At 43.9% G+C, this 115,343-nt stretch carries 104 protein-coding genes and 1 riboswitch (2 of these 105 cut by a window edge); of the genes, 63 read left to right on the plus strand and 41 right to left on the minus strand.

What is annotated here, in order from left to right:
* The 23 genes from FCL46_RS19770 to FCL46_RS19880 form a co-directional block, all read left to right on the plus strand.
* Positions 1-17 carry the 3' end of an IS91 family transposase gene (locus tag FCL46_RS19770; protein ID WP_136805846.1) on the plus strand. Its footprint begins 1,156 nt before the window's first position, so 17 of the gene's 1,173 nt are visible here — the last part of the coding sequence; the start codon falls outside the window, past its left edge; the stop codon is at positions 15-17.
* Between the two features lie 439 nt (positions 18-456).
* Positions 457-1,014 carry a hypothetical protein gene (locus tag FCL46_RS19775; RefSeq protein WP_136805847.1) on the plus strand — a complete coding sequence of 186 codons (558 nt, stop codon included), beginning with the start codon at positions 457-459 and terminating at the stop codon, positions 1,012-1,014.
* A 193-nt stretch (positions 1,015-1,207) separates the two neighbouring features.
* Positions 1,208-1,570, plus strand: coding sequence for a hypothetical protein (locus tag FCL46_RS19780; protein ID WP_136805848.1), 363 nt, complete (start codon positions 1,208-1,210; stop codon positions 1,568-1,570).
* A 693-nt stretch (positions 1,571-2,263) separates the two neighbouring features.
* Positions 2,264-3,805 (plus strand): transposase, encoded by a 1,542-nt coding sequence (locus FCL46_RS19785; protein ID WP_136805849.1) that lies wholly within the window; start codon positions 2,264-2,266, stop codon positions 3,803-3,805.
* Positions 3,806-4,013: 208 nt separating this feature from the next.
* On the plus strand, positions 4,014-4,499 hold the full coding sequence (locus tag FCL46_RS19790) for a hypothetical protein (RefSeq protein ID WP_136805850.1): 486 nt from the start codon (positions 4,014-4,016) through the stop codon (positions 4,497-4,499).
* Positions 4,500-4,724: 225 nt separating this feature from the next.
* On the plus strand, positions 4,725-5,066 hold the full coding sequence (locus FCL46_RS19795; RefSeq protein WP_136805851.1) for a hypothetical protein: 342 nt from the start codon (positions 4,725-4,727) through the stop codon (positions 5,064-5,066).
* Between the two features lie 95 nt (positions 5,067-5,161).
* The gene (locus FCL46_RS19800; RefSeq protein ID WP_136805852.1) at positions 5,162-5,887 is read left to right on the plus strand and encodes a hypothetical protein; all 726 of its coding nucleotides are present in this window, start codon (positions 5,162-5,164) and stop codon (positions 5,885-5,887) included.
* 140 nt (positions 5,888-6,027) lie between these two features.
* The gene (locus FCL46_RS19805) at positions 6,028-6,714 is read left to right on the plus strand and encodes a hypothetical protein (protein ID WP_136805853.1); all 687 of its coding nucleotides are present in this window, start codon (positions 6,028-6,030) and stop codon (positions 6,712-6,714) included.
* A 569-nt stretch (positions 6,715-7,283) separates the two neighbouring features.
* Positions 7,284-8,825 (plus strand): transposase, encoded by a 1,542-nt coding sequence (locus FCL46_RS19810; protein ID WP_136805849.1) that lies wholly within the window; start codon positions 7,284-7,286, stop codon positions 8,823-8,825.
* 451 nt (positions 8,826-9,276) lie between these two features.
* On the plus strand, positions 9,277-10,164 hold the full coding sequence (locus FCL46_RS19815; protein ID WP_136805854.1) for a hypothetical protein: 888 nt from the start codon (positions 9,277-9,279) through the stop codon (positions 10,162-10,164).
* 710 nt (positions 10,165-10,874) lie between these two features.
* The gene (locus FCL46_RS19820) at positions 10,875-11,144 is read left to right on the plus strand and encodes a hypothetical protein (RefSeq protein ID WP_136805855.1); all 270 of its coding nucleotides are present in this window, start codon (positions 10,875-10,877) and stop codon (positions 11,142-11,144) included.
* Between the two features lie 282 nt (positions 11,145-11,426).
* On the plus strand, positions 11,427-12,545 hold the full coding sequence (locus tag FCL46_RS19825) for a hypothetical protein (RefSeq protein ID WP_136805856.1): 1,119 nt from the start codon (positions 11,427-11,429) through the stop codon (positions 12,543-12,545).
* Positions 12,546-12,658: 113 nt separating this feature from the next.
* Entirely contained in the window at positions 12,659-12,985 is a 327-nt protein-coding gene (locus FCL46_RS19830; protein ID WP_136805857.1) for a DUF6572 domain-containing protein, read from the plus strand.
* A 153-nt stretch (positions 12,986-13,138) separates the two neighbouring features.
* Positions 13,139-13,768: a hypothetical protein gene (locus tag FCL46_RS19835; RefSeq protein ID WP_136805858.1), complete on the plus strand. Its 630-nt coding sequence runs from the start codon at positions 13,139-13,141 to the stop codon at positions 13,766-13,768.
* 190 nt (positions 13,769-13,958) lie between these two features.
* A complete protein-coding gene (locus FCL46_RS19840; protein WP_136805859.1) occupies positions 13,959-14,183 on the plus strand; it encodes a hypothetical protein in 225 nt (74 codons plus the stop codon).
* On the plus strand, positions 14,167-14,499 hold the full coding sequence (locus FCL46_RS19845) for a low molecular weight protein tyrosine phosphatase family protein (RefSeq protein WP_176371615.1): 333 nt from the start codon (positions 14,167-14,169) through the stop codon (positions 14,497-14,499). Before FCL46_RS19840 ends, FCL46_RS19845 begins: the two co-directional genes overlap by 17 nt.
* A 94-nt stretch (positions 14,500-14,593) precedes the next feature.
* Complete coding sequence (locus FCL46_RS19850) at positions 14,594-15,067, plus strand: hypothetical protein (protein WP_136805860.1); 474 nt, start codon at positions 14,594-14,596, stop codon at positions 15,065-15,067.
* 761 nt (positions 15,068-15,828) lie between these two features.
* On the plus strand, positions 15,829-16,710 hold the full coding sequence (locus FCL46_RS19855) for an alpha/beta fold hydrolase (protein ID WP_136805861.1): 882 nt from the start codon (positions 15,829-15,831) through the stop codon (positions 16,708-16,710).
* A 563-nt stretch (positions 16,711-17,273) separates the two neighbouring features.
* Positions 17,274-17,858 carry a DUF2179 domain-containing protein gene (locus tag FCL46_RS19860; RefSeq protein WP_136805862.1) on the plus strand — a complete coding sequence of 195 codons (585 nt, stop codon included), beginning with the start codon at positions 17,274-17,276 and terminating at the stop codon, positions 17,856-17,858.
* Between the two features lie 202 nt (positions 17,859-18,060).
* A complete protein-coding gene (locus FCL46_RS19865) occupies positions 18,061-18,525 on the plus strand; it encodes a YbaK/EbsC family protein (RefSeq protein ID WP_136805863.1) in 465 nt (154 codons plus the stop codon).
* Positions 18,526-18,788: 263 nt separating this feature from the next.
* Entirely contained in the window at positions 18,789-19,877 is a 1,089-nt protein-coding gene (locus FCL46_RS19870) for an endonuclease/exonuclease/phosphatase family protein (protein ID WP_136805864.1), read from the plus strand.
* Positions 19,878-19,906: 29 nt separating this feature from the next.
* Entirely contained in the window at positions 19,907-20,053 is a 147-nt protein-coding gene (locus tag FCL46_RS19875; RefSeq protein ID WP_153307107.1) for a hypothetical protein, read from the plus strand.
* A 727-nt stretch (positions 20,054-20,780) separates the two neighbouring features.
* The gene (locus FCL46_RS19880) at positions 20,781-21,863 is read left to right on the plus strand and encodes an OmpA family protein (RefSeq protein ID WP_167505764.1); all 1,083 of its coding nucleotides are present in this window, start codon (positions 20,781-20,783) and stop codon (positions 21,861-21,863) included.
* A gap of 246 nt (positions 21,864-22,109) precedes the next feature.
* Here the strand turns inward: FCL46_RS19880 and hcp are convergent, their stop codons facing one another.
* Positions 22,110-23,816 (minus strand): hydroxylamine reductase, encoded by a 1,707-nt coding sequence (gene hcp, locus FCL46_RS19885; RefSeq protein ID WP_136805866.1) that lies wholly within the window; start codon positions 23,814-23,816, stop codon positions 22,110-22,112.
* Positions 23,817-24,603: 787 nt separating this feature from the next.
* Between hcp and FCL46_RS19890 the strand changes: the two genes are divergently transcribed.
* The gene (locus FCL46_RS19890) at positions 24,604-27,774 is read left to right on the plus strand and encodes a PAS domain-containing protein (RefSeq protein WP_136805867.1); all 3,171 of its coding nucleotides are present in this window, start codon (positions 24,604-24,606) and stop codon (positions 27,772-27,774) included.
* A gap of 134 nt (positions 27,775-27,908) precedes the next feature.
* Here the strand turns inward: FCL46_RS19890 and FCL46_RS19895 are convergent, their stop codons facing one another.
* From FCL46_RS19895 to FCL46_RS19915, 5 genes are all read right to left on the minus strand, one after another.
* Positions 27,909-30,362, minus strand: a complete 2,454-nt coding sequence (locus FCL46_RS19895; protein WP_136805868.1) for a bifunctional aconitate hydratase 2/2-methylisocitrate dehydratase — start codon at positions 30,360-30,362, stop codon at positions 27,909-27,911.
* Positions 30,363-30,631: 269 nt separating this feature from the next.
* Positions 30,632-31,138, minus strand: coding sequence for an AbrB family transcriptional regulator (locus FCL46_RS19900; protein WP_228723257.1), 507 nt, complete (start codon positions 31,136-31,138; stop codon positions 30,632-30,634).
* A gap of 124 nt (positions 31,139-31,262) precedes the next feature.
* Entirely contained in the window at positions 31,263-32,810 is a 1,548-nt protein-coding gene (locus tag FCL46_RS19905; RefSeq protein WP_136806084.1) for a tripartite tricarboxylate transporter permease, read from the minus strand.
* Between the two features lie 11 nt (positions 32,811-32,821).
* Positions 32,822-33,301: a tripartite tricarboxylate transporter TctB family protein gene (locus tag FCL46_RS19910; protein WP_136805869.1), complete on the minus strand. Its 480-nt coding sequence runs from the start codon at positions 33,299-33,301 to the stop codon at positions 32,822-32,824.
* Between the two features lie 76 nt (positions 33,302-33,377).
* On the minus strand, positions 33,378-34,370 hold the full coding sequence (locus tag FCL46_RS19915) for a tripartite tricarboxylate transporter substrate binding protein (RefSeq protein WP_136805870.1): 993 nt from the start codon (positions 34,368-34,370) through the stop codon (positions 33,378-33,380).
* 319 nt (positions 34,371-34,689) lie between these two features.
* Between FCL46_RS19915 and FCL46_RS19920 the strand changes: the two genes are divergently transcribed.
* Both FCL46_RS19920 and FCL46_RS19925 read left to right on the plus strand, forming a co-directional pair.
* Positions 34,690-36,315 carry an ATP-binding protein gene (locus FCL46_RS19920; RefSeq protein WP_217909476.1) on the plus strand — a complete coding sequence of 542 codons (1,626 nt, stop codon included), beginning with the start codon at positions 34,690-34,692 and terminating at the stop codon, positions 36,313-36,315.
* 15 nt (positions 36,316-36,330) lie between these two features.
* The gene (locus FCL46_RS19925) at positions 36,331-37,029 is read left to right on the plus strand and encodes a response regulator (RefSeq protein ID WP_217909477.1); all 699 of its coding nucleotides are present in this window, start codon (positions 36,331-36,333) and stop codon (positions 37,027-37,029) included.
* A 13-nt stretch (positions 37,030-37,042) separates the two neighbouring features.
* Here the strand turns inward: FCL46_RS19925 and FCL46_RS19930 are convergent, their stop codons facing one another.
* Together FCL46_RS19930 and FCL46_RS19935 are read right to left on the minus strand one after the other, a co-directional pair.
* On the minus strand, positions 37,043-37,705 hold the full coding sequence (locus FCL46_RS19930) for a metal-dependent transcriptional regulator (protein ID WP_136805871.1): 663 nt from the start codon (positions 37,703-37,705) through the stop codon (positions 37,043-37,045).
* A 17-nt stretch (positions 37,706-37,722) separates the two neighbouring features.
* Entirely contained in the window at positions 37,723-39,696 is a 1,974-nt protein-coding gene (locus FCL46_RS19935; RefSeq protein ID WP_136805872.1) for a ferrous iron transporter B, read from the minus strand.
* 337 nt (positions 39,697-40,033) lie between these two features.
* Between FCL46_RS19935 and galU the strand changes: the two genes are divergently transcribed.
* Positions 40,034-40,906, plus strand: a complete 873-nt coding sequence (gene galU / locus FCL46_RS19940; protein ID WP_136805873.1) for a UTP--glucose-1-phosphate uridylyltransferase GalU — start codon at positions 40,034-40,036, stop codon at positions 40,904-40,906.
* 187 nt (positions 40,907-41,093) lie between these two features.
* On the opposite strand, the gene FCL46_RS19945 is transcribed toward galU, so the two are convergent.
* Positions 41,094-41,882, minus strand: a complete 789-nt coding sequence (locus tag FCL46_RS19945; protein ID WP_136805874.1) for a DnaJ domain-containing protein — start codon at positions 41,880-41,882, stop codon at positions 41,094-41,096.
* Between the two features lie 259 nt (positions 41,883-42,141).
* Here FCL46_RS19945 and FCL46_RS19950 point away from each other — a divergent pair, with 259 nt between their 5' ends.
* A complete protein-coding gene (locus tag FCL46_RS19950; RefSeq protein WP_136805875.1) occupies positions 42,142-42,543 on the plus strand; it encodes a hypothetical protein in 402 nt (133 codons plus the stop codon).
* Positions 42,544-42,612: 69 nt separating this feature from the next.
* Here FCL46_RS19950 and FCL46_RS19955 read toward each other — a convergent pair whose 3' ends face one another.
* Positions 42,613-43,527 carry a DMT family transporter gene (locus tag FCL46_RS19955; RefSeq protein WP_136805876.1) on the minus strand — a complete coding sequence of 305 codons (915 nt, stop codon included), beginning with the start codon at positions 43,525-43,527 and terminating at the stop codon, positions 42,613-42,615.
* A gap of 543 nt (positions 43,528-44,070) precedes the next feature.
* Here FCL46_RS19955 and FCL46_RS19960 point away from each other — a divergent pair.
* From FCL46_RS19960 to FCL46_RS19965, 3 genes are all read left to right on the plus strand, one after another.
* The gene (locus FCL46_RS19960; RefSeq protein ID WP_136805877.1) at positions 44,071-44,412 is read left to right on the plus strand and encodes a M48 family metalloprotease; all 342 of its coding nucleotides are present in this window, start codon (positions 44,071-44,073) and stop codon (positions 44,410-44,412) included.
* Complete coding sequence (locus FCL46_RS28045) at positions 44,397-44,618, plus strand: M48 family metalloprotease (protein WP_136805878.1); 222 nt, start codon at positions 44,397-44,399, stop codon at positions 44,616-44,618. The genes FCL46_RS19960 and FCL46_RS28045 overlap by 16 nt, the downstream gene beginning before the upstream one ends.
* Before the next feature lie 446 nt (positions 44,619-45,064).
* Positions 45,065-45,505, plus strand: coding sequence for a hypothetical protein (locus FCL46_RS19965; protein WP_176371616.1), 441 nt, complete (start codon positions 45,065-45,067; stop codon positions 45,503-45,505).
* An 81-nt stretch (positions 45,506-45,586) separates the two neighbouring features.
* Here the strand turns inward: FCL46_RS19965 and FCL46_RS19970 are convergent, their stop codons facing one another.
* Positions 45,587-46,144 (minus strand): hypothetical protein, encoded by a 558-nt coding sequence (locus tag FCL46_RS19970; protein ID WP_136805879.1) that lies wholly within the window; start codon positions 46,142-46,144, stop codon positions 45,587-45,589.
* 227 nt (positions 46,145-46,371) lie between these two features.
* Between FCL46_RS19970 and FCL46_RS19975 the strand changes: the two genes are divergently transcribed.
* From FCL46_RS19975 to FCL46_RS20005, 7 genes are all read left to right on the plus strand, one after another.
* On the plus strand, positions 46,372-46,734 hold the full coding sequence (locus FCL46_RS19975; RefSeq protein ID WP_136805880.1) for a hypothetical protein: 363 nt from the start codon (positions 46,372-46,374) through the stop codon (positions 46,732-46,734).
* 320 nt (positions 46,735-47,054) lie between these two features.
* Positions 47,055-47,846, plus strand: coding sequence for an alpha/beta hydrolase (locus FCL46_RS19980; RefSeq protein WP_136805881.1), 792 nt, complete (start codon positions 47,055-47,057; stop codon positions 47,844-47,846).
* A 146-nt stretch (positions 47,847-47,992) separates the two neighbouring features.
* Complete coding sequence (locus FCL46_RS19985) at positions 47,993-48,610, plus strand: DNA-3-methyladenine glycosylase family protein (RefSeq protein ID WP_136805882.1); 618 nt, start codon at positions 47,993-47,995, stop codon at positions 48,608-48,610.
* Between the two features lie 119 nt (positions 48,611-48,729).
* Positions 48,730-49,044 carry a YbjQ family protein gene (locus FCL46_RS19990; RefSeq protein ID WP_136805883.1) on the plus strand — a complete coding sequence of 105 codons (315 nt, stop codon included), beginning with the start codon at positions 48,730-48,732 and terminating at the stop codon, positions 49,042-49,044.
* 8 nt (positions 49,045-49,052) lie between these two features.
* Positions 49,053-49,529, plus strand: coding sequence for a YbjQ family protein (locus FCL46_RS19995; RefSeq protein WP_136805884.1), 477 nt, complete (start codon positions 49,053-49,055; stop codon positions 49,527-49,529).
* Positions 49,526-50,344, plus strand: coding sequence for a M48 family metallopeptidase (locus FCL46_RS20000; protein ID WP_136805885.1), 819 nt, complete (start codon positions 49,526-49,528; stop codon positions 50,342-50,344). The genes FCL46_RS19995 and FCL46_RS20000 overlap by 4 nt, the downstream gene beginning before the upstream one ends.
* 42 nt (positions 50,345-50,386) lie before the next feature.
* Positions 50,387-50,662, plus strand: a complete 276-nt coding sequence (locus FCL46_RS20005) for a hypothetical protein (RefSeq protein WP_136805886.1) — start codon at positions 50,387-50,389, stop codon at positions 50,660-50,662.
* A gap of 20 nt (positions 50,663-50,682) precedes the next feature.
* Here FCL46_RS20005 and FCL46_RS20010 read toward each other — a convergent pair whose 3' ends face one another.
* From FCL46_RS20010 to tgt, 5 genes are all read right to left on the minus strand, one after another.
* Positions 50,683-50,964 (minus strand): transcriptional regulator, encoded by a 282-nt coding sequence (locus FCL46_RS20010; protein ID WP_136805887.1) that lies wholly within the window; start codon positions 50,962-50,964, stop codon positions 50,683-50,685.
* 62 nt (positions 50,965-51,026) lie between these two features.
* A complete protein-coding gene (gene rnhA, locus FCL46_RS20015; protein WP_136805888.1) occupies positions 51,027-51,725 on the minus strand; it encodes a ribonuclease HI in 699 nt (232 codons plus the stop codon).
* A 34-nt stretch (positions 51,726-51,759) separates the two neighbouring features.
* The gene (gene sixA, locus FCL46_RS20020) at positions 51,760-52,221 is read right to left on the minus strand and encodes a phosphohistidine phosphatase SixA (RefSeq protein WP_136805889.1); all 462 of its coding nucleotides are present in this window, start codon (positions 52,219-52,221) and stop codon (positions 51,760-51,762) included.
* 128 nt (positions 52,222-52,349) lie between these two features.
* Positions 52,350-52,709, minus strand: coding sequence for a preprotein translocase subunit YajC (gene yajC / locus FCL46_RS20025; protein ID WP_136805890.1), 360 nt, complete (start codon positions 52,707-52,709; stop codon positions 52,350-52,352).
* Between the two features lie 96 nt (positions 52,710-52,805).
* Positions 52,806-53,924, minus strand: coding sequence for a tRNA guanosine(34) transglycosylase Tgt (gene tgt / locus FCL46_RS20030; RefSeq protein ID WP_136805891.1), 1,119 nt, complete (start codon positions 53,922-53,924; stop codon positions 52,806-52,808).
* A gap of 476 nt (positions 53,925-54,400) precedes the next feature.
* Here tgt and FCL46_RS20035 point away from each other — a divergent pair, with 476 nt between their 5' ends.
* A complete protein-coding gene (locus FCL46_RS20035) occupies positions 54,401-55,768 on the plus strand; it encodes a DUF4388 domain-containing protein (RefSeq protein WP_167505765.1) in 1,368 nt (455 codons plus the stop codon).
* An 85-nt stretch (positions 55,769-55,853) separates the two neighbouring features.
* On the opposite strand, the gene FCL46_RS20040 is transcribed toward FCL46_RS20035, so the two are convergent.
* From FCL46_RS20040 to guaB, 5 genes are all read right to left on the minus strand, one after another.
* Complete coding sequence (locus FCL46_RS20040; RefSeq protein WP_136805893.1) at positions 55,854-56,954, minus strand: phosphotransferase enzyme family protein; 1,101 nt, start codon at positions 56,952-56,954, stop codon at positions 55,854-55,856.
* A 3-nt stretch (positions 56,955-56,957) separates the two neighbouring features.
* A complete protein-coding gene (gene glk, locus FCL46_RS20045; protein ID WP_136805894.1) occupies positions 56,958-57,956 on the minus strand; it encodes a glucokinase in 999 nt (332 codons plus the stop codon).
* 90 nt (positions 57,957-58,046) lie between these two features.
* Positions 58,047-58,811 carry a LabA-like NYN domain-containing protein gene (locus FCL46_RS20050; protein WP_136805895.1) on the minus strand — a complete coding sequence of 255 codons (765 nt, stop codon included), beginning with the start codon at positions 58,809-58,811 and terminating at the stop codon, positions 58,047-58,049.
* A gap of 30 nt (positions 58,812-58,841) precedes the next feature.
* Positions 58,842-60,392, minus strand: a complete 1,551-nt coding sequence (gene guaA / locus FCL46_RS20055) for a glutamine-hydrolyzing GMP synthase (RefSeq protein WP_136805896.1) — start codon at positions 60,390-60,392, stop codon at positions 58,842-58,844.
* A gap of 70 nt (positions 60,393-60,462) precedes the next feature.
* Complete coding sequence (guaB, locus tag FCL46_RS20060) at positions 60,463-61,926, minus strand: IMP dehydrogenase (protein ID WP_136805897.1); 1,464 nt, start codon at positions 61,924-61,926, stop codon at positions 60,463-60,465.
* 275 nt (positions 61,927-62,201) lie between these two features.
* Between guaB and FCL46_RS20065 the strand changes: the two genes are divergently transcribed.
* Positions 62,202-62,810: an L-threonylcarbamoyladenylate synthase gene (locus tag FCL46_RS20065; RefSeq protein WP_136805898.1), complete on the plus strand. Its 609-nt coding sequence runs from the start codon at positions 62,202-62,204 to the stop codon at positions 62,808-62,810.
* On the opposite strand, the gene FCL46_RS20070 is transcribed toward FCL46_RS20065, so the two are convergent.
* The 6 genes from FCL46_RS20070 to FCL46_RS20095 all read right to left on the minus strand — a co-directional run bounded on the left by FCL46_RS20070 (position 62,794) and on the right by FCL46_RS20095 (position 69,707).
* The gene (locus FCL46_RS20070; RefSeq protein WP_136805899.1) at positions 62,794-63,078 is read right to left on the minus strand and encodes an HU family DNA-binding protein; all 285 of its coding nucleotides are present in this window, start codon (positions 63,076-63,078) and stop codon (positions 62,794-62,796) included. The two genes, FCL46_RS20065 and FCL46_RS20070, sit on opposite strands and share 17 nt — an antisense overlap.
* A gap of 135 nt (positions 63,079-63,213) precedes the next feature.
* Positions 63,214-64,947, minus strand: coding sequence for a 30S ribosomal protein S1 (locus FCL46_RS20075; protein ID WP_136805900.1), 1,734 nt, complete (start codon positions 64,945-64,947; stop codon positions 63,214-63,216).
* A gap of 545 nt (positions 64,948-65,492) precedes the next feature.
* Positions 65,493-65,945, minus strand: coding sequence for a rhodanese-like domain-containing protein (locus tag FCL46_RS20080; protein WP_136805901.1), 453 nt, complete (start codon positions 65,943-65,945; stop codon positions 65,493-65,495).
* A gap of 10 nt (positions 65,946-65,955) precedes the next feature.
* Positions 65,956-67,539, minus strand: coding sequence for a DEAD/DEAH box helicase (locus FCL46_RS20085; protein WP_228723258.1), 1,584 nt, complete (start codon positions 67,537-67,539; stop codon positions 65,956-65,958).
* Between the two features lie 221 nt (positions 67,540-67,760).
* Complete coding sequence (locus tag FCL46_RS20090) at positions 67,761-68,465, minus strand: zinc ribbon domain-containing protein (RefSeq protein WP_136805902.1); 705 nt, start codon at positions 68,463-68,465, stop codon at positions 67,761-67,763.
* A gap of 66 nt (positions 68,466-68,531) precedes the next feature.
* A complete protein-coding gene (locus FCL46_RS20095) occupies positions 68,532-69,707 on the minus strand; it encodes a type IV pilus twitching motility protein PilT (protein WP_136805903.1) in 1,176 nt (391 codons plus the stop codon).
* A gap of 146 nt (positions 69,708-69,853) precedes the next feature.
* Here FCL46_RS20095 and ilvD point away from each other — a divergent pair, with 146 nt between their 5' ends.
* From ilvD to FCL46_RS20165, 14 genes are all read left to right on the plus strand, one after another.
* A complete protein-coding gene (gene ilvD, locus FCL46_RS20100; protein ID WP_136805904.1) occupies positions 69,854-71,692 on the plus strand; it encodes a dihydroxy-acid dehydratase in 1,839 nt (612 codons plus the stop codon).
* Between the two features lie 275 nt (positions 71,693-71,967).
* Positions 71,968-73,746: an FAD-dependent oxidoreductase gene (locus FCL46_RS20105; protein ID WP_136805905.1), complete on the plus strand. Its 1,779-nt coding sequence runs from the start codon at positions 71,968-71,970 to the stop codon at positions 73,744-73,746.
* Positions 73,743-75,599: a 2-oxoacid:acceptor oxidoreductase subunit alpha gene (locus tag FCL46_RS20110; RefSeq protein ID WP_136805906.1), complete on the plus strand. Its 1,857-nt coding sequence runs from the start codon at positions 73,743-73,745 to the stop codon at positions 75,597-75,599. The genes FCL46_RS20105 and FCL46_RS20110 overlap by 4 nt, the downstream gene beginning before the upstream one ends.
* Positions 75,596-76,648, plus strand: a complete 1,053-nt coding sequence (locus FCL46_RS20115; RefSeq protein WP_136805907.1) for a 2-oxoacid:ferredoxin oxidoreductase subunit beta — start codon at positions 75,596-75,598, stop codon at positions 76,646-76,648. Before FCL46_RS20110 ends, FCL46_RS20115 begins: the two co-directional genes overlap by 4 nt.
* Positions 76,649-76,698: 50 nt before the next feature.
* Positions 76,699-77,277: a manganese efflux pump MntP gene (locus tag FCL46_RS20120; RefSeq protein ID WP_136805908.1), complete on the plus strand. Its 579-nt coding sequence runs from the start codon at positions 76,699-76,701 to the stop codon at positions 77,275-77,277.
* Between the two features lie 36 nt (positions 77,278-77,313).
* Positions 77,314-77,985, plus strand: a complete 672-nt coding sequence (locus tag FCL46_RS20125) for a hypothetical protein (protein ID WP_136805909.1) — start codon at positions 77,314-77,316, stop codon at positions 77,983-77,985.
* 251 nt (positions 77,986-78,236) lie between these two features.
* Complete coding sequence (locus FCL46_RS20130) at positions 78,237-78,812, plus strand: rhodanese-like domain-containing protein (RefSeq protein WP_167505766.1); 576 nt, start codon at positions 78,237-78,239, stop codon at positions 78,810-78,812.
* 3 nt (positions 78,813-78,815) lie between these two features.
* Positions 78,816-79,565: a rhodanese-like domain-containing protein gene (locus tag FCL46_RS20135; RefSeq protein ID WP_136805911.1), complete on the plus strand. Its 750-nt coding sequence runs from the start codon at positions 78,816-78,818 to the stop codon at positions 79,563-79,565.
* A 341-nt stretch (positions 79,566-79,906) separates the two neighbouring features.
* Positions 79,907-81,637, plus strand: coding sequence for a methyl-accepting chemotaxis protein (locus FCL46_RS20140; protein WP_136805912.1), 1,731 nt, complete (start codon positions 79,907-79,909; stop codon positions 81,635-81,637).
* A 173-nt stretch (positions 81,638-81,810) separates the two neighbouring features.
* Positions 81,811-83,169, plus strand: coding sequence for a DNA polymerase III subunit delta (holA, locus tag FCL46_RS20145; protein ID WP_136805913.1), 1,359 nt, complete (start codon positions 81,811-81,813; stop codon positions 83,167-83,169).
* A 181-nt stretch (positions 83,170-83,350) separates the two neighbouring features.
* Positions 83,351-83,665: an ATP-dependent Clp protease adapter ClpS gene (gene clpS, locus FCL46_RS20150; RefSeq protein ID WP_136805914.1), complete on the plus strand. Its 315-nt coding sequence runs from the start codon at positions 83,351-83,353 to the stop codon at positions 83,663-83,665.
* Positions 83,666-83,701: 36 nt separating this feature from the next.
* Complete coding sequence (gene clpA, locus FCL46_RS20155; protein ID WP_136805915.1) at positions 83,702-85,963, plus strand: ATP-dependent Clp protease ATP-binding subunit ClpA; 2,262 nt, start codon at positions 83,702-83,704, stop codon at positions 85,961-85,963.
* 207 nt (positions 85,964-86,170) lie between these two features.
* On the plus strand, positions 86,171-88,276 hold the full coding sequence (locus FCL46_RS20160) for a cation:proton antiporter domain-containing protein (RefSeq protein ID WP_136805916.1): 2,106 nt from the start codon (positions 86,171-86,173) through the stop codon (positions 88,274-88,276).
* 262 nt (positions 88,277-88,538) lie between these two features.
* Positions 88,539-88,880 carry a histidine triad nucleotide-binding protein gene (locus FCL46_RS20165; protein WP_136805917.1) on the plus strand — a complete coding sequence of 114 codons (342 nt, stop codon included), beginning with the start codon at positions 88,539-88,541 and terminating at the stop codon, positions 88,878-88,880.
* A 97-nt stretch (positions 88,881-88,977) separates the two neighbouring features.
* Here FCL46_RS20165 and ribB read toward each other — a convergent pair whose 3' ends face one another.
* Complete coding sequence (gene ribB / locus FCL46_RS20170; protein WP_136805918.1) at positions 88,978-89,628, minus strand: 3,4-dihydroxy-2-butanone-4-phosphate synthase; 651 nt, start codon at positions 89,626-89,628, stop codon at positions 88,978-88,980.
* A 109-nt stretch (positions 89,629-89,737) separates the two neighbouring features.
* Positions 89,738-89,885: riboswitch (FMN riboswitch) on the minus strand.
* Between the two features lie 417 nt (positions 89,886-90,302).
* Here ribB and FCL46_RS20175 point away from each other — a divergent pair.
* Complete coding sequence (locus FCL46_RS20175; RefSeq protein WP_136805919.1) at positions 90,303-91,652, plus strand: DNA recombination protein RmuC; 1,350 nt, start codon at positions 90,303-90,305, stop codon at positions 91,650-91,652.
* Positions 91,653-91,985: 333 nt separating this feature from the next.
* Here FCL46_RS20175 and FCL46_RS20180 read toward each other — a convergent pair whose 3' ends face one another.
* Positions 91,986-92,195 carry a hypothetical protein gene (locus FCL46_RS20180; RefSeq protein ID WP_136805920.1) on the minus strand — a complete coding sequence of 70 codons (210 nt, stop codon included), beginning with the start codon at positions 92,193-92,195 and terminating at the stop codon, positions 91,986-91,988.
* A gap of 413 nt (positions 92,196-92,608) precedes the next feature.
* Here FCL46_RS20180 and FCL46_RS20185 point away from each other — a divergent pair, with 413 nt between their 5' ends.
* Complete coding sequence (locus tag FCL46_RS20185) at positions 92,609-94,153, plus strand: sigma-54-dependent Fis family transcriptional regulator (protein WP_136805921.1); 1,545 nt, start codon at positions 92,609-92,611, stop codon at positions 94,151-94,153.
* Positions 94,154-94,245: 92 nt separating this feature from the next.
* On the opposite strand, the gene FCL46_RS20190 is transcribed toward FCL46_RS20185, so the two are convergent.
* Genes FCL46_RS20190 through FCL46_RS20205 form a run of 4 tightly spaced genes read right to left on the minus strand, consistent with a single transcriptional unit; the run spans position 94,246 to position 98,483 of the window.
* Positions 94,246-95,580, minus strand: a complete 1,335-nt coding sequence (locus FCL46_RS20190) for a sigma-54-dependent transcriptional regulator (RefSeq protein WP_136805922.1) — start codon at positions 95,578-95,580, stop codon at positions 94,246-94,248.
* 27 nt (positions 95,581-95,607) lie between these two features.
* Positions 95,608-97,149 carry an ATP-binding protein gene (locus tag FCL46_RS20195; RefSeq protein ID WP_167505767.1) on the minus strand — a complete coding sequence of 514 codons (1,542 nt, stop codon included), beginning with the start codon at positions 97,147-97,149 and terminating at the stop codon, positions 95,608-95,610.
* Positions 97,150-97,209: 60 nt separating this feature from the next.
* A complete protein-coding gene (locus FCL46_RS20200; RefSeq protein ID WP_136805924.1) occupies positions 97,210-97,611 on the minus strand; it encodes a hypothetical protein in 402 nt (133 codons plus the stop codon).
* Positions 97,612-97,616: 5 nt separating this feature from the next.
* Positions 97,617-98,483 carry a DUF4405 domain-containing protein gene (locus FCL46_RS20205; protein ID WP_136805925.1) on the minus strand — a complete coding sequence of 289 codons (867 nt, stop codon included), beginning with the start codon at positions 98,481-98,483 and terminating at the stop codon, positions 97,617-97,619.
* A 379-nt stretch (positions 98,484-98,862) separates the two neighbouring features.
* Between FCL46_RS20205 and FCL46_RS20210 the strand changes: the two genes are divergently transcribed.
* Entirely contained in the window at positions 98,863-100,383 is a 1,521-nt protein-coding gene (locus FCL46_RS20210; RefSeq protein WP_136805926.1) for an AMP-binding protein, read from the plus strand.
* A 511-nt stretch (positions 100,384-100,894) separates the two neighbouring features.
* On the opposite strand, the gene nrfA is transcribed toward FCL46_RS20210, so the two are convergent.
* Positions 100,895-102,382 carry an ammonia-forming cytochrome c nitrite reductase gene (gene nrfA / locus FCL46_RS20215; protein WP_136805927.1) on the minus strand — a complete coding sequence of 496 codons (1,488 nt, stop codon included), beginning with the start codon at positions 102,380-102,382 and terminating at the stop codon, positions 100,895-100,897.
* 291 nt (positions 102,383-102,673) lie between these two features.
* Here nrfA and FCL46_RS20220 point away from each other — a divergent pair, with 291 nt between their 5' ends.
* Positions 102,674-102,937 (plus strand): hypothetical protein, encoded by a 264-nt coding sequence (locus FCL46_RS20220; RefSeq protein ID WP_136805928.1) that lies wholly within the window; start codon positions 102,674-102,676, stop codon positions 102,935-102,937.
* A 108-nt stretch (positions 102,938-103,045) separates the two neighbouring features.
* On the opposite strand, the gene FCL46_RS20225 is transcribed toward FCL46_RS20220, so the two are convergent.
* From FCL46_RS20225 to FCL46_RS20240, 4 genes are all read right to left on the minus strand, one after another.
* Positions 103,046-104,227 carry an iron-containing alcohol dehydrogenase gene (locus tag FCL46_RS20225; RefSeq protein ID WP_136805929.1) on the minus strand — a complete coding sequence of 394 codons (1,182 nt, stop codon included), beginning with the start codon at positions 104,225-104,227 and terminating at the stop codon, positions 103,046-103,048.
* 365 nt (positions 104,228-104,592) lie between these two features.
* A complete protein-coding gene (locus tag FCL46_RS20230) occupies positions 104,593-105,927 on the minus strand; it encodes a sigma-54-dependent transcriptional regulator (protein WP_136805930.1) in 1,335 nt (444 codons plus the stop codon).
* The gene (locus FCL46_RS20235) at positions 105,924-107,117 is read right to left on the minus strand and encodes a two-component system sensor histidine kinase NtrB (protein ID WP_136805931.1); all 1,194 of its coding nucleotides are present in this window, start codon (positions 107,115-107,117) and stop codon (positions 105,924-105,926) included. The genes FCL46_RS20230 and FCL46_RS20235 overlap by 4 nt, the downstream gene beginning before the upstream one ends.
* Complete coding sequence (locus tag FCL46_RS20240) at positions 107,117-108,265, minus strand: iron-containing alcohol dehydrogenase (RefSeq protein WP_136805932.1); 1,149 nt, start codon at positions 108,263-108,265, stop codon at positions 107,117-107,119. Before FCL46_RS20240 ends, FCL46_RS20235 begins: the two co-directional genes overlap by 1 nt.
* Before the next feature lie 330 nt (positions 108,266-108,595).
* On the opposite strand from FCL46_RS20240, the gene FCL46_RS20245 reads away from it, so the two are divergent.
* On the plus strand, positions 108,596-109,426 hold the full coding sequence (locus FCL46_RS20245) for a 50S ribosomal protein L11 methyltransferase (protein ID WP_136805933.1): 831 nt from the start codon (positions 108,596-108,598) through the stop codon (positions 109,424-109,426).
* A 14-nt stretch (positions 109,427-109,440) separates the two neighbouring features.
* On the opposite strand, the gene FCL46_RS20250 is transcribed toward FCL46_RS20245, so the two are convergent.
* From FCL46_RS20250 to FCL46_RS20260, 3 genes are all read right to left on the minus strand, one after another.
* A complete protein-coding gene (locus tag FCL46_RS20250) occupies positions 109,441-110,424 on the minus strand; it encodes a protein kinase family protein (protein WP_136805934.1) in 984 nt (327 codons plus the stop codon).
* 3 nt (positions 110,425-110,427) lie between these two features.
* A complete protein-coding gene (locus FCL46_RS20255) occupies positions 110,428-110,883 on the minus strand; it encodes a universal stress protein (protein ID WP_136805935.1) in 456 nt (151 codons plus the stop codon).
* Between the two features lie 67 nt (positions 110,884-110,950).
* Positions 110,951-111,898 (minus strand): ketopantoate reductase family protein, encoded by a 948-nt coding sequence (locus FCL46_RS20260; protein ID WP_136805936.1) that lies wholly within the window; start codon positions 111,896-111,898, stop codon positions 110,951-110,953.
* A 293-nt stretch (positions 111,899-112,191) separates the two neighbouring features.
* Here FCL46_RS20260 and FCL46_RS20265 point away from each other — a divergent pair, with 293 nt between their 5' ends.
* The 4 genes from FCL46_RS20265 to FCL46_RS20280 all read left to right on the plus strand — a co-directional run.
* On the plus strand, positions 112,192-113,016 hold the full coding sequence (locus tag FCL46_RS20265) for an amino acid ABC transporter permease (protein ID WP_136805937.1): 825 nt from the start codon (positions 112,192-112,194) through the stop codon (positions 113,014-113,016).
* A gap of 63 nt (positions 113,017-113,079) precedes the next feature.
* Positions 113,080-113,913, plus strand: a complete 834-nt coding sequence (locus FCL46_RS20270) for a transporter substrate-binding domain-containing protein (protein WP_136805938.1) — start codon at positions 113,080-113,082, stop codon at positions 113,911-113,913.
* Positions 113,914-114,042: 129 nt separating this feature from the next.
* Positions 114,043-114,927 (plus strand): amino acid ABC transporter permease, encoded by an 885-nt coding sequence (locus tag FCL46_RS20275; RefSeq protein ID WP_136805939.1) that lies wholly within the window; start codon positions 114,043-114,045, stop codon positions 114,925-114,927.
* 265 nt (positions 114,928-115,192) lie between these two features.
* On the plus strand, positions 115,193-115,343 hold the 5' portion of the coding sequence (locus tag FCL46_RS20280; protein ID WP_136805940.1) for an MFS transporter. 1,223 nt of this gene lie beyond the right edge of the window; only the first 151 of its 1,374 coding nucleotides appear in the window; it begins with the start codon at positions 115,193-115,195; its stop codon lies beyond the right edge, outside the window.

Consider the following 115,343-nt stretch of genomic DNA (forward strand, 5'->3'; position numbering starts at 1 on the left):
TATTCAATAGTTCTTAATCGACTATATGGAGTAAGCAGGTGTGATTTGACGGGATCCATAGGGAAAGTGCGTTTTTCTACCATAAATATACATAATAAAAGCAACAATGTACGTGCAACAGACCACTCTTTCCATTACAGTAAATGGACGAGCGCACAAAATGACAAAACACAGACAACAGAAAAGTCATTTGATAGAGAGAAAGCCTGTGCTTTTACCCATAGCAGTGGAAGGATTAATAAAACTTCGAACAAGGCGTTCAACGCAGACACCAAAAGATCGCGGCTTTAATTTAGCGTGATAATAGATGTAAGAAATTTGCAGCAATTAAGAGAATCTTAGATTCTTTTTGGTGCTGGTTAACTCAACGTTAAATTTTAAAATAACAGAATCCACCCTACAAGAGCCACAAATAACAATCACCACCACTATTAGACATGATAAGTAGTAAACATTATGGATGAAACAAAATTCAAAATACTCAGCTTGATTGGTACATGGTTAGCATCGCTTGGTACAATCAGTGCAGTTATTACTTCATTATATTTAGCTCGCCGTGAATCTAAGATAAATTTATCTGTAAGTGCTGGTCATAGAGTAATGATAGGTGGTGGCATTCAAGGTCAAAAAGATTACTGCTCAATTTATGTGGTTAACCAAGGGTTTCGCAAAGCAACTATTACAAATATAGGTTGGCGTGTTGGTCTATTAAAAAAACGATATGCCATCCAGCAACTAGATCCCAGTCAGTATTCAAGTCCAATGCCTATTGAGCTTAAAGATGGTCAAGAAGCAAAATATTTAATCCCACTCCACAATTCTTCAAATGAAAATGATTGGATAGATAGTTTTGTAACCGACTTTTTAAGCAAATGCCCAAAACTAGTAGTAAAAACAATACGAGTTCAAGCATTCACCTCTGTAGGTAAAACATTCGAAAGTAAATTAGAAAAAGGCTTAGCTAAAAAGTTAATTGAACATGCAAAAATATCATTAAACAATGGGGAATCGTGATATCTTCAACGTTGGTGCTAATTACGCTGTAATGTAACGCACCCCTTAATGAAAACAAGGCAGCCACAAGGTATAATAAATAAACATTAATTTAACCAGTCAATAAACACGGACCCGCAAACAGCGCGGGCCGGTTATCAAAACGTTATTCATGTAAAAAATAAAATCCTCAAAATACCAATTTATCTAAGCAATGATAATTGAAAATAAATATGAATTAATAGCACTTCATCGATGCTTACTAGAAGCAAAGTTCTCTGCCAACCCAGATGACCTTGATATAGTCGCTAGTCCAATCGCTGCAAAAATTGCAAATCAAGTGATTGAGGAGTTATCAGTTATCGAAGGTGAAAAATGGCTCGAATGGCGACAAGCTGAAAACCACCCAAAGAAATTAACAAATTTAAAAAAATCTCTTCTAGGTCGGGATTTCAAGTTAATTAAAAGTTATGAACAAAAAAAAGATTTCATGATTGATGCATTAGCCCCACTCCTTGCAGGAGAAGAACTTTTAAATAGTTTAATTACTGAAGTGTTTGATAATATTAAATTTTGAATAACCAGGCGTTCAACCGGACTGCTGTAAGGCCAGCGAATCGTTCTTAAAACCTTATTACTTAATTGAGCTATTTGCTATTTTGAAATATCACGGGTTACAGCAGCCCGTTAACTTCATGTTAACTTTTAAAGGGCTAATCCCTTGATAAAAAACACATTTACTTTAGAAGTAATAATATTTTGAACTCAACATTAAAAGCTTTGTTCCACATTCCAACTTGGTGTTATTATTTATTCGCTATCATTTCAATATTAGCAATTGGATTCAACATATATTTCTATTTAAATGTCGAAAGTTTTGATTCAATATCCGTTGAAGGGATTCGTTACATAAAAGGTTCTTCTGAGTTTAATGAAGGAATAATAACAATAAAAAACTCATTGCTTACATCCGGTATGATTGCGTTATCTGCTTCCGCTTACTCATTATGGAAACTATATAAAAGAAATATAAAATAGAGTTAACCAAACGTTCAAGAGGGACACCAAAAGGTTACGGTATTTTCAATACTCAACCCTTAATAGTATTTCTCTATATCAAGTAGCGATATACTAGAAACTTTTGGCGCCCCTTAACTCCACGTTGAAGCTGTAGAAAAAGATATTTGCACTAGTAAAAACAGGCATTTAGGTGTAAAATGGAGTCATCTTTTAGCTGATGACCCCTTAACCTAAGCAAATATCTGTTATCATGCCTAAATTCAAGCCAACTTCTTATCCTCAGGGAATATTCTCTCCAATCTTTCTTTGCCAACAAATACAGAAAGGGACCTTTGAATACACACTCAAAATTCTTATTGATGAGGCCCTTGATCTTTCCGCATTTTATTCAAGATACAGAAATGAAGAAACAGGAGCTTCTGCCTACGATCCCCGTGTCCTGTTAAAGATCATATTTCTTGCATATTCCAGGGGTGTTACTTCCAGTCGAGTGATTGCAGAATTCTGTCAATACAACACCCTCTTCATGGCGATGTCTGCCAACTCCAGACCTCATTACACAACAATAGCCAGATTCGTTTCCGGTTCCCATGAAGAGATCAAAGACCTATTCCTGCAGGTTTTGCTTGTATGCCTCAACAGAGACCTAATCGGTAGAGAAATGTTTGCCATAGATGGCTGTAAATTACCAAGCAATGCATCTAAGGAATGGAGTGGGACTATCAAGGAATTACGCAAAAAGAAGGAAAAGCTTCAGATAGCCATTGAACGAATCGTTGATAAGCATACACAGCAGGACGGATCAAAAAGCAATACGTTCTGTCAGGAATCTGATGAAAAATATCTCAAATCTCTAAGAAGGGATGTAGCCAAAATATCGATCTTTCTGGAAAGCAACGAGGAAAAGATTGGTCTATCAGGAAAGCCTGTTAAAAGTAACATTACCGATAACGAATCTGCGAAAATGCATACCTCAAAAGGTGTAACTCAAGGTTATGTTGGTGTTGCAGCAGTGGATAGCAAGTACCAGGTAATTATTAATGCAGAAGCGTTTGGTCAAGGTTACGAACAGGACCTTCTTCGGCCGACAGTTGAGGACATCCGAGCAAACTTTACAGCCATAGGTTACCAGGGAGACATTTTTTCAGGAGTCAGATTAACAGCTGACAACGGCTACCACTCTGAAGATAATTTGTCATTTATCTACGCAGAGAATATTGACGCCTATATTCCAGATAATAAGTTTCGCAGTCGCGATCCACGCTTTGCTAACAGGGATCACCATAAAGATAAAGTAAGCAACAAGAAGACGTCTCAAAAAAAGAAATTTACCCCTGATGACTTTCATTTTGCAAAAGACCTAAGTCACTGCATCTGCCCTGCAGGTCAACGCTTGTATAGAAATGGTAACAATGCCAAAATAAAGCACTACCGTGCATATAAATTCAAAGGTACCAAGGCTTCATGTGGACCATGTACCATGCGGGGACAGTGTTTGAGAAAACCGGCTGTTACAGAAGCTAGACAGGTATCCTATCTATTAGGCAAAATCAGCAATAATTCATCAAGTTACACAGAAAAAATGAAAGCCAAAATCGATACTGAACTTGGAAGAGCTATCTACGGTATGCGACTAGCAGTAGGTGAACCGCCTTTCGGTAATATTCGCTCAAATCTGAGATTGGATCGTTTCTCCTTACGAGGGAAGGAGAAAGTCAACTCTCAATGGAACCTTTTCTGCATTGTACATAACATTAAAAAACTTCATAACTATGGCGGATCTTTCGCATAAGTTGTAAGAAACGTAATGTAGGATATGGTAAAAGGTTCAATTCTTCAAAGAGTTACCTGGAATGTTTGTTTGAGGCAGAGAATCTAATTACAAGATAGCTCCGAGATAACGCTTAAAGAATATATTCTAAGCTCTCTTGTGTGATATTTTCTGCTTTTAAATATGAAAATTGGCTTTTTCTACAGCCTCGTTACACATTAAAACCTATATGGAACCATTTTCGTTTGAACATAAGTTTCAATTTGATGAAAAAACATATACTGATTTAAATTCATTGTTCAAAAAAGACTCAAAGAATTTGAGGTATGCTCTATTTATTCTAATAGCAGTTTGCATGTTGTATTCAAAGTACACAATAGTTTTAGGCGTATCACTGCTGCTTTTTTCTTGCATAAGGTTTTTTGCACCTAGATTATTAAAACTTGGTATCCACTCAATATTTAGTGAAGTGAAGTACATTAAAGAAGAACTAACCTATGGAATTAATGAAAAACAGTTATGGGTTTATGCCAGTCATCTAAAAGTAAATTTAGACTGGGAGTATGCAAAGGTTTGGGACGAGCAAGCTGGTTGGTTGAGAATCAGTAGTGACCATTGTCCTACCTTTTGGTTTAGAGTATCAGATCTAAAAAACAAAGGCATATACGAAAAAGTTATTTCGCTTTGTGAAAAATATGCTGTTAAATATAAATAAATAAAATCGTGTAACAAAACGCTCAACAAGGATTGCTGTCAGGCTAGCGAATCGTTCTTAAAACCTATTGTTTTATGCTAAAGTTTATTCTTTGTCGCGTAATTCACGGGTGCCAGCAACCTGTTAGCTCCACGTTGTGCAAAAAAAGAACAGGACATACAAGATCTAAGTAATAATAATTATATGTATTGTTTACCCAAAACTTCCAATCTTCGTTGAATATGAATGTTTAGTATTGATAAAACCTCCATCCTCGTTCAGAAAATTATGTTTTTCTTGGGCGGCACAGCTAGCTGCTGGGCAGGTTACAAGATTACTCAAGGAGGGTTTGAGTGGAAAAAAAGCGGCATGTTCATATCCTATGGTGAATTTAAATATCCTGTTGCACTAGTTTTTATCGTCAACGGTTTATTATTCATATGGTATTCGTTCAAATTGAAAGAGAAAGAATTTGCGATTTGCCCCAAATGTGAAGAAATGGTTGAACTACACATTAATAAAATGCCTAAATGTCAGAAATGCAAAATCGACATGGAGCCATTAAATGGCTTTTATAAAGAACAATAAAATACAGAATGATATAATCGCACAACAAACCTATAAACACGGACGCGCAAACAGCGCGCGCCGGTTATATCCACGTTAGATTCCTTATGAAAACTATGGATGAAAATGAAACCTTATTAAGAAAAGAAATATCAATTAATTTAGGTTGTTTGATTGAAGGTATTTTAACCAGAAATGCTAAATATAGTAATACCCCTATACATGAAGAGGCTTCAAGGAACTTTTATCTCTACTGTAAATATGAGTCTCAGATACCGAGTGATCTAAAATCACGTTACCTAAAGTCGTTAATAGCTTATGGGAAATTCTTTTGTGAAAGGAAATTACTTGGTCACAGCGGTCTACCATTTGATAAGAGATACCCAGAAAATGCAGAAACTAGAAACGAGTATTATCAATGGCTTGATTCCAATTTGAAACACTTGTTCTATAAAGGCGGTACTGTTGAAAGTTCTTTAAAAAAGAACGAAATTAATAAGTGTGTAAAAACAGTTATAAAAAACAGAAATCAAGACTGCAAATTAGACAATAAGGCTTTTGGTTCAATTGGTTACTCAAAAGTAGTTGGAGAAAATAAAATCTATATAATAGCTGATACTGGTTCTTGGCGTAGTTCTATCAGCATTATGATTGGTTTTGAGCAACCAAAATTCTGCATTGATGTTTCAACATTTTTTGCTTCACACCAATCACATTACTGTAATGGCTATAATTCAGTTGATGACATTGAATTATCAATGAACAAAGCACTTGATTTAGTTCAATCATTAGTTCCTCATTTTATAAATGCCGTAGAAAGTGCTAAAAAGTCAAAAATATAATCTAACCAGCCAATAAACACGGACCGCAAAACATAGCGGCTTTGAAAGTTATTTCGTACGCATATAAATCAATAAAAATTCAGTGTTAACCTATCGCATTTTGCGGCCGGTTATCGCAACGTTAAGCTTACAACACCAAAATGAACATAAATTATATAATACAATGGTGTAACCATAATGCTGGCTTTGTAAGTATTTTAATTTTTATAGCTACTCTAGTAGTTGGCTTTGTAGTCTGGGTGATTAAATCTACCAAGAAAAAGCCAGATTTCAAAATTTCAGTTATAGATGGACCTACACTTGCCACGACATTTAATTTAGGCTTCAAGTTTAATAATCATGAGGTCCAGCGCACAGCTATCTCACTTTATCTAAATGTTATCAACAAAGGTCATCAGCCTGCAAATATTGAGAAAATATCTGTTGCTTACCATATGAACCATATTAAGTATCGGTTCTTTTGGTTCTGGCTTAATGATCAATATATCACCTTTGAACCATTTCAATATTCATTCTCAGGTAAAGTTAAAGTCTACCCATCATTAATACAGGGTAATTCAATTACTTTCCAAACTGCTGAAACATATTTAGAGGTCGGTAAAAGTACTAACGGTGTAGCTTACTTCGAACAAGGTGATTCATGGGGTTCTTTTAAGCCTATGTCTTCGAAAAATAGGACAAAGGTGAAAATAAAAATTGAAGATAGCCTTGGAAAAAAACACTATGAGGTTGTAAACATTCCAACAGTTCCTCTGAGCGAGGCGAAAAAGTACAATCCTTCTTTTGGTGAAACAATTTCTACAATCCAAAACGAAAATAAAAATTAGCTTAACAAGAAAATAAACGCGGACCCGCAAACAGCGCGGGCCGGTTATTAAAACGTTAACTTTAATGCCGCTGATGCGGCATGATGAATAAATAATTTATAAAAAAGCTAAACAACTACCTCTCTGAAATTGTTATTGAAGAAATGAATTATATATTAAAGATATTAAAGTTCATCTTACTAACAATAGGAACTCTATTCTGCTTGTGGGGAGTGCTATGCTTCTTGGGAGGCCCTGACGGAAGAATATTTAGCCTAGATTCTATTTTTTGGGGTACTAGCTATACTGCAATAGGTTTGTTTATTATTGGTATTACTAGAATTAAAATAAAAAAAATAGTTAACAAAGCGTTCAAGAGGGACGCCAAAAGGTCGCGGCATTTATAATATTTAACAGTTAATGGTAATTCTCTATTTCAAGTAGTGATTTACTAGAAACCTTTGGCGCCCCTTAACTTCACGTTGAAGCTGTAGAAAAAGATATTTGCACTAGTAAAAACAGGCATTTAGGTGTAAAATGGAGTCATCTTTTAGCTGATGACCCCTTAACCTAAGCAAATATCTGTTATCATGCCTAAATTCAAGCCAACTTCTTATCCTCAGGGAATATTCTCTCCAATCTTTCTTTGCCAACAAATACAGAAAGGGACCTTTGAATACACACTCAAAATTCTTATTGATGAGGCCCTTGATCTTTCCGCATTTTATTCAAGATACAGAAATGAAGAAACAGGAGCTTCTGCCTACGATCCCCGTGTCCTGTTAAAGATCATATTTCTTGCATATTCCAGGGGTGTTACTTCCAGTCGAGTGATTGCAGAATTCTGTCAATACAACACCCTCTTCATGGCGATGTCTGCCAACTCCAGACCTCATTACACAACAATAGCCAGATTCGTTTCCGGTTCCCATGAAGAGATCAAAGACCTATTCCTGCAGGTTTTGCTTGTATGCCTCAACAGAGACCTAATCGGTAGAGAAATGTTTGCCATAGATGGCTGTAAATTACCAAGCAATGCATCTAAGGAATGGAGTGGGACTATCAAGGAATTACGCAAAAAGAAGGAAAAGCTTCAGATAGCCATTGAACGAATCGTTGATAAGCATACACAGCAGGACGGATCAAAAAGCAATACGTTCTGTCAGGAATCTGATGAAAAATATCTCAAATCTCTAAGAAGGGATGTAGCCAAAATATCGATCTTTCTGGAAAGCAACGAGGAAAAGATTGGTCTATCAGGAAAGCCTGTTAAAAGTAACATTACCGATAACGAATCTGCGAAAATGCATACCTCAAAAGGTGTAACTCAAGGTTATGTTGGTGTTGCAGCAGTGGATAGCAAGTACCAGGTAATTATTAATGCAGAAGCGTTTGGTCAAGGTTACGAACAGGACCTTCTTCGGCCGACAGTTGAGGACATCCGAGCAAACTTTACAGCCATAGGTTACCAGGGAGACATTTTTTCAGGAGTCAGATTAACAGCTGACAACGGCTACCACTCTGAAGATAATTTGTCATTTATCTACGCAGAGAATATTGACGCCTATATTCCAGATAATAAGTTTCGCAGTCGCGATCCACGCTTTGCTAACAGGGATCACCATAAAGATAAAGTAAGCAACAAGAAGACGTCTCAAAAAAAGAAATTTACCCCTGATGACTTTCATTTTGCAAAAGACCTAAGTCACTGCATCTGCCCTGCAGGTCAACGCTTGTATAGAAATGGTAACAATGCCAAAATAAAGCACTACCGTGCATATAAATTCAAAGGTACCAAGGCTTCATGTGGACCATGTACCATGCGGGGACAGTGTTTGAGAAAACCGGCTGTTACAGAAGCTAGACAGGTATCCTATCTATTAGGCAAAATCAGCAATAATTCATCAAGTTACACAGAAAAAATGAAAGCCAAAATCGATACTGAACTTGGAAGAGCTATCTACGGTATGCGACTAGCAGTAGGTGAACCGCCTTTCGGTAATATTCGCTCAAATCTGAGATTGGATCGTTTCTCCTTACGAGGGAAGGAGAAAGTCAACTCTCAATGGAACCTTTTCTGCATTGTACATAACATTAAAAAACTTCATAACTATGGCGGATCTTTCGCATAAGTTGTAAGAAACGTAATGTAGGATATGGTAAAAGGTTCAATTCTTCAAAGAGTTACCTGGAATGTTTGTTTGAGGCAGAGAATCTAATTACAAGATAGCTCCGAGATAACGCTTAAAGAATATATTCTAAGCTCTCTTGTGTGATATTTTCTGCTTTTAAATATGAAAATTGGCTTTTTCTACAGCCTCGTTATACATTTCTATGTAATTTAATGATTTAAGGAAGCTGAAAAACCAGGTAAGGAATTATTGGAATTGTATCTGCAAAATATCTGATAAACATTCAATTATACAATTAATCCTAATGCTCACATTTAAAATATTAATTCAAATATGTTTTTCCTTACTGCCATTAATACCTATTCTTTGCAAAGATGATAGGTTTTTGATAAAAAACAAGGCAGTATCAACTTACATGTTCTTGTTTATATGGTTCCTTTGTGTAATATCAATGGGGTTTCTAACATACAAGGATCATAAAATTAGCACCAGCCTTAAATCCGAATCAAAAAAATCACATAGCGATTTAGTAAAATCATCCAATGCCAACCATGTCCTTGTAGAGAAAAACAACGCTTTAGGCCTTGCTAACAAATCACTTTCGGAAGAAATTAGAAAAATCAGTCTAGAAAATTCAGCAATATTGACAGATTTTGGTCAAAAATTAATGTTGGAGATTTCTAATGATTGTCTTGCTGACCAAAAAAGTCTAATAGACTCTATCAAAAAGCAACATCAAGCTAAGTTTACCTCTGATGAAGAAAGTGCAGAAGAATGGGCAGTAAATTTTTTAAACCGTATTAGCATAACAAATAACCAAATTCAAGTTGAGCATTCTAATATGATGGAGGTGTCTGATAGGTCTTTGCCAAACTTGGCTATAATGCTGGAATTTATTCAAAAGCTATTTATCGAAAATGCAAATCATCTTTCAAAACAACATATAATTAAGGATACAGAAATATATGTTGATGATTTTTTTAATACATTACGATTTTCAGGAAATAGAAAAATCAAAATTATTGAGTCAACATTCGCAAATGATATAAATATCTCTATATTCGTTAATAGTCGTATAATAAGTAAAGGAATATTAAGTGAACATCCGTATATCTATTTCATTGCTTCAAAAAATAGTCAAAGCAAACAGTTGTTTACAATAAAAGGTCCAAGAGTTAAATATTCATACACAGGGGGTATTACTTACATTGTCGACACCCCTCCCTTGAAAACGCTAGAATATCAGTTAGATAAAGATTATTTGGCTGATGCGAAATTTGTGGAGATATTACGTGATAGAGTTAAGAGTGTTTTCGAGATCGCATATAGTAGTCTATAAAATATAAACCCTAATAGAAGATTTCAAAGGTTTTGTATATTAGTATAACAAATTGCTCAACAAGGATTGCTGTCAGGCTACGAATCCGTTCTTAAAACCTTTTGTGGTTTACCAAAAGATCTAAGATTTTGGATAATTCACGGGTGCCAGCAACCTGTTAGCTCCACGTTAAATTAATAGGTACAAATAATGAATTGTGATTGGTGTAAAGGAAAAATGCATGAAGAAGCAGTCATATGTCCATCTTGTAGTAGAGAGCGAAAGGATTTTTTCAATCTGAAAATGTCTATGTATTTTTTCGCATCTGTCTCAATGGCAGTTAGTATATTTGCATTATTTTCAGGCCAATGGAGTTCACAGATATTTGGCATATTTGAACCACATCGAATTTTTACGACTATATCAGGGTGGGTAACAATTATTACATTTATAATATCAAATATTCTATATTTTAAAGCATCAAAGATCATCAAAACTTGGTGGTGGTACTAAAGCTTATAATAATATTTAGTTGAATTAAAACTCATCATAAAATCATAAAAAACATTGTTAAGAAATATATTATAAAAATTTAACAAAGCGTTCAAGAGGGACCCCAAAAGGTTACGGCATTTTCAACACTCAACCTTTAATGGAATTTCTCTATATCAAGTAGCGATATTCTAGAAACTTTTGGCGCCCCTTAACTCCACGTTATCTTTGCTCAATAAATGAAAAGTAACAAGTTTAAAATCATTACGATTATACTTATTTCATTATGTGTAATTGTAACAATACAGATCGTATTCGATAAAAATATTGAATTAACATTATTGATTGGCGGTATTTTATTATTTCTATTTGTTGGTTTGTGGGATCCACCACCAAAGCATGGCCTTAATCCTGAGGCCAAACGTGTTCTAAGCAGTGATGATTCATATGAGATATCAGAAAAGATTAAAAAATATGGAAAAGAACTAAAGAAACGAAAAAGAAAATAAATCAAAATTCAGATAACAAATCATTCAAGAGGGACGGCAAAAGGCCAAGGCATTTATAAAATTCTGGGTAAATGTTAAATTTCTATATCAAGCTGTGAATTACTAGAAATTTTGCCGCCCCTTAATTCCACGTTATCTTTTTCATATTGATAAATGTTTCTTTTAGTATGCCTTTGATATGTAAATAAATGTTTGATCCATAGATTATCAAAGACCTATCCAAACTAGCGGCGAGTTAAATAGCCTAATATTAAACCTCAGCAAGAGAGAGAATTGGTTGCAATGTCTGTTGTAAAGAAAGTTGTATTTTTATCATTCCTTACTGTATGTATTGCCAGTTGTGAATTACTGGAAAGAAAAGAAATTGATGCGAGCTCCAAGGAAAGATATCAGAAATCTATAGCTGCTCTTATTTCTACTACTCCCGTTGAATTACGAGAAGAAGTGGTAGGGGTACTTGAAGAACGACACCAAAATTTCATCTACAATAATAGAACACTTGCAATGAATTATATGGATTCAAGTGAACGTTCTCCAGAATACATGGCTTCTTTGCATGGCATGAAGTTTGACGAGCTAATAAAAATTGCGGTCGAACGAGTTGAAGAACGAAAAATACATCAAGAAGAAGAAAGGAAGAAAAAAGAGGCAAAGCAGAAAGAAATAGATTTGGCAAATAAAAGAAAGCAAGAATTATTGTCCAAGCACCAAGGGAACATAGATCGTGTGGCTGAAATCAATAAAATTAATGCAGATGCAAAATTGAAGTTAGAGCAGATGCAGGAGATTTCCACGTTGTATAACTCCAACGAAGGCAGAGCGGTGTTCGAATCAAGATTTGTATTTCTGTCACCTGGCAAACCCGTATTTAAGAAGAGCAAATCATACGAGTTAGGTAAATCAAGAGATTATGATGAAATAACATTCCCTGTCACGATTAACAACAAAAGTTCAGTTGCATTCTCTAGTGTTAAAATAAGAATAGATGGCATGAAAGGAACAAGAAAAATACCCGTTATTTCCGGGGATGATACAGATTATATTCCATCAATGATAGCTCCTGGTGAGAAAAAATTAATTGAACTAAGACCGTACTTGAATGGTAACCTGAAATACAGACAAGATAAAGAACTAACATCTCTTCTCGAGTCAGTAAAACTTATTTTCACTATAGAGGAAATAGGGCTACTGAAAAACTCTGGAGATACGCCTCTTACCTATAGAAGTTTATCTAAAAAAGAAAAGAAATTCATCCAGAGTGTAGGTGATGATTATTTTGACAACCTTCTAAAAGAGAAACAAATGATATTAGCAGAAAAGACAACCTTAGCCGCTGAAAAAACAAGACTTTGCTCCATAATGAGAGAAGATGGGATTACTGGTGATCTATGTACGAATTAAGAATTTAACTATAATTGTATGATTAATTTTTAGATAACAAATCGCTAAACACGGACCCCGCAAACAGCGCGGGTCCGGTTAGCTTCACGTTAGCAATCAAAAAAATATAATAAATGAGTATCGAACAGACCGAAGTAATAGATTTTATTAGTGCTGCTAAAGATGAGCAGTATATAGATCTAACGATCTCTGATCATCTTGCTTGGGACGATAAAAATGAGAAACTATTAATACTTCAGGATAAGTTGAATTCATATCTAGAATTCATAGAATCAGGTCAATTAATAGAAGAGTATCCTGCATCAAAAGGCAAAAAGATACGTATTGACCTCAGATGTAAATTTGAACCCAACGATGAAGGGAAGAATTTTTTATCTATCGTACAACCTGTTGTTAATGATTTAGGCCATGAATTGAAGTGGTGCTTGTTTAAAAAATAAAATAATTCTGCTAACAAAACGCTCAACTAGGATTGCTGTCAGGCTAGCGATTCGTTCTTAAAACCCATGATGTTATGCAAAATGTTATATTTTTTTGCGTAACTCACGGGTGCCAGCAACCTGTTAGCTCCACGTTAAGTTTACAAAAACACTATGATGAAATCTGATCTTTCAGAAAACATTTCTAAAAAACTAGATCTCTATCTAGTAGAGACAGTTGATGCTCTTGAGCAAGATTTTAAGAAAATGCTTGCTGAACATTCGAGAGATGGAATGTTAGGGTCAGGTGCTACAATCAAAAAGACAATGAATTTCATATCAACAAGAAATGAAATATTATATTCATCTGTCATTGCGCATGTTGAGATATTAAATTTAAAATATTATTCCAATTTAGAAGAAGATATTAAAAAGATCGTAGTTGAAGTTCAAAACAAATACAAAGTTACCTGCCTAGAATTGCTTCAAAAAAGTACTGAAATAGCACGCAACCCGAAACTCTATGAGAGAATGTTGCCTGAGGTCGAAGCCTCAATGGTTCATGATTGGAAAAATTTTGAAAATTCTTTAAATGTATACTCTTTGAATCTAAAGCATAATCGTACGATGTCTACTCTTGAAAAAAGTTTATGGTGTCTTGAAGGGTTGCTTTTAGCTATCTCGGTTTTCATATCAGGTATGTGGTTTAAATATCCAAATGGTAATTATGAACCCATCATAGTTGCGCTTGGTCTCTTAATATCAGCAATTGCTATTGCAATGAAAATATATATTAAAAAATAACTTAACAAAATGCTCAACAAGGATTGCTGGCAGGCGAGCGATTCGTTCTTAAAACCATTAATGTTATGCAAAATGAAATATTTTATTGCGTAACTCACGGGTGCCAGCAACCTGTTAGCTCCACGTTAAAAGTACAAAAAACCTCACCGTATTATCGCGGCTGCTTAACCCGATATACATAGAGGAAAAAATGGAAGAAAATAGAAATAGAGCCTGGAGAAGGTTCAAGACTCACGTCAAAAAAGGAAAAGGCCAAGGCACTGAAGAAAAGTGGAAGCCAGAAAAAAAATGGAAATTTCTATATCTACGTTCTGAAAAGCTCGCTAGAGCAAAGCAGCTAGGCATTGATTATCCAAGAAAAAACTCACGTCAACTCATAGAGCAAGCAAGTACATTGAATGACAAAGAAGATTAATCTGCTATTCATATGCAGTAGAAATCAGTGGCGAAGCCCAACAGCCGAAAACATCTGGAAAAAACACCCAGAATATAACACAAGGTCAAGTGGCACTAGCCCTAATGCAAAAAAGACTGTCAGCCCATCGGACATCCGTTGGGCTGACAAGATATTTGTAATGGAAAAAAAGCACAAAAATCGTCTGGTAGCAAAATTCACTCGCATGTTGGAATATAAGCCAATCTATGTACTAAACATACCAGATGAATATGCTTATATGGACCCAGAGCTAATTGAAGAACTAAAAGAAATTGTCGGTAATCTATTAAAATAAATTAAATCTTTTAACAAAACACTCAACAAGGATTGCTGTCAGGCTAGCGAATCGTTCTTAAAACCTTTAGTGGTTATTCACATGTAGAGGTTGTTTGAAATATCACGGCAGCCAGCAACCTGTTAGTTCCACGTTAACTTTTACAAAAAATATCATGTCGGTTTGTAATAAGAAAATATTAATACCAACAATAGTTATCATGCTCGCAGCATCATTTGGAGCTGGCGCCTTATTTTCAGAAAGATATGGTTGGAAAGAACATGTTCCATCCTTAGGAATGCAAAACCATGGTCAAGCGTTAAGTTTTCAAATAATTATAGAAGAAATTGATAGGCAAAACATAGAAATTGCGAGAAATAATATAGAAATGCTTCAAAACGGAAACATTGTTGTCTTAGATCAATTAGTAAATAATAGAGAAGAAAATTCAAATATGTACGAAGAACTTTTACAAAAAATTGAAAGATATAGAAGCAATGCCAATAAAAGAATAAATACGGGTTCCAATGATGTAGAGAGTGAAATAACAGATGGAATAAATATATTACTCAAAAAATATAAAATTTAAGTTAACAAATCGCCACCTTTAGGCAAAATAAGTCATGTAATTTACAAAATTCAATGCCCCCCCTATAAGCTCATCAAATTACTATATTTCTTCAGGCAACACTTAACTCCACATTTTTCATTGACACCCAGGCTATAGAATTTCTTTCTGACTACAAATACAATATAAATAACTTGATTTTTTTACTATATTTACGACATTTGTCTTAGAAGGTGACATATTGTATCGCATCAACCAAGTCCCCCCACATTGTAACAAAAGATTCACTTCATTCGGACTCAGATCAAAAATATTTGACTTGATATGTAAAACTCAATACGGAACTATTCAAGACGAAATTTCACTTAAACTAACTCGAAAGATGTGTCGATATTTATTTATTACATGTATTGCTTGGCTTTTAATATAATTAAATGCGTAATAAACGTATAACGTTCTAGAAAAAAATATATCTTATTACCACTAATCTTCAGCAACGGAAGGTGAGGTGAGAGGCGTAAGGTGTGAGGTATGAGGCGGAAACGACACAAGCAATCAAAACCTCCCAAGCACCTGATATTCCATCCAATATAAAGACCTCACATCTCAAGAGGGTCCGTGTTATCAATAATTTTTCCATGATAAAATGGCCCTGTTAAAACCAAGCTGAGTTTCGGTGGTAATCACACATATATATATATACATAACCAGTCCATCAATCTGGACTCGCTCAAACTCGCCAGTTACCCTTGGCGGGTTGAAACAGGAATAGAGTATACATCATGCTTTTCGGAAACTATTTTGATCAAAAGGTTTTGGATATCAACGGGGTCCAAATCAAATTACGACAAGGTGGATCTGGTAGCCCCCTACTGCTTTTGCATGGCTATCCACAAACTCACATTATGTGGCATAAAGTAGCGCCACGTCTTACTGCCAATTATAGAGTGGTTTGCCCCGACCTTCGAGGCTATGGCGATAGCTCTAAGCCACCAAGCGACCAGGATCATTCTACATATTCTAAGCGTGTAATGGCCCAGGATATGATCGAATTAATGGCGTTTCTTGGATATAGTGAATTCTTTGTGGCTGGTCACGATCGAGGAGCCAGAGTTGCGCATCGGATGGCCCTGGATTATCCAGCGAGAATTAGCAAAGCCTGCGTGATGGATATTGCACCAACCCATCACATGTTTAAGACAACTGACCAAAACTTTGCTACCGCGTATTATCACTGGTTTTTTCTCATTCAGCCTGATGGACTGCCCGAACATTTAATTGGCGCTGATCCCGCCTACTATCTTACAGAAAAACTACGACGATGGAGTGCACCGGGTACAGAATTCGACAACGAAGCAGTGTCGGAGTACATACGGTGCTTCAGCAACCCAGAAACAATTCATGCCTCCTGTGAAGATTATCGTGCTGCCGCAAGTATTGACCTCCGGCATGACGAGGAAGATATGCACAAGAAGGTTTCATGCCCTCTGCTTGTGCTGTGGGGTACGAAAGGATTCGTACATCGCACCTATGATGTACTCGCTGTCTGGCGAGAACGTGCAGAAAAGGTAGAAGGCAACGGATTGAATTGTGGACATTTTCTACCTGAAGAAGTCCCGGTTCAGGTAACTGAGGAGTTGCAACGGTTCTTTGCTAACAACTAATGCTTTATACGCGGCACTTCAGCCGGCATCCTGTCAAACCAAGCCGCCGTTCTTGAAGGATTGCAGATCAAAAAGCTCGTTTCTAATGACTAACCGGGAAGTATAATTGTCGTTGAACACTTGCAGAGTCTACCAATACCCTAACTTATAGAATTGCCACAATTACTGACTATCTGGCACGTCATTAAGCTTGAGTAGTGTTTTACTATCTCATCGTGGCTGCGTTGCCCAATATTGCATCCTGCGTTTCCTTACCTTGTATCCTTTACATGTCTACACAACGCCCCGACTACTCAGGTCAAAACTTTATGGTGTATCAATCTTTATCATACATAACGAGAGGCAAACCATAAGGCAATCGCCCTAAACAGGCAGAGCTATTACTTTGAATATACACCAGTAAAAACTCACGATAACCTGTTTGCTAAAAATAAAGATTTGTGATTATAGTCTTTCTACGTTTTCTGTGATTACTCGAGAGCAGTGTATATTACGCTGAATAAAATACTGGATAAACCATGGCCTATACCGGCACGATGTAACGAATTTCAAGGGAAATACACATGACTTTTCTGGGTGACAGTACGACGTTTGCATACATTATTCTTCCTGTTCTGGTATTTTTGGCCCGTATTCTAGACGTATCTATAGGCACCCTGCGAATTATTTTTGTGTCAAAAGGCCTGAAAAATTTTGCTGCAATGCTTGGTTTTTTTGAATCTCTCATCTGGTTGATAGCTGTAACTCAGGTCATGCAGAACCTTAATTCATGGCAGACCTACATAGCCTTTGCTGCAGGATTCGCTGCCGGGAATTATGTCGGAGTGGTTCTTGAGGAAAGGATTGCTCTTGGCAATCTGCTGATCAGAGTGATAACCCAGAAAAAAGCACACGAACTCGTGCAGGTGCTCAGGGAGGCGGGATATGGGGTAACAAGTGTTGATGCAATGGGGGCAGCAGGCCCTGTGAACCTCATCTTCACGATAAGCAAAAGGCGAAACCTCAATAAAATTATTTCCATTATAAAACATTACAATCCCAATGCCTTTTACACCATTGAGGACATGCGATATGTTAATCAGATATATCCGCTACCACTGACGAAACGTTCATTTTTTCAACATGTGGGGCTGGGAAAACGTAAATAGACTTGAATGAGAACATGTCACCCATAGATACTGTTCTTCCAGGAGCCTTTCGGATTACACTCGTATTCCCCATCTCGGCGTTATTTTCAAAAATGCCTTGATCTGTGAAAAAAATGATATGATCCGCCAGACTCCTGGCAAAAACGAATTGAATATTTAGATATTACAGATCATCAATCAACCATATTTACTACGAAAACTCATGAGCAATATTCCAAAGAAGGTGCAGGAATTCCTGGAAAAACATAATCTACAGCCACTTGAGTTTGAACCTGGTTCCACCCCGACAGCAGAATCCGCAGGCAAGCGTATCGGTGTACCGGTTGGTCAGATAGCAAAATCAATCCTTTTCAAGGGTAAGGATAACGCATTCAGACTTGTTGTGGCAGCAGGTGACAGGAGAATTAACAGCGGGCAACTCAAACGTGCCACAGGAGTAAAACACAAGATGGCCAGTGCCGAAGAAACCGAAGCGGTAACAGGATTTTTGCCTGGTGGAGTCTGTCCATTCGGCCTTGAGGCTACAGAAGTAGAGATTCTGCTGGATTCATCTCTGGATCAATACACAACCGTTTACCCGGCCGCAGGTACAGATGCTACAGGCGTGCCATTACAACCTGAATATTTACTGGAAATAACCGGTGGTAAAAAGGTTAATGTCACCTGATTTCTTCTGTCACCATCGAAATTCAGCCCACACACCTAACCCACCAACACCGTTTTGCCTGTTATGTAGAAACAGGCAAAACAATGATTGCAAGAAACCACACTATTCTATAAAGATGAGTTACTATTCAAGTTGAGTCTCTTCTGCAGCAATACGGCAAAGTCATAAACCCAGACAGCCTCATGCAGAGTCCGACTACTGTTGTCGTCTCAATGACAGCGTAATTGTTGCAATGTAGATCACAGAAAAAACACGGCAAAAAAATGAGAACAGATAAACACTGTATTTCATGGAATCTGCAACGTTTTTTCGACCATGCAGGTTTACCGGTTGCACGTTCGCTTCAGCCGATAGGCTCCGTCTGGTCAAAAGCAGAATACGATAGAAAACTCTATAACATCTCCACTTGCTTAAACGAAATGACTGGCGGAGAGCCGCCTGCAATACTCGCATTTTCTGAGGTCGAATCGGTACAGATCCTTGCAGGCTTGCGTGAAGCAACAGGCTGGAACCAACTGGCAATAGTTGACGAACGTGTCCCCAACACCACCCTTGACGGGCTTGATGTCGCATTGTTACTGAACGAAGAATTGTTCGATGTGTCATCCCTGCATGTTCGTTCTCTATCCCTTGATAATCGTTTTTCTACCCGTGACCTGTTAATCGCACGTGTGCCGCACAAAGCAACCCAGCAGGATGTTGTAATAGCTGTCGCTCATTGGCCTTCGCGCCTCATTTCTGAGGGTGAACCTTTACGGTTTTCATATTCTGTTTTTTTGTATCGCATTATCAGCTCAATATTAAAATACTCTAAAGCCGACATAGTCGATTCAAGGGGCACCATTTCTATGCCTGACGAAGCTCGTCTTTATCAGCGTTGGAATACACCATGTTTCATCATGGGCGATTTCAATGACGAGCCGTTTGACCCCTCAATCAGGGTTGCACTCAATTCAACACGATTCGATACACTCGTAAAGAAACGCGGCCGATTGCAGGGAGCAGCTCTCGCCAAAGCAGACAATTATCTCGACAAAAGCTTTTCGCTGTTTAATCCATGCTGGAATCTCAGTTTTTCGGACAATCAGGAACCAGGCGGCACTTACTATCGTTCAGAGTGGCGGACCTATGATCAACTGTTATTGAGCCATGGTGCAGTTACATCTGATGCACATGTCAGATATTGCCATGATTCGACAACAATATTTCGCACACAAGAGATACTCGGCAGCGAGCAGAAGCCGGTTCAGATGACAAGTCGTTCAGGTTTTCCGCTATCGTTTTCAAAAGATAAGCCTGCAGGTGTATCAGATCATTTCCCACTGCTTTTCAAACTCAGCTTTATGCTATAATACTGATTATTTGGTCGCAGTTGCTTAAAATGACTTACAAAGAAAGAAAACAGGATCGAATCAGGGAACGCTTTAAAAGCCATACCCAGCTCAACCAAAAAGATAGCGAACTTTACCGCGACACCAATTGTGCTCTAAAACACGCTCGTGAGTTGGCGGCTGAAGAATGCATGTAATTTAACCCCAAGCTGGAGCAATAAACGTCGCCAGTTGTAAGTTGTACCTTTGAGAATCTCATAAACTACATCTTTGCCAACTGTACACTCTTCGTTAATTACTATTCCACGGTAGAGGTTCATACCGATGAACGGTAATTTGAAAATCGCTTCTATTAGAAATCGAGGTCCATAACCACGGCGTTTACGAACTCCACATCGATGCAATAGTTTACCAATGCAAAAGGTGTCGAAGAAGGCGCTAACTTTTCCCTGGATTTGGATGTTGTCTTGAATATCTGAAGAAAGTTGAGTTGTTTAGCTGAATGACATCCATTGATTGCACTTCATCACCTGATATCTTTTCGAAAGTCTCGCGCCACCTCCCCTGTGAAATCTCAAGACCCAATCTCTCTATAAAATCAATTAATACAACAACTTAAAATCATTCAACTCCATCCACGTTCGACTATTACCCTTTTTGGCCATACCGACGACTCGTCTTATCTGACAATTCAACACGTTGGAAAAAAATTCCATTCTGGTATACTTGGTGATATATATTTATTTTTTTGAAATAATTTAGCATATTACATGCGGCAGCTTGGCTGACAGGTTTTATAATCCTGCAACCATTAGCCGCCAGCTTCTGTGAGTAACCATCTGTAAATAGAGTTTAATGGAGGAAGGTGCTATCTCTCCTGGTACCCTTAGCCTCGCAAAACGTCACGCTGTGGAGGAGAATCTCATGCGTATTGGAAGAGTTGCATTAGCTTTGCTGTGGATTGCTGCACTATGTCTTGTAAGCGTAGTATCAGTCCAGGCAAATATGGTCAAAGGGATTAAGGGCGGGAAGCAGGTATACCTCGTCAGGAAGGCGGACAACTTCCTCATCCTTTATGACAGGTCAGGTTCCATGGCTGAGAAGTATAATGGAACAATCATGACTAAACTGCAGGCTGAACGTAAAATCCTGCTCGAGAAAAATGCAACCCTTCCAGATATGAACTGGCAGGCTGGAATTTTTTCATTCACTCCCGGCAACAGCCTGGAAAATATTATTGTTCACCACCCAGTTCAGCAATACGAAAAGAAATGGTTCAGCTACAGACTTATCAAGATGCCGCTCACAGCTGAAGGTCCGACCATGCTTCAGCAAGGTTTGCAGGAACTCGATTCAATACTTGCTCAAATGACCGGCAAAACCGTTGTATTTCTTTTCACCGACGGTCAGTACAGCCCGGTTGATTATATTCCCAGCCCTGGTAATCTTGCCAGAAAAATCGGCAAGAACCACAATGCCTGTTTTGTCGTAATGGATACCGGCGCTGAAGATGATGAGATCATCACTATCAATGATATTGCCTCGGCAACTGCCTGTTCATACAAAATCCCTTTCAGCGGCCTACTTGGAAATCCTGAATGGATGACCAATGCTCTATTTGAAGTGGTAGAGAAAAAGCCGGAATTGAATAAAGATGTCATGGTTGGGTATGTGTGGCAGAACATTCATTTTGATTTCGACAAATCAAATGTTAAACCGGAATATAGGGATACGCTTGCCAATGCAGGAGACTTCTTACGCAAAAACCCGAAAGCGCGCGTAGTGCTTGAAGGTTATACAGATTCGATTGGCAGCAAGGAATATAATATCAAGCTCTCCCATCGCAGGGCTGCAAGTGTTCGCGATTATCTGGTGACTCAAGAAGGCATTGATGCCACCCGCATAACATTAAGCGGTTTTGGATTTAGCTCGCCGGTAGCCAACAACAGCACTGAAGAGGGACGAGCTCTTAACAGACGGGTACAGGGAATTATTACCGGTATCTGATAGTGCTACGATAAAGGTCGGTTCAATACAAAAAGGGTTACAGCTCATATGAGTTGTAACCCTTTTTTGTTTGTACAAGCAGGAACACAAAAGGATACTGCTTTATCGGGGTAGAGCTAGAGGTTTCTTAGTTAAACTCAAGGGAAATTGAAGAGAACCCTTGCATACGAACTGTTTAACCAAGAGAGGGAAAAATTGCAGGACCTTGGGGAAAGCCCTGCAAATTGGTAGTATTACGTTATGCCATTACCCGAGGATCGCTTTCAGATCTTCATCTGGTGTGGAGATTGGCATGATGTTGAAGTTCTCAACAAGTACATTAAGTACATTTGGGGTTATAAACGCCGGCAGGCTGGGTCCGAGGCGGATATCTTTGATGCCCAGGTGAAACAGGCTCAAAAGAATCGCGACAGCTTTCTGCTCGTACCATGAGAGAACAAAAGAGAGTGGCAGATCATTTACACCGCACTCAAAGGCGTTAGCAAGCGCTACAGCAATCTGAACCGCTGAATATGCATCGTTGCACTGTCCGATGTCGAGCAGGCGTGGAATGCCACCGATATCGCCGAGGTCTTTATCGAAGAAACGGAATTTACCGCAAGCAAGGGTAAGTACTACACAATCTTCAGGAATTTTCTCTACGAGCTCGGTGTAGTAGTTACGGCCGGGCTTTGCACCATCACAACCTGCTACCAGGAAGAACCTGCGGATAGCACCGGCTTTAACACCCTCGATTACTTTATCTGCTACACCAAGAACTGCATTGCGGCCAAATCCGGTCAGAACAGTTTTGTCTGTTCCGTCTTCGGTGAAACCAGGGAGAGCAAGTGCTCGCTCAATAACAGGAGTGAAATCCTTATCAGCAATGTGAGCAACTCCAGGCCAGCCAACAAGACCGGTAGTGAACAGGTTATCTTTATAGGAAGGTTTTGGCTTCTGGATGCAGTTGGTCGTCATCAGAATTGCGCCCGGAAAAGCGTCAAACTCTTTATCCTGATTCTGCCATGCAGTACCGTAGTGACCATGGAAATGTGCAAATTTTTTCAGTTCAGGATAACCATGGCACGGAAGCATCTCACCATGAGTGTAAATGTTGATGCCTTTTCCTTCAGACTGAACAAGAATATCGTGAAGATCTTTCAGATCATGACCTGAAACAAGAATCGCCTTACCTGCTTTTGCTCCGAGGGGAACTGGAGTAGGTACAGGGTGGCCATAGGTTCCGGTATTACCTGCATCAAGGAGTTCCATCGCACGAAGGTTAACCTCACCACATTTCAACACAAGACCGACCATGTCGTCAAGAACGAGAGTGTCGTCGAGGGTAGCTGCAAGTGCTTCCTGAATGAATGCATCAATCGCATCGTCAGTTTGCCCAAGGATACGGGCATGATCAGCATATGCTGCAACACCTTTAATACCGTAGGTGAGAATCTGGCGTAATGAGTTGATATCAGGATCAACATCAGGATCTGCATCGAGGGCAACTTTCTCACCATCAGCAACTAAGCTGGTTACACTGGTTACCGGTATGGCAAGCTCAGGGAATTGAGTGAAGTCACCTCCAGCTTCTGCGCCGCCAAAGATTTTTTTGAGCAGTCCACCCAAAAAGGAGTCGTTGCTGCTTTCCTGGAAATTGGTTTTTCCGCCTACAGCTGCAACCTTTTGTTTCATGGAAACTTTCAGCTCTTCACAGGTACGAATGCGCTGTACAAAACGTGCAGGATCAAAATCAACATTAGTAAGAGTTGAGAATACGCCCTCAGCAACAAATCTATTTACTGCCTGATCAACGATATTTACTTTTCTACCCTCTACGGCGAGACGAGAAAGGCCTTTCAGGGAATGAACCAGCAGATCCTGCAGCGCAGCAACCTCTGAATCTTTTCCACATACACCTACCTTTACACAACCGGTTCCTTTTGCTGTCTGTTCACACTGATTACAAAGCATATAGCCTCCCTTTAAAGAGTGATTTTTATCAACTCATACATTCAATTTATCGGGAGATGCAGACAGGTTTGCCCAGCTCCCGTTTCATTCTGTAAAGGAAACTATCACGACTAACCAGCAAAGGGTTTGACCTAGGTCAATAACGTGTAACATTGTCCACTGCCGTTGCCGGCACCGGCAAGATAAGGAGTTTTTTTATTATATATTTACAAATACTTACACGAACAAAACACCACAACCATATATATGATATTTCGAGCATCATTTTTTGATAATAACGAAGAATTTGGAACAAAGGCCATTATCGGAGAGCCTCATAGACCGACTGCCTATGGATTATCTCAGCCGGATTGTCTTTAAGCATTGCATATTGGGCTCAAGTCAGCTTTATATTTTGCGATAGAAGCCAGCATATTTTCTATTTGAGTGAGATTGCTCTCTGAGTAATATTCATGTATAACCTAATGAGCAAAAACTTTATAAGTTTACAATGTTACAAGACTTACAAGCACAACATCAACAACATGAATGGTATGAATGACTTGGCTTAATCAAACACCAGTTTTCACCTTTTAGGGACAAGGCTGGCTTACTCTGCACATCCAGCCCAAATCTATAGATGCGGAGTGATCTTCAAGTCATAGTGAACGTGCTATGATTTTTATAAATATACAATGTCTCAGAGTCCTGAAGAATCTACACACTATTACTTCGACATTCTCCCAATACGGCCTCTTGCTGATCAATTGGTGAATGATACATTTTCTGTGCTTTATGGAGTAGCTGTATGAGTTACGAGGGAAAATCACGAGAGCAGCTCATTGCAGAGTTGGAAACGCTTAAGATACGCCTTGATGAACAACAATCAAATACCGATGCGCATGCAGTAATTGAGGAACGTTTCAGGCTCGCCATGGAAGCCTGCAAAGATGGGGTCTGGGATACTAACTTTGAGACAGGCCACATGTACTATAGCCCCGGATATACTGCCATGCTCGGATATATGGACGGCACATTTCCCGCCCACGTATCGATTTGGAGTGACCTCGTGCATCCTGATGACAAAGAGGCAGTACTGACAGCAAATCGGGACTGTATCGAAAACCGCATCGACAGCTTCAGTGTCGAGTTCAGGATGAAGACACAATCAGGGAAATGGCTGTGGATTCTGGGACGCGGCCAAGCGGTTCTAAGAGACAGCAACGGCCAAGCCCTGCGTTTAGTCGGTACCCATACGGATATCACTCAACTTAAAATATCGGATGATCTCTTCCACAGCCTTTTTGAAACTGCGTCATCGGCAATCGTCACCATAAATCTACAGGGAACGTATACATCATGGAATTCGGTATGGTGCGATATGCTCGGATATACCCATGAGGAAATGCCTGCACTTAATGCCTTTGACGTTACTCACACCGACGATCTTGATGAAGGTGGACGAAATGTTGCCTCCCTTATCAAGGGTGAAATATCCGGTTATCGTCAGGAAAAACGATTTATACGTAAAGACGGCTCGATTCTCTGGGGCGACCTTTCGGCCTCTGCCCTAAAAAATAGCAATGGGGAAGTGGAGTCTCTGCTTGGTGTCATCACAGATATTTCCAAATACAAAAAAGCTGAGAAAGCTGCACGATCAAGTGAACAACGTTATCGAGCCATCGTCAATAGCATGAGCAGCGGCATGGCTGTGTATGAGGCTATTGATGACGGAGCCGACTTTATCTTCAAAGAATTCAACCCCGCTGCTGAAGAGACAACCCTGATAGATCGTAAGCAGGCTCTGGGAAGCAGCCTTTTACGTATGTTCCCAAATCTTGCACAGACTGAATTTGTTCGTGCATTAGGAAGGGTTTGGAGAACCGGTCTACCTGAAAATATCCCTCCTTTCCTGTACAAGGATCATATGAGTGAAGGCTGGAAGGAGAACCGCATTTATAAGCTTCCTACCGGTGAAGTTGTTGCTCTTTTTGATGATGTAACAGAGCGTATCCAAGCCAATCAAGCACTCGAAGCCAGTGAGCAGCGGTTGAAACTTGCGTTGAATGCCGTAAACGACGCTGTCTGGGACTGGAAAATAGATACCGACGAAGTCTACTTCAGCCCGCGCTGGTACACCATGCTCGGATACGAGCCCTATGAATTCCCTCAAAATTTCGAAGTCTGGAAAAATCTGCTACACCCTGAAGACAGGTCCTGGGCTACAGGAGAAGTTCAGCGTCATTTGGAAAGTGGTGAATCCTTCAGGATTGAGATGCGCATGCGGACTAAAGACGACCAGTGGTGCTGGATACTCGCCAGGGGAATGGTCGTTGAAGTTGACAAATCCGGAAAAGCAACCCGAATGATCGGTACGCACATTGATATCAGCAATCGAATTCAAGCGATGCATGCCCTTAAGGAAAGCGAACAACGCTTTCGAAATCTCCTGGAAAATGTCGAAATGGTTGCTGTACGCGGATATAACGACAAGCAACAGGTTATATTCTGGAACAAAGCCTGTGAAGACCTCTACGGTTATACACAAGATGAAATTCTGGAACAGGGAACAGAACACCTTATCATTCAGGAAGACCACCGGGAAACAATTGTCCACATGATAAACTCCTGGATCACTGATAACATTCCGTTTCCAACCGGGGAGTTTACGTTCCTCCACAAAGATGGATCTCTCCGCTCTGTCTATTCCTCTAATGCCATGCAGATAAACTCTCAGGGGAACAGAGAAATATATTTTATCGATGTCGACCTGACAGAAATTAACATGGCATATTCTCAGCTCATTGAAGCCAAAGAGCAGGCAGAGGCGGCAAGCAACGCCAAATCGATGTTTTTGGCCAATATGAGCCATGAACTTCGTACACCGCTTAATGGTATTATGGGGATGCATCATGTCTTGGAACGCACTACACTTGACAAACAACAACAGCAATACCTGGATCTTGCCCAGACATCAGCACAGCGCCTGACCAATCTCCTCAATGACATCCTTGACCTGACACGAGTTGAAGCAGGGCGAATGGAGCTTAAAACACGACAGTTCAATATTATCGATACGCTTAAAGACATTGAGCAGCTATTTAAAGCGTCGAGCAGTCAGGAAGGTGTCACGTGCAGATTCCACGCTGATCAGGCAATCCCGTCAAACCTTGTCGGAGACCCTGCACGACTGCAACAGATTCTCAATAACCTTGTGGGAAATGCTCTCAAATTCACCCAAACCGGTACAATCGACGTTAACGTTTATCCCTTACCCATAAGCAAAGACCGTGATTGCACTTTACTCTTTTCGGTTTCAGATACAGGTACCGGAATATCCGATGAGACGCAGAAATCAATCTTTCAGTCATTCACTCAGGGAGATGAAGGGTTTACACGCAGCCATCAGGGAGCAGGGCTTGGGCTCTCCATAGTAAAGCAGTTGGTTTCACTTATGGGCGGCAACATGTCGGTTGACAGCAATCTCGGCGAAGGAACGACTTTTTACTTCTCCCTGCCCTTCTCTCTGGAAAACCTCAATGAAGCCAAAGCAACAACAGTTCCTCATCACTCACTGTATAATTCTTCCCACTTGAAGGCACTTCTCGTTGAAGACGATTTAATAAGCCAGATGGTGTTTCAAAAATTACTCGAATACGACGGATGCAAAGTCCATATAGCCGATGATGGTAAACAGGCAATTCAGGCCCTGCAGGAACAGTCCTTCGATGTAATTTTCATGGATGTGCAGATGCCGGTCATGAATGGTGTAACAGCCACCCGTGCCATTCGTAGCGGTGAGTCCGGAGATAATGCCCGGAACACCCCGATTATTGCCATGACCGCTTTTGCCATGACCGGTGATAAAGAAATGCTCCTTGCAGCAGGTATGGACGATTACATAGAAAAACCTGTGGAAATTGAATTATTACAAACAGTTTTAGAAAATATTCGTAATTCTGTATATACGGCAGAATAGTGTAATGAGGAATACGGGCTATTCAACAATGTCCACTCATACCAAAAGCCATAGATAGTTCCCATCCGAAAACTCAGCAGGTAGACAATCAACCGTGACCGGGAGCTATTGCCTGGTCACGGTTGATAAAGAATTTATTCAGAAACAAACTGGAAATATTCTTCAACTGTCGGTAATGCACCATACAATGCCGCATATACTGCAAGTTCTGTTGAGCCGAGGTACACCTGCGCACCATCGCCAAGACGGTTATCGAAATTACGAGTTGATGTAGACATTACAGTAGAACCTGGTCGGACCCGTGCCTGGTTACCCATGCAAAGGCTGCATCCCGGGATTTCGACCCTACCACCAACCTGTGAGAAATTGCTGAGGCTTCCTTCCTGCTGCAGAATATCCCGCGCCATTCTGGTTGGAGGTGCCACCCAAAGCTGGCTCTTTGCATACTCTTTTCCTGCAACAAGCTGTGCTGCCCTTTGCAGATGTCCGATATGCACCATGCAGGAACCGACAAATGCATCATCAATCTTTGTACCCGCAACTTCACTTAGCGGACGAACATCATCAGGGTCATTTGGACAGGCAAGCAGTGGCTCGTTCAGTTCGCTCAGGTCTATCTCGATCACTTCAAGATACTCGGCATTTTTATCAGCTGTAAGCAGGGCCGGTTTTTTAAGCCATTCTTCAAGTGCTGCGATTCTGCGATTGAGACAGTCCTGATCAGAATAGCCGTCAGCAACCAGAGACTTCAGCAGTTCGACGTTTTCTTTGACGTTTTCAATGACTGCTTCGAGCGGCAGCTTCAGCGTTGATGCTGCCGCGCTTCTCTCTGCTGAGGCATCGCTTAATTCAAAAGCCTCTTCAACGGTTAAATCATCAATACCTTCAATCTCCAGCACAGTGCCTGCAAAGATATTTTTCTTACCCTTCTTATCAACCGTGACCAATCCTTTCTTGATAGCTTCATAGGTGATAGCGTTGACCATATCCCTGACCGTAATGCCATCTTTACGCTTACCTGTAAATCGCACCAACACAGACTGCGGCATCTCAAGAGGCATAAAACCAAGCGCACCTGCAAAGGCAACAAGACCAGAACCAGCCGGAAAAGATATACCAAGCGGGAAACGGGTATGGGAATCGCCGCCGGTTCCTACAGTATCCGGAACAAGCATCTTGTTAATCCAGGAGTGGATAACACCATCACCCGGCTTTAAGGCTACACCACCACAACTCTGGGTGGTTTCTGTCATGATCTGCCAACGTACCGGATCGGATTCCTTCGGGTAGGCAGCAGTATGACAAAAAGACTGCATGAAGAGATCGGTCTTAAATCTGAGACAGGCCAGTTCAGCAATTTCCTGCATGGTCATCGGCCCGGTTGTATCCTGAGAGCCGACTGTGGTTATTTTCGGTTCACAAACTGTACCCGGCAATACCCCGTCAACACCGCAGGCCTTGCCGACCATCTTCTGAGCAAGCGTGTATCCCTGGCCTTCTTTGGGTTGCGGATTCTCTACTTCCTGAAATTCAGGATACGGCATGGAAAGTTCGTCACATGCGGCTGTCGTCAGGTTGCGGCCGATAATCAGGTTTAACCTGCCTCCTGCACGGTATTCATCAAGCAATGTTGTCGGTGCAGGTGCCATAGGAACCTGTTCGCCATCCTGTTTGGTCAGTGTCCACTCTTTGAGGTTAATGGTGATTTCATCACCGGTCTCAAGTTTGGTCACGTCACATTGGATTGGTAATACACCTGCATCGCGTGCGGTTGCATAAAAGATCGGGGCAATAATGCCGCCAATAACAACACCACCTGTGCGCTTATTGGGTACAGCAGGAATATCATCACCAATATGCCAGACAAGAGAGTTAATTGCGGATTTACGTGAAGATCCGGTACCAACCACGTCACCTGCAAAACCTACTGTTTTGCCCGCTGCACGAAAATCCTGAATTGCTTGTACGCCATCAGGGAATCGGGTTGTACCAAAAAAAGTTGCATGCAATGGGATATCAGCCCGTGATTGAGCCTGATTGCCGGGTGAGAAATCATCGGTATTTATCTCGCCTTCAACTTTATAGACACTCAGCGTAATAGTCTCGGGAACAGCCGGAGCGTTATTAAACCAATCAGCGCGGGCCCAGGACTCCAACACATCTTTGGCTTGCGCATTATCTTTGGCCAGAGAAGCAACATCATCAAAAGACTCATAGATTTTCGTCAGCCCTTTCAATCCGGCAGCCGCAAATTTTGCTGTGGCTTCGTTCTGCAATAAACGGATAAGTGCGGCAACGTTATAGCCGCCACCCATCTGTGCCAGCATCGCAATCGCCTTTTCAGCAGAAAGAGCGGATACTGTAATCTCTGCTGCGCCAACCTTTTCCAACCAGGCTGCTTTTACTTTGGCAGCTTTGCTCACACCGGGATCAACCCTGTTCTCTAAGAGCTGAAGAAGTCTATCAGCGTCCCCTTCCCCTTTAATAAGTAGCTCTGTAAGATCTGCGGTCTGCTCTGCAGTAAGCGCCAGTGCAGGCAAACCGATAGCCTGCCGCTCTAGTTCAGCAGAAGTATACTTTTCCAACATTGAATATCCCTCTCTCATAAAATCAATGATAACAAATCAGGTGATCACACAATCCACAATGATGAAGAAAAAGCAGTAATACCTGACAACAATTTCCATTATATCTAGACACATACATCTAAAAACAGGCTAAACATTCCAGCCAATGTTAATTCTGCCACGACTCGTTACGGTGTCTGAAGTCAGATTGCCACCACTAGCATTGCATATGTAACAATGCTGCGCCTGCAACAATCAGAAACTCGTTGATGTGCTTGGGGTAAACGCTGTCAGGTAGGCTGTCTGAACAGAACGAATAGCTTGACAAGCAACGGAACAACCAGAAAGAGTGTAAATATTCTCACGAGGTGAAAAAAGGCCACGACAGGTGTTTTATGCCCCTCGCTCTGGGCAAGGACAGCCATGCCGGACATTCCTCCAGGTGAGAAACCAAACAGCGCGGTCCCAAAATCAACGAAACCAAAACGGCTTGCCAGCAGAGCCATGCCTACAGCAACCATTAATAAGACTATGGTGCTGAGGATAGCAAGCGGCAATGCCTTCGCGCCCAGGGAAAGAAAGGAACGGTCAAAAGTAAGCCCCAGAGAAATTCCAAGCATAATCTGGATAGCAGTTCCCAACTGCGGTGGTAGGGTGATCCCATTTGGCAAAATCAGCGACATTATACCAGAAAAAATCATTGCGCCAACTACCGCACCCCCAGGAACGTTAAAATGTTGTGCAGAAAGTCCGCCACATACACCCGCAGCTACTACCAGAACATATCTTTCCACCATGATTTTTATCCTCAATATGAATGGATATGGGTTTCTTTCTCATGCCTCACGCATCTGAAAGCACTACAGAAAACCACCAATCTGCAATGCCCCTAATACAACCTGATAACAACTCCAAAGCTCTCTACAAAACAGATGCCGCCCGCTTCGGTTTCAGTGGTGTATTACGTCGCGCCTTCATCCTGGCAATGAGTGACCTGATTAAAGGAAGACTGATAATAAAAATGGTAAATACATTAATTGTTGCTGTTATCGGCCTTTCCCACATAAAGGACATTGAATCATCATAAATCATCAGCGAACGACGGAGATTATCTTCCATCAGCCCACCAAGGATAAATCCGAGCAGGAGCGGCGCCATCGGGAAATTCATTAACCTCAAAGCCATTGCCGCAAGACAGAAAAAGACCATCATCATGATGTCGAAATCATTGAAGGTAACCAGATAGACTCCCATGAGAGAGAAAAAGAGGATAATCGGCACCATCAGATTTCGTGGTATTGCAAGCAATCTTGCAAAATATGGGATTAACGGCAGGTTCAGAATAAGCAAAAATACATTGCCGAGATACATCGACATAATCACGCCCCAGAAAACATCCGGACGCTCGATGAACATACGTGGGCCGGGCTCAATTCCGTAGGCGATAAGGGCGCCAAGCATAACTGCTGTTGTTCCGGAGCCAGGGATTCCCAGAGTAAGCAGCGGCACAAACGAGCCAGAACTGGCTGCATTATTACCGGTCTCCGGAGCGGCAAGACCGCGAAGACTGCCTTTACCGAATTTTTTCTGTTCTTCAGGCGGGGCCAGATTTCGCTCCATACCATACGACATAAAAGAGCCCAATGTTGCACCAGCACCGGGTAATACACCAACGAAAAAACCAAGAATCGATGAACGGAGTATAGACGGGGTAATCAGTTTAAATTCTTTCTTTGTCACCTTCAGGCTTTTAAAGCCGATCATTTTAGGATTCAGACTGTCTGAAGAGGCATCTCGCTTCAAAACAATCATTAACGCTTCAGTAAGTGCGAAGGTCGCCATAGCGAGCAATAGAAATTCAATACCGTCAAGTAGTTCAAGAGATCCAAAGGTGTAACGCTGCACTCCGGAAGTCTGATCAGTACCGACTGTTGCCAGCATTAACCCGAGTACCACCATTAAAAGTGCCTTTAAAACCCCGCCCCTACCTGAAAAAGCCGATACGGCTGTTAAGCCAAGAATCATCAGAGCAAAATAATCAGCAGACTGAAAACTGGTCGCCACACTCGCCAGCATCGGCGCAAAAAACATGAGCAGAATTACCGCAATCGTTCCACCTGCAAATGATGAATAGGCTGCAATGGCGAGTGCTTTTCCAGGATGTCCCTGTCGTGCCAGCGGGTAACCGTCAAGTGCTGTGGCTACAGTTGCCGCCTCACCTGGTGCATTGATCAAAATTGAAGAGGTTGACCCACCAAAAATTGCTCCGTAATAGACTCCTGACAGTAACACCATGCCTGTGGCTGGATCCAGGCCATACGTTACGGGGATCATCAGCGCCACTGCTGTAATCGGGCCAAGACCTGGAAGCATACCAATCAGGCTACCGGCAAAACAACCAAACAGGACCATTGCAATATTTATAGGTATCATTGTTGTAGAAATACCCATCATCATGCCGCCTATCATTCCATCCCACATTAGAGTATCCCCAACTGATAGAAGATTTCACCAGGTGCAATATAGACACCGAGCAGCAACGACATAATTGCCCAAAGTACAATTACCAGAGGAATTGCAGTCAGTAGCATCATTCGTTTTCGTCGTTCACCAAGAATCCAGAACCCAACAAGAAGAAAGAAGATAGAGGCAATAATGAAGCCAAGCCATTTCATGGTCAAGCCAAACACCAGCATCAGCACAACGAGCAGGATGGCCTTAGGCCACTCCATTCCCCGTGTTTCCTCACCAAGACTTCGCTTACCGGCAGGATCAACTGTGGGCAGGATGAGGATCGCCAATGAAAGAATCACGCCCATAACAGCCAAAGCGTACGGCATTGTACGGGCGGTGAATATTTCCTGCTGGGCAAGAAATGTGAGCTGAATCCTTGTGGCCAGCAAACCATAGGAAATAGAAAAAAGTAGTATTGCAAGAGCCCCTATTTTTTCACGTGCCATAAGGTTCCTCCCTCAGGAAAATCTATTTTAAAAGGGCCAATCCATTTCAGAATTGGCCCGTATAATCACTCAAAAGTTACTGCAGAAACCCCAACTGCTTCATCATTGAGCCAATAGCTTTTTCCTGCTCTTCGAGGAATGCGTAGAACTCATCACCAGGCTGATAGAGATTCTGCCAACCGCGCTGCTGACGAATCTTTTCCCAGTCCTCTGTTGTGTACATCTCTTTCAACAGGGCGCGATATGCCTCTGCCTTTTCATCAGAGAGGCCGGGAATTCCGAAAAATCCGCGCCAGTTTGCAAAGGTGACATCCATACCAAGTTCTTTAACAGTTGGAACCTCCGGGGCCTGAGAGAGGCGCTCGGCAGAGGTCACCGCCAGAATCCGCACTTCACCCTGCTTTGCTAGCCCAAGTGCTTCGCCAAATCCGGTGGAGAGGACTTGAGTATCACCGGAAAGCAAACCGGCCATAGCCTTTCCACCAGCATCATAGGGTATGTACTTGAGTTTCAATGGATCGCCACCTGCAGCCTGAATAACCATCGCAGGAACGAGATGATCCATGCTGCCTTTTACAGAACCACCAGCCACTTTTACGGATTTGGGATCCTTTTTAAAATCAGCGATCACCTGATCAAAAGAGGTATATTTAGAGTTCTTTGGCACAACAAAAGCAGCATAATCTGCAATAACTGATGCGATAGGCGTCAGATCACGAAAAGATTGAGGAAAAACACCGGTCAATGAGCGGATAATGATTGGTGTAGAATTCACCAGCAGCGTATGTTCCTGGCGTTCTTTTGTGGAAATAAGGTGATTTAAGGCCTTACCGCCACCACCACCGGACATGTTTTCAAAAGAAGCCTGCTCAACTAATTTAGAATCAAGCAATGCTTTGCCGACTCCTCGTGCTGTACCATCCCAACCACCTCCGGCACCGCCCGGTATCAGAAAATGCAATTCTTTTACATCTGAACTTGATGCCGGTGTAGCAAACATCATCAGGGCGAGTGAACAAGCCGCAATAGTGGCTCCGAGCCGGGAAATTCCAAAAGAGTTCTTTTTCATGAATGTTCTCCTTGCATGGTTGTGATGAATGGAACTGCAGACCGATATCCACAGGAGTAGAATCAATCATCGAAAACTCTACAGATGACATGCCTAACCTGTTGGAAACAGACTGATAGTGAGCGGACGCGACAGAACTGTCGAAACCGGTCGTTTGGGCTTTTTTAATGAATCATGGAGCGCAAAACGTTGTTGACATACTTAACGGATCATAACTAAAAGTAAACAATAGGAAATTTATGAGTAATTAATTCTTTAAGAACGTTTTGTTCATAAAGTTCACGAGCCATCAAAAGGTCAGGAACCCTTCAAAACATCCATGCAAAAGAAAAATACTCTTCAAATTATGCTCCAATCAATGAAACTGCAGACCAAGATGATTTTGCTTATCGTTGCTCTGCTCACCTTTGTCGTCGTGGCGGGTGGGGCTTTTTCTATTAGGCTGATCTCATCAATCCTCGAAGAACAAATCGGTCAGCGCGCGCTGCGTGTTTCGCAGACCGTTGCGACAATCCCACAAATCAGAGAGGATCTTCAGCGAGGCGAGATAGAAGCGTCACGGATACAGGAGATTGCAGAACGGATCAGGCAGGAAACAGAAGCACAATTTATCGTTGTAGGAGACAGGGAAGGAAAACGTTATTCGCATCCTGTTATCGAGCGGTTGGGAAAATATATGGTCGGTGGCGACAACGCCCTGGCTCTTGAGGGCGGCAAATCATATATCTCTAAAGCCACAGGAACCCTTGGACCATCAATCAGAGGCAAAGTACCGGTATTTAATGATCAGAATGAGATAATCGGGATTGTTTCGGTAGGCTACCTGATGGAAAACATCAACAACACTATTCGTGGCTATCACCTGAAAATTCTTTCGGCCTTAACCGCTGTAATGCTTTTGGGCATTGCCATCACCATCAGAATCACCAATGATTTCAAAAAGGCGATCTTCGGACTTGAACCCCATGAAATCGCCTCTCTGCTCCAGGAAAGAACAGCTACTCTCGAAGCTATTCGCGAAGGAATTATGGCTGTTGACGGAAAAGGAAATATTACCACAATCAACCAGGCCGCCTTTGTTACACTCGGCATAGAACCAGTCCCGGATGTGGTCGGAAAACCTGTTAAAGAAATATTCCCGGAAACCCGGATTCTTGAAGTATTGCAATCAGGTGAAAGCCAGTTGGATAAACTGCTCACACTTGAAGAACGAGAGATCATTGTCAACCGGATACCAATTATTACCAATGGTACAGTTACAGGGGTTGTTTCTAGTTTTCGGGATAAAAACGAGTTGGATATTGTGGCAAAAAAACTTTCCCAGGTGCAAAAATATTCAGAGATGCTTCGCGCTCAGACCCATGAATATTCAAACAAACTTCACACGATCTCAGGGCTTATCCAAATTGGTGCCCATCAGGAGGCCATTGAACTTATCGGCAGCGAAGCATCCGGCTACCAGAAACTGATCAATGCACTTATGGCGATTGTCTCGGACCCGGTGATTGCAGGAACTATCCTTGGCAAGTACAACAAGGGAAGAGAATTGAAAATTGAGCTTTCCATTGATCCGGATAGCAGCATGCGTGATATCCCCGAATCCATCAAGAGAGTTAATCTTGTTACAATTATCGGCAATATTCTTGATAATGGATTTGAGGCTGTTCTCAACAAGCCAGCAGGACAACGAGAGGTCAAGCTCTCCATGACTGATCTCGGTAATGATCTGATCTTCGACTTTGATGATTCCGGCCCTGGATTGCCCGAAGAACTCTGGGACACAATATTCATTAAAGGCTATACAACGAAGGACGAAGAAGGTCATGGCATGGGCCTCTATCTGGTGGAGAAAGCAATCGCAAGAATGGGTGGCACCATCAGTGTAAACAGTTCTGAGCTTGGTGGCCTTGCATTTACGGTAATTATCCCAAAACAGAAGGCATAGTATATGGATAACGATATGGATATGAATTCTATTTCAGTATTGATCATTGAAGACGATGTGAAAATTGCTGAAATTCAGCGGATATTTACCGAGAAAATAGAGGGATATACTGTTGTCGGAATTGCACACACCATTGAAGAGGCTGAACAAATAGTCCCGGTACTGGAGCCGGATCTTGTGCTTCTGGATATTTTTTTTCCTGATGGTAATGGTCTCGACCTGCTCTGGAAGATTCGGGCGAATCAGAAAAAGACAGATATTGTTCTTATTACCGCCGCAAAAGAGGTTGAATTCTTTGAGGAGGCACTCCGAGGCGGTGTCTTTGATTACATCCTCAAGCCTCTCGTCTTCAATCGATTTGCTGCGACTCTTGAAAAATTTCGGGCACACAGAAAAAAACTGGACACCATCAGCACAGTAAGTCAACACGATGTAGACCGGTTACTGCACCAGAAAAGTAAAACTGCAGTGAACGAAGCAGATATGCCTAAAGGCATTGATCCAATCACTCTGGAAAAAATCTCCAACATGCTAAAAGATGTTGGAGAAAATGGAATCAGTGCAGAGAAGGCAGGATTAGAGATAGGGGTGAGCAGAACAACTTCGAGGCGTTATCTTGAGTACCTCGTAGCTATCGACCACCTTACAGCTGACCTTTTCTATGGCACCCAGGGGCGACCGGAAAGGGTGTATATGGTGAAGCGTGAGGTGTGATTACAAAAACTGCCTATTTTATCATACAGCTCATTTTCCAGACAAATATATTTTTGACAATCACAGGGTCTAAAGCAAGTTCTGTATTTTCAAATTTCACACAGAAGGCTGGTGATGTTCTGTGAACTGTGACGGTTACTCCCGGGCTGAGGCCGAATGAGAGCAGTTGATGCAGGCTGGAATGACTGTCAGGTTTAATATAGGTTATTCTCCCCTGCTCCCCCGGTTTTAGCTCAATCAGACTTGTGACGGTATTCAGGACTTCGCGCGAGTGGCTTTTGCAGCAATTCCCAGGTGGTATCGGCTTACCATCAGGACACATCTCAGGATGTCCAAGCAACGTACAAATAGACTCCTCAACCTCTTCCTGCAATGAATGCTCAACCTCGCAGGCGATCTCATCCATCTTGCTCTTTTTGACTTTCAGAATTGAGGTAACCAGAACTTCCGCCAGTCTATGCCTTCGAATGATAATTTCACCAAGGCGTTCACCTTCATGAGTAAAATACACATCTTTACCACTGATCATGACCATTTTACTCTTTTCCAGATCGGCCAGTTCACTATCGGTAAATTGTATAGCGCAGTTATCCTGTACCGCCTGGACAGAGGATTTTTTCTTTTCCCTCGCCACCCAGATTGCCTCAAGAATTTCTTCGAGTCGCTCGTTTAACATTATGTATTCCTTTACCTTCAGTTAAATGTCACGCCAAACATCAGGCAAACATGATTTACAATACTTCCAAGTAAAATTGCGTATAAAAAAACAGCGACATTTATCGCCAGCCCTACCGTCGCACCCCGCTCCTTAAAAAGGACTATAAACGAGTTGATACAGGGGGCTACAAAGGTCATCACCAGCAGATTCACGACCAATTGCAAATTGGTATAGATAAGGCTCAGGTGTTCAAGCTCTGTCGCTCCGCTCTCGCGCCGTATCATGGTTTTTATAAACACCTGGACACTCTTCTCAGGCAAACCCATGACATAATGAATCATTGGCCCAAGTGTATGCTCCAAAAGTTTAAGCCCGCCGATTCGTTCAAATAAAAACACTCCCATTGATGCTACAATGAATATTGGCAACGCCTCAAGCATAAAGAACCAGGTCTTTGCCACAGCCATTTTTAACACCGGCAATGGTTTGGGAAGTCGCATCGGTGGAATTTCCAGAAAAAGCGGCGAACGTGATCCCGGCAAAATCTTATTTGCCAGATATCCGGCAATAAGTACCTGGCTGCCAATAACGCCAAAAACCACAATTGACGCTGAGATCGGCATCTTTTCCAGAATAATCAGCATTACTGCAATGAGCGGCGCACAGGGCAAACATAAATAGAGTAGAAACGACGCAATAATTTTTTCTTTTTCGGTATTGAGTATCCGGGTGGTAAGCAGGGCCATCGTTACACAGGAAAAGCCCATAACAAGCGGAATAACACCTTTGCCGTTCAATCCGAGTTTCTGAAAGATATTATCAAGGAGAATTGAAATCCGCGGCAGGTATCCGGAATCCTCAAGAATCCCGAAAGCTATATAAAAACAGAATATTACCGGCAACACTAGCCCCATCGCCAGAAAGACACCCGTTGGCAATATGCCAAAATCAGGGTCCATGATCATGTCACGCCAAAACTCACTGGACAGCTGATCTGTAAAGCTTTTCACCAGAGGAAACAGCATTCCCTCAAAAATTTTCGAGTTAAGGTTATCCACCAGAAATGTTGCCCCGAATGCACCAATAAAATAGTACATAGCTATAAGCACAATCAGGGCTATTGGTATTCCTGTTGAAAAAGTGGTGCACATGTCGCCAAATTTCATCAACCATGAGCTTTTTGATACCTGCTCTATGGTCTGGACTTCATCTGCTATACTCCTGGCAGCCGAGTTATAATACTCAGTGAGTACATTTCTGGAATGGGAGGGGTTTTCCTGGTGATACTGCTCAATGAGTTTTTCAAGTGCTACCAGAATATCCGCTCCATAATTGTCGCGGATATGTTTTCGCGCTTCGGTATCACCATGCATCAACAACAGCCCGAGCCCACGTGGAGAAACCCTGCTCCCCGTCAGTAGATCGCCTATACGTTCCAGCAGTTCTTCAATAGCAGGAGAATATGCTATGCGATACCCTAATGGCCGAAGCTGAGAAAATTTCCCGGCCAGTTCCCTTATCCCCATACCTTCAGGAGCGATGGTTGTCGTAACTTCTATGCCAAGCATTTCGGAGAGCATTGTTGCGTTGATATCGATTCCACGCGAAACTGCCTCATCCATCATATTTATATTGAGAATCATGGGCAGACCAAATTCACTGTATTGCAAAGCAATCGCTAGTGAACGGCCCAGATTTTTAGCATCGGCGACAAGAACAATCCCATTTACCTGACCAACATGTGCGTCGGAGAGCAGTACCGTTCGGACTGCACGTTCATCCTCATTATCAGAGAAAATGGATACATTACCCGGGGTATCGTAGAGCACCCCTTTCTCTCCCCTGATAGGCGCGCTATCGAGGCTGACAGTAGAGCCCGGCAAGTTTACAGATTTGACCTTCTTATTGGTAAGCGCAGAGAAAATCTGCGTTTTCCCAACATTCATATTACCAATAAGGGTATATATATAACCGGCAGTTGTTCCTGCCGGTACTGATTTATGCTGCATAATTATTCGACTCTAAATACGTAAATACGTGCTAAAATGATAACAAACCCGATCCTTACAGCTGGGTGGACAATCAATATCACATTCTCCAATAAATGCAATTGTACGAAATTATTCAATTCAGAACAGTTGTGGATAACCAAACCTGTCTACCCTGTAAAATTAGGTATTCTTCCCTATTTACTTTTCGTTTCCATCTCACTATACTACGACCACGTATCTACATGAAAGTCCATTAATTACAATATATTTCTGTTATATAAGCCCCGTACAACCAACACCATAAAGCAGTCAGGTGTGCAAATTTGAATAGCTCAAAGCCCTAGGAATACTTCACATGAAAATCAAAAAAGCCATTTTTCCTGTTGCCGGACTAGGAACACGTTTTCTTCCAGCCACCAAAGCAATGCCCAAAGAGATGTTACCAGTTGTCGATAAGCCTATAATTCAATACGCTGTTGAAGAAGCACTGGCTTCAGGAATCGAGCAGCTTATTTTTGTCACGGGTGGTGGTAAAACTGCGCTTGAAAACCATTTCGACCGAAGTTATGAACTTGAAGACACCCTCAGAAAACGTGGCAAAGATGATCTTTTGCAGACTATAGAATCTCTGGTGCCAAAATCCGGAACAATCGTCTACACCCGCCAGAGTGAACCACTCGGTCTTGGTCATGCTATCTGGTGTGCTCGCGATATTGTCGGAGATGAGCCTTTTGCAGTTTTACTGGCTGATGACCTTATTCAGAACGATGTACCTGTCCTGCACCAGATGATCAATGAATTTGACAGATTACGTGCTTCTATGGTCGCCATATTCGAAGTTCCCAAAGAGGAAACATCAAAATACGGAATTCTTGAAGCAGAGCCCGCCCACAATGGCACAGTCAGAATTAAGTCAATGATCGAAAAACCTGATCCGGCTGAAGCCCCGTCTAACCTGGCAGCCATCGGGCGTTACATTTTCACTCCTAAGATTTTCGATTATCTCGGAATGCATAAAAAAGGTGCAGGTGGTGAGATACAGCTCACCGATGCAATGGTTGCACTGCTTGAAGACCAACCAATCTTCGGTTACCGCTTTAAAGGAACACGGTTTGATTGCGGTGATAAAGCAGGATTCCAAATGGCCAATCTGGCTTTTGCCCTCGAACATCCTGAAATACGAGACACACTTAAAGAGTATATCAATACCCAGGTTCATAAGAATTAACTCGTTTGCATCCTAAAACTACCATTCTGCCCAATATTAGCGTTGCGCCTCGATCTTGAACAGAATGCTGAGTTTTAGGATACAAATCAACTACCTGCACAACCACTTGCTATAGAACTTAAAAGGTCCTGATTATCCGTATTTGATAATCAGGACCTTTTTATTTTGCTATATCTACGCTCAATTTCTATGACTCAAGTTTGAGGTACAGATCGCCTCTTCCCCCTGGCCCGATCCGCCCTTTTCCTTTAAGCCGTAATTTCTGCCCTGCCCTACTGCCAGCAGGAATGTTTACCTTAAGTTTTTCCTGTCCATTCGGTCCCTGAGTTATCAGTTGGATTGTCTTTCCTCTGGCAAACTCATCTGCGGTCAATGTTGCTGTATAGGTAGTATCCGGCTGAGGAGTCGCCGCTGCCTGTTCGACAGCAGGTTGCTGCTTCGGACCAGATAGCAGGCTCCCGACAGCACTTCCAAGTGAACGCAGTAAGCCTTTTGGCCCAGGAAGATTCTTTCTGGCACTGTTCATTATTGCAGGCCCTGCGATTGAACCAAAGAAAACGAGACCACCAAACAGAATACCGCCCTTACCACCAAAAAATGACTGCTTGATAAAATGCTGGTTCGCCCTGAAACCTTTGCGGGCAAACTCCTGTAACAGCCCGTTAAACATCTGCTGGAATCGTGGATCTTTAAAAAGATCACGCAAAATATCTTCCTGACTATAATCAAAGCCGCCCTGCTGGCCGTTTGGCGAAAAGCCTCCGCCCATTTTTCTGGCACGATCATATTGCTTTTTCTTAACCGGATCGGTCAGAACTCCATAGGCCTCAGCAACCTCTTTAAATCGTGCTTCAGCTTCAGGATTATCAGGATTTCTATCAGGATGAAACTGCATCGCAAGCTTTCGATACCTCTTGCGTATCTCATTTTCATCAGATTCGGGTGTAACTTCAAGTATCTGGTAATAGTCTTTCATAGTTTTCCAGGGAATGGGCAGAAATTTCGATATGTTCCTGCTCCGACCTTCACCTCATGTAATCGAACTGTATGTATACATTGTCTTCTCAACTATACACTGTTAGGAAGCATTGAGGTGATTGTAAAATTGTTTTGACAAAATTGCATAGATTTCTTCAATTAGCGTATAAATGTTCGACCGATTTTTGCAATACTGATTACATGGATAAAAACAGTACACTCTTAAAATATTATACTTGAAAAATACAAAAAGGTTGATGATGAACCCATACGATGAAGCCCACCTCTTTGTAGCCGCCACACGGATACTCTTCCACCAGAAGCAAGCTTCTCCTCCTATTGAAGATGTCTGTGCCATGCTGGGTATCTCTGATGAGGCAGGCCATTCTATTTCCAGGAAGCTGGAAAAAATTGGCATTATTGAGATCTATAAAGATCCGTTTTCAGTCAGGGTGGGGGTTGGAAACCACCTCGAAATTGAAAATATTTCGAAAGAAGCCAAACCGGAGAACAGCCTGGCTAGTGAGTTGGAGCAATTTATGGCCAAGAAAAAGAACATGGATAAAAAGGTTGAGACCATTCAGGCCGAGCTTGAGGCAAAAAAACAGAGCATGTTTGCAGATCTTGAAAAGCAGTTAAAAAAGAAAATGAGTGAATAGCAGGTTACAACCAGCTTAGCCAGGAGATTGCCTATTCTGCTTGGCTAAGGCTTCTAATCCCAACACGTCTTATGCAACAAGCAGATATACGCCGAATATTGCGATAACTGCTCCACAGATTGCTCTCAAAGATACATGCTCATTATGCAGGAAAATCGAAAACGGTATTATGCAGATAGGCACCAGTGACAGAATTGTTGAAGCCACTCCGGTGGTCAGATAATGCAGTGTCATAAGTGAAAGTGACACCCCGATAAATGGGCCTATAAAGGCACCAACTACCGTATAGGTAACCGCCCTCGTGTTGCCTATGGCAGCTCTCACATTTCGCCATTTATGCGTACATGTAAAAAAGAGAACAAAACAGATAAATGCGGCAACAGCCCGTATCTGTGTTGCCGAAAACGCATCAAGATACACCCCACCAGACTGCATTCCAACCTTGCTCAAAACAAAACCACCAGCCTGGCCTGCCATAGCACCGATTCCGTAACCTATCCCTTTGAGCGAAATCTGTGAGACTTCCCGTTTTGCTTTCCGTGCCTTCCTGTTATCCCGTTCAAGAATCACTATCCCGACACCTGCAAGGGTTACAATGATTCCCAGCCACTGATGCATCGAATACATCTCCGATAAAAACAACCAGCCAATCACTGCAGCTGTCGGTGCTGCAAGGCTATGCATTAACATCGCTACTCTTGGCCCAAGCTCTACCAGTGCCTTAAATAGAAAAATATCTCCGATAAAAAATCCGACGATTCCTGAGAGGCTGAGATAAATCCATGCCTTTGCAGGAAAATGCAAGGGTAACACTACCCCGTCACGAATAAAGAGAAATACACTGAAAAGGATCAGTGCTACGAATATGCGTATGATATTAACAGAAGTTGATCCTACTGCTTTAGAGGCTGCACCGAAAAACTGCACACTTACAGTCCAGCATAAAACTGTGGTGACCGCGATTACCTCTCCTAAAAAGGGCATGAGTTCCTCTCATAAAGAGCAATGTGTTGCAATAGTCTCAGGATATATGCGTAAACATAACGAATAGTCCTCTTCTGTTAGATCATCCGGCTTGAGTGTTTCATGTTTTTGAGAATAGTCATGTAAGATCTTGCTATACAATGAAATTCTCATCATGGTCCTGGAAATGCTAAATAGTGCTTGAACGAAAACCTGCAATTTTTTTCAAGTTCAAGGCGGGCGATAATTTTAACCGGATGAATACACAAAGTATTTTGAGGATTAAAATTTGAGACCAACAAAGAAATTGGAGAAATTGGCGGTTTTCGGTCGGGCACTAAAGAGCAGTCTGCGGAACCTACCCCAAAGACGTCATCTTTACCCGAGGAGCATCAGCGTTTATCATAAAACAGGAACTGTTATACAAAAATGCGAAATCACTCTTTATGATTCCTGCAATATTTTCGATTTTCATCTAGGCCGTTCTTATATTAGGGACACTTTGTGTAGCACTTTTCTACTGTTTAATCTTCTATATTTTTTTACCTATTTGCCCATTCGGCAATGATCTCCTACCTTAAAGGGACAGCAGTAAAGGTTACACCGGAACATTTCCCTGATATTTATGCACAGCTCAAACACTGCTGCGAAAAAATTAAAATCACGGAAATCCCAGAGACCTACCTGATGCTTGCTGACGGGGCATTCAACGCATTTACCACCAGATTTCTTGGCAGGAATTTTATGGTGCTTTTTTCTGATGTGGTTGACACCTTGCAGGACAACCCGAATTCATTGTTTTTTTATATAGGCCATGAAACATGGCCATGTTCATCGCAAACACCTGTTACGGGCACCCGTGCTGTTTCCTGCGATGCTATTACCTCTCCTTGGTCCAGCGTATAGCCCGTGCGCGAGAATACACCTGTGATAATAACGGTTTTGTATGCTGCCCAAACCCAAAAGATGCAATCTTTGCACTCGCACCACTTGCCGCTGGAGCCAACCGCCTGAAGACGCTTAAAATTTCACACTATACTGCGCAGGCTGATACCTGCGGTGAATTCTGGATGTCATTTAATAACTACTTTCAGATTACCCGTGGTTGGTAAAAAGAGTGTCCCACCTCAAAGCCAAAGCCAGCGGTAAAGTCTATGAATCATCTCCGAGGCATTTTTTGCCTGGATCTTCGCAGTCTTTATTCCCTGGACAGGAATGGGGGCAAACACAGGCAGCTTTTTGATTATTGCAGCTATTATCGGCATTATCGCAGCGATCGCCATACCTCAACATGCGTCTTACCAGCAAAGAGCTAAAGAGCCATCATTGATGATATGTACCAGGATAGAAAACCAGGAGGTTGTCCCATTGCTATGCATCTAACAGGTTTCCAGTAAGGTGGGGATGGGAAGATGGGTTCGTGTGAATTATTAGGCAAAAACTCGTTATACGATCGGCGCCCAAAGAGACACCTTACGATAAGCCTGACAGTTTAAGGTTGTTCAACTGATGCATATCGGATACCCTACTAGAATCTCATACTATTTTGAGATAAACTTTGGATTTGCAATCAGGAAGGTGTGCAGTTGATACCAGGATCCACCCCAATCAGCTATCAATGCCGGGAAACAACTTCACAGACACCAAACCATATCAGACTGATAATCCTCTAGATTTACACGAATTACACCACAAAAAAATGACTGTTTCTCCTAAAAATAATAAGCCCCAAAAAAAACATCGAACAGAACTACGCATACACCTCGCCTGGCAACGGATGATGGCCAGCTTACTTTTCGTACCTGCGTTTTTCAGTATTCTAACATTATGTGTTGCTATACGGGATAAAGAGGTAAACGCAGTGATAGCTTTCGGGATAAGCGCTCTGCTTTTCGGGGCTTTCGGAACATACTTCTGGTTTAGAAAACTGACAGGTACTCTGGGAACGTGCATGATATTTTTTCAAAGCAAAAAAAATTCCACCGATAAATCATTCTGATCAAGTTATCAGAAAGACTGCTGCAATAAGCGAAAAGGCAAGAACAATACCGCCAAGCCAACAGCAGCCATATATTTTCGATCAATGAATTTTCCGCATTTTTTTCCCTTGAGCAACAGCGATACCATTACTGGCTGACATCATTGCATCGATTCGTTCATTAACTTCATTTAAAGGGATATCCAGCGCCTCTGACAGTTGCTCAGCAGTATAATAACCTCGCCCCTCATCATCCTGCATTCGCGGAACAAGCCCGGGAAAGCGTAAATGAAAAGCACGCGCAATTTCAGTTTTTGCCGTATCGGGAACATTATCAAAAATATAGCGCATCGCAGCATGTTGCAGATAGGAAGAGTTCACCGCTGACTGGCAACGTTCTTCTCCCGCCGCCTGTAAGGCACTCTCGAGGCTAGCAAACTGGCGGTATATACCCTGAATGACTTTTTCCCCGTCATAAGGTGATAAACACTCACAGCAACATCCAATCAGTGCTTTAGCGCATTGGGGACATTCTTCTCCCGCGCAACCTGCAACATGTAACTGGTCTAAGTCACAAGCGCATTCTGAACATTTCTCTGCTCCTGCCTGAATCATGAATGATTCAGAACCGAAAGAAACTCTCGTTTTATAATCTTTCATGGGCGTCGCAGTTATACGTATTTAAAGGAAACAGCGTAGTAGAAGTTTATTTATACAGCTTATAGTATAAGCACAGCCTATCGCTTTGCCACCTTCGGGGTACTGGTTACGTTTGTAAGACAGATCCGCAAAGGAGAGGTTTGAAGGTTTTTATGAGTTCAGGTATATTGCTCCTGTCTGATAACGCAACCCATGCTATTAAACGCTTTTTCATAGTGGAGATTCACATGTCGCAAAGAAAGTTTCAACGAGCACAACAGAAAGCTACCAAAACAACTGAACCAACCCAAGCCGCCGCTGATCACCAACCCTCCATTCAGGCTCTGGTCTGGTATAAGGAAGACCACTGGGATACCTTAAAGGAAATGTTTGCCGACGGACATATGCTTCCCCTCAGCTATCAGGATTGGCTTACACGAGCCGAGGCTATGAAGACAGAAATCGAGACTGCAGGAGATGCTGTAATCAAAGTGTTTATTGACCCGGAAACTTTTCCGGAATGGTGTGAGCAAAAAGGCCTTCCGCTTAACAGTGAAGCACGATCACAACTTGCAATCGAGGTTGCCCAGGCTCAATCCTTCAGCATCTGATCTTTTCTCTATTTTCTCTATTTCCGAGTAACTCAAAAAAATCCGGAGCAGTTGGTCTTTGCAGCTCCGGATTTTCATACCTCTTTTCAACGCACCCCTTCCGAGACAACTGGATCTCTACAAGAGATTTCGTTAAGCAGTGCATATGAATTCATTGGTCATAAACAGAAGTGTCTAAGGATACCCTGTATTTTTCAACGAGATAGGCACAGATTTTCCGTATTATTTTTGGTATCATCTCATATTGCCTTATCACATGGAGTATACCGCTCGTTAACACCTACGGGCTCAACCGAACCCTGAAGTCTACACAGTCGAAAATGATAAAACTTGTTATTGTCTTTTTAGTGGTTGTTCTCATTGGGTACATTGCCCTGTGTACCCTGCTCTACTCCATGCAACGGTCACTACTCTATTACCCGACCCTGCCGGTCACGACACCTGAAGCAGAACCATTCCTCATGCACAACGGCGAGGAACTATTACGCGTCTGGCATGTTGAACGGCCAGGCCAGGATGCGCTTATCTATTTTGGTGGAAATGCAGAAGATGTAGCGGTTAACATCCCTCAATTTAAACGACTCTTCCCAAACCACTCTCTCTATCTGCTCAACTACCGCGGCTATGGTGGCAGCAGTGGCAAGCCTACTGAGGCAGGGCTGCACAGTGATGCGCAGGCGCTCTATTCGCTTGTACAAAAAGAGCACAATAATATAACATTGATGGGAAGAAGCCTCGGCACCGGCGTTGCGGTTAATCTTGCTTCAATAAAAAAGATTGAACGACTTATTCTTGTAACCCCTTACGACAGTATCGTAAATGTTGCCGCAGGGATTTATAAATTCATCCCTGTACATGCTCTACTAAAAGACACTTTTGATTCTGTCAGTCACGCAGATAAACTCAAAAACCCCGTGCTCATTCTCATTGCCGAACATGATGAATTAGTCCCCAGAAAACGGACTGATAACTTTGTCGCTGCACTCAACCCCAACATAACAAACGTTCAGGTTATTAATGACACCGATCACAACTCTATCTGCACCTCTCCGGAATTTGAACAGGACATTGTTGCCTTTATGACTCAGTCTCCCAGGAGGCTTGTCCGATAATAGGATTTTGGGCCAAAATCGAGGCATTTTCAAAAAACAAGCGCAGCCATATAATTGATATTGCGAGCATTGTGTTTTGATAATAACGAAGAGTTTGGAATAATGGCCATTCTCGGACAGCCTCCTAGCGCAAAACTCATAGTGCAATGACTATTACAAAGATAAATCAGGAAGAGGTCATAACAAAACTTACCCGTATAGAACCATCTTTCGCCGAAATACTTGCCCTTCATGGCCCACCTCCTCTATGGAAGAGGAAAGAAGGCTTTCCAACCCTGATCAGGATAATCCTTGAACAGCAAGTGAGTCTGGCCTCTGCAAAAGCAGCGTTTGATCGTCTGGTTATTTCTTCAGGTACAGTCACTCCAACTCGTTTTCTTGAATTCACTGATGACGAGTTAAAAGCGATCGGTTTCAGCCGCCAGAAAACCGCATACGGCAGACACCTTTCACGATCAATCATAGGGGGCAGTGTAGAACTTGAAAACCTGGATCACCTTACAGATGATGAAATACGCCAAACCCTTACACAGGTTAAAGGGATCGGTATATGGACCGCAAACATCTACCTCCTCATGGCCATGCAACGTGCTGACATCTGGCCCAAAGGCGACATTGCTCTGGCCGCGGCCTATAAACAGATAAAGAATCTCGATAAACGGCCTACAAATGATGAAATGGTAATAATCAGTAATCAGTGGAAGCCATACAGGTCTGTAGCCGCTCGGCTACTCTGGCATAGCTATCTCAGTGCAGGAAAATAGCGCGACTAACAGCTTTTCTTTGACAGGCCGGCCAACTCCCATTAAATATACATATACATTTCAAACACTTTTACATATATCTCCACATTCCTAATTATCAATAAATACGGAGCAAAAGCATGATTCTTACAAATGTTGAAACCGTTCCCGGAAAACAGATTGTTGAACATATGGGTATTGTTCAGGGATCAACGGTTCGTGCCAAGCATCTCGGGCGTGATTTTATGGCCTCCCTTAAAAACCTGGTGGGTGGAGAGTTAAAGGGCTATACCGAGCTCCTCCAGGATTCGCGGGAGGAGGCAATGCAGCGTATGTCCGAACAGGCAAGCCAGATGGGCGCAAACGCAGTTGTTAATATCCGCTTTGCCACCTCTTCTGTCGCCCAGGGCGCAGCTGAGCTTTTTGTTTATGGAACAGCGGTCCGGGTTGAATAGGAGACGATATGGAGATCTTCCTTCAGTACCCTGATCTGTTTATTTTTCTATTTCTAGCATGTCTCGGATACGGGGCCGGAACCTGGACCGAAAAACGCCATTACGCATCTATCCGACAGCGTGAAGCTGAACTACTAAAGATGCCCGTAGTGACAGGCGGTATAGATTTCAGCAGCAAACCGATTGAGCATGCAGAACTCGTTACCGGCAGTGCTGTTATCTCGATTGATTATTTCAAACGGTTACTTGCCATTCTACGAAACATCTTTGGAGGTCGTGTCAAATCATATGAATCCCTGGTTGATCGTGCACGGCGCGAAGCAATCCTGCGCCTTAAAGAATCCGCCAGAGATAATGGTGCTGATATCGTTGTCAACATGCGGCTTGAAACCGCTGCAATCGGACAATCGGCCAATCGCAAAAGACAAATCGGCAGTGTTGAAGCAATTGCCTACGGAACTGCTCTTACCTTCAGCCAGAAATGAAATACACACCAAAGCAGCTTGAAGATAACGTAAACGTCTCAAAGAGCCACCCGCTTGTCGACCTGTTCTGGTTAACAGGCGGTCTCGTACTAATAGCTGGGTTGATATTCCTTGCTCTCGGTTTAGCAACTGATCTAGCTGTCTCCAAAACACCTGTCAACATTGAGAACTGGTTAGGAAAGCAAGCGCTCAAACGTTTTACCAGTACAACCAATCCTCCATTGCAACAACGTCTGAACACACTGCTCGCCAGCCTTCCCGAAGATTCTCTTCTCCATGATTACGACTTCAAGATTTTTCTCTCAGAAACAGATGCTGTAAACGCCATAGCATTGCCCGGTGGTAATATTGTTGTCTATTCAGGCCTTCTGCGGGAAATTAAATCAGAAAATGAACTGGCCATGGTGCTGTATCATGAACTTGGGCATTTTGAACATCGTGACCATCTGCGAGGACTTGGGCGGGGGTTAAGCCTTACATTAGCTTCGGTGCTGCTGTTTGGCAGCGACAGTGCAGCCAGTGAGGTAGTTTCAAAAACCCTTCTTACCTTTCAGGCAAATTATTCTCAGTCTCAGGAATCGGCAGCGGATACGTTTGGCCTGGACATGCTTGTTGCCCACTATGGTCATGCAGGAGGGGCGACAGATTTTTTCAGCAGACTCGCAACACAAGCAGATAACACAAACCGCCTGCCCTATCTTCTCGCTTCTCATCCACACCCGCAGGATCGCATAGATGAAATTAACAAACGTATTATCGACAATAATTATTCTATAGGCACGCCAACACCTCTGGCCGACAACCTGAAAGACTGATTACATCTCCACCATTAACTATTTACCATTAACAGGTGCATTGTGTCCCAACAACTGTCTCCCAAGACCTATGGCCTTACAGCAAGAACAGTCCTCGAACAACTCGATGAGACTACCATCGCCATTGTTATAAACCGAAAAAGCAGGATCATTATGGCTGACGGGAAGAAAATTTTAGAAAAGGTACGTGTTGTAAAAAAACATCAACCTAAAGCTACTATTGTGCTCAAAACAAATGCTCCACTCTGCAGTAAAACGCGACTATATCTCGAAGCTGAAGGTATACCTGTGATAGCGTTATTATCTTCAGCGTATTAATTTCATGCATTTACGAAAATTTAGCGAATTATGTACGTTGCCATGCGTATATGCCCTTCCCGACATCGTGGGCATCGACCAGGCCGGTTGAATCGTGAGCGTTCCTTGAAGGTATACTCACAATTCAAGCAGACATACGGATGTATCACTAGTGTTTCACCTGCCGCAGCAACTGATTTGGCAATATGCGGAAGATGCTCGTATACTTCTTTTTCGCGTATTGAAAGGATTTGAGAGAGGTCCAGGGCGTCAAGCTCTTCTTCCCTTAATAGCTCAATCATCCGCTGTCTGAGAGTTGTCATAAATCGATTACCATATTAAGCAGAATATTTTCGTGAAATTTTCTGGCTCGTACAGGCTGCGCTTACCTTGTCATCTCATACTCATGGTCAACTGGCAACCCTTCACTACGGGAAGTAGCCACAGCAAGTTGATCACATCTTTCGTTAAGTGGGTTTCCTGCATGTCCCTTTACCCATTTAAAGGTAACATTTTCTGTTTCAAGAATATCCAGAAGTTCTCCCCAGAGATCGGGATTCAGGGCCGGTGTACCATCTGATTTACGCCATCCCTTTGCTCGCCACTTTTTTGCCCAGCCCTTGTTTATACCGTTAACCAGATAGCTGGAATCAGAATAGAGCACAATGGGTCTTCCACTTCCAGCGACCTCTTTTAAAGCGACAATACATGCTGTCATTTCCATTCTGTTATTAGTGGTCATTCGAAAACCACCTGAGATCTCGTGCTGTCTGCCATCAAGACAGATAACAATCCCGTACCCTCCCGGCCCAGGATTATTAATAGCCCCTCCATCTGTATAAATGACAATAGCATTATCAGGATGCTTCGCAGGTGGTTCTTTCCGTGAGGAAGAACTCTTTTTAGGTCCGGCATTTTTTGCGTAAACAGGATCATTCATCCAGGCTTTTGCTTCGGCCTCCGAAGGAAAACTCTTGAACTTTGCCCCGGCAAATCCCTTAACCTGTTTTTCGGCTGTCGCCCAGTCCGTGAAAATCCCGGTGCTTCTTCCGGCCGCTACTGCATAAAATTTCTTCTTCGCCATGTACTTTTATTCCGTTCCTGAATGATTTCGGACCCTAATTGATATTAGGCATTAAAGCCCATTTCACAGAATACAACCCGTCGGTGTCGTCTCTGTCGAGACAAACAATTCCACCGTTTTGAAATTTAAAAGGTCTATACTCAGGAGATCCGGTTATAAGCTGTGAAACCAGTCTCTCCATAAAGGGCAGATGACCTACAAACATTATATCCGTGGCAGGATCAAGCGATGCCGCAAATGCCACGACATCATCCATAGGATTGATGCCATTCTTTTCAGCAATACCATCTCGCGGTTTAAGATGTTCACCAAAGATTTCGGCAGTCTCTCTGGCCCGCTTTTTACCACTATGAAATATCTGTTTAACCTGGATCGTATAATTTGCAGCGACCCCGGCAATCAGCTTAACCGTATCTTTTCCTTCTTCAGAAAGTCCACGATCAGGATCTGTTTCTTTGGGAAGCGACACTCCATGCTGCACAAGATAAATAGCCATATCAACCTCCAGTTTTGGTGTATTCAAAATTGCCACTCAAAGCACAAAAAAAGCCACTTTGTTCAACGAACAAAGCGGCTTTTTTGTCTTACTCTACAACCTGCAGAAATTTAGCATCCTTTGATGCCTCAGCCTCCTGCTTTTTTAACGTCCTTGCCTGCAGCACCAGCAGAAGTACCATCTTTATTGATAGCGCCTGCAACGGCATCACGTGAGATCTTGATAGTGATATCACGCGCGATCTCAAGGTTGATGATATTGTCATTAATATCAGTAATGATACCGTGAATACCACCCTTGGTCAGTATCCGTGTTCCCTTTTTCAGTTCAGACAAAAACTGCTGATGCTGTTTAGCCTGCTTCTGCTGAGGTCGGATCAATAAAAAGTAAAAAACAACAAAAATCAGGATTATAGGAATAAACTGGCCCATAGCTCCGAGTGGTCCCGCAGCTGGTGCAGCATCTGCAGCATAAGCAATGCCGGTCATAATGTCTCCTCCAGAGAGTTGAAATAACAAATATATCCAGATAGGTACACGAATGAAATCTCCGGATACTCTAAAATAAATTTCGTCCTAAAGTAATCACTTGCACTCAAGCCTGCCATAAAAATCTTTACGGAACTGAGCAAAGTTGTCTTCCTCAATTGACTTACGAACTCCAGCCATCAGGTTTAGATAATAATGCAGGTTATGAATAGTGTTCAGGTGATAACTGAGAATTTCGCGACTCACAAACAGATGCCGTAAATAGGCGCGTGAATAGTTTCGACAGGTGTAGCAGGTGCAATTTTCATCAAGGGGAAGCATATCATCGCGATACCTGGAATTTTTAATCACAACCCTCCCGGTAGAAGTAAACAGATAGCCATTTCTGGCATTTCTTGTCGGCATAACACAGTCAAACATGTCTATGCCGCGCCAGACACCCTCTATGAGGTCCTGCGGAGTTCCAACACCCATCAAGTACCGGGCATACTCTTTCGGCATATGCGGAGTAGTCGCCTCGGTCATATCATACATAACCTGCGGCTCTTCACCCACGCTCAGCCCGCCGATAGCATAACCGTCAAACCCTATATCTATAAGTTGCTCGGCATGCATTTTACGCAATTCTTCATGCATACCACCTTGGATAATTCCGAAAAGCAGTTGTTCTCTTTTAGTATGAGCGTCCCTGCAACGTTTTGCCCAGCGAGTTGTAAGATTTGTTGAATTGATCACCTCATCCTTGGTCGCAGGATATGGTATGCAGGTATCAAGACACATCATTATATCAGAACCAAGGCTCTGCTGAACCTGAACCGCATCTTCAGGGCTTAAAAACAGTTTTGAACCATCAAGATGAGAGCGAAAAGCAGCACCTTCTTCGGTTATAGTCGCCAGATCTTTGAGACTGAAAATCTGAAAGCCGCCACTATCGGTGAGGATAGAGCCTTTCCAGTTCATGAAGTTATGAAGCCCGCCGAAACGTTCAATGAGTTTATGTCCGGGTCTGATAAAAAGATGATAGGTATTACCGAGAATTATCTCAGCATTCATTTCATAAAGATTTTCAGGCGTTACCGCTTTTACAGTAGCCTGGGTCCCCACCGGCATAAATACAGGTGTCTGAATCGTTCCTTGCCGGGTAGTTACCTGACCACGACGAGCTGCACACTCTGAGGAACTGCAGTGCAGAGTGTAAGGTGTATTATTTTGCATTATATTTTGGAATTTCAATAAATTTCTTGAGCACGACCGCAGGAACAACTGCACGTAATGTCTGTATGGTTAATCCATCTATCGTGATACAATTAACATTTTAATGAACCACTGGAGTCAACGCAGTTTTCCGATCGCAAAACAGCCGTAGATATTACCTTAGAGGCTTGGCAGCGTAAACTCTTTTCAGGTTCTATTCACCATTTGTTCTTTTCTGTCTAAGCGACAGACAATTCATACCAGACATATTGCTGCTGATGACTGGCCAACTCAATCCGCTGCATAGTGTGCTGATTCGGCAATATGCCTAACAAAAATAACTTTACTTTTTATGCATGTTTTCTGCATACTAGGAGTATGAGTCAAAATATTCATTGCTGATTTTTGTTTTGCAAACGTAACTATCCAGCCATTTAATCATGATAAACACCCGTCCTTCGCGGCATCGGGTGAAGCACTACTACAGACTGCTTCATATGAAAACTATTATCATCATCGAAAACGACGATGTCGAGCAGGAACCGGTAACAGATTTACTGAGACAGGCTCCTGAAGATTTCACTTTCCTCTATGCCCAGAATGACCAGGCAGCAATCGTTATTGCTAAACAGGAAACTCCGGATCTAATTATTTACGATCTCTCAACAATGCAATCTCCGCAAATCAAGGGGTTGGCGCGACTGACAAAGAAACTCCCGTATATTCCCTGCATGGCAATTCTTGGTGAAGAAGGCTTGTTAGCAGAAGAGGTTAACACCGCAGGTGTCAGCCGTTCCATAACACGGCCGCTCCAAATCAAACAACTCCACAAAAACTGTACCGACCTCATAGAACTTGCAACCAGCGGACAAGTTCGAGGAATTCCTATCCACAGCCTCCTTCAGATGCTTGAAAGTGATGAAAAAACATGCACTTTAAAAGTAGCGAGCAAGCAGGTTTCAGGCATGATCTTCGTAGAAAAAGGGGCTGTAATCGGTGCCGAGGCCGGAGACAAAGAAGGTGAAGAAGCTATCTACTCGATTATCACCTGGGAAGATGCCTCCGTTGAAATCCGCTACTATAATTGCCAACGCCAGCAAACCATTAACAAACCCTTGATCTCGCTTATCATGGAGGCTTTCCGTTTAAAAGACGAACGAGACTCCATACGTGAAAAACAGGAATCCCAGAAAAAGCCTAAACTCGAACTTAAGCATATCTCTACCGCCGGGAATCGTATTTCCCTTGATATCGGTTCCAAAATTAAAATGGAATTCGATACTGTCGATACCCCGCTTGTAAGCACCATGGTCGGCATGATCCCGGATGAGTATCTTATTGTGACAACTCCTGCCCCATTTGCTGCTGTAAAAACTGCACTAGAAACGGGTAGCAGGATCGCAATTAAGTATCTGCATATGGGTAGGCTTTGCATGTTTAAGACCCAACTTCTTAAAGCAATTCAAGACCCGCACCAACTGCTTTTTCTCGATTACCCTCCAGTAATCCACTACCATGAATTACGAAGAGCTAAACGAACTGCTATTTTTATTCCCTGCACCTTCCACCTACCCAATGGGCCTGAATTCTATGGTGTTCTGGTCGATCTTAGCGGCCTGGGCTGTCTATGCCAGCTCAAGTCAAAAGGAAATGCTCCGTTACCCCCTATAGATATCGAGACCAAAGTACAATTGCGTTGCCTGCTTCCCGGCTTAAAAGAAGATCAGGAACTGACAGGAGTCGTAAAGAACATTAAGAAAAGCTCAGCAGAAACACGGATAGGAATAGAATTTACAGAGCTTCAGCAATATTTGAAGGAAATAATTGAAAAGTATATATATTCGGTTGAATCCATCACCAGTTAGGTGTAGCCATGATAGCTCATAACCTGTGGTGTGCTAATCTCCATAGCCAGACTGTTCTATACGGCTTGATCACTTTATCGCCAGTTCAACTCGCTAGGTTTGCAATAGAGGCCCGGATCTGCTTTTCCTGAAGTACAATCGACTCTGCTAGACGTAACTGAATATTTGCCTTTCTGAGATTATCCCCTCGCTGATCTACTTTAAAATACAGATCCCCATTCAGATGGTCGGTGAGGAAACGTACACCCAGCTCTAGAGAAATAATACGAATTGAATCATAAATAACAGAAACTTCATCGTGCCTTAAGCGATCACCAACCGACTCAAAATATCCACCCAACACTGCCTCACAGATATTTATATCAAATCTGACATCTGCTTCAGTATGTATATTTTCACCAGCTCGATTACAAAGAGAGCGAAGGCAATCACCAATATCGTAATGAATTAATCCGGCCCCGACAGTATCAAGATCAAACATTCCGACAGCCTTACCTTGAACTGAAATAATCATATTATCTAATTTGGGATCACCATGTATGATTCGCGGTTTTAAGCTGCCAGAATTTTTCATATCCTCGAGAACACCTGCGCCAGCTCGATATCTCTCGACTATTTCAAGACACGTGTGCAAAAGACAATCATCTGTATCTGCTCTATTCTGAGTGCAGCACATTGCGGTATCAAGTTCACTGAGATAGCTTGGTGTATTATGAAAACCAGGGATTGAAACGGGAACTTCATCGACATTAAGATCATCAGTCAACAGATGAAACTCTCCGAGAATCCTCCCTAGCTGCGACCCGAGAGTTGTAGTAACCGCTATGCCACCAAGTTGTATGTGCTCTATGAAAGTCTGAGCCCGCCAGAATCCGCCATGAGAATCAAGAAAAGACAACTCATTGTCTTTTGTGGGGATAAGTTGAGGACATTGAAAATCGATGCCTGCAGCAGAAGCACGGGTTGCTATATGCCGGGTAACTGAAAGAAAATTTTGGGCAACGAGTGGAAGATCCGGGAATACTGAACTATTTATTTTCTGGAGAACAAATTGCCTTTTCTGATCCCTGACAAGGTAAGTATAGTTGATGTTCCCCTCACCTAAGGGGTGTAGAGAGACCTGCTGTCGGTCTATTCCAAAAGCGGACAGCACTTCCGGAGATATTTTTCCCGCTATTTTCTGCATTTTTTATCGTGCCAGCATTTCCAACCCATATCTGGCTGCGCCGATAAGTGCTGCATCTTTTTTTCTGATAAGATTGACAGGGATCGTTGTCATGAGCTGCGCCATCTTCCCTTTAGCCAGGAAATTAGCAAGGAAACCATCAAATGAGACCCGGTCAGCAATGCGGGGCACAATTCCACCACCGATATATATACCGCCTCTGGCGTAAAGTTTTAAGGCAAGATTACCCGCCTCAGCCCCGAGAATATTCAAAAAAAGATCAACTACCTTTCCGCACAGCGGGCAGGGGTTATCTCCAAATGCATTATCAAAAATAATCGGGGTGCGATCAGCTGCACGAGACATCTGGTCGCGTACGTGCTCCATCTCTGCCATGCCTATCTGCTCACGGTAGAAGTCATAGAGATTTGGAATACCCGGGCCAGCTATAAGACTCTCATAACTCACCCGCTCACGTCTTCTGAGCATCCATTTTAATAGCTCTGTCTGCTCTTCATCTACAGGCCCAAAGTCTGTGTGCCCGCCTTCACTTCCCCGTGGAAAGAAGAAATTTTCTCCCTGGACAAGTACTCCTTCACCAAGGCCCGTTCCCGGAGCAACGACGCCAATCAATTGGCCCTGTTGGACATCTCCACGTTGTATTTCGAAGAGTTCATCACCAGTCAGTAATGAAAGTGATGCACAAACGGCGGTGAGGTCATTGATCAGGTGCAATCCGCTCAAGTGGAACTCACGGGCAACGCTCTGCTCATCAATAACCCATGGAAGGTTTGTTACTCTGGCAACACCACCGCTAACGACACCGGCAATGCCCATACAGCTGTACGAAGGAGTTGCACTAAACTCCTGAAGAAACTCGTGGATTATGTCTTCAAGTCGCTCATAATTACCACTCGGATAACGCTTACGAGCTATCGACTGATAGCTCGTAGAGGTTGCGTCAAATAGTGCCAGTTCGCATTTTGTTCCACCGACATCTACGGCGAGAAGTGTTGCTCTCACTCAGGTCTCCCTGTCGCATTTTGGATAATATACATCTACAACAGACACGCCACACCTATTCGTACAGATAACTGATGATGTCGGAGGTTCTTAATCATCCAGAGAACGAATATCCCAGGCTTCAGTACGATTACCATTATCCGGGTTAGTGACAACGTCAAACTCAAAGATATTAGAAGAGTCAACAAAGAGATTGTCATTAATTTCGGGTGCTTTGGAGCAATGAAAAAACACTGACTCAGGTGTCAGGCCTTCAGAACTAAGCGTATAATAGCGCATAAACCCGAACCCTCTATCTGGATTGTAGTTTATTGGAAAACCACGCTGACGGTTAGTCTCACCATTACCGTGAATCGGTAGAAGTCCTGGAACCAGAAATCCTGACAAAAAGGAATCTGCAGCTTCTTTCAATTCATGGCTTACATGTTTAAATGCGAGCACCTCAACCCTGCACCCCATATTCTGCAAAGCAAGTACCAACCTGATAAAATCACCGTCACCGGTCAGGAGTATAATACGATCAAGATTTCTCGCCTGCAGCAAAGCATCGATAGCCAGATCCATGTCAGCATTTGCCTTAGTGGTGATTATTCCTTCATCATCCACGAAATGCTTGACGTATTTCTTGATTACCTTAAATCCGCACTGACGAAGAACATTGTGATAACGGTAAAGTTTCTGGCGATAGTCCGGATCATCTTTCGTTCGTTCACGGTCTTCGGCCAGATATGAATTTGCCCGTAGCATCACAGAATCTCCGGCGCTGGCAAGATCGACCAGGACATCATACCTCATGCCGTAGCCGCCGCAGAGCCGGATATTCTCGGCATCAACATAGATACCAGTTTTAAGCATTAGTTATTCTCCATAAAGATTAGCACTCGCCTATTCCCACTCAATTGTGGCTGGTGGCTTGGAGGAGATATCATAACATACCCGGTTTACACCGCGAACCTCATTAATGATTCGGCTTGAGATATTTCCGAGTAGCTCATACGGCAGCTTAGACCAGTCTGCGGTCATGGCATCACGAGAGTCGACAGCGCGAAGTGCGATAACGTTCTCATACGTACGGCCATCACCCATGACACCGACTGTCTGAATCGGCAGCAAAACAGCAAATGACTGCCATACCTTGCGGTACCATCCAGCCTTACGCATCTCCTCAAGGACAATAACATCAGCCTTGCGAAGGATGTCAAGACGATCGCGGGTAACTTCACCCATGATTCGAATTCCAAGACCCGGACCAGGAAATGGTTGACGATAGATTGCCTCTTCAGGCAACCCAAGCTCAAGACCAAGTTCACGAACCTCATCTTTAAAAAGCTCACGCAGGGGTTCAATCAGCTCGAGTTTCATCACATCCGGCAGTCCACCGACATTATGATGTGACTTGATTGGCGCTTCCCCTCTGAAGGAGACAGACTCGATCACATCCGGGTAGAGTGTGCCCTGAGCAAGAAATTCGACCTTACCGATCTTATGCGCTTCTTCCTCAAAGATTTTGATAAAGCCAAGCCCGATACGCTTACGCTTGATTTCAGGATCTAAAACCCCATCGAGTTCACTCAGGAAAAACTCAGTAGCATTAACATCAATGACGTTGAGTTTTGTTTTCTCTCTGAAAAATCTGAGAATAGATTCGGACTCACCGGTGCGCATCAGACCGTTGTTAACATAGATACAGGTAAGCTGATCGCCAATAGCCTTATGGACCATTGCTGCTACAACAGATGAATCAACACCACCAGAAAGAGCACAAATCACGTGATTATTGCCAACTTTTTCACGAATAGCCTCTACATTGGCCTCGATAAACGAGTGCATTGTCCAGCTTGGACTGCAACCACAGATACCGAAAACAAAATTGCGCAATACATCGTTTCCGATCAGTGTATGTGCCACTTCAGGATGAAACTGCACAGCCGTAAACGGCTTGCTCTTATGGCGAATCGCAGCATATGGAGAATGTTCACTGGTGGCAGTAACCTGAAAGCTTTCAGGAAGAACTTCGATCCTGTCACCATGACTCATCCACACCTGATGATGAAAATCTCCGGTCTCAAGACCGGCAAAAAGCCCTTCAGTGTAATCAATACTCAGATCAGCTTTACCAAATTCACGCTTGGTAGCTTTTTCAACTTTTCCACCCTGTTGCTGCACCATAAGCTGAGCGCCATAGCAAATACCGAGAATCGGTACGCCAAGCTCGAAGACCCCTTCATCACAATGGGGAGCATCTTCGTCATAAACTGAACACGGTCCGCCTGACAGCACGATTCCTGTCGGTTTAAGCTCTTTAATTTTATCAAGCGCAACATTAAACGGGTGAATCTCACTATAGACTTTCTGCTCTCGTATGCGTCGTGCAATAAGCTGAGTAGTCTGTGAGCCGAAATCCAGGATGAGTATTTTTTCGCTGTGGATATCCATGTCTTCTCTTCTCAATTACTGATTTTTGGGCGAAAGCACGACACAGTTTCTGCCGTGCTCCGATATTCTGCTATGCTGTTCGGTAATTCGGTGCTTCCTTGGTAATGATTACATCATGGACGTGGGACTCACGCAAACCTGCAGGTGATATGCGAACAAACTGCGCCTTCTGCTGAAGGTCTTCAATTGTTGCAGCACCGACATAGCCCATTCCTGAGCGGAGACCACCAAGAAGCTGATAAATAACCGTAGTGATCGGTCCCCGATATGGAACCTTTCCTTCAATACCTTCTGGAACAAGTTTTGAAGTAGTGTTGATATTAGACTGGAAATACCTGTCTGATGATCCCTGACTCATTGCGCCAAGAGACCCCATACCTCTGTACCCTTTGTATGTCCGGCCCTGATAGAGAAAGGTTTCCCCGGGGGTTTCGTCAGTACCGGCAAAAAGGCTACCGATCATGATGGTGGACGCACCTGCACCGATAGCTTTGGCAAGCTCACCCGAGTGCTTAATACCACCATCCGCAATGATCGGAATACCATACCTGCTGCCTGCTTTAACGCAGTTCCTGATAGCAGTCATCTGTGGAACACCAATGCCTGCGACAATACGTGTTGTACAGATAGAACCAGGCCCTACACCAACTTTTACAGCGTTGGCACCGGCTTTAATAAGTGCTTCTGTCGCCTCTTCCGTAGCCACATTTCCTGCTATTATCTGCAAATTCGGAAAGGCTGATCTGACCCTTTCAACCCCACGTATAACGCCAGCGGAGTGTCCGTGGGCGGAATCGATAACAACAACATCAGCACCAACCTTCAACAGCCTTTCGGCATGTGCCTCGATTTCCTCACCAACTCCAAGTGCTGCACCTACAAGAAGGCGGCCGAAGTTATCCTTGGCCGCCAATGGGTATTTCTTTATTTTTTCAAGATCTTTTATGGTGATCAGCCCCGTTAGTCCCCCATGGTCATCGACAACGAGTAGCTTCTCGATTCGATGCTCATGCAACAATGCCTTTGATTGCTCAAGAGTAATACCAACTTTGGCTGTTACAAGTTTTTTACTTGTCATCACGTCAGATACGCGAAGATCATTGTCAGAGACAAAACGTAAGTCACGGTTGGTTACAATTCCTACCAATTTCCCCTCGTGCAGGACAGGCAGACCGGAAATCTTGTAGGTAGCCATGATCTCCTGAACTTCATTGACAGACTGGTTTTTGTTCACTGTGATCGGGTCGATTATCATACCTGATTCAGATTTCTTTACGCGCTCAACTTCCAGCACCTGCTGATCAATCGACATGTTTTTATGGATAATACCGATTCCACCTTCGCGTGCCATTGCTATAGCAGTGCGGTACTCGGTAACGGTATCCATAGCCGAACTCACCAGGGGTGTATTCAGGCTAATTGTATCTGTCAATTTTGTCTTGAGCGATACCTCATTAGGAAGGACCTCGGATGCAGCGGGAACGAGAAGTAAATCATCAAATGTTAGTGCTGTTTCAATATTATCTGGTAACATAGTCCCTCCTTGTCAGGAATAGTGGCATATGGAGAATGGTTTGTGGTGCAGGAAGTATAGCCGCTTAAAGTATGAAAGCTCAATTTGGCATTTTTTCCTGGCTGGAATGCAGTACCGCATACCTTTTTCTGCCAAATGTTTTAAAATATAATGGTAAAGCATTCTGCAGACGATTTGCAAAATTTCTTAATATAAACCGGAATAGATCCGATTGTTGGCAACAGCTGTTCAGGCCACATAGAGCGTTCCGCCATCCGATGAAGGATCACCTGAAAATGATACTGGAAATAAATCCATACAACCCACAGCCTCGCCTTATACAACAGGTCGTTGAAAAAATGAAAAACGGTGCTGTAATCTGCTACCCCACCGACACTGGCTATGGTATTGGCTGCGACATCTTCAACCCTAAGGCAATCAAGCGGGTCACACAGATAAAAAATCGTCCTAAGCACAAGCCTTTTTCATTTATGTGTTCAGACCTCACACATATTGCCAATTATGCACACGTATCAAACACTGCCTACCGACTGCTCAGAAAACGACTTCCTGGTCCGTACACGTTTGTCCTTCCCGGCACGAAAGTTGTTCCTAAGGTGATGACGACCAAACAGAAGACTGTAGGTATACGTGTACCAGACAATGAAATAAGCCAGTTACTGATCAAGACACTCGGCAATCCCATTGTTACAACCAGTCTGCCGGCTGAAGATGAACTTCCGCCGGCAGACCCGTTTGATATAGACCTGTTCATTGGCAACAGGGTTGATCTCGTCATCGACGGAGGTCCAATTTACCCTGACCCTTCAACAGTTATTGATTTGACAGGTGAGTATCCGGAAATCCTCCGCGAAGGAAAAGGAGACGTTACTCCTTTTCTATAATCAATGCCTCTTTCAAGGACTTGCTCATAGTGAAATGAAGTGTATTGCGTACCGGAATATCCATCATTTTTCCGGTGCGCGGGTTCTTAGTACATCTCGGCTTACGCTGTCTTACTGAAAAGCTGCCATATCCTCTCAATTCAATTCGACGCTCTTCCTGCAACGCTTCAGCCATTGTTTCAAGAATGATATCCACCGCCACACTTACATCCTGCTTCTGCATGGACAAGTGATCACTTACCTTATTTACAATATCTTTTTTCAGCATCTCTTCGTCTTCTATGTAAAACCGGGTTACCGATAAGTATCCGGTATGTAATTGTGTATAAAAAAAGGTTGTTTTGCCGGATGGTTACCGGCAAAACAACCTAGGCACTGCAACGTTCTATATTACCGGAGTGACTTATTCTTCGTCAGTCCCGCCACCGCTCTCTGCAGCAGCTTTGAGGAGATCACCAAAAGTGGAAGGTGCGCTCTCAGAAGCACCACCGCTATCGGCCTGGCTGTAAGATTGACCACCCTCTTTCTCTCCGTCGCCTTCAAGTGTCTTAACAGACAAACCGATCTTACGATCTTTAGAGCTTACGTTGATGACGATTGCCTTCAAGGTGTTACCAACTTCGTACATTCCGACTGGTGTCTTAACTTTGTCTTTGCTGAGTTCAGAAACGTGAACGAGTCCTTCGATTCCTTCCTCAAGTTTAACAAATACACCAAAATCGGTAACGTTGGTGATTTCACCCTCTACAACAGTACCGGATGGGTAGTTGTTGTAGGCTGCCTGCCATGGATCAGGAACCAGCTGCTTAACACCAAGGGAGAATCTCTCGTTCTCACGATCGATCTTCAGAACAACTGCCTGAATTGTCTCGCCTTTAGCATACTTCTCGGAAGGATGCTTGATGCGCTCGGTCCAGGAAAGATCGGAAACGTGGATGAGGCCGTCAATGCCTTCCTCGATACCAATGAATACACCGAAATCGGTGATGTTCTTGATCTTGCCTTCGATGATGGATCCAACTGGGTAGTTCTCGGTAACGAGATCCCATGGGTTAGGCTGGAGCTGCTTCATACCGAGAGAGATACGCTTGGTCTCTGGCTCGATGTTCAGTACCATTACCTCAACCTCATCACCAACGGAAACCATCTTGGATGGGTGACGCGGCTTCTTGGACCAGGTCATTTCTGAAACGTGGATAAGACCTTCAACACCTTCTTCAAGCTCTACGAATACACCGTAGTCGGTAATGGATACAACTTTACCAACGGTCTTCTCGCTGAGAGGATATCTGTCAACAACGGTTGCCCATGGATCTTCGCGAAGCTGCTTGATACCGAGGGATACACGATCGTTGTCTTTGTCATACTTGAGAACCTTAACTTCAACTTCCTGCCCAACTTTGTACATTTTGGCAGGATGAGAAACGCGGCCCCAGGAAAGATCGGTGATGTGACAGAGACCGTCCATACCACCCATGTCAATAAACAGACCGTAATCGGTGATATTGGTAATAGCACCGGTGATCATCTGACCTTCCTGAAGTTTTGAACGCATTTCCTCACGCAGCTTGTTGCGTTCCTCTTCGAGGATAGCACGGCGGGAGATAACAACGTTGTTTCTCTTTTTGTTGAACTTGAGGATCTTGAATTCGTATGTCTCACCGATCAGTGCGTCCAGATCTTTTACAGGACGAAGATCAATCTGTGAGTACGGCAGGAATGCAGGAACGCCGATATCAACTGACATACCGCCCTTAACGCGGCTTTCAATTTTACCTTCGATGGTTCCGTCGTCTTCCTGAATTTTGGCAATATCTTCCCAAACCTTAATTGCAATAGCCTTCTCTCTGGAGAGCAGGAGACCGCCTTCATCTTTACGGCGCTCAACAAACACCTCAAAGGTGTCACCCACTACTACTTCATGATCTTCTTCCAGGCGGAACTCAGACTTCGCGATGTAGCTTTCAGCCTTATCACCTACATCTACAAGGAAGTAGTCATCCTCGGTTCCGATAATGGTACCGATGGCGACATCACCAACAGCAACAACTGTGCTGTTTTCTTCCATTTCAAAGAGCTCTGCAAAGCTCAGCTCTTCGCCGCTGTCCTGATTTGCTTGTTTCAATTCTTCTGTCATGTGGATTTACTCTTAGTGCAGTAGACCTAAAAAAAAAGGCTACGCGGTTAAGGTTGTTGTGTGGAGGTTAACACCACCACTTTTACGATTTTTGCTGCTCCCAGGAGTCAGCACTTATCAATTCTTGAACATTACTTTATACCAACATTTCCACCAAAGGACAAGAACTTCATTAACTATTAATGAAAATTTTATTTCCCCTCTCATCCGTGAAAAAAAACCCAGTATTATCAGGATAGAGGCTAACAGCCTCTATCCTAGAAAGATTGCAACTGTCTGCACAGTCAGCAAAACAAACTCACTGAAAAGGAAAATAATTACTACACAGAGCCAATGTTATCTTTGTCAATGTAAATGAAGAAGTGGCGGTAATACAGCAGCTTCGTTTTAAGCAAGCATTGTGCACTAATAATTCTTGCGCCGGAAATTACAAGGGGCACAGAGCAATTTGATTGTTGGGAAAATGATATATTGCAAAAACAGAACCATCACAAACCTGACTGACACGCCAAAACAACAAACGCGTCAAGGGGCAACACACATTCTTATTTCTGCGTGTATTCCAGCGGCAGTCCGGCCTTTTCCCAGGCAGAGATCCCACCACGGAGATTATACACCAGCCGATAATCCTGCTTCATGAGGTACAACCCAGCCGCATAACTCCTGCCACCAACAGCACAAACAAGCATTAAGGGCTTGTCACGCGGCAAATCGGCACGGCCTCCCAATATATCTCCAAGCGAAACCGGAACCGAATCAGCTATACGAACCTGTTCGCGTTCGGCTGGTGTACGCACGTCTACAATCAATATATTCGCATCATTCAATACGAGTTCCTGCGCCCTTTGAGGCAACACCGAGGTAAACTCAGGATCACGGTCTAAAAGGGTATTAACCTGTTCCTGAGCAGGTGGTTGCTCAGACTGCTCGTCGGAGCAACCACCGATAAATCCTGCCAGGAAAATCAGTAGAACGCAGGAGTGCAAACATTTCCTCATAGAATCCAAACTATTCACTGCTTTTACTCTTCTGCGGCCGTGGCTTTCTCGATGTGTGAGATCCCTGAGGGCGGCGCCCTTTCGCAGGTCTTCTCGCTGCTTTTTTGGGATCAGGCGCGCCCTTTGCTCTCTCTGGAGGTGGCACCAACAGCTCTTCAGGTGGCACGGTGCACTCCAGTGAACGTTCAATATATTCTTCAATTTCAGGCAAAACGAACGCACCTTCTTCACAGGCAAAGCTAATCGAAACGCCTTCAGCGCCAGCTCTTCCTGTACGCCCAATTCGATGCACATAATCTTCCGGTTCATAAGGCAGTGTAAAATTAACCACATAGCTTATGCCTTCAATATGAATTCCACGCCCGGCTACATCAGTTGCCACAAGCACCTTAACCTTACCTGCCCTGAACCTTTCAAGCCTGCTTTCACGCTTTGACTGCGGCACATCGCCTGACAGCAGTGCACACTCAATACCATCACGCTGAAGCCGTTCGCTCAATTTCCGAACTTCGCTTTTCATGTTGGCAAAGACCATGATTCGCTCATCAGTCTTTTGCTTGATGAGGTTATATAACACAAAGTATTTCTCTTCAGTCGTCACCAGATAGACCTTCTGGTCTATACTGTCAACAGAGACCTGTTCTGTCTCTGCCTCGAGGTATACCGGCTTGACACACCACTGGTAGGCAAGCCTTTTCACATCATCTGAAACGGTAGCTGAAAACAATAGGGTCTGGCGCTGTTCCTTAGGAGGAATCCTGCCAATAATTCGCCGTACATCAGGAATAAAGCCCATATCAAGCATTCGATCACCTTCATCGATCACCATGATATTGCATTCCTTAAATGAGATGATATTCTTATTGGCAAAATCAAGAAGCCTACCAGGTGTTGCAACAATAACATCAATCACCTGGTCACCAACAGCTTTCATCTGAGCTTCGTAATTCGTGCCGCCATACACTGCATGAATCCGTAAGCCGGTATATTGACCAAGCTTCTTTCCATCTTTAGCAATCTGTCCAACCAACTCACGGGTAGGAGCGATGATCAGTGCTCGCGGCGATCCTTTCTTGGTTCGCTTTTCACGATTTTTTAACAACCGTGCGAAGATTGCAATGAGAAAGACAGCACTCTTCCCTGTTCCGGTATTAGCTTTTCCAACCAGATCTTTCCCTTCAAGCACTTGAGGCAAAGCCTTCGCCTGGATCGCCGTACAATATTCGAATTTTAAATCGGCAATACCATGCATCACAGAAATCGGCAGTTCAAAATCATGAAATCTTGACAACCCTTCTCTTGGGGAAACCTTGAAATTATCAACGGTCCAGCGTGGTTTTCTTTTTCTGGGGGGACGTTTACTGACCTCGGCTTTTACATCCGATGCATTGGGTACTACTGCATCGTCCTTCATTTTTGTACTCGCGGGCTCAACCTTAACGGGAGCTTCCTTAATAGGAGCGATCTTCTTTTCAGGAGCAGACAACTGTTCATTCTCAAGCTCCAGATCCCGGGTTTTCTTTTTCCCGAGAAAGCCTGCGCGGGCGAATTTTTTGATTTTCTGGCCAGCGCTGGCTATAAACTTTTTCATCATGGGATAATCCTGACTCTGACCTTAACCAGAAAACTGCTTTTGCAGAAAGAAACACTCCTTCCCTGAAAAGCTATAAGGTCTAATATTGAAATAGGTTTTCATATCTGCCTCTACCGGCAGATACATAATGCCCTGATCAGGAAACTTTCCCGGCCAGGGTTCGTGGCAGGTTTGATGCAGGCAGGATGAATACTCTAAAAAACACAAACGGTAAACAGCTGCTATTTGCCCAAAACTCTCAGCTCTTCCATCAATGGACCGAAAAGGCTTTCATAATCAGGAATCGCTTTACGCAGAATTGTTCCGAAATACGGCACATCCTGATCATTCACAACGATATTAGCTGAATATGCAAGGGCTTCAAGATCAAACAATGTATGTAGATCCTTTCCTATTATAGCAAAGAAAATATATCGTCTTCGGGTCATGCTCATAGTGCACATGAACGTATGAAATTTACCTTTCCCCAGCCCTTCAGGCTCGAAATCGGCATGAAGGATCACACTTGAATAGTTGACAAACTCCATCTTTTCGATAGCCGCATCTACAGAGTCGGACAGTTCAGCTCGATAGCCCAACCCTTCTACCGCTTTTACAACGTTTTTCCGAGCTTCACCTTCAGGCATGAGAACCAGCGCCAGAGGTATTTCTTCGACCACTTCCTGCCCTTCGAACACTCCATCCTTCAACCACGACACATCCGGTGGACTCGGTGGTTTAATTTTGACACCGGACTGCGGCAAAATCTTTCTTCTAGCTGGCGATGGTGCTCCCTTTTGCAAAACACTTCCATCTATCTGAAACGGCTGAGCACATTGCGTGCACTTGACGCGGGCCTTCTGGTCTGCTTTAAGATTCTGCAAATTCGCCCTGAATTTGTCGCTCAGCCTAAGTTGTTTCCCACAATTGGGACAGCTTACATTCATGATACCCTCATAGTATATGACATTTAACAGAGAAGTTTAGTCCTACCTACTCATCGCTGCGGGGAATTACCGAAAGTACCCATCCTGTTCTTCCTCTTCTTCCATCGCAAGACCGCTCAGTGTTGACGTCGCTTCTCCACGCTCAGCTTTCAGTTTATCCATCCCGCGGGTCACTTCATTTCTCTGTGAGCAGTATGTCAATGCAGTCTTCTCTGTTATTAATCCTCGACTGAATAATTCCAAAATGTCCTGATCGAACGTCCGCATATCAAGAGTAGCACCTTCTTTAATTACGTTATAGAAGGTTTTCTCCTCAGTCTCTCCATTGAGAATAATATCTTTTATCCGCAAACTACTGCGAAGAATCTCCATTGCCGCTATACGGCCGCCTCCCACCTTCGGAAGCAATCGCTGGCCAACCACCCACTTAAGAGTATCTACAAGCCTGTGGCGAATCTGCGGCTGCTCTTCCTGCTCAAACATACCGAGTATTCGATTTATTGTCTGGCCTGCGTCAATGGTATGGAGTGTAGAAAACACAAGATGGCCGGTTTCTGCTGCAGACAAACCGATCTCCATGCTTTCCCGGTCACGCATCTCGCCAACCAGAATAACTTTGGGTGCCTGACGAAGTGCGGCGCGAAGCCCGACAGAAAATGTGCTGAAATCGTTACCTAACTCACGCTGGTTAAATGTAGCCAGACGCTGTTCATGAACATATTCTATCGGATCTTCAAGTGTAACAGCATGAACAGGGCGTGTATCATTAATCCTGTTAAGAAGCGCAGCAAGCGACGTCGTCTTACCCGAACCTGTGGCCCCTGTAAAAAGCACCAACCCGTTCAATTCCGCTGCCATCTTGCCGAAACAATCAGGAAACTGCATGGACTCAATGGAGGGAACCTGCGTTTCCAACTTTCTCAAAATTGTGGTAAAGTAGCCCTTTTGAGTGAAAACATTGACCCTGAAACGAGCCTTTTCACCAAGTGAGTAGGACAGATCACATGATCCGTTTTCCAGCAAATCCCGCAACAGACGTCGGTTATTGCCAATAAGATTCAAGGCAAAGGCCTCGGTCTGGAAAGGTGTCAGTGTCTCCACCGGTGGCTGAACGCTTACAGGAACAAGCTTTCCTGCGGATTCAACCTGCAATGTTTTACCGACTGTTACATTAAGATCGGAAGCATTGGGATAAGATTCCAGCATAGCTGTAATCCAGTAATCTATTTCTGTCTTTTTCATAACAGTCTCCTGAAAAGATGTGCAATACCCTCTATTTTCATAGTATATTGTCTATAAAGTAACAAGAATTTCAATAACTTTTTTCCTATAACCACAATCTTACGACCACCCCAGGTCTCCCTTTCTCTACAAACAAGGTGTAACCAATGGCAATTCCACTTCGCAGCGCAACTACAACCCAGGGTAGAAGAATGGCAGGGGCACGCAGCCTCTGGCGGGCAAACGGCATGAAAGAAGAGCATTTCGGCAAACCGATAATTGGTATTGTCAACTCTTTTACCCAGTTTGTCCCAGGCCACGTTCATTTGCACGAAATCGGTCAGCATATTAAAAAAATTATTGCCGAAAAAGGATGTTTCGCCGCAGAATTCAATACCATCGCCATTGATGATGGTATCGCCATGGGCCATTCCGGCATGCTCTATTCCCTGCCATCGCGTGAACTGATCGCCGACAGCGTTGAGTATATGAGTAATGCTCACACAGTTGATGCGCTCATCTGCATCTCCAACTGTGATAAAATCACACCTGGAATGCTCATGGCAGCGATGCGCCTCAACGTCCCGACAATCTTTGTTTCAGGCGGCCCGATGGAAGCAGGTGTCGACGGAGATAAACGGTATGATCTCGTTGATGCCATGGTAATGGCTGCCGACCAGAACGTGAGCGATTCCGAGGTTGAGCGGGTGGAGCGCAGCGCCTGCCCAACCTGCGGGTCCTGCTCAGGTATGTTTACCGCTAACTCCATGAACAGCCTCAATGAAGCGCTGGGACTGGCCCTCCCAGGTAACGGCACACTGGTTGCAACTCACGCAGGACGAACAAAACTCTTTGAGACCGCAGCCGAACGCATTGTTGAAATGGCCGAAGCCTGGTACGAAAACGAAGACGCCTCAGTGCTTCCGCGCTCCATCGCCAGTAAAGCCGCATTCATGAACTCGATGACACTTGATATCGCAATGGGCGGATCTACTAATACAGTGCTGCATCTGCTGGCAATTGCAAACGAGGCCGGTGTCGATTTCAATATGAACGACATTGACGGTCTCTCGAGAAAGGTACCGGTACTCTGTAAAGTCTCTCCATCTTCATCCTATCACATGGAAGACGTTCACCGTGCAGGCGGTATCATGGGCATCCTTGCCGAGCTTGAGAGAGCCAACCTGATTGACAGCAGCGTCAGCCGTGTTGACAGCCCTACACTCGCCGCCACGCTTGCCACTTATGACGTTATGGGAGAGAACTGCAGTTCTGAAATACAGGATTTTTACAGAGCATCCCCTGCGTCAACCGGCCTTAACCTTGTCATGGGTTCCCAGAGCACCATGTACAGCGAGGCGGACCTGGACAGAAAAGCCGGTTGTATCCGCAATCTTGACAACTGCTACAGCAAGGATGGCGGACTCGCAGTACTCTTTGGCAATATTGCAGAGAACGGCTGCATCGTTAAAACTGCAGGTGTTGACGAATCAATTCTGAAATTCACAGGGACCGCCAGAGTATTTTCTTCTCAGGACGCTGCCTGCGATGCGATTCTTGATGGAAAAATTCAGGCCAAAGACGCCCTCATCATCCGTTACGAAGGGCCTAAAGGTGGACCGGGGATGCAGGAGATGCTTTATCCGACGTCATACCTCAAATCAGTTCATCTTGGTGCTGAATGTGCTTTGATAACCGATGGTCGGTTCTCTGGAGGAACTTCCGGTCTCTCAATTGGCCACGTCAGCCCTGAAGCTGCAGCAGGAGGAGCTATTGCTCTTGTTGAAGACGGCGATACTATTGAGATTGATATCCCTAACAGAACTATCGGCGTTGCAGTTTCAGATGAAATCCTCGCAGCCCGTAAAGAAAAAGAAGCTGCAAAGGGAGTAGCAGCTTTCACTCCGGCAGACAGGGACAGAGTTGTTTCCCCGGCACTCCAGGCTTACGCCCTTCTGGCATCATCTGCCGACAAAGGCGCCGTAAGGGAGTTACCTAAAAAATAACCATTCCAGTACTATCCATTCATCAGCAGACATAATCTGTCGTCTGCTGATGAATGGAATTCTCTACGAATATTCGAACTCATTAGCCTGGCCACATTGCAGTCATAACATTACCAAAGATTTTCTGACATTGGCCACCTCTTAAAATAATCTGTCTTAAACCTTATAATTGGACTTTTTTTTTAGATCTCATTGAATAAATATAATAGGATACAATTGTGCGATGAGTTTTCGTGGCTGTATAAATTTGCTCATTCATTCCATGAGGCGACCCCTTGAAACCTACCGACATACATAATTCAGAATATTTTCACAAAGTTATTGACTGCCAATACGCCTGCCCGGCACACACTCCGGTGCCGGAATACATTAGGATGATCGACAACGAAGAATACGAAGACGCCTATATGGTCAACTGGGTCTCGAATGTATTTCCTGGAATTCTCGGCCGTATATGTGACCGTCCGTGCGAACCAGCCTGTCGACGTGGCAGAATCGATGAAGAACCTGTGGCTATTTGTCGACTCAAACGAGTGACTGCTGACAATAAGACATCAATCGCTGACCGGTTGCCAGAAATCCCGAAGAAAAAAAATGGCAAAAGAATTGCCCTCATCGGTGGAGGTCCTGCCTCGCTGACCGTCGCACGCGATCTTATGCCGCTAGGCTACGAAGTTGATCTCTATGACGATCAGGACAGAGCCGGCGGATTTATTCGGACCCAGGTTCCCTCGTTCCGTTTACCTGAAAAGGTGCTTAACGAAGAAATTAACTATATCCTCGACTTCGGCGTTAATACGATTTTCAATCACTATGTCTCAAGTCTCAAAGAGATCATCGACAAGGATTACGATGCGATATTCGTCGGGACAGGTTCTCCGCGCGGTCGCGATCTTCCCGATCTTCCAGGGCGCCAGGAAGGAGATGAGTTCATCCATATAGGTATCGAATGGCTTGCTGCAGTACTTTACCGCCATGTTAAAAAAGTAGGCAATAAAGTTCTGGTACTAGGCGGTGGCAATACTGCCATGGACTGCTGCAGAACAGCCAGAAGACTAGATGGTGAGAGTGTTAAAGTTATGGTGCGCAGTCCTCGGGAAGAAATGAAAGCTTCCCCGTGGGAAATCGAAGATGCTGAGCGGGAAGATATAGAGATTATCGACAACCACGCCCCACTTGAGTTTGTCATTGAAAACGGCAAACTTATCGGCATGAAATTTGATCGAGTCGAAGCCAAATATGATGACAAGGGAAAACGCAGCCTGGTCTCAACCGGAGAGGAACCTGTATTTATCGAGTGCGATGAAGTACTGCTCGCAGTAGGCCAGCAAAACGCCTACCCCTGGATAGAACGTGATATCGGTCTTGAATTTAATGAATGGGATATGCCGGTGGTAAACGAAGTCACCTTCCAGTCTACCATACCTAAAGTGTTTTTCGGTGGCGATGCGGCATTCGGCCCACGAAACGTCATAACCGCTGTGGCCCACGGCCATCATGCAGCAATCTCCATTGACATGCTTTGCCAGGGTAAAGATCTTAATGATCGCCCACACCCGTCTGTAAATCTTACCGGGCAAAAAATGGGCATTCATGACTGGATTTACGACAGCCATGTCACCGAAGAAGACCGACAGATTGTCCCTATGGTGGATAAGGTTAAATCAATTCAGGATCGTCTTATTGAGGTCGAACTCGGATTTGATCATGACCTCGGCCAAAAGGAAGCAAAACGATGTCTTAATTGCGATATCCAGACAGTCTTTATAGTTGAAAGTTGCATTGAATGTGATGCCTGCGTAGATATCTGCCCTGTCACCTGTATTAATTTTATTGAAAACGGTGAGGAGGATGGTCTGCGGGCCCGCCTTACAATACCGGCGCAAAACCTTACGCAAGACCTTTACGTCTCCTCCGAACTTCCCACCGGAAGAGTTATGGTCAAGGATGAAAATGTCTGCCTGCACTGCGGTCTCTGCGCAGAGAGATGTCCGACTGCGGCATGGGAAATGGTTAAATTTATCTATAAATCACCTCAGGCGGGTATCAAATGAACAGGATAGAACGAGTAAATGATTTTGTAATCCGGTTTGCCAATGTTAATGGCTCCGGCTCTGCAAGCGCCAACAACCTCTTTGCCCGTGCGATTTTTCGCATGGGAATACCGGTCAGCCCGAAAAATATATTCCCTTCGAATATTCAAGGGCTGCCAACATGGTACGAGGTGCGGGTTAACGAGAAAGGCTACCTGGGAAGACGCGGCGGTACGGATATGATCGTTGCTGTCAATAGCCAGACAATCGTCAAAGATTTTATTGATGTCGCCAGCGGAGGCTATTTTTTCTACGACTCAACACGCGCCCTTCCCGATGAATGTAAACGCGAGGATATCACCGTCATCGGGGTACCGCTGACCAGATTGTGTAATGAGGCGTTTGAGAACCCGAAACTCAGGCAATTATTAAAAAATATCATCTACGTTGGTGCCCTGTCTCACCTTCTTGATATTGATTTTTCAGTGCTCACAAGCTCCATCGAACTTCAGTTCAAAAAGAAGCCAAAACTCGCCGAACCCAACATCAAAGCGCTGGAGATCGGACTTGAATACGCTCGGGAGCATTACCCGGACGCATGCGGTCTTTCACTGGAACTTCGCGATATCACCGGTGATGGCATCCTGATGGACGGCAACACCGCCACAGGGTTAGGTGCTGTTTACGGAGGTGCTACCGTTGCTGGCTGGTACCCTATTACTCCATCCACCTCTGTGATAGAAGCATTTGAGCGGTACAGCAACATCTACCGAATTGAAGAAGAGACTGGTTTGAAAAAAGTTGCCATTGTCCAGGCGGAAGATGAACTGGCGGCAATAGGTATGGTAATCGGAGCATCATGGAACGGTGCCCGTGCGTTCACCGCAACATCCGGCCCCGGAATATCGCTCATGAGCGAATTTCTCGGGCTTGCCTACTTCTCGGAAGTTCCGGTAGTACTTGTGGATGTTCAACGTACCGGACCCAGCACAGGCATGCCGACCAGAACTCAGCAGTCCGACTTCATCGCTACGGCCTATGCATCCCATGGCGATACCCGTAACGTCCTGCTCATCCCCTGTGACCCGGCTGAATGTTTTGAGTTTACAGCGCAGGCACTGGATCTTGCTGACCGCTTGCAGACCCCGATTATCCTCATGAGCGATCTGGACCTCGGCATGAATGAGCATCTCAGCAGGCCGCTTAAATGGGATGACAATCGACGGTATGATCGCGGAAAAATAATGACAGCTGAACAACTGGATACTATTGAGCAAAAATGGGGGCGCTATCTCGATGTGGATGGTGACGGTATCTGTTATCGCACGATTCCAGGAGCACATCCAACCAAAGGTTCATACTTTACTCGCGGCACCTCGCATGATGAATATGCAGCCTACACAGAAGATAGCAGCGCCTACGAGCGTGGTATGATACGACTGCTTGTCAAGTGGGATACTGCCAAAACGCTCTTACCCGAACCACACATAAAAATACGTGATCCACAATCCAAAATCGGGGCCATTTTCTACGGCACAAGTACCCATGCTTCCTACGAGGCAATTGACCGTCTCGAAAAACACGGGACTGCAATCAACACCATGCGCCTACGAGCTTTTCCGTTCAGTAAAGACGTCATTGACTTTATCGACCAGCACGAGATTGTATGTGTTATTGAGCAGAACAGAGACGCACAAATACGTACCCTGCTCATGACCGAATGCAACTTTCAGCCTGATAAACTTGTTTCCATACTCCATTATGACGGCATGCCAATTACAGCAGATTTCATAACCGACAGACTTGAAAAGCGACTTGCGGAGAAATTTAACGCAACCACCGTAGAGAACGTTGCAACGGGAGGTATAGCATGAGTTACACACGTCCAACTTTCCGCCACCCGGAACAACAGAAAAATTCCAAAGGATACCACCGGCGCGATTACGAAGGTGCTATTTCAACTCTGTGTGCCGGCTGCGGTCACGACTCCATAAGCAACTCCATCATTCAAGCCTGTTTTGAGATGGAAGTTGAACCACACCGCGTTGCCAAACTTTCCGGCATCGGCTGTTCATCAAAAACGCCTGCCTATTTCCTGGGTAAATCACACGGGTTCAACTCTGTGCATGGTAGAATGCCCTCAATTGCAACCGGCGCTAATATGGCCAATCGCGACCTCCTATATATAGGTGTATCCGGTGATGGTGATACGGCCTCCATAGGCATGGGTCAATTCGCCCATGCGCTTCGCCGTAATCTGAACATGAACTATATTGTCATGAACAACGGATGTTACGGCCTGACTAAAGGGCAGGACTCCGCAACAACAGATAAGGGCAGTGCGGGGAAAAAAGGGAAAGTTAACCCTTTCGAATCTATCGACCTCTGCCAACTCGCGATCCAACTTGGTGCCAGCTTTGTCGCCAGAAGTTTTTCAGGTGATAAACAGCAGCTCGTACCGCTCATTAAGGCGGCAATCAGCCATAACGGCCTTGCCTTTCTTGACGTAATCTCGCCTTGCGTTACCTTTAACAATACTGCAACCTCAACCAAGAGCTATCAGTACGTGCGTGAACATAGTGAGGCAACCGGCACATTTGACTTTATCCCATTGCAACGGGAAATTCTGACACGTTATGAAGAAGGAACCAAACAAACCATAGCAATGCACGACGGCAGTATTTTAAAACTTGAAAAGCTGGATAAATCTTTTGATGTAACCGATCAAAGACGCTCAGTGGACAAGCTTGAAGAAGCGAAGGAGAACGACAGGCTGCTGACCGGTGTAATTTATGTTAATCCTGAAAGTCAGGATACTCATGATATTATAGAAACAACCCGCCGCCCGCTTAACTCTCTCACAGAGAAAGACCTCTGCCCCGGCAGTGCCGCTCTTGAAAAAATCAACGAAAGCCTTCGATAAACAAAAACGCTGCATCGACCATGTCGTGCAGCGTTAACTCATATATACTTATGTCATTATTAAGCATTCTCGGAATTGCTGTCGCCTTGGCAATGGACGCCTTTGCCGTTTCCATCGCCGTTGGCATCAGCCTAAAAAAGATAAGTGCCAGACAGACCTTCCGCCTCTCCTGGCACTTTGGCTTGTTCCAGGCTCTGATGCCAGTTCTCGGCTGGTGGCTGGGCAATGCAATACACACGTTTGTGGAGAACTATGCACATTGGATAGCCTTTGCGCTGCTCGCTGCCGTCGGCTCCAATATGCTGAGAGAAGCCCTCCAGTTTGATCAGGAGAGTGATGAACCACGAAAAGATTCAACAAAAGGAATGACCATGGTTATTCTTTCTATCGCCACCAGCATTGATGCTCTGGCGGTAGGTTTCAGCATGTCAATGCTGTCTATCTCTATTATTACTCCTGCGATCATAATAGGCATTGTTGCAGCCGCTTTTACTATAACTGGTATGCATCTTGGCAAAAAAGTTTCTTCCTTTCAAAAGCTGAGCACCTATGCTGAATTAATGGGCGGTGTTGTGCTTTGGGGTATTGGGCTGAATATTCTCTACGAAAATGGAGTTTTTCCTTTCTGATTCTACTGTTTTTTACTTCTTTTCATATTCCACTTCATGAATATTCGCTCTGTTCTTGCCAATGCAACACATGCATTTAAGAAAAATCTCATCCCCGGTGTAATCCTCCAGATTATCGCGATCTCTCTGGGGATTTCATATTATTTCTGGCCGGCTGCGATGCCGGCATTTTCTTTTTTCGCCAATCTCAAGGCTGAATACGGTATTTTTTTTGCCATGATTTCAACCGCGCTTTTTGGCGGCCTCATTCCGTTTTGTATTCTGTACCTCACTGGTAAAATCACATTTAACCCTCGGGGCCAACTCCTTTTTTATGTACTCTTCTGGTGTATTAAAGGGGCAGAAGTCGATCTGTTTTATAGACTTCAGGGACATATATTCGGAATAAGCAACGACTGGCAGACGGCACTGATAAAGACAGGGTTCGATCAGGTGTTTTACGGATCGCTCTGGATGGTACCGTCTATTTCGCTCGCCTATCTTTGGAAAGAGTGCAATTTTGACTTCAAGGAATTCCGCAATCAGATCAACCGTACATTTGTCTTTATGACACTTCCTACCATCATTATCTCCAATTGGTTTGTCTGGTTGCCGGCAATCGTGGTGATTTACATGATGCCCCCAAACCTTCAGGTTCCTCTCTACAATCTTGTTCAGTGTTTTTTTGTACTTCTCCTTGCCATTCTCGCCAAAGGCAATAATGATTAATAGATACGTTGAGAGCATATTGAAGGCGACTGCATTTATTCATCGCTGATACAGCAACAGACGCTATCCCAGCAAGGAGCATCCCTTAACGTTCATAATGAATCGTCCGTTTCCTACTCTTCACACCTTGCAACTGCAAATAATATATTGTGCATAGGATCATTACAGTGTTTAATTTAATTATTAATTTCTGTCGTACTGTAACTTTAAAAGTATCACATCAAATGCATGCAGCTAACAGGAGGTTATCAATGAAGAAAAAGCTCAACACAAGATTCGCCATCGTCGCGATCTCTCTGGCCATCTTTTCCTATGGGTGTTCTACAACAACCCAGACAGCACAATCCGTTACGACTCAAACGCAGATTGAACAGGTACAAAAGCAAAACGTCTACAAAGGTTCAGTGGTCGGCAAATCCAATAAAGCAAAAGCAATCTCAATACAAGTAGGCAAAGGCGACTCAGCAAAAACTATGCTGGTTAAGTTTGATGATCAAACTCAAGGTATCGAATTTGCAAAAAAAGGTGAAGCGGCAATAATTGCCTGGGAGCAGCGGGGCGAAGACAAATTCGCAACAGTTATCAAACCAAAACTTGCCAAGCTTCCACCGGGTGTTACCGAAATCAACGTAGATGAGATGCACGCACTCATAGAAACAAATACAGAGATGACACTGGTCGATGCTCGCCCAACCTCAAGATATGACGAAGCACATATTCCCGGCTCTATCTCCATTCCGGTAGCAAAACTCAAAAAACAGCAATCAGCAATCCTGCCTGACGATAAAGACAAGCTGCTGATTTTTTATTGTGGAGGCCCCACCTGAGGCATGTCCACAGCAAACGCCGGTCTGGCGAAAAAACTTGGCTATAACAATGTTCGCGTATTCCTTGCTGGAGAACCTGCCTGGTCCAAGGAAGGATATCCGCTCTTTGCTTCCAACACATTTGTCGAAAATGGCAATATTGTTCTCCTTGATTTACGAAAGGATGGCAGCCCTGTTAAGGGAAGAATCCCGAGAGCAGTGGTTGTCCCATATGAAGAACTTGATGATAGAGTTGACGATATCCCCCACAATGCCCCTGTGGTGCTCTACAGTAACAGTGTAGAAGACGTAATGGACGCCTATGAAGACCTAAAGGATGAAGGTTTCCGGAAAGTTTCACTCGTAAAAGGCAACTATGAAGGCTGGGTTGCAGCTGGTGGAGCCATAGAGGAAGGACCAATATTCTCAAACGAAATACGCTGGGTCAGAAAACTGGGTAAGGGCGAGGTATCTGTTGCAGAATTCAAACAAGCCGTATCAGGTAAACTACCGGACACCTATGTTATCGATGCCCGAACAGTCGAAGAGATTGCAGAATTCGGTAAATTTGAAAACACCGTAAATATACCTCTTGATGAAGTACCCAAACGTATTTCTTCAATTCCTCGTGATAAACGAATATTTATCCATTGCTCAACAGGTGCCAGGGCGGACCTGGCCTATCAGGAACTGAAAAAACATGGCTATGATGTTAAATTTTTACTTCTTGATATCACCGATCCCGCCTGTGATTGTGAAATTATCAGGCCTTAGTAATTACTGGTAATTGCCATGCGACGGGAGGTCGGAATTCGACCAGCCGATTTAGTCGGATAGTTGCTGACCTCCCTGACCTTTTTCTTACTCCAACGTCTTCATCAACACAGATCAAAGCACCCCGAAATCACAAGATCCAATTATCCAGCCTCATATTCCAAAGTATGAGATATACTCACCATCGCAGACTCGTGCATTTCATCCGTGTTAGCCCGGATTTCTCATCACATCAAACAGCATTACGAAAATCCTGATTTTTTTTGGGGATTAATTCACAGAGTGCTATACTTCTTGAAGACCCCACTTAAAACACTTTTTCCACAATCGGAGGCGCTCTTATGCTGCCTAGCTCTAAGGATAGTTCGACTTCATCCCGCTCTGTAAGTATTGCCCTTAAAACTTCAGTCAGTTGCGGCATCCTTATCCTCATCCTTCTTGGACTAAACACAGGCATTACGAGTTATCTCGAAAATCAGCTTGTAACCTCAATCTTCGATCAATACAGCGAGGAAGTTGAATCACTCATCGAGAACCAGGGCAAATTGAAGAAATCGGAATTACAAGAAAATATCGCCAACAATATAGATATGCTAGCCGGCGCATCCGCAACCTTACTTTATAACTTTGACGCTGTTTCAATGGAGCGGATGTTATCAGGATACATGAAATCACCGGGCGTGTTAGCTGTGAAAGTCCTCGATGACGGAGATTCGCCTTTTTTTGCTATCTGGAAAAATCCAGAAATCACTAACGCTACCGAGCTGCCAGACAATTTGCAGCTCAATAACGACCTTGCAGTTTCAGCCGACAGTTTCGTCACAGATGAAAAAGTTGGTTCAGTGACAATATATTATACAGACCGAATCGTTATTGAGGCGATGGAAAAAGAAAAGTCTTCAAGCCAAAAAAGGATAACCGAGTTCAGCGAAAATGTGGAAAGCTCAAAACGCAATGCAGTCCTCATCCAGATAGGCATTGCGGTAGCGGTCGTCGCCTTGCTCATTGCCGCGATAATTATCATACTAAACATCGTGGCAATCCGACCACTCAATGCGTTAACCGCCATGGTGACAGATCTGGTTGAGGGTGAAGGTGATCTTACCAAAAGACTTGAATTGAAAAGCCGAGACGAACTCGGTAAGCTGGCATCAGTATTTAATCGTTTTATCGAGCGGATGCAGAACCTGGTTGGCGATATTACAGGAAATGCCAAGACTCTACAAAACGCTTCAGCTGATATGTCAGACGTCTCTGAATCAGTCTCCAGCGGAGCAGGCCGCGTTTCCGAGCAATCCAAAGAAGCTGCAGACGCCTCAAATCAGCTCAGTAACCAGATGAATTCAGTAGCGGCTGCAAGCGAAGAAGCAGCTACCAATGTCAGTATGGTTGCTACGGCAACTGAAGAGATGACAGCAACAGTTAATGAAATAGCCAAAAATTCTGAAAAAGCTCGTGTTGTAACCAGTGAAGCAGTTCAAAAAGCAAAAATCACCTCCCAACAGGTAGACGAACTTGGCAGTGCCGCGCAGGAAATCAGCAAGGTAACAGAAGTTATCACAGAAATATCAGAACAGACCAATCTACTTGCCCTGAATGCGACCATCGAAGCAGCTCGCGCAGGTGATGCAGGCCGAGGATTTGCAGTAGTTGCAAATGAGATAAAAGAACTCGCAAAGCAAACAGCCTCAGCTACCCAGGATATCAAAACGCGTATTCAGGGAATCCAGAACTCAACAGATACCACCGTCACAGAGATTGAAAATATCACAGAAGTAATCCACTCTGTAAACGATCTGGTGACAACCATCGCAACTGCCGTTGAAGAGCAGGCAGTAACCACCCAGGAAATTTCCAACAATGTTTCTCAGGCTGCCCTTGGTATCGCAGAAGTAAATGAACGCGTAGCGGATAACTCCACAGTAGCTGGCGATATTGCTGCCTCGATAATGCAGGTAGATGATATTGCCGCGAGCATGACAGGCAATGCCACTAAAGTCAGTGAAAGCTCGACTGATCTGCTATCACTTGCCCGTCAGCTAAATGAACTTGTGGGTAAATTTAAAATTTAATATGTAGTGCAAGGAATCAAATCGGCATATTGCTTATAATAATTCATCTGGAATACCGGTTTTTTTATATACACTCTTGTCAGTGGCTGTGAAAAACGAGTAAAGATGTAAGATACTAAATCAGTCAGAAATAACGCACCACTACCACGCGAGAGTCATCCCAGATTATCATTATGCCGCAGATCAAACGTAACGACCTTACAAAACTTTTAGCTGACCCCAAACAGCTCAACAACACGCCGATATTTTTATTTTTTGGGGAGCGTTATCTGTGTAAGGAAGCTGCAGATCAACTGCAGACAGCACTGCTCAAGGCTGGAAAAGGTGCGGTTAATCCAATTGACGGTGACAATGAAGACCCCGGGCAGACCTTATCAAAACTACTCAGCTTCAGCCTGCTCCCCGGGCGCCAGGTGTATCGCGTATCTGACAGTCGTATATTCCACAGTAAAACCGTTGCCGGGAAAATCTGGGAAAAAGCAAAACAGAACAATGATTCAGGTAAGCATGCTGCTGCAATGCGTCATATTTCCGCTTTTGCCAAACTTGGCTCCATAGATATAGAAAGCCCGACTCCATTTTCTGAGATTTCAGGCTCCCAATGGGAAAAAATATATTCCTTTGGTAAACCGTCGGGAGACCTCAGCTGGGCTGACAGCCTACTGTCTCAGGCTGTAGGAACAGGCAGGATGCCCAAAGGTGGTGCAACGAACATCGTAGACCGCTATATAGATACATTCAGTTCAGGAATTCCATCGCAAAATGTACTCATTCTCACAGCCGAAACCTTTGACAAGCGGCAGAAGTTCTTCAAGTTCATCAAAGATAAATTTTTAGCTGTAGATTGTTCCGTCGCTGCAGGTGCTGGTTCAGCAGCGCAAAAAGAACAAAAAGAAGTTTTGCTGGAGATGATGCAGAAAACCCTTGCAGCTCTTGGCAAAAGAATAGAACCACGTGCACTTGAACTTTTTTTTGATAGGGTTGGATTTCATCCGGTAGCCGTTGTCACCGAAACAGAAAAACTCGCTCTGTATGTGGGCGATAGACCGCAAATCACCTGTAATGACCTTGAAGAGATGGTTGGGCGAAGCAGAGAAGACGCGCTCTTTGAACTAACAGATGCTTTCAGCAAACGCCAGACAGGCAAAACGCTGACCATTCTTAATCGTCTGCAGGACAACGGAACACACGCCCTTGCAATTCTCGCAACAATGCGTAATTTCATAAGAAAGCTACTAATATTCCGTTCTTTCCAAATGCAGCATTCACCGACATGGCATAACGGAATGAGCGCCAAACAATTCCAATCCGGCTACTTGCCTGCGATCAAAGCGCAAGGAGAATGGACCGACCTTTTAGGCGGTCATCCCTATGCTCTTTTTATGAGTTTCACCAAAGCCAGCGAATTTTCCTGTAATCAGTTAAAAATTTGGCTTACACTTCTATTAGAGGCAGAGTTCAGGCTGAAAGGCTCGCCACTGCCTCAACACATTGTCCTTGAAGAACTGTTTCTTGCAATGTTGAAACGCTGACACAGTGTTCAGATTGGTTATGTATTATAATCTGAAGGTTCTGAGCGTTTCTTTTGAAGCCCTTAACATCAATGTTTTTTGTGTATTGAAAATGTCTGGTTATGAATTACCTTAAATTAAGACTTATCAGAAACCATTGAGTAACAATTTAAAATTTCTATCATAACACGAAGCGTCAACCATGCCCGAGAGAAAAGACGACCATCAGAGTTCGGTGGCTACCAAAGATTGGATTGAAGTTCAGGAGCCACCTCTCTACAAAGCACTATTACATAATGACGACTACACCTCTATGGAATTTGTCGTTATGATCCTTGAAAACATTTTTCACAAGTCACCACCGGAAGCAACACGCATTATGTTAAATGTGCACGAGAAAGGAACCGGTATAGCGGGCATCTATACTCGAGAGATATGTGAAACCAAAATAGCCCTGGTTCATGAACTGGCCCGAAAAAATGAGTTTCCCCTGCGCTGCTCTATGGAAAAAGCCTAGATCAGCCGGGGTGGCAACCCCAGGATAGAGAATATTATGCTGAGCAAGACACTTGAAAAATCCCTGATTAGAGCAATCAGAGAGGCAAAAAACCACAACCACGAATATGTAACCGTTGAGCATCTGCTCTATGGCCTTCTAAACGATGACCTTGCCAGTTACATAATTAACGAGTGTGGTGGCTCTATTGAAATACTTAAAGAGCGACTTGAAAAGTTCTTTTTAGGTGATATCCCCACACTTTCGCAGCCCAGCCAGCAGGAGCCCACACAAACCCTGGCATTTAACAGGGTACTCCAGCGCGCTGTGGCTCATGTCCAGAGTTGCGGCAAAAAAGAAGTGGATAGCGGTGATGTTCTGGTTTCAATATTCTCTGAAGCCGAATCTCATGCAGTATTTTTTCTGAGCTCAGTCGGCGTCGGTCGAATGGCTGTCGTCAATTTTATCTCCCATGAAATTCCAGATGGACTTCAACAGGAGCCGCTACCGAATCCCCCGGAAGAGGACGATTCCAAGGACCAGCCCAAAGACGATAAAGCCCTTAATGAATTCACCATCAATCTTTCCAGATATGCTGCAGAAGGTCGCCTTGACCCGCTTATAGGCCGTGAAAAAGAGATAAGCAGGATAATGCAGGTACTGTGCCGCAGAAAGAAGAATAATCCCCTGCTGGTTGGTGAGCCTGGTGTTGGTAAAACAGCGATGGCTGAAGGTCTTGCCCTTCGCATCCATGAGGATAAAGAAGCCCGCAAGCGTAACGAGAAGGCGATTGTGCCCGATCTATTACAGGATATTGAAATTCACCTGCTGGATATGGGGACACTCGTTGCCGGAACCAAGTACAGAGGCGACTTTGAAAAACGACTCAAATCTGTTGTTTCTGCAATTGAAAAGAAACAGAACGCGATTCTCTTTATTGATGAAATGCACACTATAGTCGGTGCCGGCGCGACTTCAGGCGGCTCCATGGATGCATCCAACCTGCTGAAACCTGCACTGCAGGCAGGAATTCTGCGCTGCATAGGTTCAACGACCTATGAAGAGTACAAAAACCAGATTGAAAAAGATCGCGCCTTATCACGCCGATTCCAAAAAATAGATATAGAGGAGCCCGCAGTTGATGACACCGTTTTGATCCTGAGAGGACTGCAGGGCAAATATGAAGAACACCATCAGATCAGGTACTCAAAAAACTCGATCAAGGCGATGGCTGAACTGAGTAAACGTTACATCAACGAGCGCTTTCTCCCCGATAAAGCTATTGATATTATGGACGAGGTCGGTTCCATGTTCAGGCTTGAGGGTAGACTTAATTCCATGGTCAAAGTAGGTGATGTTGAAAAAGTTGTTTCCCGCATTGCCAGAATTCCTGCAAAAACCGGAGCGAGTTCGGATGTGAGTTCACTTAAAGAACTTACCCCGAAATTGCAAAAGGTCATTTTTGGCCAGGATGAAGCTATTGATGCCGTTGTTTCTGCAGTGAAGCGTTCACGGGCAGGTCTTGGTAACCCTGACTCACCAACAGGCAGTTTTCTCTTTGCCGGCCCTACCGGTGTAGGTAAAACAGAGGTGGCGCGTCAACTCAGCCAGGTGCTCAATATACATTTTGAACGTTTTGACATGAGTGAGTACATGGAGAAACATGCAGTTGCCCGACTCATCGGTTCTCCTCCAGGTTATGTTGGTTTTGACCAGGGTGGTCTGCTCACAGAGGCTATTCGTAAACACCCGTATTCCATCCTGCTGCTTGACGAAATAGAAAAGGCTCATCCCGATATTTTTTCTATCCTTCTGCAGGTGATGGATCATTCCACCCTTACAGACAACTCCGGCCGTAAGGCAGACTTTCGCAACGTTATCATTATTATGACGACAAATGCGGGGGCCCGTGAAATGACAACCAAATCCATAGGCTTTGTTACAAACGAAAAAGGCAAAGATAAAACAGTTATCAATAAACTCTTTGCACCTGAGTTCAGAAACAGGCTGGACGCAATTGTTTCATTCTCAAAACTCGAACCTTTGGTTGTAGAGAAGGTTGTCGAAAAACTTATCGTCGAACTTCAAGAGCAACTTGCTGAAAAGAAAGTCAGTATTAAACTCAGCAATGAAGCACGCACCTGGTTAGCTACTAACGGATACGATCCCGATTTTGGTGCACGCCCACTACGTCGCCTCATAATGAAAGAGATCGGCGATGTAATGACCGAAGAAATTCTTTTTGGCGAACTGACCCGCGGTGGTGAAGCAAGCGTCGGTCTAAAAGACGACAAGTTGACTTTCGCTTACACCAAATAATATCCGAACTCTTCCAACATAATGCCGGAAAAGGAGTTTTCCTTTTCCGGCATTATTCTATCTACGTACCCGCTTTACCACTCGTTTGACACTTCCCGAAATAGGGACTTATACTTGGAGTATGCTTTGATAACTACAGTTCACTGAAACTATCAGCCTCATCCTGCATAGAGGTAAACGCAACCGGATTTCAAGGACATTAAGACTATGGTAACATTCAGTATCGCCATTCTCCTTGCTTCAGGCCTCGCAGTAAGTAAAATCTGTCAACGTTTTCATCTCCCCACAGTTACAGGGTACATTCTTGCGGGCATGCTCCTGGGCCCCACAGGTTTCGACATCATCTCTGAAGATAGAATCGGCGACAACCTGACCCATTTCACCCAAATCGCCCTCATGCTCATCGCCTTTGGTATTGGTGAGCATATCGAGCTTAAAAAGCTCAAAGAACATACCCGTAGTCTGAAATGGATTGGCTTTTTTGAGGCTGCAGCAGCATTTACCGTTGTTACAACCGCGATATATAGCACCATCTACCTCACAGGGTTTGAAGTTGTCGGCTGGGCTCCCCGTGATTACATTGTGTTATCAATGCTTCTGGGTTCTATCGGTATAGCCACTGCCCCCGCAGCAACCCTCCTGGTAATCAGGGAATTAAAGGCCAAAGGCCCGCTTACATCAACACTCATGGCTATAGTTGCAATTGATGACGGACTGGCAATCATTATTTTCGGTCTCATAGTCTCAATCGCTCATCAAGTTCTTGGATTTTCAGGAAATCCGCTATTAATATCTATCGGTGGCAGTGCAATAGAAATTATCGGCTCCCTGCTACTAGGCCTCCTCACAGGCACTATTCTCGTCATGATTCTTGGGAAATTGCAGGAACTGAGCGAAATCATGACTGCAGGCCTGGCTACACTCCTCCTCTGTGGAGAGATCGCCTTATTTCTGCATCTTTCTCCCCTGCTTGCAGGAATGGCCGCAGGTTTCTGCCTTGTAAACAAGGCTGAACGTGACGTGCGGGTATTCAGAGCATTAAATAGTTTTGAACCACCTATTTATGTACTTTTTTTCACCCTGGCAGGGACTCATCTGGATATTCAATCACTTCGAAACGCCGGTATCCTTGGAATCATTTACTTTCTGTCCACTGTGAGCGGAAAAATCTGTGGCGTTAATATCGGGGCTCAGTTGGCCAACTCACCTGCAGAGGTCAGGAAATATCTTGGATTTGCAATGGTCCCGCAGGCAGGAGTTGCCATTGGGCTCATCTTTCTTCTGTCGTCTGATGAAATACTCATGCCCTACGCCGAAGTGATCACTCCCATAGTACTTACAGGTGTATTCCTCTCAGAACTTATAGGTCCCGTTAGTGCGAGATTTGCACTCACCCGAGCAGGAGAAGTACATAAAAGCCAGGAGGAAAAACTTGATGAAACCGGAGCCTCCATCTGCTCACTTGATGAAACTTTCAGGATCATTCCCTGGAAATGGCGTAAGCTTAAAATGACTAAAGACCCTGAAGGTTTCATCATCTTTCATGCTGTCGAACAAACCACAGCAAGAGGACTTGCCAGAACAGCTACAATTCTTGCTTATTACAATAAATGCCTGCCTATGTCTGTGCGGTTGTTGCCGACAGAAAAAGACCACAAGGATCTTGACCACCTCTTTTATGATGAACATGCAGAAGTACAAAACATGGGTTCTAATCTCGTAACAGAGCTAGCTCCCGGCCCGGACCTTGCCGCCGGACTGGTCGCTGCTGTTGAATGCCACAATACAAAAGCACTTGTACTGGCCTACCCACTCAAAGGCGATATTGCAGCTTTCCAGGAGCTTTTTGACACTGTCGCACGACATGTGCACTGTCCTGTGACTGTGGTACGCTTCTATGGTGAACTACATACAGAGCGGATACTGGTTCCACTAACAGATATTGATGAACTTGATGATATGTTCGAAATCATCGCTGCTCTGGCGTCGGTTGGTGAACACAGACTCAACCTGCTCTACATGATGTCTTCTGAGGCTGAACCTAAGGATATTATAGCCAGGGAGAGAGAAATTGAAGAGTGGCTCAGCAAACAGCAGCACCAACCCACAGTTTCCATTATGGCTGTGCCGACAGATTCCAGACTTGACATGATCATTGAGTCCGCAGAAGAGGCGGATCTGGTTGTAATGGGTTCCAGACAAACAAGCAATATGGCACGTATCCTCTTTGGTTCGCTGGTTGACTCAGTTGCCGCCAAATTACGTAAAACCTTGATTGTAGTATATAACGCTGGTAAACATTCAAGAAAGTAGCAGGAAAAACAGAGATAATTCGTCTGTAGGTATACGATTTTCTGCTTTGCTCGACCCCAAGCAGTACTAGGAGACTGCCCGACAATGGCCTTTTGCCCAAACTCTTCGGAATTCTCGAAAACCAGTGCGCGCAATATCGACCACATAGCTGTGCTTATTTTTTGAAAATGTCTCGCTTTTTGCCAAATTTTCTATTGTCGGACAGCCTCATAGGACAACCCAAACACGATACACGGTTAACAGCCACCAGGAGGAAATAACCATGAGTGACTGCCTGTTTTGTAAAATTATCGCGGGAGATATCCCGGCAGAAAAATTGTATGATGATGACGATGTCATCGCCTTCAGGGATATTTCCCCGCAGGCTCCTCAACATTTTCTGGTCATCCCTAAAAAACATATTATCAATCTTTCGGATATGACTGAAGGTGATGATGCGCTCGTCGGCAAAATGATGCGCGTAGCGGCACAAGTCGCAGATGAATATGGGATCAAGGAAGGGTACAGGACGGTGATTAATAACGGCGCCGATTCAGGTCAGCTTGTTTTCCACCTGCACATGCATGTACTTGGCGGACGACCGATGGGGTGGCCTCCGGGCTGATTGGATAAAAATCTACCTTTCAAAACTGCTGAGGGGATATACTATCTAACCAGACAGTATATCCCCTCAGGTACTTTAAGCAGACTACTTACAAGTATCACGCAGCTAAAGCAACCGCTTCTCTATACTGCACGATATCTTCTATAGTGAGCACCACCATATTATGCTTTCTACCGAAATCAACAATCTCGGGGAGTCGCGCCATGGTGCCATCAACATTTGTTACTTCACAAAGAATTCCAGCAGGCTGAAGTCCGGCAAGCGTCATCAGATCAACGGTACCTTCAGTGTGACCACGACGTGCAAGCACGCCATCAGGTTGCGCCCGTAAAGGAAACACGTGACCTGGATGACAAAGATCTTCAGGTTTCGCATCCAGTGCGGCAGCAGTTTTAATCGTTGTCACTCTGTCAGCAGCAGAAACACCTGTTGTCACGCCATTTTTTGCTTCAATAGAGACAGTAAAGGCAGTCTGATTAGCACTGCTATTATTGACAACCATCGGCGAAAGACCGAGAGATTGTATCTTTTCATCGGTCAGGCAGAGGCACACTATTCCGCTACACTCACGGATCATAAGTGCCATTTGCTCATTGGTCAGGTGCTCAACCGAGTAGATCAGATCGCCTTCATTCTCACGATCCTCATCATCTACGACCAATACACCCTCACCAGCCTGTAAGGCTGCAAGTGCTTTTTCAACCCGCTCACGCGGATCACCAAACTGCGAAAGTAAAGACTGATTCATGGTAATTCTCCTTTTTACTTTTACCAGAACCAGGGCGTACAAGAGCACAGAACAGCTGTGTGAACACACAGCCGTACCAGTGAAGCAGCATTTCGATATCGCTCCACTGTGCTATCCTCTCCCTTCCGGACTGTAACCGTCGGCTCTGGAATTTCGCCAGATCTGCTTGACCCTGCTATATTGGGCAGGCGCTCGCGGGCTTTTCTATTATAGAAATCACCGCCGGTGGGGAATTTCACCCCGCCCTGAGAATAGATTGCGCACAGTCCGCAGAGATATGTGTAAGACATACTCTCCACACTATGCGCGCCAATATGTGTATGACCTCAAAACCACACCCTAACAGTATCAGCATGAGCGCCAGACAGGCTATACTGTAACGGAGTTCACACCAAAGTCAAGTAAATCAGGACTTCAGCTCACACACCATAACACAACGATACACAGCCCACAGATAAGGCACTGATTTAAAAAACATATCCAACAAAAATAGAGCAAATGCATACCAATACTCTACAGGTCATTATCCGGACTGCTAGGTTCTCTCCCTATTTCAGCTTGCTATAGCAATACCTTTATGTTCCTGTAATCAATTATGAACAGGAAATATTTGCTGATTACGATTTCTACCAAAGCACACTTTCAACCCTGACCTTGCGCTAATCCGCCACTCTATGAATCCATTTGAATCTTCACAGCTCCAGGAAATATTACAAAAACTTAGCCAGACACTGACGACACACCCAACGCAGGCAATTGTTTTTTTTGCTTTTTTTGCAATCCTGTTAGTAATTTTTGCTATCAGCTATCGAAAAATTCAGCAACTCAATGATCTCCTCATGAAGAGCGAAGACGAACTTGAACTGGCCAAGGAAACTCACGAGCAACTGAAAGATGTGATAACTAACCACAAAATTCGTGAAGCACGCCTTATCACCCTTCTCAAAACTGAGAGAAGGAATTCTTCAGAAAAACTCGCTCTACTCGAAGATGCGCGGGATCAGCTTAAACTGCAATTCAGCTCTCTTGCTCAAGAGATTTTTGACGACAAAAGCCAAACTTTTACCAATCAATCGAAAGAACGTCTCGACGCTCTACTCCAGCCTTTTCACCTTCAATTACATTCATTAAAACAGGAGATACGGCAAACCTATTTGAATGATACCAGGGAACGGGCTTCTCTCAAGCAGGAGCTCATGCAACTTCAGGATCTGAATCGACAGATGGGTGAAGAGGCAATAAACCTGACCCGTGCGTTAAAAGGAGACAAAAAATTACAAGGCAACTGGGGGGAACTTGTACTTGAGCGTGTTCTTGAGCAATCCGGCCTGCGACGTGGCCATGAATACCAGACTCAACAAGGATACAGGGATGAAAACAACAGACTTTTCAAACCCGATGTAATCATTCATCTACCCGAAGGAAAAGATGTTATCATAGATTCCAAGGTTTCATTGTCCGCCTGGGAAAGATACTGCAGTACGGAAAACAGCGAGAAGCAACATAAAGCAATGTCCGATCTGGTACTGGCCATCCGCAACCACATCCAATCACTCGGCGGCAAAAAATATGAAGAACTCAAAGGCATTCGATCGCTTGATCTGGTTCTGATGTTCATGCCTATTGAAGCTGCATTTATGGCTGCTTTCAATCATGATGAGAAACTCTTTTCAGACGCTCTCAATCAGAAAATTGTCGTCGTTACTCCAACCACCCTGATCGCTACTTTACGCACCATCGAGAATATTTGGCGTTACGAACACCAGAGCCGAAACTCGCTGGAAATCGCTCAAAAAGCCGGCACCCTCTATGATAAGTTCAGAGGATTTGTAGAGGATATGGAAAAAATCGGCAAACAGATTGATACATGCCATCAGACATACGACAGCGCTATGAACAAACTCACACAGGGTCGGGGAAACCTGATTGCCCAGGCACAACATTTAACTCAGCTCGGAGTACAGGTCAAAAAAGAACTGCCGAAAGCAGTTACTGAGATGGCAGATGAAGAGTTAAGAAACTAGTGTCCTGTCATGCCTCAGATGTCTAATTCTGTTCGCCCTTTTCACTTCCTGACTTCGTTACTCGTTCTGTTACATAGCGCTGCTATGCTCCATCACTCGTGCCTCGCAGGAAGAGAAAAAGCTTCACATGATTACGACATCTGACACATGACATGACACTAGAAGCACACACTGATAAATTTAAGCTGCCCTTCTATAAAAAAACGATCTGCGCTGAAGGGTGTGCATTGATCGTAGCAAACCAGTGGAGGGGGACTCACATTGGCTAATCACAATTTCTCTACAACCCTCCAACACAGATCATTTTACATCATCAAGGATTATCCTTTAATATCAGGCAGCCAGAAAGCCGTGTTCATCTTTGACCATCTCTAATTGCCCATCTATTTTAATATATCTCCGATTGAACTGATCCTCGTAGGATTCAAGCAGTTTTCGGCCAGGAAGAAAGTCACCCGCAGCTTTACCTATAACAAAACATTTTCCAGCCTTTCGAAAACGCAGTGCTTCTTTTTTCTTAGCTACAGCAGTCTGTTTTTTCATTTCTGAATACCCAGGACGTTAATTTCTTCACGGATAGAAAAAAATAATGAATGTTTCATTGTTCTTTACCTGATTTTTTATCATATATTCTGGGTACTCTATAGCATGAGTCATGCCATTTTCTATTTTTTCATACACTTACCGGATAAACAATCTCAAAATTTCGATAGAACCCCATACTTTCACCGAATCTCCGGATGAGTGCTCTAAAATGTTTACCAATACTGGTTGTCAGGCAACCTGAGCAAGGCCTACACACATGACAACTTCGTTGTCACTACAGAGGTTCAAAACTCGAGAACATGTAAATTTTGTTTACATCACATTAAAGCTCAAACAATTGACATAATGAGAAATAGCAAATACATTACAACATCAAACAAACTGCATGTAAACTTACTTACCAATAGAATATGCCCGATACACACCTGACCTCACATAAAGATCTCACCCTGCTAAGACAGCGTCTTTCCCATGTAACCCGGTCCTGGGCTCTTGATGACTACAAAGCATTTGTCGTTTTCTACACGAGAATATTACCCAAATTGATGGGCGCTGAGCGGTGCACAATTTTCATAATGGATATTGGCAGTAATCAAATCTGCTCAATGTTCGGAACCGGGTTGCAGGAAATTTCTATTGAACCTCCAATGGAGGGCAGCATTGCCGGCAAGGCAATTTCCACCGGCAACAGTGTTATCGATAACGACCTTACCAGCCATAGCGGCTTCCATGAAGATGTCGCTGAACAGACAGGTTTTGTCTGCCATAACATGCTCTGCTCTCCAATCAAAGGTGTCGACAGTCACAACGTTTCAGGGGCTGTTCAATTACTCAACAAGAAGGATAACAAACCTTTCACAGTAGAAGACCAGCTCCTGCTTGAGGAGGCCGCGCACTTTCTTTCTATCTCAATCGAGTCAATTGTTCTCAATCAGGAAATCATACGAATCGCAGGCTACCTGGAACAAGAGGTAGACAGGCTTGAACAGAATTCTGTACGTGGCCAAATTTTCATCGCTGAAAGCCCAGCCATGCAGGAAGTACTTAATCTGGTAAACGTTGTCAGTAATACTCCGATCAATGTCATGCTGCTGGGAGAAAACGGTACGGGTAAGGATGTCATCGCCAGAATGATTCATGAACGAGGCCAACGCAAAGATAAGTCATTCGTGCCGGTAAACTGCGCCTGCATCCCTGAAAGTCTCGTCGAAAGTGAATTTTTCGGCCACGAAAAGGGTGCATTTACTGGAGCTGACACAACACGAATAGGCAGGTTTGAAGAATCAGGTGGTGGTACATTATTCCTGGATGAAGTTGCAGAAATGCCGATCACCGTTCAACCGAAATTCCTTCGCGCCCTAGAAGAGCAGGAAGGTAGCAGGCTTGGAAGTGGAAAAACTATCTCGTATGATCTTCGGATTATATGTGCAACCAATAAGGACATTACTGAAGAGGTAAAAAACGGAACGTTCAGAGAAGATTTATATTTCCGGCTTTTTTCCGTAGAGATAGTGATCCCCCCTCTACGTGAGAGACCTGAGGATATCCTGCCTCTTTCCCTGCATTTTTTAGATCAAACCAACCATCGCTTTGGCAAACAGGTCGCAGGCTTCTCACCTGAACTTATGGATCTCTTTGAGGAGTATCCATGGCCCGGAAATGTTCGACAACTCCTGCGGGAGGTAGAACGACTGGTAGCTCTCACTCCAAATTATAACATAATACCAGTAACTAAATGCTCGCCAGGCCTGCAACAATATAAAAAAGAGATTCCAGAGAAAATATCTTCTAAAATGATGCTTTCCATCCCCGACCAGGTTCAAAAGCTTGAAAAAGAACTTATCAGAAAGGCACTGAAAAAAACTTCAGGCAACAAATCCCAGGCCGCCAAACTGCTTAAACTGACACGCCAGGGACTAGCGCAAAAACTTAAACGCTACCAGATGAATATATAACCTGATTTTCAAATGGCGCTCCCTTTCGAAAACTACCAATTGCCCGGTCAAGAACTACTTTGATGAGCGGATATCGTTAATCTACCAGTGCGTTACTTCGACTGGGACGCGCTACTAATACCAAATTTTTTCATTTTATAACGCAATACACGCTCACTGATCCCCAGAGAATCTGCCGCCCGAGTCTGCACCCAATCATACTGGTCCAGTGCTGAAAGCAGCATCTGTCGCTCTACCCTTGCAAGGCGGTCGCTGAGAATCCCTCCGCCTTCTGGTTGCTCACGCAGTTCAATCGGGAGATCGGTCAGGCGGATAACCTTACCCCGAACAAAAGTAACCAGGCGCTGAATTATATGCTCAAGCTCACGGACATTTCCTGGGAAATCATATTTAACAAAGACAGATTGTGCATCACTGTCAAATGATGTTGCAGCGCTATATTTTTGCAGAAAAAAATCTACCAGCTCAACGATATCTCCACGGCGTTCACGAAGCGGTGGTATAAAGAGTTCGAGTACGTTTAACCTAAAATACAAATCTTCACGAAAAGTACCATCTGCTACCATCTGCTTGAGATCTCTATTTGTAGCGGCAATAACCCGCACATCAACAAAAATCTGATTTTCGCTACCTACCCGGCTGATTGATTTATCCTGCAGGGCACGCAGCAGCTTTGCCTGCAGTTGCAGCGGTAATTCACCAACCTCATCAAGAAACAGCGTACCTTTTTCCGCTAACTCAAATCTGCCTCGTCTCCGGGATGAGGCCCCGGTAAACGAACCTTTCTCATGCCCGAACAGTTCCGACTCAAAAAGCGATTCAGGCACAGCAGCACAGTTAACCTCAACAAAAGGACCGTTCTTTCTCTCGCCAAGCAGATGTATGCATTTCGCAACCATCTCCTTACCGGTTCCGGTCTCGCCACGAATCAAAACAGGCCATTCGACAGGAGCAGCACGATGGACGAGCGAAAGCAAATCCTGCATTTCCCTGCTGCTACCGATAATATTCATGGGCAATTTCTGGTTACTCAAAGCAGTGGTCACATCCTCCGCCTCTTCGGAGGCAACCACATCCTGTTCTATTCTGCGAATTTTTTCGAGCAGCTCGAGTAAATCGACCGGTTTCTCGAGGAAATCATCTGCTCCAAGCTGCATGACCTTTACAGCAGTAGAAACACTGCCGTAAGCGGTTATCATGATTGCGCGAACAATGGGAGATTCCTGACGAATACGGGCCAGCACCTCATCTCCATTCATATCCTCCATACGGTGATCAACAAGAACCAACTGCACAGGATTATTCCGAAAAAGATGTAAAGCTTCACTGCCACCTGATGCGCTCAACACATCATACCCCTGTTTTTCGAGAAATCCCTGCAACATATCACGTTGCATTTTCTCATCATCAACTATCAGGATTTGCATGTATATTCGGTCCTTGAGGGATATGTATCAAACACTCTGTCGAGGAAGTTCGATGGTCATGGTAAGTTTCTGTTCGTTATCATCGCCAACGGCCGTAATTGTTCCGCCATGTGCTTCAACGATCTTCCTGCTTATGGCAAGTCCCAGTCCTGTGCCTTGTGTTTTCGAAGTGAAGTACGGCTCAAAAATGGTATCAATCGCATTGCTCGATAGAGTATAACCACCATTAATAATAGTTACTCTGCAATACTTGCCGACATTTTTAACAGCAACACGGCAGTAACCGCCATGCGGTTGGGCTTCTACCGCATTTTTAATCACGTTTTCGAATAGCTGCCCGAGCAGGTGACCATCACCGGGTACAATATATCCATCTTCAGGAGACAGGACAATATCAATCCCCTGGTCCTCACAACCCGGCGAATACAAGGCAATTGTGTTTTTTAAGAGCGCGGTCAAATCGACGCTTTCAGTTCCGACTTCAAAATCCCGCACATACTGCTGCAGACTTGTGACAATGTTATTTGAGCGCCTGACCGCTTCACGCATGGATATGATCAAGCCACTATGATCTTCATCAAGCCCTTCGGCTTCGAGCTGTAATCGCTGCAACCCCATGCCAATAGCATTCAACGGATTACGAATCTCATGGGCAATTGTCGCAGCAGCACGCCCCAGGGCGGCTTCCTCATGCTGACGGGCCATTTCCTGTTCGTATTCACGTGCCGCGTTTATTCGTAATTTTTCAGTATAAAAAAGCCACCAGCTCGAAACTGCACCCAAAACTATCAGGATACTAACAAAAACAGTAAACTCAAGATACATCTGTCGCAGTCTCTTAGCGAAATGTGATGCCCGCTGCGTAACAATCAACACCTGGTCGTTCATGCGTAATCTGGTTTCGGTGAATCGCTCCCCATCCCGTTCTACCAGTTTCGCAAGTTGCAGATCCGATTCAATGGCACCTTCATCTGCAGCTACCAGCTGAACCCCGGCAATACCGTGTAATTTACTCAAACTTGCAATCAGATGTTCTACCGACACATCCTTTTGAATAGCTTCAACATCTTTGGTCGAGAACCCGACTATTACGCAACCGCCATTCAGAGTCCCCTCTTCCACCCCGTCTATGAGAGTATACAAATGTTCACTGCTGTGTATGTTCAGGCCGGGTAAATCTTTGCAGGTAATATCAGGCCCCCAGTTCACCGGCCCGTCTACCCTGCCTGAATTCCCGGCTGGAATGATGGTCACTCCGGCAAGGCCTGTCTCTTTTGCAAAAGCTGTAAGTTCTGAAGAGCTGAATGATTCAATGATATTGAGATAGGCAATAAACCTGGCACTATTTTGAAGAAAGCTGGTAATAATCGCCTCAAAACCATCATTACTCAAAATGGCATTGCGAATATTTAATTCCACTGCTGCAGCGAGTACCTTGGAGTGCTCTCGCGAGTTCTTTCGAAACTGCTCCGAAGCCTTATGTACCTGATAAAAAAAATACCCGCCAACCAGTGCCACAATGATGACACAGATTGCCAGGTTAGTTTTCCATATAGGGTTGTTTCGCATAATTCTAGATTTCTCCAATGCAACTGTACCCATTAGTTATGGCAATTATCAGCAATTTCGTTATTGACACTGTACCTCCTTTTTTGCTCCCTTTCGTTTACGGGATAACCGTGCACGGACCCCGGTTGGATCGTTACATGAAGCCATTCCACAACCACGCACTTCAAAAGCCTGAAAAGTTGCCCTTCCGACATCAGCAACCTTTCCCCATACCCGTACATGATTTCCGGAAGTGATACACCCAGGAAGTCTCAATTCGCCGGAACCGGATTCAACCAACAGCGCAGATGAGAGCATTACCGTAACCATCTCGCCCGCATCCTGATCAGGTTGAACTATCATCACTAATCCATCCGAATCAACCTCCAGGACTTTCCCATGAAGAAAGTCCTGGTCACTCGCAAAGCTCAGGCTGGCAAAAAGTACGACTACTGAAAATATGAGGAAAACGTTCTTCATCATTGTCTTCAGTCTTTTACAACCAGTGAACGGATAGCTTCAAATATTTCCATAGGCTCCTGTCCATTCGCACTTCCTATCTCTTTTATGGCCATAGAGCTGTCGCAGGTAATCCCCATACCATTGAGGCCTGTAACTATCATTTGCTTATTCAGACCAAGCTCGGTGCATACCTCATCCAGACTTTTCTTACCAAACCCAGGTCGAGGGTGATCAGGAAATGTAGAAGCCAGCGACTCTACCTTAGCAACAGTAGCTGCTGCAGGTGCCGATTCTTTTTTTGCGGGTTTAATAATCTCATATACTTGCTGTGGGGTCAATTTGTTATTATTAGCAATTTTCTTAATTGTATCTTTATCACCTTCAACCTGCAGACCTGCCTCTTTCATGAGAGCAACCGCCTTTTCAGCATCAAGGCCTTCTTTTTTCGAAAACAGTTTTATCGAAGAAAGTTCAGCATGTCCGTATGGCGGCTCACCGTATTTTATTGAACCTTTATGCTTAAACGTTTCGCCCAGCGTAAGGACAGTGCTCATTGGCGGAATCTGATAATAGGTTCCAACGGCAACAAGCACTGTTATCAGTACTGCTACATTAAACGCACCCGTAAAGACCTTAATTTCGCGAGCCTTATTTTTCATATATGCGACAATTGGCGCCCAATTGAAATATATGTGCAGAACACTTGCCACCAGAAACAGTACACCAATAGTTATATGCTGATCGCCCCACTCGGTTTTAGATAACCCAACTAAATGCCAGTCAGCCCAATAAGCAACCCGGCCTTCCGGTACAATATAAAGTACTACAGAGTTGATGAGTAATAAAAGCAGAGACACCAGCATCGTCATTGATGTTATTTTTCGCATATTCATTGTAATTCTCCTTGAGTGTGTTCAAGTTTGTAGGTACCACGTCCAATAGTGTTTGTTTTTATAGATCAATATTTATGCCATTCCACCCAAAATACATATCCTCCTGTAATAACATCACATCTTACCATTCCGAACGTAAACACTCTCAAGAATTATGCGACAATACTTTACTTCCCTCGACAAATCTGTCGAACCGTTCACTGCTTTTTGCACTTCTGACAACGAGCGCTAAACAATCCCTATCATCTCCTGACATTGCTAAACCTCTCAAAAAATGGTACTTGGAAATCTCAGATAATTCCGTACATAACGATATAATCACCTCAATGGGAAAACTGTTGTTTTTAGCGGAGCATTAACAGAACATCAGGAGGAATTTGTGCTTTTACACCATAGGTTTATAGATACAGCGAAAGAATTGGGCGACAAACTGGCGATTCATGATTTCACCACCAACAAAAAAGTCACCTACGACCGTGCACTGATAGCCTCACTCATTCTTTCCTCTATTTTTAGAAAATACGAGAAAGGCAATATAGGTCTGATGCTCCCGACTACGGCAGGCTGTATTCTCTCAAAAATTGCTATTCTGATGAGTGGTCGCACACCTGTGATGATCAACTACTCCACCGGCGCAGAAAATAACGCCAGGTACGCTCAGAACAAATGTGATTTCAGAACTATAATCACCTCCAAAGCGCTGTTGGAAAAAATCGAGTGCCCATTCGTTGAAGGCATGATCTACATTGAAGACATCATGGATAAGATCACCGGCCTGCAAAAAGCTCGCGCCGCGCTGATTTCCAAATTGCCTGCACCGGTAATTAAAAAGCTCGTCTTTTGCGGCAGTGAAGAGACCAACTGCGCAATTCTCTTTACCAGTGGCAGTGAAAAAGACCCGAAGGCTGTCCAACTTTCTCATAAAAATATCGGTTCAAATGTTGTCTCCTGTACTGATAGATTCAAATTCACCAGGGATGATGTATTCCTTTCTACGCTGCCGTACTTTCACGTATTCGGTCTCACCGTCAATATGTGGATTCCAATCCATCACGGCAATACCATCCTTACTTTTGCCAACCCGCTCGAGTATAGAAAAGTCTGCACCATCGCCCGGGATCACAAACCGTCACTCATGGTTGGCACACCGAGCTTTTTCTGGGGCTATTTACGAAAATCGGAAGCAGGTGACTTTGACTCACTGCGAGTTGCCCTCTGCGGCGCCGACAAATGTCCGGACTCTCTGCGTGACGCCTTTTTTGAAAAACATGAAAAGGTGCTCTATGAAGGATATGGCGCAACTGAGTGCTCCCCTGTTATTGCCGCGAACTGCCCGGAGGACAACCGCGCCGGCAGTGTAGGCAAGCCTGTATTAGGCGTTCAGGTACGTATTGAAAATTATGAGACAGGTGAAGAATCAGGCCCGGGTGAGGATGGAAGAATTCTCATTAAAGGCGATAACGTCATGAAAGGCTATTTCAATGACTTCGAGCAGACATCTCTGCACATTCGCCGTGGCTGGTATGATACCGGAGATATGGGAAATATCGACGCAGACGGCTATCTCTGGCATGTTGGTCGCTTAAAGCGCTTTGTAAAAGTCGGTGGGGAGATGGTGTCACTGGTTAAAATAGAGGACATCCTTGAAAAACTTCTTCCCGAAGATGCGCATTGCTCTGTTGTCGAAATTCCCGATTCGATCAAAGGTGCCAGGATTGTTGCGGTAACGACCCACCCTGTAGATAAAAAATCTGTTATGAAAAAAATGGCTGAACATTTGCCCGCAATCGCAATCCCGAAAACCTTTCTCATCATGGAAAATCTACCCAAAATGGGAAGCGGCAAAATAGACTTTCGCGCGATTACCGAAATTGCCCGCCTTGAGTTGCTCCGCCAATAAAATACGAGCAATTTCCGGGGAAGCTGTCCGAGAATTCCTCTCTCGAAGCCTGCGCTTATCTCCCCAACATGTGAAGCCGCTGCGAATATTCTGTTTACGTTTTTTTTAGCAGCGGCTGACTCCTCCTTTTCACCGAATTACACTCTCCAAGCCTTCAGGCTACCTTGAGAATACCGCATATACAGTATCTGGAGAAACATGATGATGCAAAGCCCGGTTTGCTCTATAGGAACCTGTCGGATTATACCCCTATTCCCCATCTCGGCGTTATTTTCAAAAATTCAATGCTGCAGGTAAGCGAAGACTCCGATATCAATTATATGGCTGTGCTTTATTTTTCGAAAATGCCTTGATCTGTGAAAAAAATGCCATAACCAGACAGACTCCTATAGCGCAAACAAAAACACCCCGAACCGTTGCCGGTCCGGGGTGCCCAGAGGAGTAATCCGAATCCCGATTTAATCACCAGTACTTCCAGAGGGAGATTAAATCGGGCAAGGAGTAGAATGGATTACTTCATGTACGAGGTTTTGTCAGACATGCCCTTGCGGGTGGCCGGATCAAGAAGCCCCTTTGCAGTTGCCTGCTTTTCCCATTCTTTAAGTAAAGTTGCTCGAAAGTTCTCTTTTTCTTCTACCAGTTTTGCCAGAGGTACTTGTGCAAGCGCCTGAGCTTTGGTTTTGTCTGAGAAATCAGGTGCAATAAAATCTACGGCACCATGCTTTGCAAGAACCTGAACAAGCTTTAAACGTGCAGTCTGAGCAGTCTCATTAGCAACAGCAAGGAGACGCAGCGTCTCTTCAGGAGCGTGGAAGAATGACCCGTGACTTGCGATTGCATAATCCCATTTCCACTGAGCGTGACGAATATCAGTGAGGATCTCTTTCATCTCAGTTTCAGTGGCACCAATTTCCCATGCTTTACCCGCTTCAAGATGCGCCTTGGCAATGCTGTCCATGGCGATTTCCATCAACTGCTCTTTACGCTCGAATTTGGTCTCAATAACAGCCTTAAGCTCTTCTGCTTCCTGATCATGACAACCGAGACAAACTGTTTCGATGTTCTCCATCGGGCTGGCAATATGATGATCAGAGAAGGTCTCATCTCCTTCTGTCGTGCTTGGCATATGACAGTCAGCACAGGAAACGCCGCTCTTAGCGTGAATACCGGTCGAAAAGATCTCATAACCCGGATGCTGAGCTTTCAGCATTGGAGCTTTACTGATCTTATGAGTCCAGTCTTTAAAACCGAGCTCGTCATAGTATTTTTCCATGTCTTCAGCGGTAAGGCCGTTATCCCATGGCAAGGTAACTACCTTGGCAACCTTTTTTTCGCCTTTTTTATCGGTCCATTCAGTTGCTTTGAAATAGTACTCTGAGTGACATTGAGCACAAGCAAGAGATCTCATTGATTCACTGTCGATATTCTTAGTATCAACACCGATTGCCTCAAGTCCGCGCTCAAGATATGGGCGTGAAATGGTCAACTCTGCAGTCTGACTGCTGTGACAATCTGCACAGCCGATAGCGTTAGCCATCTCGTTGCCGTACTTTGCCCACTTACCTGTGAAGTACTCAAGCTCGCCCTGCTCTTCAATAAGGCGAGGTACGTCCGGAGATTTACAGGTCCAGCATGCTGTAGGCATAGGGCCTGTTGCAGGTCCTACCGGTGCACCGGTACGCAGACTGTTGATATTTGACTGCACCGCATAGAAGTGACCACGCGGTGCATTGTAGTCTTTTGCGAAACCGTATCCTGCCCAGAGAACTGCGAGCTGCGGCTTCTTCTCAAGCATATCGGTAATTGTGTCGTTCTCAGAAGTCTGCATCCAGGTTTTGAACTGATTAGGGAACTTTTCCGCCCACTTCTCATTTCTACTCTCTACCCCTTTCTCCGCTACACCAGCCTGTCCTGCAATTACAGTTCCCGGAAGGCTACTGCCAACCATCACTCCAACTGTAATAAGGGACCCTGCAAGCAGCAAATGTGATCTCTTCATAACATCTCCTTAAATGAATATTTTGTGTGATAAAGACACTCTTTATCCGACTGACCCTCCCGCCAAAGAACATCAGCCATCATCGCCTTTCGAGCCGATTTTACAGCCCAATCATTTCATCGCGCGTTGTATTACAATGTCGCAATACAATATGCAAGCGCCATACCTGTTTATTTACTCAACGATTTCAGATAAATACGAACACGCTAACCTTTGGCGTTACCATTAGGTAACAACTCAATGCAAACGCGCGTTACCTTACGGTAACAGTATCGACATGCATACTGATGTATGATTGAAGAGGTGGATGAGAGGGTTAAAAGGTTGAAAGAATACGGAGTTTCACCAATTCTCCGCATTCTTTCAGGAGACAACAGAGGAGATGAAGAAAGTCTTCATTGGGCAGTCGTGTTTCATGTTTTTCACATCTGTCCTAACGCTTTGCAGCCAGACGCACATGAAACACAGGTGGGCAAGGTGAATTTTAAAGCATGGTACATCTGTACAAACGAGAAGGGACGAGGCAGAGTGGCGGGTACTACATGCCGGGTATAGCAACTAATCACACCAATTGATTATGAGTTTATTTCACTCTCCCCATCCGCATCCCATTTCGTATTGCAGCGGATCAGACCTTCCCGGTCGATCCGCTACATTGCCTGATTACAGAGCTGCAGTATAGATTGCAACTACGTCTTCGTCTTTCGGCAAACGTGGATTTGTTAATCCACAAGCATCTTTCTGAGCATTACCGGTCATGGTAGCAATATCTTCAGCCCGTACTTCTTTACCGTAACGCTTACCAAGCTCTACCAGACCAGCAGGAATACCGATATCTGTTGAAAGCTTTTGAATTGCAGTTAATGCCAATTCTGCTGCTTCCCGCTTGGAAAGGCCTTCTGTGTTTTCTCCCATCAGTTCCGCAATTTTGACAAACCTGTCCATCTTGGCGATGAGGTTAAATCTGCTGACATGTGGAAGAAGGATAGCATTACACTCACCATGTGGCAGGTCATAAAAACCACCAAGCTGATGGGCCATCGCATGTACATGACCAAGACTGGCATTGTTAAACGCCATACCGGCAAGATACTGTGCAAAACACATACCTTCACGTGCTACGATATCCGTTCCATTTGCAACTGCTGGGCGCAGATGAGTAGCAATCAGTTCAATCGCTTTTTCAGCTGCAGAGTCTGTCATTGGGTTAGCGATAGTAGAAACATATGCCTCAACCGCATGAGTCAGAGCATCCATGCCTGTTGCTGCGGTAAGTGCAGGTGGCATTCCAACCATCAACATTGGATCATCAATAGCAATGCCTGGAGTTACACGCCAGTCAACGATGGCCATTTTCACTTTGCGGCTGGTGTCTGTAATAATACAGAAACGGGTCATTTCAGATGCGGTTCCAGCTGTTGTGTTTACAGCAACATATGGAGGCATTGGATTTTTAGACTGATCCACACCCTCATAATCATGAATTGTTCCGCCATTAGCAACTACAAGGCCAATTCCCTTACCACAATCATGCGCGCTACCGCCGCCGAGGGTAATGATACTATCACAACGATTGGTCTTATAACTCTCAACACCCTCATGAACATTCTTATCAGTAGGGTTAGGAATAGTCTCATCATAAACAACATAGCCCATGCCCGCTGCATCCAGCATGTCGCTAACCTGCTTGGTAATTCCCGCTGCAGTAATACCTTTATCTGCAACGATCAATGGTTTCTCACCACCAAGTGCCTTGATTTTAGCTGGTATCTCTTTGCTTGCACCAATACCGATGAGGGTAACACTTGGAATGAAATATCCGTAAACCTGCTCGACTGTAGCCATAACTTCACCGTCCTTTGTTAGATTTGATCGTTTGTTATGTCCCAACCTACTAATACTCGTTGTATATTCTTTATACAGGTTCTTATATAGCAAGCAGCGTGCCACAAATACAATCACAACATTATCAATCACTTATAGACATTCAATAAAGTTAAAAAGTGCTATAATGCCCCTTCACTCTATCTCAATATCAATTTGACTGATTACAACCAGCAATAAGATATCTATAACATACTGAATACAAAGGACTAATCTGAGAGAAGCGCGCGGAAGGGACAAAATGACCCGAACATTTTCCATTCGGGTCACTTTGATACACACAGAGTTATAGGGAGTTACGATGATTTACTTCAGGTGGGTAAAATTCAAATGACGGAGAATTGTGAGAGCTTTCTATATAATGTCTTTCTACTTATTCCGAGAGTATCTGCAGTTTTTTGTCTGTTCCCTGCACAATACTCGAGCATTTTCATAATGTGCTGCCGCTCTACAGACTCGAGACTCAGTGGGGCAAGTTGCTCTTCAGCCTGAACAACCAGATCGGCAGGCAGGCATCGCTCTGTAATCAAACCATTTTCTGCCAGAATAATAGATCGCTCAATAACGTTTCGCAATTCCCTGACATTTCCAGGCCAGTCGTAACGCAATATACAATCCATAGCATCATCAACCATCTGGAAGAGTGTATTATCAGGGCTAAGCGTAGCCAGAAAATAATTCACCAGTAAAGGTAGATCCTCCTTTCGCTCTCGAAGAGGAGGTATCTCAATAGTAAAAGCATTAATCCGGTGAAAGAATGCTTCATTGAACTGTCCCAGCTCTACCTCTTCAGCCAATTTTCGATTGGTCGCAAAGAGGAACCGGACATTAACCGAACGTTCTTCTTTCTCCCCGATCCGCCTGTAGGTTTTAGATTCCAGCGCCCGTAGAAGCGACGCCTGCACTTCAAGCGGCAATTCTCCTATTTCATCAAGAAACAGGGTTGAATCATTTGCGTACGCGAGCAGTCCCTCACGTGATTCCGTTGCACCCGTAAAAGCACCTTTGATATGACCAAACAGCTCACTGCGAGCCAGTTCTTTTTGCAGAGATGCACAGTTCTTGGCAATCATCGGATTTCCGGCACTGGCTGAACGCTGATGGATTAATCGCGCCACAACATCTTTACCAACACCTGATTCTCCGGTAATGAGCACTGGGATCCGCGCTGGTCCAACCTTATTAACTAAAAACTGGATATCCTCGATAACTTTGGCATTACCAATAAACTGAATTGTCGCTTTCGAGCTGTCCGCTGTATGCCTGAGCATAGCATTTTCACGGGCAAGCAGAACCCGCTGGTGTGCTTTTTCAACGATCATATCCAGCCTGTCGAGATTAAATGGCTTTCGGATAAAATCATATGCACCCAGCTTCATCGCTTCCACCGCAATATCAATATCACCATGCCCCGTAATCATGATCACTTCACAATCGGGTACAGATTCGCGGATAGCAATAAGCAACTCAAGCCCCTCTACATCAGGCAGACGAAGGTCAAGCAAAACGACATCAAACCAAAAATCGCGCACCATCCTGATACCGGTTGCACCATCTTCAGCCACATGAATTTCACGTGATGATGTTGCCAATTCATTTTGTAGAAGCCTGCGTATCGGCTCCTCATCATCAATAACCAGAATATTGTATTTCTTTCTCATGCTTCTATACCCGGTAATGAAACAGTAAACGTTGACCCTTTGCCGGGCGCACTCTCAACAGTAATCTCTCCGTTGTGGTTCTTGACAATAGAATAGCAGGTGGAAAGCCCGATCCCTACTCCTTTGCCAACCGGCTTTGTGGTGAAGAACGGTTCAAACAGTTTGTCCTGCTCTTCAAGCGGGATACCACAACCGCTGTCTTTAATTAACAAATCGACTCCATTACTCTCATTGGCAAAGGTGGAAACCCGTATCACTCCTCCATCCTTAGTGGCATCAAATGCATTAGTTAACAAATTAATTATTACCTGTTTAAGCTGTGATTCATCTCCGCGAATCAGAGGTAAACCTGCAATAAGACCAGTTTGAACAGATATGGATTGCTGCCGTTTGAAATGGTGTTTCAATATAAAAAGTGTGTCATTAACACACGCGTTAATATTAACCGGCCCCATGCTGCCGCCAATCGGACGGCTAAACGTGAGCAATGTCTGGACAATATCCCTACAGCGGAGACATTCATTAACTATGGTATCGGTATACTCCTTAAACTCTCCCAGAAGGTCTGGAGCAATCTTACCATCAAGTTTTTTTACTCGTCTCTGCAGCCCTTCGGCAAAACCATTTATCGCTGTAAGCGGGTTGTTAATTTCATGGGCAACGCCTGCTGCCAAGGTGCCCACAGTAGCCATTTTTTCCGCCTGATAAAATTGTGCCTGATATTCTTTTTCTAAAGAAACATCACGTTTAAAAACCAGAACCTGCCGAACTGAGCCCTGCTTTGTATCGAGCGGAGAGGCAATAATTTCATACTGCCTGTATTTACCGTTCACCTTATAAATACAGAGATCTTTAACGACCTCATCTCTATCAAGCGCCTTGCGGGCAGGACAAACATCACACGGTGTATCACAATTGCGCAAAACCTGATGACAAACCTTGCCCACAGGATCAATACCTGGATACCATTCAAAAAAAACATGGTTGACCCGCTGCACAATAAGATCTTCTGAAAGCACAACCATCATGTCGGTAATACCGTCAAGTAACGCCTGGTTTTCTTTGCGTTTTTCTTCAAGCTTGATGTTTGAGTTCTTTAACAGTTCAACTTTTTGCTGCAGCTCCTGATAAAATCCGAGTTTTGTATGCTCTATCCCTATCAGGTCGTGGAGCGTAGTTTTTCCTGCCATCACCATACCTCTTTACAGATCTGCAATAACTGCTCACTGGTTGCAGCCCGCGGATTTGTCAGGTTACATGCATCGTTTATGGCCATCTTGGCAATGGGCTCAAGGAATTTGTACCCTTCTTCACCTACCTCATCACGCAACTGCGTCGACACATCAAATATTGAGAAAAACTCAACAAGCTTATCAATTCCCTCAAGGGCCGTTCTATGATCAGAGCCTTTTTGCCCACCCAATATGATTCTGCCTATATCAGCCATTTTATCAACACAACTGTCGAGGTTAAAACGCATCACTGAAGCAAGCAATATTGGATGAATGACACCATGAGGAATATCAAATTGTCCACCTAATGAATGAGCCAGTGCATGCTCGGCACCAAGCCCGGCGTTACTAAAAGCGATTGAAGCTGAGACGGAAGCAATAGATAACTGCTCAAGAGCATCAAGTGATCTGGTTTCAACAGCAATCGGCAGATGCTTATGAATCAGTTCAATGGCTTTGAGTGAATGCATCTGGGTAAATGGTGAAGCAATTATAGAAAGATAGGCTTCAATGGCATGCGCCAGCGCATCTATTGCACTTTGAATAATTAAGGTTTCGCTTTTGGTACGAAGGATGAGCGGGTCAACAATAGAAATATTCGGGACAAGAGTCCGGGTAATAATGGACATCTTCACCGATCGTTCCATATCAGTAATAATTGCAAACTGGGAAATATCCGATCCGCTACCTGCTGTTGTGGTAATCAGCACCATTGGAGGCAAGGGTCGTTCAACCTTGTTGGCACCTTCATAATCCCGAATCCTGCCACCGTTATTAGCGAGAATAGCTATGCCCTTGGCTGTGTCCATAGGGCTGCCGCCACCGATGGCGATGATCACATCAGCACCGTTTTTCATATAAAGCTCAGCACCCTGTTCAATCTCAAAGTCTCTGGGGTTTGAGGTGACACCGGGGTAATAGACCCATTCGATCCCTTCTTTTTTCAAGATGTCCATTAACCGTTGAAGCCAGCCAGCCTCTTCGATTCCTGAATCACTCACGAGAAAAACTTTTTTGCCACCGAGCCTTAAAGCGCATTGCCCTGCGTATTGTAAACTTCCTCTGCCAAAAATAATTTCTGGTATTGCAAACTTAACGGTGTCCATCGGCGTCATTAACCTTCGAGTTAACAGTTTTTAATAATCTGCAATCGATTAATTGATACTAAAATGCTACGACCTTCAAATGCCCATTTCACATTGACCAGCCATTTAACCTAGCGTATTTATACCGTTCAAACAAATATTATTACACTAGAAGTCCCGTCTGCCATAGACCTCTAACCAAAAATCCGGGCTGGAGGATTTCAACAATACGAATTTGAGCTTTGCCCCCCTCAAAGAAAAGGGGTATATACAATAACCTGTTGAAGGGACGTATAATCCAGCATTATCATGTTTTTTTTGCTGTTAATATAAAAACTTCCGGTCACGAGAATGCAGACAAACACATTACACCCCGAATCGACCCTGCATATTTATTATCTAGAAGGAACAATCCCGAAATCCCATTCATTCAGCCACCACAGTTTTGTCGGCAACTGGGAGGAAGACGGTTTCTCATTTCTCTTTTATCTTGAGCCGGTAATAGATGAAGTGGAATTGATACAGCACAAATATACTCACCTGCAATTGCTCGACAGCTATGAAATGACCTATGCAGAATGGCAGGGTGGTTCTATTGAGCCGGTAACTATAGGCAGGTTTGTCCTTCAACCACCATGGGAGGATAATCCGGTCGAAGAGGGATACATTCCGCTCATACTCAATTCTGGAGTAGTGTTCGGCAACGGTACCCATCCGACTACTCGTGATTGCCTCGAAGCCATTGAAATAGCCATGCACGGTAATATGGTGCAGTCGATGATCGATCTAGGCACCGGTACAGGGGTACTTGCACTTGCGGCTGCGAAACTTGGCTGTCCCAAATGCCTGGCCATCGACTTCAACCATCTTGCAGCCCAGACCACCCATGCCAATGTTGTCATTAACGGTCTTGAGAAAAACATTCTTACTGTCAGCGGTAAAGCAGAAGAGTTGCTTGCGCAGCCCAGCGATCTGCTTGTTGCCAATATTCATTATGCCGTGATGAAAGATATTGTCCGAACTGAGGGTTTTCTTAAACAGAAATGGTTCATACTGTCAGGATTGTTAAACAGTGAAGCTGAGATGATTGCTGAGCACCTTGAAACACTGCCTGTGGTCATCATTAAGCGCTGGCACCAGAACGGCGTTTGGAATACGTTTTTGGGAATAACTGAAGAGTAATAGATTAAAAAAAATCACCAAATCTTGGCTACAGCCCTATGCAGATCTTCGCAAAATTCATCAACCGTGTCATACATGACATCGGTGCCCGTCGAAAAATAGAGCAGAATATCGTTTAGCGGTTCCGGAATATAAGGGTATATCTTTTTCAGATTAAATACCCTATCCTGAGCAACCAACGCCAAGTCACCTGTATCCAGAGAATTAAACACCTTCCTTCCAAAAAGAGGATTTTCAAGGAGCGCAGTCGGGCGAAATGTATTCTGACCAAGAAGAAAAAGCAGCACATTGCCAAGCCCAAACAAATCCATGGCATACGGGCGTTCCGGCAGGTAGAAATCATAATCAAAATCTATCCAGCAGAAATGCCCATCACTGCGATCCACAAAAATATGGTCGCGACGAATATCACCATGCTTTAATCCATGACTGTGTAACATCACAATAGATTCAACAGATACCAGAAAACGGCGAAGCACATCCGGAAGATGATTTTCAAAGTAATCAAGATGACTCTCCCCCATACTGTACACGGCCTTATCTAATCGTCTGCCATTAACTATATCAAGAATCCGCACCAGGTTACCGACCGCATCAAGCGCCGCATATCCCTGCATAAAGGAAGGATTTCCCCTTGTCAGCTCTATCACCTGAGCTTCTTTTTCAGGGCTTCTGTAGCAGGTCACCTCAAGATCGCCAAGCCGGATCATGTACCTCTCATGAAATACCAGTTTTACAATATTTCTTTCCCCGCTCACCAGATCATAGACTTTGGGAACCCATTGTTTGGGTTGCTCGTCGACGCCGAATCGCCCTTCTCTGGTATAACCAACCACCAGCAGATAGCGATTATCCACATGGATAATATCGCCGTAGTCAATGTTGACAAAATCGCTTGTGTCAGCACAAAGGCGCGGCTGCCGGCGCTGTGAGCGCATAGCAGGATGCTTTTTCAAACGAGGCAGAATATGTTCGGGAAAACGGCTCCAGTCAACCATGGCTTAACCGACTATCCAGGAAGTGAAGTTTTTGCTGTGACGAGCCAATGCATTCGATATAGAGCCGAATAAAAACTCTTCCGCCTTCGACACTCCACGCTTACCTGCCACAACTGTGCCATAATCTCCTTCAGACTGCATATCGAGAACCACTTCACTTATTGTCCTGCCCTCAGCCATTATGGCCTTTTGACTGAGACGATCCTTTAACACCCCTGCCTGAACAAGAATTTGTGTCGCTTCGTTGAACATTTCCGTCGCACGCGACTCACGCATTGCTATATATTTATTAAGCCTGCCCCCCTGCGTGTAATAATCGGGAGGGGGCTGGGGATAAACATTTATGATACAAATTTCCACATTCTCAATCAGGGGCGCAATTTTGCTCACATAAAGCACAGCACGTGCCGATGTCTCGCTGCCATCAACCGCTAGCAAAATTTTTTCCCAGTTGCTCATTGTCACCCTCTTTCAGCAAAATCTTAGGTTTTCATATAGTGATCCGATAGTGGTTCCCTGAGTGAAATCAAAACTGCTCCATACCCGGTCTCCACTTTTCCAGAAGTTTTATCAGCTCTACCATTGTCTGATGTGTCGGGACCGGCACTCCGGATAAAGCAGCAAACCTGCATATCGCACCATTCTGGGCATCAATCTCGGTAAGCCTGTCATTTAAGATATCCTGAAGCATTGAAGAGAGGTTATTCGAACTCCTCTGACAGGCATCAAAAAGCAATTCATACAGGTCGCCATAAACAAGATCGATGCCGTTGGCATCCGCCACCGCCTTCCCCTCATCCAGTAAGCGTTTCATAAGGGTAATAGATTCCATCTTACCGGTCAGACATCCATTAGGAACTTTCAGCAGAGAAGAGAGCGGATTAATTGCGGAAAACACAATAACTTTGCACCAGAGACGTCCGATAATTCTACTTACTACCTGAGTTGTTATGCCACTGGCCTCAAAGACGTTGGCGATTTTTTGGACCCGATCCGTTATATCACCGTTCAGTTCGCCAATATATGTTTTGCCCTCACGGCCATATCGGACTTTTGCCCCGCCAAGCGCAGTCCCTGACATAAAGGTAAAACCGGCAAGGATATGATCCCGCGGCACAACCTGCTCCATGACTTCAATATTACCGAGCCCAGTTTGGACACAAAGAAGCGGACAATTCGGACCTATAAGATGTGCGACAGACTCTGTAGCCTTTCTGGTAGAAAACGATTTAACCATCAATAACACAAGATCACTTTCTGAAATCAACTTCCCATCAGTTATGGCTGTCACCGCGACCTGCGTTACCATATCCGGATCATCCATGTCATTGACCAGCACACCAATACCATCATCCTGCATGGCCCCGACGACATCATTGTCAATATCAAGAAGGGTTACCTCGTTCTTGCTTTTTGCCAGATATGATCCAAAAAGCCTGCCAATTGCTCCGCCACCAACAATAACAATTTTCATGTGTGCTCCTTATTGATGTTGAACAACCGTTTTCGAAAAATTCTTCTTTTATTTGAGTACCCGGAACCGTGTTCCCCGATGCCAGTAGCCGCCTCTCTTTCTATTTTATAGTTTGGCTAACGTGAAATCAAATACAAGAACCACTTTAGCACCATTCTTCCTCTCACTTTGGGTGTCAGCATTCTTCGAAAAGAAAAGATAAATTGCGCATAGCAATTTCATTAATATTCAGGTACGCTCAAGGGGATATTGAGAAAAACTTCTATTCTTATTGAGATCTTAATTTAACTCAGATGACACCCTCACCAGCATACTCTGCACCGGAAAAAAGTCGAATCCGGGCTATCTTGCGCTCGCCATTTATTGATGTACTCCAGTTCCTTTTACTTGTCTGGGGACTGTACTGGCTGGCAACTATCAGCATAGACAATATTGGTTACAACTGGCAGTGGTATCAAATCCCTCGATATATTTATACTTTCGATGAAAGTGGATTCACTGCCGGGCCGCTGCTACAGGGACTTTGGATCACTCTGCAAATTTCCGCAATAAGTCTCATTTTTTCACTCATTATCGGTCTAGTGACCGCAATTTTCCGTCTTTCTTCATCGCCGGTTGCCAGCACACTTGCGCGTATGTACCTTGAGATCAGCAGGAACACTCCTCTGCTAATCCAGATTTTTTTCATCTACTTTGTGCTCGGACCGGTACTTGGATTAGAACGACTGCCTTCAGCAATCCTTGCACTCAGCCTCTTTGAAGGTGCCTATGCATCAGAGATTTTCCGCTCCGGTATTCTCTCTGTACCCAAAGGACAATACGAAGCGGCATACAGCATGGGCCACAGCAGTTTTCACACCTATCGCTATATCATTATGCCACAGGCCGTGCGCACAATGCTGCCGCCACTAACCAGTCAGACAATATCACTCGTTAAAGACTCTGCGCTGGTCAGCACTATCGCCATATATGATCTAACCATGCAGGCTCAGGCACTCATCGCCGAAACATATCTTACCTTCGAGATCTGGTTTACAGTTGCGGCAATGTACCTTGTTGTCACCATTTTTCTATCAGCACTTGTGAGTGTGATGGAGCGACGCATGAAGCTCCCATGACCTAACATGTACTTTTTGTATTTGATAAGCAATACACCTAAATTCAACATTGGAGGAAATCCCATGAAGAAGACTGTAGTATCAACACTGCTATTCGCTCTGGCCTTTCTGTTTTGTATACATGGCACTGCATTCTCTGCAACTACCACTCAGCAAAAACTCGTTCAGGAAAGCACCATTGAGCAGGTAATGAAGCGTGGAGTTCTCAGGGTAGGCATGGATATTTTTCAACCGTGGGCCATGAAAGACAAAAATGGCAAGCTGATCGGTTTTGAGATTGATGTCGCAACCCGCCTTGCAGAAGACATGGGCGTAAAAGTGGAATTTGTCCCTACTGCATGGTCCGGAATTATTCCTGCTCTTTTGACAGGTAAATTCGATGTAATTATTGGCGGAATGGGCATCACCCCGAAACGTGCACTCAAGGTAAATTTCTCTCAGCCATATGAATTTTCAGGCATGTCAATCGTTGCCCACAAAGAACTTGCCGCAGGTTTTAACACGCTCGAGAGCTTTAACAACAAAGATGTCCAGATTGCTGTTAAACTTGGCACCACGGCTGCTGCGGCTGCAAAAAAATATATGCCGAATGCACAGCTACGTATGTTTGATAATGAGACCCAGGCGTATCAGGAACTGCGTAACGGCAAGGTCCATGCGGTAGTTGGTTCTGCACCACGCCCTGCCTATGAGGCTGTAGATTATGCCGACAGCCTCTTCCTACCGATGCAAGAGACCTTTACCAAAGAGCCTATTGGTTTTGCCCTGCGCAAAGGTGATTCTGACACACTGGCCTACTTCAACAGCTGGATCACTGTTGTTTCCCTTGAAGGTTGGCTGCAGGAACGACACAGCTACTGGTTCGGCACAAAAAACTGGATCGATCAAGTGGAATAATTTTACGCTTTCATTGTAATACGTTTCTATACCCTGGCGGGCACGACGTTACTTTTTGGTTACATCGTGCCCGCTACTCTTACCAGCATTGAAATCCGAACATAACGCAGCCACCTATCCAATATCATTATGTATCACCAGAAAAAACGTCTGACTCTTCTTGACTGGCTTGCTATTGCATCGGTTATCGCCATTATTGGATTTATCGCTTTCCGTCTATTCTATTCCCTGAACTACAAATGGAACTGGGGAATTATCCCTACCTATATGTTCCGCTATAATGAAGAGACGGGCAGCTGGTCTGCCAACATCCTGCTGGAAGGATTCTTCACCACTCTCAGATTGAGCGTCTGGGGAATGATACTGGCAGTAATTGCCGGTGTAGTTATGGGTATCATGCGGATCACAAAACGTCTTGTGTTCAAGATGATCGCAATCAGTTATGTAGAACTGATTCGCAATACCCCACCACTTGTGCTGGTCTTTATATTTTACTATTTTGTCAGCGATCAGATTTTGCCCCTACTTGGGATCGAAGAATTCTACCGCGCTGCTGGCCCTGCTCTGCAGAATAAGCTCGCCTTTTTTACCGCCCGTCCTGAGTTAATATCACCTTTTCTTTCAGGTGTGCTGACTATTGGCCTTTTTCAGGGTGCCTATATAACTGAAATTGTGCGCGCAGGTATCCAGTCAATCGATATCGGGCAATGGGAGGCGTCAAGCGCTCAGGGGTTCTCTAAATTTCAACAGATGCGTCATATCATTATGCCCCAGGCAACCCGGATAATGCTTCCTCCTCTGGCTAATGAATTTATCAACACCATTAAATATTCTTCGATTGTCTCAATTATATCCATTCAGGAACTTACTTTTCAGGGAATGCAGGTAATGGCATCCACCCAGGCCACAATCGAAATCTGGATAACCATTACTGTTATGTATCTCGCAGTCTGTCTCTGCCTCTCACTGCTTGTATCGAAGCTGGAAAACCGGCTGGCTATCACTGAACAATAACATCGTTCTACGTTGCACCACCTGCCTGAAGCCTCCCTTTACATCAGTTTTTCACACCTCAATGAAATTTTAATTCTTTTGCCATGCTCTCTGGTGTACTTATGGTTATTGAAGTTCAGGTACCGTAAATCTCGTTTTATTCAATATAAAGGTATCTTGGGTAATCTGTAATTTCGTCCAGGCAAAACGCTGGAAACCGGCCGATAGTATTCACGCGTATACACTTCGAAATTGCAATTATTCCGGGTGACCATAAGGGGCACAGATGTCGCCTGTACCATCACCATTTTCAATCCGGAATATCAAACTGTTCATTGCCTTTCGGATTTTCTTTAATGCCAGGTTCTACTACCCTGTTTTCACCATCCTCTTTCTCGATTATGGTCTTACTATTGAGCAATTCGCTCTTTTAAATA

Source organism: Desulfosediminicola flagellatus, from assembly GCF_005116655.2.
Classification (GTDB): Bacteria; Desulfobacterota; Desulfobulbia; order Desulfobulbales; family Desulfocapsaceae; genus Desulfopila; species Desulfopila flagellata.

Excerpts from the sequence above, each read along its gene's own strand:
- FCL46_RS19775 (WP_136805847.1), top strand. The coding sequence starts at position 457 with ATGGATGAAACAAAATTCAAAATACTCAGCTTGATTGGTACATGGTTA.
- FCL46_RS19780 (WP_136805848.1), top strand. The coding sequence starts at position 1,208 with ATGATAATTGAAAATAAATATGAATTAATAGCACTTCATCGATGCTTA.
- FCL46_RS19785 (WP_136805849.1), top strand. The coding sequence starts at position 2,264 with ATGCCTAAATTCAAGCCAACTTCTTATCCTCAGGGAATATTCTCTCCA.
- FCL46_RS19790 (WP_136805850.1), top strand. The coding sequence starts at position 4,014 with ATGGAACCATTTTCGTTTGAACATAAGTTTCAATTTGATGAAAAAACA.
- FCL46_RS19795 (WP_136805851.1), top strand. The coding sequence starts at position 4,725 with ATGTTTAGTATTGATAAAACCTCCATCCTCGTTCAGAAAATTATGTTT.
- FCL46_RS19800 (WP_136805852.1), top strand. The coding sequence starts at position 5,162 with ATGGATGAAAATGAAACCTTATTAAGAAAAGAAATATCAATTAATTTA.
- FCL46_RS19805 (WP_136805853.1), top strand. The coding sequence starts at position 6,028 with ATGAACATAAATTATATAATACAATGGTGTAACCATAATGCTGGCTTT.
- FCL46_RS19810 (WP_136805849.1), top strand. The coding sequence starts at position 7,284 with ATGCCTAAATTCAAGCCAACTTCTTATCCTCAGGGAATATTCTCTCCA.
- FCL46_RS19815 (WP_136805854.1), top strand. The coding sequence starts at position 9,277 with ATGGGGTTTCTAACATACAAGGATCATAAAATTAGCACCAGCCTTAAA.
- FCL46_RS19820 (WP_136805855.1), top strand. The coding sequence starts at position 10,875 with ATGAAAAGTAACAAGTTTAAAATCATTACGATTATACTTATTTCATTA.
- FCL46_RS19825 (WP_136805856.1), top strand. The coding sequence starts at position 11,427 with ATGTCTGTTGTAAAGAAAGTTGTATTTTTATCATTCCTTACTGTATGT.
- FCL46_RS19830 (WP_136805857.1), top strand. The coding sequence starts at position 12,659 with ATGAGTATCGAACAGACCGAAGTAATAGATTTTATTAGTGCTGCTAAA.
- FCL46_RS19835 (WP_136805858.1), top strand. The coding sequence starts at position 13,139 with ATGATGAAATCTGATCTTTCAGAAAACATTTCTAAAAAACTAGATCTC.
- FCL46_RS19840 (WP_136805859.1), top strand. The coding sequence starts at position 13,959 with ATGGAAGAAAATAGAAATAGAGCCTGGAGAAGGTTCAAGACTCACGTC.
- FCL46_RS19845 (WP_176371615.1), top strand. The coding sequence starts at position 14,167 with ATGACAAAGAAGATTAATCTGCTATTCATATGCAGTAGAAATCAGTGG.
- FCL46_RS19855 (WP_136805861.1), top strand. The coding sequence starts at position 15,829 with ATGCTTTTCGGAAACTATTTTGATCAAAAGGTTTTGGATATCAACGGG.
- FCL46_RS19860 (WP_136805862.1), top strand. The coding sequence starts at position 17,274 with ATGACTTTTCTGGGTGACAGTACGACGTTTGCATACATTATTCTTCCT.
- FCL46_RS19865 (WP_136805863.1), top strand. The coding sequence starts at position 18,061 with ATGAGCAATATTCCAAAGAAGGTGCAGGAATTCCTGGAAAAACATAAT.
- FCL46_RS19870 (WP_136805864.1), top strand. The coding sequence starts at position 18,789 with ATGAGAACAGATAAACACTGTATTTCATGGAATCTGCAACGTTTTTTC.
- FCL46_RS19875 (WP_153307107.1), top strand. The coding sequence starts at position 19,907 with ATGACTTACAAAGAAAGAAAACAGGATCGAATCAGGGAACGCTTTAAA.
- FCL46_RS19880 (WP_167505764.1), top strand. The coding sequence starts at position 20,781 with ATGCGTATTGGAAGAGTTGCATTAGCTTTGCTGTGGATTGCTGCACTA.
- hcp (WP_136805866.1), bottom strand. The coding sequence starts at position 23,816 with ATGCTTTGTAATCAGTGTGAACAGACAGCAAAAGGAACCGGTTGTGTA.
- FCL46_RS19890 (WP_136805867.1), top strand. The coding sequence starts at position 24,604 with ATGAGTTACGAGGGAAAATCACGAGAGCAGCTCATTGCAGAGTTGGAA.
- FCL46_RS19895 (WP_136805868.1), bottom strand. The coding sequence starts at position 30,362 with ATGTTGGAAAAGTATACTTCTGCTGAACTAGAGCGGCAGGCTATCGGT.
- FCL46_RS19900 (WP_228723257.1), bottom strand. The coding sequence starts at position 31,138 with ATGGTGGAAAGATATGTTCTGGTAGTAGCTGCGGGTGTATGTGGCGGA.
- FCL46_RS19905 (WP_136806084.1), bottom strand. The coding sequence starts at position 32,810 with ATGATAGGCGGCATGATGATGGGTATTTCTACAACAATGATACCTATA.
- FCL46_RS19910 (WP_136805869.1), bottom strand. The coding sequence starts at position 33,301 with ATGGCACGTGAAAAAATAGGGGCTCTTGCAATACTACTTTTTTCTATT.
- FCL46_RS19915 (WP_136805870.1), bottom strand. The coding sequence starts at position 34,370 with ATGAAAAAGAACTCTTTTGGAATTTCCCGGCTCGGAGCCACTATTGCG.
- FCL46_RS19920 (WP_217909476.1), top strand. The coding sequence starts at position 34,690 with ATGCAAAAGAAAAATACTCTTCAAATTATGCTCCAATCAATGAAACTG.
- FCL46_RS19925 (WP_217909477.1), top strand. The coding sequence starts at position 36,331 with ATGGATATGAATTCTATTTCAGTATTGATCATTGAAGACGATGTGAAA.
- FCL46_RS19930 (WP_136805871.1), bottom strand. The coding sequence starts at position 37,705 with ATGTTAAACGAGCGACTCGAAGAAATTCTTGAGGCAATCTGGGTGGCG.
- FCL46_RS19935 (WP_136805872.1), bottom strand. The coding sequence starts at position 39,696 with ATGCAGCATAAATCAGTACCGGCAGGAACAACTGCCGGTTATATATAT.
- galU (WP_136805873.1), top strand. The coding sequence starts at position 40,034 with ATGAAAATCAAAAAAGCCATTTTTCCTGTTGCCGGACTAGGAACACGT.
- FCL46_RS19945 (WP_136805874.1), bottom strand. The coding sequence starts at position 41,882 with ATGAAAGACTATTACCAGATACTTGAAGTTACACCCGAATCTGATGAA.
- FCL46_RS19950 (WP_136805875.1), top strand. The coding sequence starts at position 42,142 with ATGATGAACCCATACGATGAAGCCCACCTCTTTGTAGCCGCCACACGG.
- FCL46_RS19955 (WP_136805876.1), bottom strand. The coding sequence starts at position 43,527 with ATGCCCTTTTTAGGAGAGGTAATCGCGGTCACCACAGTTTTATGCTGG.
- FCL46_RS19960 (WP_136805877.1), top strand. The coding sequence starts at position 44,071 with ATGATCTCCTACCTTAAAGGGACAGCAGTAAAGGTTACACCGGAACAT.
- FCL46_RS19970 (WP_136805879.1), bottom strand. The coding sequence starts at position 46,144 with ATGAAAGATTATAAAACGAGAGTTTCTTTCGGTTCTGAATCATTCATG.
- FCL46_RS19975 (WP_136805880.1), top strand. The coding sequence starts at position 46,372 with ATGTCGCAAAGAAAGTTTCAACGAGCACAACAGAAAGCTACCAAAACA.
- FCL46_RS19980 (WP_136805881.1), top strand. The coding sequence starts at position 47,055 with ATGATAAAACTTGTTATTGTCTTTTTAGTGGTTGTTCTCATTGGGTAC.
- FCL46_RS19985 (WP_136805882.1), top strand. The coding sequence starts at position 47,993 with ATGACTATTACAAAGATAAATCAGGAAGAGGTCATAACAAAACTTACC.
- FCL46_RS19990 (WP_136805883.1), top strand. The coding sequence starts at position 48,730 with ATGATTCTTACAAATGTTGAAACCGTTCCCGGAAAACAGATTGTTGAA.
- FCL46_RS19995 (WP_136805884.1), top strand. The coding sequence starts at position 49,053 with ATGGAGATCTTCCTTCAGTACCCTGATCTGTTTATTTTTCTATTTCTA.
- FCL46_RS20000 (WP_136805885.1), top strand. The coding sequence starts at position 49,526 with ATGAAATACACACCAAAGCAGCTTGAAGATAACGTAAACGTCTCAAAG.
- FCL46_RS20010 (WP_136805887.1), bottom strand. The coding sequence starts at position 50,964 with ATGACAACTCTCAGACAGCGGATGATTGAGCTATTAAGGGAAGAAGAG.
- rnhA (WP_136805888.1), bottom strand. The coding sequence starts at position 51,725 with ATGGCGAAGAAGAAATTTTATGCAGTAGCGGCCGGAAGAAGCACCGGG.
- sixA (WP_136805889.1), bottom strand. The coding sequence starts at position 52,221 with ATGGCTATTTATCTTGTGCAGCATGGAGTGTCGCTTCCCAAAGAAACA.
- yajC (WP_136805890.1), bottom strand. The coding sequence starts at position 52,709 with ATGACCGGCATTGCTTATGCTGCAGATGCTGCACCAGCTGCGGGACCA.
- tgt (WP_136805891.1), bottom strand. The coding sequence starts at position 53,924 with ATGCAAAATAATACACCTTACACTCTGCACTGCAGTTCCTCAGAGTGT.
- FCL46_RS20035 (WP_167505765.1), top strand. The coding sequence starts at position 54,401 with ATGAAAACTATTATCATCATCGAAAACGACGATGTCGAGCAGGAACCG.
- FCL46_RS20040 (WP_136805893.1), bottom strand. The coding sequence starts at position 56,954 with ATGCAGAAAATAGCGGGAAAAATATCTCCGGAAGTGCTGTCCGCTTTT.
- FCL46_RS20050 (WP_136805895.1), bottom strand. The coding sequence starts at position 58,811 with ATGCTTAAAACTGGTATCTATGTTGATGCCGAGAATATCCGGCTCTGC.
- guaA (WP_136805896.1), bottom strand. The coding sequence starts at position 60,392 with ATGGATATCCACAGCGAAAAAATACTCATCCTGGATTTCGGCTCACAG.
- guaB (WP_136805897.1), bottom strand. The coding sequence starts at position 61,926 with ATGTTACCAGATAATATTGAAACAGCACTAACATTTGATGATTTACTT.
- FCL46_RS20065 (WP_136805898.1), top strand. The coding sequence starts at position 62,202 with ATGATACTGGAAATAAATCCATACAACCCACAGCCTCGCCTTATACAA.
- FCL46_RS20070 (WP_136805899.1), bottom strand. The coding sequence starts at position 63,078 with ATGCTGAAAAAAGATATTGTAAATAAGGTAAGTGATCACTTGTCCATG.
- FCL46_RS20075 (WP_136805900.1), bottom strand. The coding sequence starts at position 64,947 with ATGACAGAAGAATTGAAACAAGCAAATCAGGACAGCGGCGAAGAGCTG.
- FCL46_RS20080 (WP_136805901.1), bottom strand. The coding sequence starts at position 65,945 with ATGAGGAAATGTTTGCACTCCTGCGTTCTACTGATTTTCCTGGCAGGA.
- FCL46_RS20085 (WP_228723258.1), bottom strand. The coding sequence starts at position 67,539 with ATGATGAAAAAGTTTATAGCCAGCGCTGGCCAGAAAATCAAAAAATTC.
- FCL46_RS20090 (WP_136805902.1), bottom strand. The coding sequence starts at position 68,465 with ATGAATGTAAGCTGTCCCAATTGTGGGAAACAACTTAGGCTGAGCGAC.
- FCL46_RS20095 (WP_136805903.1), bottom strand. The coding sequence starts at position 69,707 with ATGAAAAAGACAGAAATAGATTACTGGATTACAGCTATGCTGGAATCT.
- ilvD (WP_136805904.1), top strand. The coding sequence starts at position 69,854 with ATGGCAATTCCACTTCGCAGCGCAACTACAACCCAGGGTAGAAGAATG.
- FCL46_RS20110 (WP_136805906.1), top strand. The coding sequence starts at position 73,743 with ATGAACAGGATAGAACGAGTAAATGATTTTGTAATCCGGTTTGCCAAT.
- FCL46_RS20115 (WP_136805907.1), top strand. The coding sequence starts at position 75,596 with ATGAGTTACACACGTCCAACTTTCCGCCACCCGGAACAACAGAAAAAT.
- FCL46_RS20120 (WP_136805908.1), top strand. The coding sequence starts at position 76,699 with ATGTCATTATTAAGCATTCTCGGAATTGCTGTCGCCTTGGCAATGGAC.
- FCL46_RS20125 (WP_136805909.1), top strand. The coding sequence starts at position 77,314 with ATGAATATTCGCTCTGTTCTTGCCAATGCAACACATGCATTTAAGAAA.
- FCL46_RS20130 (WP_167505766.1), top strand. The coding sequence starts at position 78,237 with ATGAAGAAAAAGCTCAACACAAGATTCGCCATCGTCGCGATCTCTCTG.
- FCL46_RS20135 (WP_136805911.1), top strand. The coding sequence starts at position 78,816 with ATGTCCACAGCAAACGCCGGTCTGGCGAAAAAACTTGGCTATAACAAT.
- FCL46_RS20140 (WP_136805912.1), top strand. The coding sequence starts at position 79,907 with ATGCTGCCTAGCTCTAAGGATAGTTCGACTTCATCCCGCTCTGTAAGT.
- holA (WP_136805913.1), top strand. The coding sequence starts at position 81,811 with ATGCCGCAGATCAAACGTAACGACCTTACAAAACTTTTAGCTGACCCC.
- clpS (WP_136805914.1), top strand. The coding sequence starts at position 83,351 with ATGCCCGAGAGAAAAGACGACCATCAGAGTTCGGTGGCTACCAAAGAT.
- clpA (WP_136805915.1), top strand. The coding sequence starts at position 83,702 with ATGCTGAGCAAGACACTTGAAAAATCCCTGATTAGAGCAATCAGAGAG.
- FCL46_RS20160 (WP_136805916.1), top strand. The coding sequence starts at position 86,171 with ATGGTAACATTCAGTATCGCCATTCTCCTTGCTTCAGGCCTCGCAGTA.
- FCL46_RS20165 (WP_136805917.1), top strand. The coding sequence starts at position 88,539 with ATGAGTGACTGCCTGTTTTGTAAAATTATCGCGGGAGATATCCCGGCA.
- ribB (WP_136805918.1), bottom strand. The coding sequence starts at position 89,628 with ATGAATCAGTCTTTACTTTCGCAGTTTGGTGATCCGCGTGAGCGGGTT.
- FCL46_RS20175 (WP_136805919.1), top strand. The coding sequence starts at position 90,303 with ATGAATCCATTTGAATCTTCACAGCTCCAGGAAATATTACAAAAACTT.
- FCL46_RS20180 (WP_136805920.1), bottom strand. The coding sequence starts at position 92,195 with ATGAAAAAACAGACTGCTGTAGCTAAGAAAAAAGAAGCACTGCGTTTT.
- FCL46_RS20185 (WP_136805921.1), top strand. The coding sequence starts at position 92,609 with ATGCCCGATACACACCTGACCTCACATAAAGATCTCACCCTGCTAAGA.
- FCL46_RS20190 (WP_136805922.1), bottom strand. The coding sequence starts at position 95,580 with ATGCAAATCCTGATAGTTGATGATGAGAAAATGCAACGTGATATGTTG.
- FCL46_RS20195 (WP_167505767.1), bottom strand. The coding sequence starts at position 97,149 with ATGCGAAACAACCCTATATGGAAAACTAACCTGGCAATCTGTGTCATC.
- FCL46_RS20200 (WP_136805924.1), bottom strand. The coding sequence starts at position 97,611 with ATGATGAAGAACGTTTTCCTCATATTTTCAGTAGTCGTACTTTTTGCC.
- FCL46_RS20205 (WP_136805925.1), bottom strand. The coding sequence starts at position 98,483 with ATGAATATGCGAAAAATAACATCAATGACGATGCTGGTGTCTCTGCTT.
- nrfA (WP_136805927.1), bottom strand. The coding sequence starts at position 102,382 with ATGAAGAGATCACATTTGCTGCTTGCAGGGTCCCTTATTACAGTTGGA.
- FCL46_RS20220 (WP_136805928.1), top strand. The coding sequence starts at position 102,674 with ATGATTGAAGAGGTGGATGAGAGGGTTAAAAGGTTGAAAGAATACGGA.
- FCL46_RS20225 (WP_136805929.1), bottom strand. The coding sequence starts at position 104,227 with ATGGCTACAGTCGAGCAGGTTTACGGATATTTCATTCCAAGTGTTACC.
- FCL46_RS20230 (WP_136805930.1), bottom strand. The coding sequence starts at position 105,927 with ATGAGAAAGAAATACAATATTCTGGTTATTGATGATGAGGAGCCGATA.
- FCL46_RS20235 (WP_136805931.1), bottom strand. The coding sequence starts at position 107,117 with ATGGCAGGAAAAACTACGCTCCACGACCTGATAGGGATAGAGCATACA.
- FCL46_RS20240 (WP_136805932.1), bottom strand. The coding sequence starts at position 108,265 with ATGGACACCGTTAAGTTTGCAATACCAGAAATTATTTTTGGCAGAGGA.
- FCL46_RS20245 (WP_136805933.1), top strand. The coding sequence starts at position 108,596 with ATGCAGACAAACACATTACACCCCGAATCGACCCTGCATATTTATTAT.
- FCL46_RS20250 (WP_136805934.1), bottom strand. The coding sequence starts at position 110,424 with ATGGTTGACTGGAGCCGTTTTCCCGAACATATTCTGCCTCGTTTGAAA.
- FCL46_RS20255 (WP_136805935.1), bottom strand. The coding sequence starts at position 110,883 with ATGAGCAACTGGGAAAAAATTTTGCTAGCGGTTGATGGCAGCGAGACA.
- FCL46_RS20260 (WP_136805936.1), bottom strand. The coding sequence starts at position 111,898 with ATGAAAATTGTTATTGTTGGTGGCGGAGCAATTGGCAGGCTTTTTGGA.
- FCL46_RS20265 (WP_136805937.1), top strand. The coding sequence starts at position 112,192 with ATGACACCCTCACCAGCATACTCTGCACCGGAAAAAAGTCGAATCCGG.
- FCL46_RS20270 (WP_136805938.1), top strand. The coding sequence starts at position 113,080 with ATGAAGAAGACTGTAGTATCAACACTGCTATTCGCTCTGGCCTTTCTG.
- FCL46_RS20275 (WP_136805939.1), top strand. The coding sequence starts at position 114,043 with ATGTATCACCAGAAAAAACGTCTGACTCTTCTTGACTGGCTTGCTATT.